Origin of the sequence: Archangium minus (genome assembly GCF_044360475.1) — a bacterium.
In the GTDB taxonomy this organism is placed as follows: Bacteria; Myxococcota; Myxococcia; order Myxococcales; family Myxococcaceae; genus Archangium; species Archangium minus.
In genome coordinates this window covers 2,985,168-3,100,510 of sequence record NZ_CP043494.1, presented here as the reverse complement: position 1 = coordinate 3,100,510, position 115,343 = coordinate 2,985,168, and the positions used below count along the sequence as shown (strand labels likewise).

The 115,343-nt window shown below is 66.5% G+C and carries 92 protein-coding genes and 1 pseudogene (2 of these 93 cut by a window edge); 44 read left to right on the top strand and 49 right to left on the bottom strand.

What is annotated here, in order from left to right:
- Positions 1 to 282 carry the 5' portion of a hypothetical protein gene (locus F0U60_RS12710; RefSeq protein ID WP_395818575.1) on the bottom strand. It extends 222 nt beyond the left edge of the window, so 282 of the gene's 504 nt are visible here — the first part of the coding sequence; its start codon is at positions 280 to 282; its stop codon lies beyond the left edge, outside the window.
- A gap of 148 nt (positions 283 to 430) precedes the next feature.
- Complete coding sequence (locus F0U60_RS12705; RefSeq protein ID WP_395818572.1) at positions 431 to 1,324, bottom strand: MBL fold metallo-hydrolase; 894 nt, start codon at positions 1,322 to 1,324, stop codon at positions 431 to 433.
- A gap of 84 nt (positions 1,325 to 1,408) precedes the next feature.
- On the opposite strand from F0U60_RS12705, the gene F0U60_RS12700 reads away from it, so the two are divergent.
- From F0U60_RS12700 to F0U60_RS12690, 3 genes are read left to right on the top strand one after another with little or no spacing between them, the layout of a single operon-like run.
- Positions 1,409 to 1,780, top strand: coding sequence for an Hpt domain-containing protein (locus F0U60_RS12700; RefSeq protein WP_203411735.1), 372 nt, complete (start codon positions 1,409 to 1,411; stop codon positions 1,778 to 1,780).
- 7 nt (positions 1,781 to 1,787) lie between these two features.
- Positions 1,788 to 1,988: a hypothetical protein gene (locus F0U60_RS12695; protein WP_395818568.1), complete on the top strand. Its 201-nt coding sequence runs from the start codon at positions 1,788 to 1,790 to the stop codon at positions 1,986 to 1,988.
- Entirely contained in the window at positions 1,978 to 4,932 is a 2,955-nt protein-coding gene (locus F0U60_RS12690) for an ATP-binding protein (protein ID WP_395818565.1), read from the top strand. The genes F0U60_RS12695 and F0U60_RS12690 overlap by 11 nt, the downstream gene beginning before the upstream one ends.
- A 398-nt stretch (positions 4,933 to 5,330) precedes the next feature.
- On the opposite strand, the gene F0U60_RS12685 is transcribed toward F0U60_RS12690, so the two are convergent.
- The 10 genes from F0U60_RS12685 to F0U60_RS12640 all read right to left on the bottom strand — a co-directional run bounded on the left by F0U60_RS12685 (position 5,331) and on the right by F0U60_RS12640 (position 15,122).
- Complete coding sequence (locus F0U60_RS12685; RefSeq protein WP_395818562.1) at positions 5,331 to 7,232, bottom strand: helix-turn-helix domain-containing protein; 1,902 nt, start codon at positions 7,230 to 7,232, stop codon at positions 5,331 to 5,333.
- A gap of 484 nt (positions 7,233 to 7,716) precedes the next feature.
- Positions 7,717 to 8,367, bottom strand: coding sequence for a hypothetical protein (locus F0U60_RS12680; protein WP_395818560.1), 651 nt, complete (start codon positions 8,365 to 8,367; stop codon positions 7,717 to 7,719).
- A 782-nt stretch (positions 8,368 to 9,149) separates the two neighbouring features.
- Complete coding sequence (locus tag F0U60_RS12675) at positions 9,150 to 9,872, bottom strand: hypothetical protein (RefSeq protein ID WP_395818557.1); 723 nt, start codon at positions 9,870 to 9,872, stop codon at positions 9,150 to 9,152.
- Positions 9,873 to 10,025: 153 nt separating this feature from the next.
- A complete protein-coding gene (locus F0U60_RS12670; RefSeq protein ID WP_395825216.1) occupies positions 10,026 to 10,385 on the bottom strand; it encodes a transposase in 360 nt (119 codons plus the stop codon).
- 272 nt (positions 10,386 to 10,657) lie between these two features.
- Positions 10,658 to 10,900 carry an IS630 transposase-related protein gene (locus F0U60_RS12665; RefSeq protein WP_395818555.1) on the bottom strand — a complete coding sequence of 81 codons (243 nt, stop codon included), beginning with the start codon at positions 10,898 to 10,900 and terminating at the stop codon, positions 10,658 to 10,660.
- Between the two features lie 600 nt (positions 10,901 to 11,500).
- Entirely contained in the window at positions 11,501 to 11,896 is a 396-nt protein-coding gene (locus tag F0U60_RS12660; protein ID WP_395818552.1) for a hypothetical protein, read from the bottom strand.
- 48 nt (positions 11,897 to 11,944) lie between these two features.
- Positions 11,945 to 12,352, bottom strand: a complete 408-nt coding sequence (locus tag F0U60_RS12655) for a hypothetical protein (RefSeq protein ID WP_395818549.1) — start codon at positions 12,350 to 12,352, stop codon at positions 11,945 to 11,947.
- A 243-nt stretch (positions 12,353 to 12,595) separates the two neighbouring features.
- Positions 12,596 to 12,934 (bottom strand): transposase domain-containing protein, encoded by a 339-nt coding sequence (locus tag F0U60_RS12650; RefSeq protein ID WP_395825214.1) that lies wholly within the window; start codon positions 12,932 to 12,934, stop codon positions 12,596 to 12,598.
- Positions 12,935 to 13,072: 138 nt separating this feature from the next.
- Positions 13,073 to 13,687: a hypothetical protein gene (locus F0U60_RS12645; protein ID WP_395818546.1), complete on the bottom strand. Its 615-nt coding sequence runs from the start codon at positions 13,685 to 13,687 to the stop codon at positions 13,073 to 13,075.
- A gap of 7 nt (positions 13,688 to 13,694) precedes the next feature.
- Complete coding sequence (locus F0U60_RS12640; protein ID WP_395818544.1) at positions 13,695 to 15,122, bottom strand: hypothetical protein; 1,428 nt, start codon at positions 15,120 to 15,122, stop codon at positions 13,695 to 13,697.
- A 571-nt stretch (positions 15,123 to 15,693) separates the two neighbouring features.
- On the opposite strand from F0U60_RS12640, the gene F0U60_RS12635 reads away from it, so the two are divergent.
- Positions 15,694 to 16,290 carry a sensor histidine kinase gene (locus tag F0U60_RS12635; RefSeq protein WP_395818540.1) on the top strand — a complete coding sequence of 199 codons (597 nt, stop codon included), beginning with the start codon at positions 15,694 to 15,696 and terminating at the stop codon, positions 16,288 to 16,290.
- Positions 16,291 to 16,487: 197 nt separating this feature from the next.
- On the opposite strand, the gene F0U60_RS12630 is transcribed toward F0U60_RS12635, so the two are convergent.
- Positions 16,488 to 17,300 (bottom strand): helix-turn-helix domain-containing protein, encoded by an 813-nt coding sequence (locus F0U60_RS12630; RefSeq protein WP_395818537.1) that lies wholly within the window; start codon positions 17,298 to 17,300, stop codon positions 16,488 to 16,490.
- Positions 17,301 to 17,330: 30 nt separating this feature from the next.
- Between F0U60_RS12630 and F0U60_RS12625 the strand changes: the two genes are divergently transcribed.
- Positions 17,331 to 17,699: a phosphopantetheine adenylyltransferase gene (locus tag F0U60_RS12625; protein ID WP_395818534.1), complete on the top strand. Its 369-nt coding sequence runs from the start codon at positions 17,331 to 17,333 to the stop codon at positions 17,697 to 17,699.
- A gap of 205 nt (positions 17,700 to 17,904) precedes the next feature.
- Here the strand turns inward: F0U60_RS12625 and F0U60_RS12620 are convergent, their stop codons facing one another.
- Positions 17,905 to 20,307 (bottom strand): hypothetical protein, encoded by a 2,403-nt coding sequence (locus F0U60_RS12620; RefSeq protein WP_395818531.1) that lies wholly within the window; start codon positions 20,305 to 20,307, stop codon positions 17,905 to 17,907.
- A 267-nt stretch (positions 20,308 to 20,574) separates the two neighbouring features.
- The gene (locus tag F0U60_RS12615; protein ID WP_395818527.1) at positions 20,575 to 21,609 is read right to left on the bottom strand and encodes an alpha/beta fold hydrolase; all 1,035 of its coding nucleotides are present in this window, start codon (positions 21,607 to 21,609) and stop codon (positions 20,575 to 20,577) included.
- Positions 21,610 to 21,810: 201 nt separating this feature from the next.
- On the opposite strand from F0U60_RS12615, the gene F0U60_RS12610 reads away from it, so the two are divergent.
- Together F0U60_RS12610 and F0U60_RS12605 are read left to right on the top strand one after the other, a co-directional pair.
- The gene (locus F0U60_RS12610; protein ID WP_395818525.1) at positions 21,811 to 22,827 is read left to right on the top strand and encodes a hypothetical protein; all 1,017 of its coding nucleotides are present in this window, start codon (positions 21,811 to 21,813) and stop codon (positions 22,825 to 22,827) included.
- Between the two features lie 127 nt (positions 22,828 to 22,954).
- Positions 22,955 to 23,341, top strand: coding sequence for a TipAS antibiotic-recognition domain-containing protein (locus tag F0U60_RS12605; protein WP_395818523.1), 387 nt, complete (start codon positions 22,955 to 22,957; stop codon positions 23,339 to 23,341).
- 331 nt (positions 23,342 to 23,672) lie between these two features.
- Here F0U60_RS12605 and F0U60_RS12600 read toward each other — a convergent pair whose 3' ends face one another.
- The 4 genes from F0U60_RS12600 to F0U60_RS12585 form a co-directional block, all read right to left on the bottom strand.
- Entirely contained in the window at positions 23,673 to 24,377 is a 705-nt protein-coding gene (locus F0U60_RS12600; protein ID WP_395818520.1) for a hypothetical protein, read from the bottom strand.
- Positions 24,378 to 24,614: 237 nt separating this feature from the next.
- Positions 24,615 to 25,610: a helix-turn-helix domain-containing protein gene (locus F0U60_RS12595; protein ID WP_395818517.1), complete on the bottom strand. Its 996-nt coding sequence runs from the start codon at positions 25,608 to 25,610 to the stop codon at positions 24,615 to 24,617.
- A 40-nt stretch (positions 25,611 to 25,650) separates the two neighbouring features.
- Positions 25,651 to 27,081 carry a carotenoid oxygenase family protein gene (locus F0U60_RS12590; protein WP_395818515.1) on the bottom strand — a complete coding sequence of 477 codons (1,431 nt, stop codon included), beginning with the start codon at positions 27,079 to 27,081 and terminating at the stop codon, positions 25,651 to 25,653.
- A gap of 250 nt (positions 27,082 to 27,331) precedes the next feature.
- Complete coding sequence (locus F0U60_RS12585; protein WP_395818512.1) at positions 27,332 to 28,003, bottom strand: dihydrofolate reductase family protein; 672 nt, start codon at positions 28,001 to 28,003, stop codon at positions 27,332 to 27,334.
- Between the two features lie 351 nt (positions 28,004 to 28,354).
- Between F0U60_RS12585 and F0U60_RS12580 the strand changes: the two genes are divergently transcribed.
- Positions 28,355 to 29,173, top strand: coding sequence for a MerR family transcriptional regulator (locus F0U60_RS12580; RefSeq protein ID WP_395818510.1), 819 nt, complete (start codon positions 28,355 to 28,357; stop codon positions 29,171 to 29,173).
- A gap of 77 nt (positions 29,174 to 29,250) precedes the next feature.
- On the top strand, positions 29,251 to 30,237 hold the full coding sequence (locus F0U60_RS12575; RefSeq protein WP_395818508.1) for an aldo/keto reductase: 987 nt from the start codon (positions 29,251 to 29,253) through the stop codon (positions 30,235 to 30,237).
- A 13-nt stretch (positions 30,238 to 30,250) separates the two neighbouring features.
- On the opposite strand, the gene F0U60_RS12570 is transcribed toward F0U60_RS12575, so the two are convergent.
- Positions 30,251 to 31,921, bottom strand: coding sequence for a hypothetical protein (locus tag F0U60_RS12570; protein WP_395818505.1), 1,671 nt, complete (start codon positions 31,919 to 31,921; stop codon positions 30,251 to 30,253).
- A gap of 391 nt (positions 31,922 to 32,312) precedes the next feature.
- Here F0U60_RS12570 and F0U60_RS12565 point away from each other — a divergent pair, with 391 nt between their 5' ends.
- Both F0U60_RS12565 and F0U60_RS12560 read left to right on the top strand, forming a co-directional pair.
- Positions 32,313 to 32,882, top strand: coding sequence for a VOC family protein (locus F0U60_RS12565; RefSeq protein ID WP_395818503.1), 570 nt, complete (start codon positions 32,313 to 32,315; stop codon positions 32,880 to 32,882).
- A 308-nt stretch (positions 32,883 to 33,190) separates the two neighbouring features.
- Positions 33,191 to 33,961: a hypothetical protein gene (locus F0U60_RS12560; RefSeq protein WP_395818500.1), complete on the top strand. Its 771-nt coding sequence runs from the start codon at positions 33,191 to 33,193 to the stop codon at positions 33,959 to 33,961.
- Between the two features lie 14 nt (positions 33,962 to 33,975).
- Here the strand turns inward: F0U60_RS12560 and F0U60_RS12555 are convergent, their stop codons facing one another.
- Complete coding sequence (locus F0U60_RS12555) at positions 33,976 to 36,312, bottom strand: kelch repeat-containing protein (protein WP_395818498.1); 2,337 nt, start codon at positions 36,310 to 36,312, stop codon at positions 33,976 to 33,978.
- A 198-nt stretch (positions 36,313 to 36,510) separates the two neighbouring features.
- Here F0U60_RS12555 and F0U60_RS12550 point away from each other — a divergent pair, with 198 nt between their 5' ends.
- The gene (locus F0U60_RS12550; RefSeq protein ID WP_395818495.1) at positions 36,511 to 37,296 is read left to right on the top strand and encodes an aminoglycoside adenylyltransferase family protein; all 786 of its coding nucleotides are present in this window, start codon (positions 36,511 to 36,513) and stop codon (positions 37,294 to 37,296) included.
- Positions 37,297 to 37,362: 66 nt separating this feature from the next.
- Here F0U60_RS12550 and F0U60_RS12545 read toward each other — a convergent pair whose 3' ends face one another.
- Both F0U60_RS12545 and F0U60_RS12540 read right to left on the bottom strand, forming a co-directional pair.
- Positions 37,363 to 37,521 carry a hypothetical protein gene (locus F0U60_RS12545; RefSeq protein WP_395818492.1) on the bottom strand — a complete coding sequence of 53 codons (159 nt, stop codon included), beginning with the start codon at positions 37,519 to 37,521 and terminating at the stop codon, positions 37,363 to 37,365.
- A gap of 22 nt (positions 37,522 to 37,543) precedes the next feature.
- On the bottom strand, positions 37,544 to 37,858 hold the full coding sequence (locus tag F0U60_RS12540; protein WP_395818489.1) for a hypothetical protein: 315 nt from the start codon (positions 37,856 to 37,858) through the stop codon (positions 37,544 to 37,546).
- 385 nt (positions 37,859 to 38,243) lie between these two features.
- Here F0U60_RS12540 and F0U60_RS12535 point away from each other — a divergent pair, with 385 nt between their 5' ends.
- Positions 38,244 to 39,458, top strand: coding sequence for a methyltransferase (locus F0U60_RS12535; RefSeq protein WP_395818486.1), 1,215 nt, complete (start codon positions 38,244 to 38,246; stop codon positions 39,456 to 39,458).
- 1 nt (position 39,459) lies between these two features.
- Here F0U60_RS12535 and F0U60_RS12530 read toward each other — a convergent pair whose 3' ends face one another.
- A complete protein-coding gene (locus tag F0U60_RS12530) occupies positions 39,460 to 40,908 on the bottom strand; it encodes an FAD-binding protein (RefSeq protein WP_395818483.1) in 1,449 nt (482 codons plus the stop codon).
- 228 nt (positions 40,909 to 41,136) lie between these two features.
- Here F0U60_RS12530 and F0U60_RS12525 point away from each other — a divergent pair, with 228 nt between their 5' ends.
- The 3 genes from F0U60_RS12525 to F0U60_RS12515 all read left to right on the top strand — a co-directional run bounded on the left by F0U60_RS12525 (position 41,137) and on the right by F0U60_RS12515 (position 51,997).
- Entirely contained in the window at positions 41,137 to 45,978 is a 4,842-nt protein-coding gene (locus tag F0U60_RS12525) for an Ig-like domain-containing protein (protein WP_395818481.1), read from the top strand.
- The gene (locus tag F0U60_RS12520; RefSeq protein WP_395818478.1) at positions 45,953 to 47,626 is read left to right on the top strand and encodes a serine/threonine-protein kinase; all 1,674 of its coding nucleotides are present in this window, start codon (positions 45,953 to 45,955) and stop codon (positions 47,624 to 47,626) included. Before F0U60_RS12525 ends, F0U60_RS12520 begins: the two co-directional genes overlap by 26 nt.
- Before the next feature lie 249 nt (positions 47,627 to 47,875).
- The gene (locus tag F0U60_RS12515; RefSeq protein WP_395818475.1) at positions 47,876 to 51,997 is read left to right on the top strand and encodes a protein kinase; all 4,122 of its coding nucleotides are present in this window, start codon (positions 47,876 to 47,878) and stop codon (positions 51,995 to 51,997) included.
- 35 nt (positions 51,998 to 52,032) lie between these two features.
- Here the strand turns inward: F0U60_RS12515 and F0U60_RS12510 are convergent, their stop codons facing one another.
- Both F0U60_RS12510 and F0U60_RS12505 read right to left on the bottom strand, forming a co-directional pair.
- Positions 52,033 to 53,187 (bottom strand): alkaline phosphatase PhoX, encoded by a 1,155-nt coding sequence (locus F0U60_RS12510; RefSeq protein ID WP_395818473.1) that lies wholly within the window; start codon positions 53,185 to 53,187, stop codon positions 52,033 to 52,035.
- A 160-nt stretch (positions 53,188 to 53,347) separates the two neighbouring features.
- Complete coding sequence (locus F0U60_RS12505; RefSeq protein ID WP_395818470.1) at positions 53,348 to 56,224, bottom strand: tetratricopeptide repeat protein; 2,877 nt, start codon at positions 56,222 to 56,224, stop codon at positions 53,348 to 53,350.
- A 265-nt stretch (positions 56,225 to 56,489) separates the two neighbouring features.
- Here F0U60_RS12505 and F0U60_RS12500 point away from each other — a divergent pair, with 265 nt between their 5' ends.
- Both F0U60_RS12500 and F0U60_RS12495 read left to right on the top strand, forming a co-directional pair.
- A complete protein-coding gene (locus tag F0U60_RS12500; protein ID WP_395818467.1) occupies positions 56,490 to 56,798 on the top strand; it encodes a hypothetical protein in 309 nt (102 codons plus the stop codon).
- Between the two features lie 268 nt (positions 56,799 to 57,066).
- Complete coding sequence (locus tag F0U60_RS12495) at positions 57,067 to 57,504, top strand: DoxX family membrane protein (RefSeq protein WP_395818464.1); 438 nt, start codon at positions 57,067 to 57,069, stop codon at positions 57,502 to 57,504.
- Positions 57,505 to 57,531: 27 nt separating this feature from the next.
- Here the strand turns inward: F0U60_RS12495 and F0U60_RS12490 are convergent, their stop codons facing one another.
- Complete coding sequence (locus tag F0U60_RS12490; protein ID WP_395818462.1) at positions 57,532 to 58,110, bottom strand: TetR family transcriptional regulator; 579 nt, start codon at positions 58,108 to 58,110, stop codon at positions 57,532 to 57,534.
- Positions 58,111 to 58,206: 96 nt separating this feature from the next.
- Between F0U60_RS12490 and F0U60_RS12485 the strand changes: the two genes are divergently transcribed.
- The 7 genes from F0U60_RS12485 to F0U60_RS12455 all read left to right on the top strand — a co-directional run bounded on the left by F0U60_RS12485 (position 58,207) and on the right by F0U60_RS12455 (position 72,034).
- Positions 58,207 to 60,015 carry a flavin-containing monooxygenase gene (locus F0U60_RS12485; protein WP_395818460.1) on the top strand — a complete coding sequence of 603 codons (1,809 nt, stop codon included), beginning with the start codon at positions 58,207 to 58,209 and terminating at the stop codon, positions 60,013 to 60,015.
- Positions 60,015 to 61,685 carry a DUF6923 family protein gene (locus tag F0U60_RS12480; RefSeq protein WP_395825211.1) on the top strand — a complete coding sequence of 557 codons (1,671 nt, stop codon included), beginning with the start codon at positions 60,015 to 60,017 and terminating at the stop codon, positions 61,683 to 61,685. Before F0U60_RS12485 ends, F0U60_RS12480 begins: the two co-directional genes overlap by 1 nt.
- On the top strand, positions 61,682 to 62,491 hold the full coding sequence (locus tag F0U60_RS12475; RefSeq protein WP_395818458.1) for an SDR family NAD(P)-dependent oxidoreductase: 810 nt from the start codon (positions 61,682 to 61,684) through the stop codon (positions 62,489 to 62,491). The genes F0U60_RS12480 and F0U60_RS12475 overlap by 4 nt, the downstream gene beginning before the upstream one ends.
- An 11-nt stretch (positions 62,492 to 62,502) precedes the next feature.
- Positions 62,503 to 63,195 carry a Coq4 family protein gene (locus tag F0U60_RS12470; protein ID WP_395818456.1) on the top strand — a complete coding sequence of 231 codons (693 nt, stop codon included), beginning with the start codon at positions 62,503 to 62,505 and terminating at the stop codon, positions 63,193 to 63,195.
- A gap of 413 nt (positions 63,196 to 63,608) precedes the next feature.
- Complete coding sequence (locus tag F0U60_RS12465) at positions 63,609 to 64,619, top strand: hypothetical protein (RefSeq protein WP_395818454.1); 1,011 nt, start codon at positions 63,609 to 63,611, stop codon at positions 64,617 to 64,619.
- 111 nt (positions 64,620 to 64,730) lie between these two features.
- Positions 64,731 to 65,339, top strand: a complete 609-nt coding sequence (locus tag F0U60_RS12460; protein ID WP_395818451.1) for a hypothetical protein — start codon at positions 64,731 to 64,733, stop codon at positions 65,337 to 65,339.
- A gap of 206 nt (positions 65,340 to 65,545) precedes the next feature.
- Complete coding sequence (locus F0U60_RS12455) at positions 65,546 to 72,034, top strand: AAA family ATPase (RefSeq protein ID WP_395818449.1); 6,489 nt, start codon at positions 65,546 to 65,548, stop codon at positions 72,032 to 72,034.
- 20 nt (positions 72,035 to 72,054) lie between these two features.
- Here F0U60_RS12455 and F0U60_RS12450 read toward each other — a convergent pair whose 3' ends face one another.
- Positions 72,055 to 72,339, bottom strand: a complete 285-nt coding sequence (locus tag F0U60_RS12450) for a hypothetical protein (RefSeq protein WP_395818446.1) — start codon at positions 72,337 to 72,339, stop codon at positions 72,055 to 72,057.
- A 464-nt stretch (positions 72,340 to 72,803) separates the two neighbouring features.
- Here F0U60_RS12450 and F0U60_RS12445 point away from each other — a divergent pair, with 464 nt between their 5' ends.
- Together F0U60_RS12445 and F0U60_RS12440 are read left to right on the top strand one after the other, a co-directional pair.
- Complete coding sequence (locus F0U60_RS12445) at positions 72,804 to 73,595, top strand: helix-turn-helix domain-containing protein (RefSeq protein WP_395818443.1); 792 nt, start codon at positions 72,804 to 72,806, stop codon at positions 73,593 to 73,595.
- Between the two features lie 168 nt (positions 73,596 to 73,763).
- Positions 73,764 to 75,878 carry a hypothetical protein gene (locus F0U60_RS12440; RefSeq protein WP_395818440.1) on the top strand — a complete coding sequence of 705 codons (2,115 nt, stop codon included), beginning with the start codon at positions 73,764 to 73,766 and terminating at the stop codon, positions 75,876 to 75,878.
- 93 nt (positions 75,879 to 75,971) lie between these two features.
- Here F0U60_RS12440 and F0U60_RS12435 read toward each other — a convergent pair whose 3' ends face one another.
- Positions 75,972 to 76,274 (bottom strand): SDR family oxidoreductase, encoded by a 303-nt coding sequence (locus F0U60_RS12435; protein WP_395818437.1) that lies wholly within the window; start codon positions 76,272 to 76,274, stop codon positions 75,972 to 75,974.
- A gap of 51 nt (positions 76,275 to 76,325) precedes the next feature.
- Between F0U60_RS12435 and tnpA the strand changes: the two genes are divergently transcribed.
- Genes tnpA through tnpC form a run of 4 tightly spaced genes read left to right on the top strand, consistent with a single transcriptional unit; the run spans position 76,326 to position 78,774 of the window.
- The gene (gene tnpA, locus F0U60_RS12430; RefSeq protein WP_395804338.1) at positions 76,326 to 76,703 is read left to right on the top strand and encodes an IS66 family insertion sequence element accessory protein TnpA; all 378 of its coding nucleotides are present in this window, start codon (positions 76,326 to 76,328) and stop codon (positions 76,701 to 76,703) included.
- Positions 76,697 to 77,068, top strand: coding sequence for an IS66 family insertion sequence element accessory protein TnpB (tnpB, locus tag F0U60_RS12425; protein ID WP_395804316.1), 372 nt, complete (start codon positions 76,697 to 76,699; stop codon positions 77,066 to 77,068). Before tnpA ends, tnpB begins: the two co-directional genes overlap by 7 nt.
- A gap of 36 nt (positions 77,069 to 77,104) precedes the next feature.
- Entirely contained in the window at positions 77,105 to 77,644 is a 540-nt protein-coding gene (locus F0U60_RS12420; protein ID WP_395818434.1) for a transposase, read from the top strand.
- Positions 77,554 to 78,774 carry an IS66 family transposase gene (gene tnpC, locus F0U60_RS12415; protein ID WP_395825209.1) on the top strand — a complete coding sequence of 407 codons (1,221 nt, stop codon included), beginning with the start codon at positions 77,554 to 77,556 and terminating at the stop codon, positions 78,772 to 78,774. Before F0U60_RS12420 ends, tnpC begins: the two co-directional genes overlap by 91 nt.
- A gap of 138 nt (positions 78,775 to 78,912) precedes the next feature.
- On the opposite strand, the pseudogene F0U60_RS12410 reads toward tnpC, so the two are convergent.
- A pseudogene (locus F0U60_RS12410) lies at positions 78,913 to 79,281 on the bottom strand (SDR family NAD(P)-dependent oxidoreductase); the annotation flags it as partial.
- A 116-nt stretch (positions 79,282 to 79,397) separates the two neighbouring features.
- Here F0U60_RS12410 and F0U60_RS12405 point away from each other — a divergent pair.
- The gene (locus tag F0U60_RS12405) at positions 79,398 to 80,159 is read left to right on the top strand and encodes a hypothetical protein (RefSeq protein ID WP_395818432.1); all 762 of its coding nucleotides are present in this window, start codon (positions 79,398 to 79,400) and stop codon (positions 80,157 to 80,159) included.
- A gap of 277 nt (positions 80,160 to 80,436) precedes the next feature.
- On the top strand, positions 80,437 to 82,041 hold the full coding sequence (locus F0U60_RS12400) for a PKD domain-containing protein (RefSeq protein ID WP_395818429.1): 1,605 nt from the start codon (positions 80,437 to 80,439) through the stop codon (positions 82,039 to 82,041).
- 13 nt (positions 82,042 to 82,054) lie between these two features.
- Here the strand turns inward: F0U60_RS12400 and F0U60_RS12395 are convergent, their stop codons facing one another.
- Entirely contained in the window at positions 82,055 to 82,750 is a 696-nt protein-coding gene (locus tag F0U60_RS12395; protein ID WP_395818426.1) for an FMN-dependent NADH-azoreductase, read from the bottom strand.
- A gap of 164 nt (positions 82,751 to 82,914) precedes the next feature.
- Between F0U60_RS12395 and gcvA the strand changes: the two genes are divergently transcribed.
- The gene (gcvA, locus tag F0U60_RS12390) at positions 82,915 to 83,799 is read left to right on the top strand and encodes a transcriptional regulator GcvA (protein WP_395818424.1); all 885 of its coding nucleotides are present in this window, start codon (positions 82,915 to 82,917) and stop codon (positions 83,797 to 83,799) included.
- A gap of 154 nt (positions 83,800 to 83,953) precedes the next feature.
- The gene (locus F0U60_RS12385; protein WP_395818421.1) at positions 83,954 to 84,718 is read left to right on the top strand and encodes a hypothetical protein; all 765 of its coding nucleotides are present in this window, start codon (positions 83,954 to 83,956) and stop codon (positions 84,716 to 84,718) included.
- A 23-nt stretch (positions 84,719 to 84,741) separates the two neighbouring features.
- On the opposite strand, the gene F0U60_RS12380 is transcribed toward F0U60_RS12385, so the two are convergent.
- From F0U60_RS12380 to F0U60_RS12330, 11 genes are all read right to left on the bottom strand, one after another.
- The gene (locus F0U60_RS12380; protein ID WP_395818419.1) at positions 84,742 to 85,083 is read right to left on the bottom strand and encodes a hypothetical protein; all 342 of its coding nucleotides are present in this window, start codon (positions 85,081 to 85,083) and stop codon (positions 84,742 to 84,744) included.
- A gap of 51 nt (positions 85,084 to 85,134) precedes the next feature.
- Positions 85,135 to 86,250 carry a hypothetical protein gene (locus F0U60_RS12375; RefSeq protein WP_395818416.1) on the bottom strand — a complete coding sequence of 372 codons (1,116 nt, stop codon included), beginning with the start codon at positions 86,248 to 86,250 and terminating at the stop codon, positions 85,135 to 85,137.
- A 231-nt stretch (positions 86,251 to 86,481) separates the two neighbouring features.
- Positions 86,482 to 87,429: a hypothetical protein gene (locus F0U60_RS12370; protein WP_395826048.1), complete on the bottom strand. Its 948-nt coding sequence runs from the start codon at positions 87,427 to 87,429 to the stop codon at positions 86,482 to 86,484.
- Complete coding sequence (locus tag F0U60_RS12365; protein WP_395825206.1) at positions 87,354 to 87,632, bottom strand: DUF4157 domain-containing protein; 279 nt, start codon at positions 87,630 to 87,632, stop codon at positions 87,354 to 87,356. The genes F0U60_RS12370 and F0U60_RS12365 overlap by 76 nt, the downstream gene beginning before the upstream one ends.
- 167 nt (positions 87,633 to 87,799) lie before the next feature.
- The gene (locus F0U60_RS12360) at positions 87,800 to 89,371 is read right to left on the bottom strand and encodes a CocE/NonD family hydrolase (protein WP_395818413.1); all 1,572 of its coding nucleotides are present in this window, start codon (positions 89,369 to 89,371) and stop codon (positions 87,800 to 87,802) included.
- Between the two features lie 344 nt (positions 89,372 to 89,715).
- Positions 89,716 to 91,320, bottom strand: coding sequence for an AMP-binding protein (locus tag F0U60_RS12355; protein WP_395818411.1), 1,605 nt, complete (start codon positions 91,318 to 91,320; stop codon positions 89,716 to 89,718).
- Positions 91,317 to 93,329 carry an acetyl/propionyl/methylcrotonyl-CoA carboxylase subunit alpha gene (locus F0U60_RS12350; protein ID WP_395818409.1) on the bottom strand — a complete coding sequence of 671 codons (2,013 nt, stop codon included), beginning with the start codon at positions 93,327 to 93,329 and terminating at the stop codon, positions 91,317 to 91,319. The genes F0U60_RS12355 and F0U60_RS12350 overlap by 4 nt, the downstream gene beginning before the upstream one ends.
- Before the next feature lie 11 nt (positions 93,330 to 93,340).
- Positions 93,341 to 94,957 (bottom strand): acyl-CoA carboxylase subunit beta, encoded by a 1,617-nt coding sequence (locus F0U60_RS12345; RefSeq protein WP_395818407.1) that lies wholly within the window; start codon positions 94,955 to 94,957, stop codon positions 93,341 to 93,343.
- A 1-nt stretch (position 94,958) separates the two neighbouring features.
- Positions 94,959 to 95,837: an SDR family oxidoreductase gene (locus F0U60_RS12340; protein ID WP_395818405.1), complete on the bottom strand. Its 879-nt coding sequence runs from the start codon at positions 95,835 to 95,837 to the stop codon at positions 94,959 to 94,961.
- Positions 95,838 to 95,847: 10 nt separating this feature from the next.
- Complete coding sequence (locus F0U60_RS12335) at positions 95,848 to 97,014, bottom strand: acyl-CoA dehydrogenase family protein (protein WP_395818403.1); 1,167 nt, start codon at positions 97,012 to 97,014, stop codon at positions 95,848 to 95,850.
- A 35-nt stretch (positions 97,015 to 97,049) separates the two neighbouring features.
- Positions 97,050 to 98,744, bottom strand: coding sequence for an acyclic terpene utilization AtuA family protein (locus F0U60_RS12330; RefSeq protein ID WP_395818401.1), 1,695 nt, complete (start codon positions 98,742 to 98,744; stop codon positions 97,050 to 97,052).
- A gap of 97 nt (positions 98,745 to 98,841) precedes the next feature.
- On the opposite strand from F0U60_RS12330, the gene F0U60_RS12325 reads away from it, so the two are divergent.
- Positions 98,842 to 99,474 carry a TetR/AcrR family transcriptional regulator gene (locus F0U60_RS12325; protein WP_395818399.1) on the top strand — a complete coding sequence of 211 codons (633 nt, stop codon included), beginning with the start codon at positions 98,842 to 98,844 and terminating at the stop codon, positions 99,472 to 99,474.
- 207 nt (positions 99,475 to 99,681) lie between these two features.
- On the opposite strand, the gene F0U60_RS12320 is transcribed toward F0U60_RS12325, so the two are convergent.
- Positions 99,682 to 100,305, bottom strand: coding sequence for a TetR family transcriptional regulator (locus F0U60_RS12320; RefSeq protein ID WP_395818397.1), 624 nt, complete (start codon positions 100,303 to 100,305; stop codon positions 99,682 to 99,684).
- A gap of 97 nt (positions 100,306 to 100,402) precedes the next feature.
- Here F0U60_RS12320 and F0U60_RS12315 point away from each other — a divergent pair, with 97 nt between their 5' ends.
- On the top strand, positions 100,403 to 101,068 hold the full coding sequence (locus tag F0U60_RS12315; protein ID WP_395818395.1) for an O-methyltransferase: 666 nt from the start codon (positions 100,403 to 100,405) through the stop codon (positions 101,066 to 101,068).
- Position 101,069: 1 nt separating this feature from the next.
- Here F0U60_RS12315 and F0U60_RS12310 read toward each other — a convergent pair whose 3' ends face one another.
- Together F0U60_RS12310 and F0U60_RS12305 are read right to left on the bottom strand one after the other, a co-directional pair.
- The gene (locus F0U60_RS12310) at positions 101,070 to 103,952 is read right to left on the bottom strand and encodes a kelch repeat-containing protein (RefSeq protein ID WP_395818393.1); all 2,883 of its coding nucleotides are present in this window, start codon (positions 103,950 to 103,952) and stop codon (positions 101,070 to 101,072) included.
- Positions 103,953 to 104,100: 148 nt separating this feature from the next.
- Entirely contained in the window at positions 104,101 to 104,250 is a 150-nt protein-coding gene (locus tag F0U60_RS12305; RefSeq protein ID WP_395818389.1) for a hypothetical protein, read from the bottom strand.
- Between the two features lie 125 nt (positions 104,251 to 104,375).
- Between F0U60_RS12305 and F0U60_RS12300 the strand changes: the two genes are divergently transcribed.
- Complete coding sequence (locus tag F0U60_RS12300) at positions 104,376 to 105,737, top strand: sigma-54-dependent transcriptional regulator (protein WP_395818386.1); 1,362 nt, start codon at positions 104,376 to 104,378, stop codon at positions 105,735 to 105,737.
- Positions 105,738 to 105,740: 3 nt separating this feature from the next.
- On the opposite strand, the gene F0U60_RS12295 is transcribed toward F0U60_RS12300, so the two are convergent.
- Positions 105,741 to 106,352, bottom strand: a complete 612-nt coding sequence (locus F0U60_RS12295) for an SAM-dependent methyltransferase (protein ID WP_395818384.1) — start codon at positions 106,350 to 106,352, stop codon at positions 105,741 to 105,743.
- Positions 106,353 to 106,711: 359 nt separating this feature from the next.
- On the opposite strand from F0U60_RS12295, the gene acs reads away from it, so the two are divergent.
- The 3 genes from acs to F0U60_RS12280 are packed head-to-tail and all read left to right on the top strand — an operon-like array spanning position 106,712 to position 110,603.
- Positions 106,712 to 108,658, top strand: a complete 1,947-nt coding sequence (acs, locus tag F0U60_RS12290; protein ID WP_395818382.1) for an acetate--CoA ligase — start codon at positions 106,712 to 106,714, stop codon at positions 108,656 to 108,658.
- Between the two features lie 28 nt (positions 108,659 to 108,686).
- On the top strand, positions 108,687 to 108,965 hold the full coding sequence (locus tag F0U60_RS12285) for a DUF485 domain-containing protein (RefSeq protein WP_395818380.1): 279 nt from the start codon (positions 108,687 to 108,689) through the stop codon (positions 108,963 to 108,965).
- A 15-nt stretch (positions 108,966 to 108,980) separates the two neighbouring features.
- Complete coding sequence (locus F0U60_RS12280; RefSeq protein ID WP_395818377.1) at positions 108,981 to 110,603, top strand: sodium/solute symporter; 1,623 nt, start codon at positions 108,981 to 108,983, stop codon at positions 110,601 to 110,603.
- A gap of 43 nt (positions 110,604 to 110,646) precedes the next feature.
- Here the strand turns inward: F0U60_RS12280 and F0U60_RS12275 are convergent, their stop codons facing one another.
- Complete coding sequence (locus tag F0U60_RS12275) at positions 110,647 to 111,126, bottom strand: hypothetical protein (protein WP_395818375.1); 480 nt, start codon at positions 111,124 to 111,126, stop codon at positions 110,647 to 110,649.
- Between the two features lie 169 nt (positions 111,127 to 111,295).
- On the opposite strand from F0U60_RS12275, the gene F0U60_RS12270 reads away from it, so the two are divergent.
- Both F0U60_RS12270 and F0U60_RS12265 read left to right on the top strand, forming a co-directional pair.
- Entirely contained in the window at positions 111,296 to 111,625 is a 330-nt protein-coding gene (locus F0U60_RS12270; RefSeq protein WP_395818373.1) for a hypothetical protein, read from the top strand.
- Between the two features lie 25 nt (positions 111,626 to 111,650).
- A complete protein-coding gene (locus F0U60_RS12265; RefSeq protein ID WP_395818371.1) occupies positions 111,651 to 112,250 on the top strand; it encodes an RNA methyltransferase in 600 nt (199 codons plus the stop codon).
- Positions 112,251 to 112,259: 9 nt separating this feature from the next.
- Here the strand turns inward: F0U60_RS12265 and eis are convergent, their stop codons facing one another.
- A complete protein-coding gene (gene eis / locus F0U60_RS12260; RefSeq protein WP_395818369.1) occupies positions 112,260 to 113,450 on the bottom strand; it encodes an enhanced intracellular survival protein Eis in 1,191 nt (396 codons plus the stop codon).
- Positions 113,451 to 113,509: 59 nt separating this feature from the next.
- Positions 113,510 to 114,307 carry an SDR family NAD(P)-dependent oxidoreductase gene (locus F0U60_RS12255; protein WP_395818366.1) on the bottom strand — a complete coding sequence of 266 codons (798 nt, stop codon included), beginning with the start codon at positions 114,305 to 114,307 and terminating at the stop codon, positions 113,510 to 113,512.
- A gap of 155 nt (positions 114,308 to 114,462) precedes the next feature.
- Here F0U60_RS12255 and htpG point away from each other — a divergent pair, with 155 nt between their 5' ends.
- Positions 114,463 to 115,343, top strand: partial view of a molecular chaperone HtpG gene (htpG, locus tag F0U60_RS12250; protein WP_395818364.1) — the 5' portion only. It continues 1,135 nt past the right edge of the window; 881 of the gene's 2,016 nt are visible here — the first part of the coding sequence; the start codon lies at positions 114,463 to 114,465; its stop codon lies off the right edge, out of view.

Here is a 115,343-nt window from a genome sequence, read left to right as displayed (position 1 = left end):
GAGACCGCTGCCAGATCCGCCCGTGCCCGAGCCACCGACGTCACTACCCCCCACGGAGCCCGAGCCACCCACGTCACCCGAGCCGCCAGAGCCCATGCTCCCGCTCTCGCCCAGGCCCTGCGTTCCCGAGGTGTCTCCCGAGCCACCCGTCCCCGCACCTCCGATGTCACCCGTCCCCTGCTGGTTGGCGGAGGACTGATCCTGCTGGGCAGATCTGCAGCCCGGAGCCAGGAGAAGAGCCGATGCCATCGCCCCAACCACCACGAACTTGAAGTTCTTCATCACGAATCCTCCAGGAGTGTTCGCCAGAGGCTATGAACCGAGCAGGAAGAGCAGCATTGGACCTGAGGGTAATCGCTCACACAGGCAGCACTCCCCCAGTCCACCTCCCTGGAAGAAGGGCCAGGAGCCCTCGCCCCCCTGGCTGCCTTTAGAGGGGAATAGAGGTGCCGACCCCCGCGAAGACGTGCCGTTGACCCAGCCGTGAGCGAAGCAGCGCGAAGGTGCGCTCACCCGAGCAATGTCCGGGAGCCAGCTCCTGGATGCGCCACGTGTCGAGCAGCGAGGAAACGGTGGCCTGAACCTCCGCGTCCGAGGCCTCCACGAGGTGCAGTCCCCCGAAGAGCATGCGGAAGCGCGAGGTGGACGAGCTGCGCGCGGCCTCCTGGAGAATCGGCTCAATGCCGGGGTGCGAGCAGCCAGCCACCAGCACCTTGCCTGACGGTGTCTCGATGACGAGGGACAGCTCCTTGAGCTCCATCGTGCCGCGCTTCTGCGAGGTGGTGGTGATGAGGCGGAGACCCGGGGCAACCTCCAGGGGAGCAGTCACACGGATGAAGTTCGCCTCCCGCCAAGGCGTCCCGTGCGGGTTGTCATGGGGCGGGTGCCCATCGAAGTAGCGCATCTCCGGTGGCAGGGACGCATCTCCGTGCTCGAAGAAGTGGGGCGGAGTGACGCCGCCGAAGTACTCGTCGGCGGGCACGTAGATGGGCACGTCCGGGTTCACCTCGAGCAGGTGCTTCAGGCCCGAGGCATGGTCCCCGTGGCGGTGGGAGATGACGACGAAGTCGAGGTCCGTCAGGTCCACGCCCAGGCGCTGGACGTTGTGGGCGAAGTGCTCGGGGTTGTTGCCGGTGTCGAAGAGGATGCGCTTGCCCTCGTACTCGATGAGGGCGGCGAAGCCCCAGTCCTTGCGCAGGTCAGACGGCTTGCCGAACCCGTCGTAGAGGATGGTGACGCGGTTGGCCGCGCTCGCCTCCGCGCGCGGGCTGAGGAAGACGAGCAGTGAAACAAGGGCGAATCCGGCGGTCCACAGCAACTTCATGGGTTGCGCTCCGTAGCGAGGTTTCGCCGCCAGGAACGAACGAAGTTTTTCGGCCTTACACGGGTAGGGCAGAATGGCTCCCCTATGGAGCAGCAGGTCCTCGCGATGGATGTGCGGCAATTGGAGAAGCTGAGCGTGCTTCAGGACGAAGACGCTCCGAATCTCGTGGCGGACATGGCGCGCGGTTATCTGGACCGCACGCCCCAGAGAATCGTCCGGATGCGGGAGCTGCTGGCGGCAGGGAATGCCGCGGTGCTCGCGAACGAGGCCCATGGCCTGGCGACGAGCAGCGGGATGTTCGGGATGATGCGGGTGCGCATGCACTGCAAGGCGCTGGAGAACCTCGCGCGGGAGCGCCCGGGGCTGGAAGGCGCGGCGGAGCTGCTGTCCGCGGTGGAGCAGGCGTACCAGGAGGCACGGCCCCTGCTGATGGCCCAGGTGGGCATCCAGGAGTGAGCGAGCCATGAAGCGCGCCTCCGAGCCGGGTGGACAGCCCGCGATGCTCTCGCTGTTCGTGTTCGCCGTGGCGGCGCTCCTCTTCGGCTCGCCGCTGCGTCAACTCTGGCTGAGGGAGGGCGCGCCCTGGTACCAGCCCTTCGCCGTCTGGCTCGGAGTCATCCTGCTCGGCGCCTGGGCCGCCCGCCGGAGCGGCCATGACACTTGAGCTGGGCACGCTCGTCGTCGCCGCCCTCGCCTACCTGCTGCTGCTGTTCCTCATCGCCTACGCCGCCGAGCGCGGACTCATCCCCTCGCGCATCACCCAGCACCCGCTGGCCTACGCCCTGGCGCTCGGCGTCTACGCCACCTCCTGGTCCTACTTCGGCAGCGTGGGCTACGCCGGCCAGTACGGCTTCCGCTATCTCGCCATCTACCTCGGGGCCACCCTCTCCTGCCTGCTCGTCCCCGTGCTGTGGCGCCCGCTGCTCAAGCTCACCCGGGAGTTGCAGCTCACCTCGCTCGCGGACCTCTTCGCCTTCCGCTACCCGGGACAGGCCACCGGCACCGCGGTGACGCTGGCGCTGCTGGCGGGCACCCTGCCCTACCTGGCCCTGCAGGTGCGCGCCGTCGTCGAGTCCGCGCGCGTCCTCAGCCCCTCGGCCTCGGCGAGCCTGCTGGGGATAGGCTTCTGCGTCACCACCATCGTCTTCTCCGTGCTCTTCGGGGCCCGCTACGTCACCCCGCGCGAGCGCCACGAGGGCCTCGCGTTGGCCATCGCCTTCGAGTCCCTGGTGAAGGGTGTGGCGCTGGTGCTCGTGGGGGCCTGGGCGGTGGCCTCCGTCTTCGGTGGCCCGGGAGGCCTCCAGGCGTGGCTGGACGCCCACCCCGAGGCACTGCACGCCATGCAGGAGCCCGCGCGCGAGGCCTCCTGGACGCCGCTGCTCGTCATCTCCTGCGCCGCTGCCTTCCTCATCCCGCGCCAGTACCACGTCGCCTTCACGGAGAGCCCCGAGCGCGATGCGCTCTCCACCGCAACGTGGGCCTTCCCCCTGCTGCTCCTGTTGATGAACGTGGCGGTGCCGCTGGTGCTCTGGGCCGGCGTCGCACTGGGACTGCCGGGGCCCGCGGACTTCCACGTCCTCGCCGTGCCCGCTGCACGTGGCGCCTACGCGCTGGCACTGCTCGCGTTCCTCGGCGGCATCTCCGCCTCCAGCGCCATGGTCATCGTCACCACGCTGGCCATGGCGCCCATGTGCCTCACGCACCTGGTGCTGCCACTCGGCTACGCGCGAGCGCCGGGCAACCTGTACCGCCGGCTGCTTTGGGCCCGGCGTGTCCTCATCGCCGCCATCATCCTCGCGGGCTACGGCTTCTACCTGCTGCTCGACAAGCGAGCCGCGGGGCTGGTGGACCTGGGGTTGATCTCCTTCGTCGGCGTGGCGCAGTTCATCCCGGGGCTGCTGGGGCTCCTCTTCTGGCCCCGAGCCACGCGCACGGGCTTCCTCTCGGGACTGGCCGCGGGCACCGCCGTGTGGGCCGTGCTGCTGATGCGACCCCTGTGGTTGGGCAATGGCCTGCCACCCCAAGCCGCGGCGCTGGCAACACTCCTGGGCTTCTCCGCCGTCGACCCCTGGAGCTTCGTCACCTTCTCATCCCTCACCGTCAACGCGCTGACCTTCGTCGGGCTCTCGCTCGCCACGCGCTCCTCACCCGAGGAGGCCGAGGCGGCACGGCTGTGCGCGCGGGAGACGCCCTCGTTCAGCGCGGGCAACGTGACGGCCAGCTCCCCGGACGAGTTCCGTCGCCAGCTCGCGCCCGTGCTGGGGCCGGACGCCGCCACCGCCGAGCTGGAGCGGGCCCTGGGCGAGCTCGGGCTGACCGCTGGCGAGCGCCGCCCTTCGGAGCTGCGCCGACTGAGAGATCAGATCGAACGAAACCTGTCAGGCCTGCTGGGCCCGGTGCTGGCCCGGCTGGCGGTGAGCGAGGCATTGCAGGTGGACCCCCGGGCGAGCACAGCACTCGCCGAACAGCTCCGCTTCGTGGAGGAGCGGCTGCGCGACGCGCGAGGAATGAAGGGCCCGGTGCGAGAGCTGGAGGCAGTGCGACGCTACCTCCAGCGCATCCTCGAGGAGCTCCCCCTGGGCGCGTGCGCGCTGGGACCGGACCAGGACGTGGTCATCTGGAACGCAGCGCTGGAGCGGCTGTCCGGCCTGAGCTCCGAGGAGGTGCGGGGCCAAACGCTGGCGCGCCTGCCGGAACCCTGGGGTGAACTGCTCTCCGGCTTTGCGTCGGGTCCGGATGCGGACGCTGAGACGCAGGTCCGGCTGGACGGGCGCGAGCGCATCCTCCGGCTGCACCGCTCGCTCGCCACACTCCCGGAAAACACACAGGAGAAGCCCGAGCGCCCGGAAGGCGCGGTGCTGCTGGTGGAGGATCTGACCGAACGCAAGGCGATGGATGCGCGGCTGGCGCACCAGGATCGCCTTGCCTCGGTGGGACGGGTGGCCGCGGGCGTGGCGCATGAGATTGGCAATCCACTGACGGCCATCACCAGCGTGGCGCAGAACCTCCGCTACGAGGAGGATCCGGCCGAAATCCACGAGCGAGTGCAGCTCATCCTCCAGCAGGCCCGGCGCATCGACGCGATTGTCCGGGCGCTCGTCACCTTCAGCCACGCGGGAGTGACGGAGGGCAAGAGCGTGCCCGACATCCGGGTGATGCTGTCACCGCTGCTGGCCGAGGCGGCGCATCTCTCACGCCTGGGCCGCAAGAGCGCCGACGTGACATGCGTGAGCCACTGCCCCGAGGGCCTGGAGGTGGTGGGCAATCCGCAGCGGCTGGAGCAGGTGTTCGTGAACCTGATCACCAACGCGATCGACGCCTCGCCCCAGGGCGGACGGGTGGAGCTCTTCGCCGAGGAGGCAGGAGAACAGGTGCTCGTGCGCGTAGTGGACCAGGGCCACGGGATTCCGCCCGAGCTGACGCAGCGAATCTTCGAGCCCTTCTTCACGACCAAGCAGCCCGGAGAGGGAACGGGGCTGGGGCTCGCGTTGGTATCCAGCATCGTCCAGGAGCACGGCGGCACGCTGGAGGTGGACAGCCAGCCCGGAGCCGGCACCACCTTCACCGTGACGCTCCCGAAGGCGATGGCCCGCCAATCCACCCTCTAATCAGGCGGACCGCGAGGAGAAGCTCGTGACCCATGGGCCTGCGGCCTTCAGGAAAACTCCGTGGATCGCGACGGCCGCCGATTCCTGAGAGAGAGTCGAGGGAGGCGGGTTCGATTCCCGCCGGGGACACACGGAGAAGCCCAGCAATCTCAACGGGTTGCTGGGCTTTTCTTTTGCTCCTGGATAGTACTACCTCGCGGAGTTCCGCAGTGCTCCAGCGGAAGTGACCGGGTCGTACTAAGCGCCCGGACACGAATGTTGTACACCTTCGGCCTGAGGCCCCTGCTGCACTACCGCCTCCGGGGACGGCGCAGGTAGACAGAATTAATGTCCGGGCGCTTAGCGCAACGGTGCGTGTATCTGCCACCGCGCCCTAGACGCAACGGAAGCCATTCGGACTACTTAGGAACGCTGGTGGCGATGAACCAGCGACCATCCTTCGCCTTCAGGCCAATGTCGGTCCTGCCGTCCCCATTCCAGTCCCCAGTGACTGGGAGGAAGGGCGCACCTCCCGGATCCAAATCGTCATTTCCGAAGCTGGAGAGGACCTGCGCCTGTCCGGTGAAGCCGGAACCGGTGCTGGTGGCGACGAACCAGCGACCATCCTTCGCCTTCAGGCCAATGTCGGTCCTGCCATCCCCATTCCAGTCCCCAGTGATTGGGAGGAAGGGCGCACCTCCCGGATCCAAATAGTCATTTCCGAAGCTGGAGAGGACGTGCGCCTGTCCGGTGAAGCCGGAACCGGTGCTGGTGGCGATGAACCAGCGACCATCCTTCGCCTTCAGGCCAATGTCGGTCTTGCCATCCCCATTCCAGTCCCCAGTGATTGGGAGGAAGGGCGCACCTCCCGGATCCAAATCGTCATTTCCGAAGCTGGAGAGGACCTGCGCCTGTCCGGTGAAGCCGGAACCGGTGCTGGTGGCGATGAACCAGCGACCATCCTTCGCCTTCAGGCCAATGTCAGTCTTGCCATCCCCATTCCAGTCCCCAGTGACTGGGAGGAAGGGCGCACCTCCCGGATCCAAATAGTCATTTCCGAAGCTGGAGAGGACGTGCGCCTGTCCGGTGAAGCCGGAACCGGTGCTGGTGGCGATGAACCAGCGACCATCCTTCGCCTTCAGGCCAATGTCAGTCTTGCCATCCCCATTCCAGTCCCCAGTGATTGGGAGGAAGGGCGCACTTCCCGGATCCAAATAGTCATTTCCGAAGCTGGAGAGGACCTGCGCCTGCCCAGCGAAGGTGAATTGCTGTGGAGCAATCTGTTCGACGATAATACTTCGAATAAGAATAGTCGCATAGCCATTTGATTCAGGAATGGCCGCAACAAGCATTTTGCTTTGCGCGCTGGGGAGCGCGGTGAACTGCAGAGAATAATTAAGAAACCCTCCGGAATTGATGGTTACCTGCTGGGCCAAGCCAGAAGAAAATGTATCAATCTGGTCAGGACCATCGCATTGCGCAAGAGAATTGCTGCCGTTCGAGCCGCTGTTTATTCTCAATCGGAGGCTTGGAGGCGGAAAATCAGCACCAATCGAAACAGCATTTATAATTATCCTGTAAGAATGACCTTGCTTAAAATCAAAGTCAATTTGATACTCCGATCCCTTTGGGAAGCCGTTCCATTTATCTTTGCAGTCGAGAACAATGCTGTGGTTGATGGAGCTATAGGAAGGCTCCCCAACAACAGTGGCATGAACCATTCCCGAAACAAGTTTGGGGCTCGCAAATACGTTGCATGACGATGGAGGCATCCAACTCTGGTAGTCAATCACTGCTGTTTGCGCAAAAGACCTAGTCGCAAAAACAAAAACAACCAACAGCGTAACCAGAGCGTATGAAATCTGTCTCATAGAATTGAAATGCTTGAGTCGGTGCGCGGGTGGATTCTCAATTCTACTTGTTGGTTTAATAAAAAACAATCCCTCGATTTCAGAGAGGGGAGGAACTGTCCGGTCGAAGTCAATGGAAGTTCCTGGGTGGAGTTTGCTCAGCGTCCTCTCTACGCAAAGGCCCTGGCCGAGTACCAGGGCAAGTGACGGGACACGACGGCCATCAGAAGTCTTCCCGGACTTGGTCCAGGGTGTACTCCTTTCCAGGAGCGCAGCCGGGGAAATACCCAACGAGACCGACAGCCTTCGCAGTGCCGGAACGCTCGGCATCATTCCGCCGCGCTCGATCCGCCCATAGACCGCTGGGCTCATGCCAGCCTTTTGCGCCACTTGAGCCTGAGTGAGCCCGAGCCCCTCGCGTGTGGTTCGGGCTGCCTCGCCGAGTCTTTTCTGTAGAAGGTCATCTTCCATAAGGCATTCCTATCAGGTCGTGGCCTCTTGTGCCTTGCGTTGGGAGTCCCGCCGCTTCGGGTTATAGACCGCAAGCGCATCAGCAATGCGCGCGAAGGTAGCAAGCTGGAGCTTATCCATGGTGCGCAATATGCGGCGCAGCCGTCGAAAGTCTGGCGGCAGCGGGGGGGCGGGCGCGTGTTCGGTCGTCTCAGACGCCGTCACGTAAGTGTGGAAGTCAACCCGTTTCCATCCCGCGAGCGGCAACAGGCCTGAGCTGCTTGCCGTCAGGTCCGAACCAGAAGGTGTAGCGACCCTCCCGCACACGCTCTGCGAGATCCTCTCCACCCGGCATGAGCGGCAGGTGATTACGCACGATCGCGTAAATGAGCTCGCTGAGGGGCGGCTCTAGTGGACTGTCTTACAAGTTTTCCCACATAGAGGGGCCGAGGCTGATTCGCAGTGGCCTGGGCTCCTCGCCAGGGCAGAGCCCGTGCCCCCACGACTATGTCGAATTAATTGTAAGACACTCCACTAGGGGGTTGCGAAGCTCGGGACGGGCGGGCGTCTGCGCCCCGATGATGTGCCGGCTCCCCTCGAACCTGGAATGGAACGTGGGCCGCTCCTTCAGGTTCGCGGCGATGCACGACATCTCGCCCAAGACTTCGCGCAACTGCACGGGCAGCAAGGGTGCAGACACCCTCTGGATATGCTCCAGGTAGAAGTTATTCACCCCGCATCCGTCATCGAGCACCGCGACGAAGCAGACGTCATCCAGGCGCAGGAGGATTGAGTTGGGGCCGTAGAAGTCCGCAAAATCGAATGGGCGGAACATCTCATCCGCACGTTCAGCCGGAAGGATAAGAAGGGAGCCCATCGCCCCCTTCTCGATGATTGACTCCGTGAAGAAGCTGCGGGCCAGAACGTGAATGTGTTGAAGACTCACCGGGCCGTACGCAGAGCCAATCTTGCGCAAGTCCCCGCTGCGGCGATCCCGGTGCAGTGGAAGGCGCCAGTCCTTTAGGTGGGTCTTCAAGAAGATGAGGGCGAGCCAGCAAAAGATGAGGTGCGTGCCATTCGTCTCAACGTACTGACCCACTCTCTCCAGCCCACCCTCCACCAGTTCCCTGATGGGGGTCTCAAAGACCTCACCCATGCGCGAGTTACAGGGAGCGCAGCACGGCAACGTATACTGGCCGTACGTGTATCCTGTGCGGTTTGGGAGTTCGATCTGCTGTTTGAACAGGTCGAACCTCCGCAGGATCCACCGAGGAAGAATGTGCTCGTCGTTGAAGGTGACCTGTCCCCCAGGCCTCACGCCGCAGATGAAGCATCAATCGCCCCTCGCGATGTCGCGCTCGAACCGCTCCGGGCTGAAGAGAAGAACACGACCATCGGGGCGCTCGACCGACCCGTCCTGCCTCGGGACAACCATGCCGCTGAGCTCGCTCATCCACTCACCATAGTTTCGGCTTCACGGTTCCGCACGGCCTACCAGATCGCCCACCTCGCGCCGCGCGTGCGTCGGCCCCGCACTGTCATCGAGAGCAGGCGGATGCAGTCGCCTGTCTTGTTTCCACAGGACGAAGATCCCAACACCTGGGGTGAGAACTGCGGGACACTGAAGGGGAGTTCCTCCCGTATTGGTGCTCGGTCCTAGAAAGCCCGATGGCGAGTCGCCGAGGCCATAGCGACGTATCGCCTCGAAGCCAAGAGACCTGGTGCCCCTGGCGCACCCCTCATGGGAGGGCGGCCTAGGCAGGCATGCCACGGCCTCTCTCCTGCCTATACGCAGGGGAAGCTGGCGGACCTGCTGGTGCTGGAGAAGAACCCGCTGGAGGACCTGCGCCACGGCACGAGCATCCAGGAAACACAGAAGGGAGGGGGGGACCCGGCGGGTGCCCCTCTCCCTTCTTTCACTTCAGCGGAGCTTCGAGGTCAGTCGACCACACACTCGAACTCGTCGCTGCCGTCATACTCGTCGTTGGCCGGGTAGCAGCCGGCGTTGGCCCACGCGCTGGCGGGCTTCGAGGAGACAGGCACCTGGCGGATGCTGGTCGTGTTGGGCCAGAACTTCCTGCAGTACGAGAGGCCGCCGATGTTGCAGCCGGACGTACAGTCCGAGTCCGGCGTCCAGGCCCCACCCGTCGACTGGTGGCTGTTCACCTTGCCGCACCAGCGCGAGAAGCGGCCGACCACCCGGGGCGCGCCCAGGCACTCGAACTCGTCGCTGCCGTCATACTCGTCGTTGGCCGGGTAGCAGCCGGCGTTGGCCCATGCACTGGCGGGCTTCGAGGAGACAGGCACCTGGCGGATGGCCACCGAGCCGGGCCAGAACTTCTGACAGTACGCGAGGCCACCGATGTTGCAGCCGGACGTACAGTCCGAGTCCGGCGTCCAGGCCCCGCTCGGGGCTGTGTGGCTGTTTACCTTGCCGCACCAGCGCGAGAAGCGGCCGAGCACCGTGGTTGCAGCGCTGCCACAGTCCACCGGGCAATTCACGCTGTTCTCGCTGGCGGTGCTGCAGTAGCCGTCGCCGCACACCGAGGCCAGGCCCGCGGTGTCCGTCTCCAGCTCTATTTCTTCCTGCGACACCGCACCGCAACCCGCGAGCACTCCGAGAGACAGCCCAGCAAGCAATACGACCAGACGATTCTTCACGCGCAGCTCCTGCGTCGGGGAGGGATGGTTCACCTGGGTAACATATCACTTTCACTCCGAAATAAAAGTTTTTCCTGATAAAGCGGCTTGGACATCTCTGTCCAAGCTCCTCTCCTGCAGGCGAGAAGGGGCGAGAAGGTGTCATAGCGCCTCTCAGTCGGGTTTAGCCCAATACCCGCAATGCCGGAACCAACCCATTGCGTCGTGTGGCGTGATTGCATTCATGGCTTCGGCGATTGCATCATCGAGCTCACCGCGCGTGCGCGCTTCGGCATGCTGGAGCAAGTGCTTGAACTTGCTCCAACACAGTTCAATCGGATTCAGGTCGGGCGAGTACGGCGGCAGGAAGAGAACAAAGGCTCCTGCCGCCTCGATGCGCTGCCTGATGTACACGGGCTTATGTGCTCCTACATTGTCGAGCACGACGACATCGCCGGGTTTCAATTCGGGCACCAGGAAGTGCTCAACGAAGGCATCGAATACTTCCGCAGTGGTGGCACCTTCGATGGTCATCAAGGTTCACAGTCCACGGCAGTCCATCGCACCCAGCATGTGAGGACACAGCCACGAATACGTGGGACACAATCATGAGCTCGCTCACCCCGCGGTGCCCGGGCGTACTCCCGGGTCATGGCGATGTGGCTACCCTACTCGTCGAGGAAGACCAGGCGCGAAGGGTCGATGAAGTGCACCAGCAGCAGAAACACCGCTCGCAGCAACCGCACCCGCTGCGCAGATAGGCATGCGGGTGCGCGCCTGGTACTCAGCGACAATCTCCTCGATTGTCAAGTCGGGCCGCTCACGCACGATTTGGGACACCAGTTCCAGCCCATGACTGTTACCCGTGGAGGCTTGCCGCCGCCATGTGGCGCCGGCTCCACGGAACCTCTTTGGCGTCGGAACTGGCGCCATCGCTTCACGGTGGCTGTGCCGACCTCGAACTGCCTGGCGACTTCTTCAATCGTCAGTCCGCGCTCGCACGCCGCAAGAACACGCTCGCGCAGGTCAGTTGAGTAGGGCCGGGGCATGTCGCACCTCCAGCCCACATCGAACCAAATAGGTAGGCTCAACGCAATTGAGGGGCGCTATGAAACATCGTACATGCAAGAATGGTATTGATTAATTTTGTCAGCCCGATATCCGATCTGATCCAGGAATTTTAGCATCAATCCGAAGGAAGTCCTCGCACGCCATTAGGATGCGGGGATCCTCGAAAAGCTGATGCGGTTGGATGTTGCCTGTCGCTCCTGGATCAATGCCATGCCGCACTCGGAACTTTTCATGGAGTGGGGTGTTTTTGCCAATCGGACCTTGAACTCCGAACCCCCGTAGAACCTGCTCAACTGAAGAGGCTGATTTTAAACTCATCGAGAAACGAGAAAGTTCCTCGGTTTCGAGCGTTTGGGAGTAGAGTTCAATAACTCTCTTGACGCATTCAAGTGGCTTCTCCTTGACCACTCGTATTGGAGCCTTCCAAGCGAGTAGGTACTCCCAGTCTCCGGTTAGAGAACTAGGGCGGTGGGGTGGTGCAGAGGGGCCGAGGAGGGCCGCAGACCCGCTCAAGCTATGGGATGCCGAGGGGTGCACGGTTGCATCGGCAAGGTGACATTCCCGTAAGCTTGAATCGCCTACTCGGAATTCTCCCCCGATTCGCCCTCCTCCACTTCTTCGTCTTCAAGAGGTGCGCTCATAAACGTTAGCCTTCCTGGCAATTGAACGACCATGAAACCCTTGCCGGCGATTCTGACGCGCTCGGCGTCCTTCGCGTTTCCGCTGGAAAGCCATTTGTCTGCATCCTCCCGCGTTGCAAACTCATGGGAGACCTTGAGCTTGAATGAGGGCTCAAAGAACTCTTTGTAGAACCTGCGGAAGTCATCCTCTTTCCGGATGTGGCGAGGGTAGACCAATGCGATCTGCGCGAGTTCGATTACGTCCCTCTCCGGGGAGCCCTCCGGATGCTTCTGGCTGATGACGTTAAGAGCGCTGAGGATTGCGTCTGTGTCGAAGTCTGGAATGTAGGGCATGGTGGCGCCGAGCCTTTCGCGTTTCTGTTTTTGGAGGCGACGTTTGGCTCAGATGGGAACAAGAAAGAGCGCGCCGCCGATTATCGCAATAACAAAGCCTACTCCGGCCACGATTACATAGGTTCCGGGGGGTGCCTCAGGAGTGTGCGCCTTGAGCCAGTCGAGCGCTTTGCTCATACTTGGGAATTGAAGCTTCTTGCTTTGTGCTTCCTGTCTCTCCAGTTCCTCCATTTTCTTGATGCAATCCATGAATTCGTTGAGGCACTTCGTGGTGCAGTGCTCTTTATGTTTGCCCGAGTGTTTCTCGATGGATGGGATTTCAGGCTTACGCCTCATGCACTTGGTATAGCACTGCTTTTGTAGCTCGTTGCAGTATGCATCAGCCCCAGCGCCGCCGATCCCGGGTGCATCTTCTTGAAAGTCGATGCTGCTTGCGTCCTCGGCGATCAGGTACATCCTGCGCTCCGGCTCCTGCGTGTGGGCGCATCCGAGGGTTGCCACCGCAACTGCCGTTAGCAGCGCCATCAATCGCGTTAGACCTGCTGGGTGCATTGCCTTGTCCCTCAGCGCTTCGCTGCGTTGCCTGCCTGCACTCCCGTTCAACCGTGGCTGAGTGGACGGGTCCGAAGGAGGCAGAGTGCGCCCCGGTACTGTCCGGTTTGTCGAGATTGAAAGTTTCGGGCGACCCCTCAACCCGGGTCAACGGCGCTCGGGCTCATGGCGGCCACTAGTGTGCGGTAGGCGAATCTCTGGGCAGTGGGGAAGCCACCAGGGCGGTATCCACTCGGCGGAGCGGTGCAGAGAGGCGGAGCAGATGTGATAACGGGTGCGTCGCCTGCCAGCCTCCCGATGGGGAGGGGCAGCGCTCAAGTCGCAGCAGGAGAGGTGGAAGGCATCTGCGCGGCAGCCGCGCACGACCTTCCACATGGGCGGCAGCAGTTCCTCGAGGCGGCGCTGCGGACAGCCGCTGGCGAGCTTCTCCAGCACATCCGCTAGGTACGCCCATGGCTCCACCCCGGCCAGCACGCACGTGGCCACCAGCGTGTACACGCACCCAGGCCGATGCAGCGGCCGTGCAGTCCCAGCTCCCGTTGGGCCCCCTGCCCAGGCCGCCCTTCTGAGGTGCGCGGCAAAGGCCTGTAGCCTCTTGGCTATGGCGGCTTGGAGAGTACGCCTCTACATGACGACGCGCGGCACCCGCTCCAGGACCGCGCGGAGCTCCTCGGCCGTCGTGTCCAGCCGCTCCGCAACGGAGGGCGCGTGGTACGCCACCGCCACCACGCACACCTCTTGTTCCGGGAGCCCCTCGATGATCACCGAACCAAACAGGCCCGGCCATTTCAGCCGGGCCAACTCCGCTGCGCGCTGCACCGGCTCCAGGATGGTGAAACACGGCCACCGGGGCAGCCGAATCGTCCTCATGTCGCAGTTGTAGAACCGGCAGCCGTCAAGCCGGGCCTCGGAGAAATCACAGTTCTCAATTCCGCCGAGCCGCCACTTGTCGAGATCGTCCTCACGGAAACCGAAGTCGTTGCCTGTAAACCGGCCCTTGAAGTGGCACCCTTTGAAGCTCATCCTCGCCCAGCGCTTGTTCTTCAACTCGCCTTTCGCCTGAATGGTGCAGTCGATGAACTGGCCGGACATCAGGGTCAGCCATCGCGAGGCAACGCTGATGACAACGGTGCAGTTGCGCAACGTCAGGTTGGGGCCGAGCCAGTAGAGGGCGCCCGCCGGCAGCTCAAGCCGCTCTCCTACAATCTCGCGGTCCTTATAGTGGATGTTGGGAGTCACGCGGCCCTCAGAAGAAGATCATGCGGAAGAAGGTGCTCGCCATCCGGCGCCCGTGCAGAGCGAAGTTCGACTCCGTACCAGACAGAATTTCGTAGTGAAAGCTCTGACCTGTCGGGCCCGTGATATCGACGCCTCGGTTGTTCCAAGACAACTCCGGGAACCGATCCTTCATTCGAGCTTCCACCCACCGCCCGCGGGCCTGCCGCTCCAGCAAATTCGCCCAGTGCTCGTCGCCCTTTTTCCGCATGACGCGGATCGCCTCGCTCTCTGAGTTCGAGAGCTCGGCACGGGACCACTTCGCAGCCTCCTCCTTTACGGCCGCTTGCAGTTGGTCGCCCAGCCGGTCCTCTGCCGGAATGTCCTTGTAGCTCTTGCCGCGTGGGAGGTGCCATCGCTCGCCGCCACTGAGGACTACCTGCTTGTTGCCGCCGCGGTGTTGGATGACCACGGAGCCCGAGTGCCCTCCAGCAGCGCCCCCACCTCCACTCCGGGCCAGGACGTTGACCGCCATGGAGGCCCGCGAGGACGAGAGGACGACGAAAGCGCGGCTCTCCTCCACCACCACCTCCACCGCGACCGCCTCCTCCATGGCCACCGCCACGGAGCCCTCAATGCCCTGGACTGCCCACTGCGCCTGCACCTGGTTGAATCTCGGCAGCGCTCGCAGGTGCTTGGCCACATCGCCGAGAGTCCGTCCGCTGAGGGTGGCCACCGCGAGAATAAGGGCCCGAGCCGTGTCCGTCCCAATCACCCGGCCAAAGGCCTCGCCCGCCTCGCGCAATTCCTCGAACGTGGTGGCCTCGTGAGCTCGGTGCGCCATGATGGCCCACCCGTCCATGAGGCCCCACATGGCGTCCACACCCAACCAAGCCAGTAGCACCACCGAGAGCGCAGCCGCCACTGCCTTCGTGGTCGGCTCCGGGAGTAGCCAGAGCGCCAGGTACAGGCTCGCAGCCCACACAAGAGAGGCGAGCAGCACCTGCGGGCTCAGCTCCCGCCCGAGGGCCGCTCGCGTCTCGTCCAACACCCCGCCGAAGGAGAGGGCCAAGGCCAAGGTGCGCCTGTCATCCGTACGCAGGTAAGGACCATCCGTGAAGAGTCCCAGGCAGTCGCCACCACCGCGCGGCTGGCACCACCGCAGGTACTTCTCCTTCAGTGCCGCATCGGCCACGGGAATAAGTGGCCCCCTGTCGTTGAGTGGCACCAGCGTGAGCGCCCTATCGCGGTACACCTCTGCGAGTAGCTCCTCCTCCGGCAAGGCCTGGAGCAGCTCCTGGGCGGTCTCCTGGGGCGCCCCCCTCACCTGGAAGCGGTGGCCGAGTTGCTGCATCGCGTGCTGATACTCAGCTTGTGTGAGGGCCACCACTCGGGTGTTACCGTGCGCCTCTAGGACGTTCGTGTAGACGACGACCACCGGCTGTAGAGCTCTCGGCACCAAGCGAACTTCGCTCACCACTGTTGGCTGCCCCGAACGGCCGCCCCCTGCTCCTCGACTTGCCGTGGGCGCCTGCGTCACGCACGCGGCATGGACGAAGAGGACGATAAGGAAGAGGGCGCCTGCTGGGGCCCATCGAGGCGGGCACCGTGAGCTCAGCCGAGCCTCGAGCTGCGTACTGATGCCCTCCCCCGCCCCAGGGCTCCGAAACGCCTTCGCCATGACGTTGGCCTTTCTTCCAGGTGGAACAGCCTTGAATAGTAGGGAACAGGACAGACAACCATACAGGGGGCGGGTCCCGCCCAGGCCCAGAAGGAGACGATTTGCGTCTGACCTGACGAAGAAGCACGCCAGGAGCCTCTCTCCCAGCACCTCCCGGGCGTACGGCTACAGCAACTGCCCCTGCTCCGGCTGCCACTCCCGGAACGGTCTTGACGAGGTAGCGAGTGGAGCGCTTTGACTCCTCCCGCTCTGGCTTCTCTCTGGCGGCAGCCTCTAACGGGGCCGGGCCGGGTGACCGGAGCCAAGTGCCAGACGACGCGTAGGGTAGCAAGGTGTCGGAACGAATCCTATGACACCTTCCCAGGCCGAAATCCACGAGCGGGTGCAGCTCATCCTCCAGCAGGCCCGGCGCATCGACGCGATTGTCCGGGCGCTCGTCACCTTCAGCCACGCGGGAGTGACGGAGGGCAAGAGCGTGCCCGACATCCGGGTGATGCTGTCACCGCTGCTGGCCGAGGCGGCGCATCTCTCACGCCTGGGCCGCAAGAGCGCCGACGTGACATGCGTGAGCCACTGCCCCGAGGGCCTGGAGGTGGTGGGCAATCCGCAGCGGCTGGAGCAGGTGTTCGTGAACCTGATCACCAACGCGATCGACGCCTCGCCCCAGGGCGGACGGGTAGAGCTCTTCGCCGAGGAAACGGGAGAGCAGGTGCTCGTGCGCGTAGTGGATCAGGGCCATGGGATTCCGCCCGAGCTGACACAGCGCATCTTCGAGCCCTTCTTCACCACCAAGCAGCCTGGAGAGGGAACGGGGCTGGGGCTCGCGTTGGTATCCAGCATCGTTCAGGAGCACGGCGGCACGTTGGAGGTGGACAGCCAGCCCGGAGCCGGCACCACCTTCACCGTGACGCTCCCGAAGGCGATGGCCCGCCAGTCCACCCTCTAATCAGGCGGACCGCGGAGAGAAGCCTTGGGGGACCAAGTCGATTCTTGTCGGACCAAATTCGGACCAACTCTGGGGGACCGCTTCACAGCTGTGCGCCATGCCGGTGCACTCTGGGTGGAGCCCTCCACTCCGCCTGGGACAACCGGGCACGCGAGGGGGACATCAACTGAGCTGCGGAATGAGGCGCCCTGACCGGTTCAGGCGGGGAGCACCACGAAGCGCGTCCCCGCCGAGACGAGGGCGGACGGGGGCAGGCCGAACATCGCGCGGAAGGCCGTGCTGAAGTGGGCGGCACTGGAGAAGCCGGCGGTGTGGGCGGCTTCGGTCAGGGTTCCACCCCCGGCGAGCGTGCGGGCCGCGACCCGCATGCGGACCCAGGTCCGGTAGCGACGGAAGGGGACGCCCGTCACCTCTCGAATCAGGTGCTGGGCCCGGGACGTGGACAGCTTCAGCCCGGCGGCCACCCCGTCCAGCCGGCACTCCGCCGCATCCAGTCCCTCCACCACCCGCTCCAGCTTCCTCAGCGCCGACGCGACTCGCCGGTCGGCGAGGGGGCTCGTGGGTTCGACCAGCTCTCCCAGCGCCTCCAGGACGCGACGTCCCGCGGCAGCCTTCGCAGCACCCGGCTTCCGCAGGGTGTCCACCGTCTCCGCCGTGGCTGCGTGCTCGAACAACACGCCGCCGCGGGTGCGTCGCCGCCAACCCGGGCCTCCCGCGACGGCGGTGTCCACCGGGTCGAGGTAGAGGAAGGCGATGGCGCCGGTCTCGGCCGTCAGCTGGTGCAGCGTGTTGGGCGGGATGAGCGCGGAGTGGGCCTCGTGGCGGCTTCCTCCCACCGTCACGGTGAAGGGCGCGTCCAGGCTGAGCGCGACACAGGCCACCGCGTTCCGGTGGGGCGCGAGGCGCAGCGACGGGCCGACATAGGCGGAGCGGACCGCGGACACGTACACCACGGGTGTCGCCGTAGCTGGTTCTTGAAAGCGGAGGGGCGCGGCGGTGCCGTAGGACATGGGCTTCACCACCCTCGAGGGAGCTGCGACATGGACATCAAGGCGCTGGCCGCGACACTGATTCTGCTAACGGTGGGCGTGGTCAATCTCATCCCCGGTGTCGTCGCCCTGCTCCCCGACAGGATGGTAGCCCTGTACGGCGTTGGCGTCGACGGTGCCCCCATGGTCCTGCTGATGCGCCACCGGGCCGTGCTCCTCGCATGTGTCGGCTTGGGGCTGGGCGTCGCCGCCTTCGTGCCCGCCCTGCGCCCTCCGGCCCTCGCCTTCGCGGCGTTGAGCAAGCTGAGCTTCCTGGCGCTGTACCTGATGATGCCCGGGCTCACCGCGGAGCTCCGGCGCGTGGCGGCGGTGGACGTTGTGGCCCTGGTGCTGCTGGCCGTGGCCGCGATCCTGGGGTGAACCCCTGGGACGTCACTCATTGCGCGGCGCACCCTTTAAGCCCCTCCTCACCCAGCGCATGTTCTTCAACTCGCCTTTCGCCTGAATGGTGCAGTCGATGAACTCTGGCCGGACATCAGGGTCAGCCATCACGAGGCAACGCTGATGACAACGGTGCAGTTGCGTAGCCGGCCCGCGGGGCCCTGGATGGTGCGCGTGGTGGGCGTCAGTCGGCTCGAGCGAACCGGAACACCTGGCCCCTCCCGGTTCCAATCCAGAGCTCCCGGCCATTCGCCGCGAAGGCAGCGGCTGTCGGCCTGTCGCCGAGGAGGGCGAAGTCGAGCCGGTCCTTCACTGCGCCCGTTCCATCCCGGATTTCAGCGGCACCCTCGCTGAGGGTGACGTGGGCCGAGCCATCCGGAGCGCTCGCGGCGGGCAGCGGAAAGGGCAGTTCCCCCAGTGGCTCTCCCGTGTTCGAGGCGAGGCGGGTCGGAGCGCTGAGGCTCCGGGTCACCCACAGCTCCTTGCCGTCCGGGCTCGAGCGCACATCCGTGACCTCGTTGACCCTCCTCGGGTCACCGGGAGTGGCGAGCTGCCGCGTCCAGCGCGCCTGCTTCGTTGACGGGTCGAACGCCACGACCTGGACGCCGTCGAACGACACGAGCAGCCCTCCGTCGAGCACCAGGACGCCCCTCGAACCCTTCGACCGCGACAGGAGCTCCCCGCTCGCGGAGACCACCAGGGTCTCCCACGTGGATGCGTCGAGCGCTCCGGAGATGACCGCACGGCTGCCATCCGGCGAGAGCGCGATGGTTGGATTGAGCAGCTCCGGAGGGGCCTGGAACACGCGCTTCACCACCACCTCGCTGCGCAGGAGGACCTGGGCAAGGCCGTCCTTCAGCCGGGCAACCACCTCGCCGGCGGTGTGCACCCGCAGGTCGCCTGCCTCACCAAGTTCCTGCACCACCGCGCGCTCGTTCCCCATCGGCGTCCAGACACGAAGGGTCCCGTCCGCCGCGGTGGTCACCGTCCCCTCGGGCGTTGCGGCAATCGAGGTTATCTCCGCCGTGTGGCCGACGCCGAGCGCAACCTCGCCGGTCACGCTGCTCGCGCTCAGGTCCACCAGCGCACCACGAATCACCGCCCACCGCGCTCCGGGGCCTACCGCCGAGACTGCCGGCGGCCCGCTCTTCGAGGAAGTCGGCGCGTGGATCCGCTGGAGCTCCGCTCTATCGACCCAGGATAGCACCAGCACGTCTCCGCACCAGCGAAGCAGCCGCTCCCCGTCGGGAGACAGCAGCGTCTCCAGCGCGAGGCAGTCGGAGGGAAACGGCCAGAGGGTGGGCGGGCCTTCGTCCTCCGACGGCGTCCACTCGATGACGCCGTCGCGGGTGAGCCCGCGGATGCTCCGTCCGTCACGCGAGATGACCGCGAGCGACGGCGGCTGCAGCTCGCCGAGCGGGTGTCGTGCCACCAGGTCGCCGTCATCGCCGTCGAGCCAGAGCAGCTCGAAGCGCTCGCTGGCGCTCACGAACACCGCCTCGCCATCCGCGCTCACCGCGAGTGCAATGGAGGTGGGCGCGGAGAACGCCGGGCGCGTCCAGAGCGGCTTCGCATCTCCGGGGCGGAACGCCACCAGCGCTCCCGTGGCGGTCGCACCAACCAGCAGTGAGCCGTCCTGCGAGAACGCCACCGCCTCGAAGGAGTCCTCCTCGTCCGCGAGGACCCTGGGCTGCGAGGCCCCCCGCTCGCCGAGCTCCCGCAGCAGCAGCCGCCCCGACTGGGCATAGGCCACGAGGCCGCCGTCATGTGAGAGGGCGAGCACCCGGGCCGGTCCGTCGAGCGGAGCGTGCGGTTGCTCCTCGCCGGAGGAGACGTCCCAGCGGTGGAGCCGGGAGCCGGCCGCAATCACCAGCACCCGCCCGTCCGCGGAGATGGCCATCGCCGTCGGAGCCTCCGCGGTCGTCAGGCCGGGCCTCCCGAGGGTGAGGGTGTGCTGCCACTCCCCGGAATGAAGCGCCGGCCCACCCTGCCTCGCGGCGGGCATGCCCCAGTCTGGGAAGACCCGAGGCCGCTTCGTGTACCAGTGCGACGGGCTCGTCCAGTCCTCCAGCGCTCGCTCGGCGATGCTGCCGAGCGTGGGGAGGGAGCCCGCCAGGCCCGCTGAGGCCACCAACACCAGCAGGGAGGCCGGGAATGGCAGTCCCTTCAGCAGCGCGAGCGCGCCGAGTCCCGCCGCGAGGACCAGCGCCGCCGCGGCGAACGCAAGCACGAAGGCCAGGGGAGCGAAGATGATGTAGAGGCCGCAGATACCGCCGTCGCAGTTGCCCTTGGTGAGGAAGGAGTAGACCGCGAAGGCGGCCCAGACGCCCGCCAGCGCGCCGCCGCCGTACGAGATGCGCCACCAGCTCTTTCCAGAGAGCGAGAAGGCGCCCTCCTGACGGGCACGCGGCGCGAGCCTGGCGATGACGGGCACCAGGGCCAGCACTGCTACGAGGAACACCCAGGGTGCGGGCGCCAGTAGGCCCATGGCGTTCGTACGCAGGGCATCGACGAGCGTAACGATGAAGCCCACGGAGCTGAAGACGAGAGCGGCGAAGAGCGACAGGCGCGAGCGATGAGACGTCATGGATGTGGGGCCCTTCCGAGGGACAGGCGGCCCTGCCCCGTTTCATGGGACAGCGCGTGCCCTCGCAGTGTGGTGCGCGTCCATGTGGCGAGCCTTGCGGCGAAGCCGAGTATGTGGCTCACCCCGACGGCTGGCTACCGGAATCGTTCACGTGCCTTCGAGTCGCCACGGTGGAGAAGCCGCGCAGCCCCTTGGGGTACACGCCGGCCCAGGCCGCCCTGGACCCTGGAGTCCCTTGGGAAGCTCCAGGGGCCCATGTGGTGGCCGCTAGCGCTTCGCGGCCAGCTTCTTCAGCACGCGGTACTGCGCGGCGAGCATCGGCGGGTTCGGATCATGGCCGGTGCGCGGCACCATGATCAGCTCCTTGTGCGGCGCCGTGATGCGCTCGAAGTAGCGGCGCGTGACGGAGGTCGGCGTGACCAGATCCTCGGTCCCCTGGATGAGATAGACCGGCATCTCGAAGTGCGTACCGAGCTTCGGCAGATCGACGCCCTCCAGCATGCCGTCGCCCTTCATGCCGACCGCCTGGAGGTACGACCAGTCGTCGGCTTCGTCGAAGGCCGCTGCATGCGGAGCATACAAGGGCGCCAGCTTCCACCACTCGGCTCGGGGCGGCTCGGTGCGCGCGCGCTCGTACTGCCGGGTGACGCGGCGCAGCGCGCCGAAGCTGCGCGGGTCGGTCCACGGCGGTGGTCCCACTTGCTGCACGATGGCCTGCGCCTTCTGGTCGCCGGCGGCCCTGGCCGCGGCCAGCGTCTGTTCGTACGAGGCCCGGCCGTCTTCGACGCGGCTCACCAGTTGTGCCGTACCGACGTAGGCACTGAACAGGGACGGCCTGGCCAGCGCCATGTGCACGCCCAGCACGGAACCCCATGACGAGCCAAAGAGGATGACGCGCGGCTGGCCGAGCCGGCGCGTGACGAAGGCAGCCACTTCGAGACCGTCCTGCGTCATGCGCTCAAGGGTCAGCTTGTCGCCTTCCGCCGGGCGGGTTTTCACGAAGGTCATGCCAGCGCCGCGCTGATCCCACTGGACGAGCATGAAGTCGCGCTCCCAGTCGCCATACAGTGCGCTGGCGTACGGACTCAAGGCATTGCCGGGGCCACCATGGATGACCAGGACCGCGGGCTTGCGGCAGTCGGCGCCGTCGAAGGTCACCCACTGGGGGATGCCGCCGATCTGGACATAGCCGGCTTCATGCACCGGCGCGCCGCCGGCAGGGCAATCGAACCGGGCAGGGAGCTCCTGAGCAGCGGCGGACAGCGACAGGCCGCAGACGAGGGAGGCGAGTAGTCTTTTCATGGGTGGGTGAGCTCCTGGCTCCTGTCCTTCCTCTACGTGCGCATGCCCATCTCCATTGCGGTGATGGGATCGGGTTGGCTTCAAGGGTCGGGGAGACAATATTTGAACCTGCGATCCCTTGGGGGCCCGGAAGGGGCTATGCAATATCACTCGCCCGGGAGCGGCTCCCCCGTTAAGAGGCCTCTCGGACCAGAGCCACGAATGACGATCGATCTCGAGAAGCTTGCCGCCGTTCCCAGCCCCACCCCACTCCGGAGCGCGGAGGTCGAGCGGGGGGTCGCCGATTCCGTCGCCTACCTCGGCTCGGATGCCGCGCTGCACAGCATCGAGCGCGATCCGTACTGGCCCAAGTGGAACTCCCCGTGGTGGCACATGCTGCTGCTCCACGAGCTCGGCGAAGCACGCCAGATCCCCTCGCGCACCTCCGCGGCGATGGCCGCGAGGATCGATCGGCTCTTGCACCTCTTCCCGATCCACCCGAGCGATGCTCCGGGTGCGGACATGCAGCGCGACAGTGCCTGTCATTGCGCCCTCGGCACGATGTACCCGGTGCTCGCCGCGTGCGGCATCGACGTCGAGCGGACACTGCCCTGGGTCAAACCCTGGTTCGTGCGCTACCAGATGGCCGATGGCGGCCTCAACTGCGACAACACCGCGTACCTCCAGACCAGCGAGTGCCCCAGCTCGATGGTCGGGACTGTCCCGCCGCTCGAGGCCATGCTGCTCGGCGCGGCCGGCTCGAGCGAGCAGCGCGCCTTTGCCACTCGCGCCGGTGGCTTCCTGATGGACCGTGCCCTCATTCACGGCTCGCGGACCGTACACAACGCCGAGGAGCGCGGTGCGGCGGTGGCCTGGCGCGCGCTCACGTTCCCACGCTTCTACTTCTACGACGTGCTGCGCGGACTGGCCGTCCTGGTGCGGTGGGCCGAGGCAACCGAGCAGCGGCTGCCGGAGGCCGCGGTCGCCACCGTCGTCAATGCTCTCGTCGAGCGCTGGCCCGACGGCGTCGTGCGCGTCGAGCGCCAGGCCCATGCCGGGAAGACCACCCTGCTCCCGACGGCCGATCGCTCGCCCAGCCCGCGTGCGCCGGCCTCGACGTTCCCGCTGCTCGATGCGGTGAGCAGGCTGGGCGAGCCGTCCGAGGCGCTGACGCGGCAGTGGTCCGAGGCCCGCGCCGGCTTGCTCCGGCTCGCCCGCGCGGGGCGCCTCGTCACCTAGCCGTGCTCATTCTTGGCTGTGGCGGCGTAAGCCTCAACACCTTGCGCCCAGCAACTGCTCCCCGCGCCCGCCCGCCGTTCAATTTCCACTGTCGCCAGTTCCGGGGAGCCGACTACGGTGGGCGGCTATGACTCTACGGCTCAGCGCTACCCCCGAATACCTTCAGCAATGCCGCGATGCACAGGCTCGAGAGCAGGCTGCATCGCTGACCGCCACCGACCAATGGGCCCACGTAGACAAGGCTCAGGCGCACCAAGATTTCCACCGCCTCTACGGTGACTTGGTACCGCTCATTGACCACAGCGAGCCGTCTTCACCCGCAGTCCAGCAGCTGATTGCGCGGCACTACGCCATCGCGGCCCGTTTCTACCCCGCGTCGCGGCAGGCCTACGTGGGCACTGCACTCTTCTATGCGGAGAACGCTGACATGAAGGCGTTCCACGACGCCTACCACCCGCGCCTCGTAGAGTTTTTAGGCGAGGCGATGTTTGTCTACGCGCATAGTGAACTTTGAGTGCCCGCATGGCCGTATGACGTGGCCGTGTTTTCTGGCCGCTACCGTGGCAGTGGTATGGGCGCCCGGCACGCCTGCAGCGCCGTCCGCAATTCGCCCTCGTCCCCTTCCCGCCGCTCGATCTCGGCCATAGCCGCCTGGGCGAACTGGTCGAGGATCGCGCCCGGCTGACTCGCTCTTGGGCCCGCCAGGGTAGCACGACCGTACTACTGGGCCCCCTTCCTCGCCATGGGCCGAGAGACGCCCTGCGCCTGGCCGCGCGCGGCTTTCAGCAACCTCATCACAGGCAGGCCGCGCTCTGCGGTGGAAGGGAGGTGCGGGCGGCGGAACCCTACTTCGTCTTTCGTGAGGTCAACCGGGCGGGAAAGCGCTCCTCGACACCGGGCAGGAACAGGGGCCGACCCTCGAGGGCGGCCTGGATGGCCAGTTCGAAGTCGAGGTCGCCATAGCGGTCGAGCACCGCCGGGTCGAAGAAGTCTGTTCCGTTCCCCTCCCCTTCGTTCTCGATGTCCGGCTCCAGCGTCTCCCAGCCTGCGCGCGACGCGTAGAGCAGCGAACGCACCCCTCCGTCCGAGTAGATGAAGGTGTGCGTGTCGAGGAAGCTCGCCCTCGCCCTGAGCCCGCCCGTGGCGCTGAGGACGGCGTTGTGGTCCCCGTACTGGCCGAAGAGCCAGTCGTCCACGAAGACCGAGCCTTCGACGAAGACCCGCGCCCCATTGCCGAACGAGAGCGTCCGCGCCTGGAGGTCTCCCCGGACAATGACAAGCCCGGGGAGATACTCGTAGGTCCACAGGTTGAGGTGGCCGGACGTCTTGAGGGGACCGTCGACCAGGACGACATAGGGGCCTTTGCCCGTGTCGATGTCTTCGGAACCGTCGACGCCCCCGTCGATGATGCGAAGCTTGCCGTGAGGCAGGCCGTTGGGGCGGCGCTCGAGGTCCCAGAGCTCCGCCTCCCGCGGGTGAAGGTGGAGGCGCGAGTGGAGCTCCGCGAAAGTCGTCTCCCGGCCAAGGTCTTCGAGTCGAGTGGGGGGCATGAAGTGCATCATGCCTCTGGTCTTGCCGAGGCCCACGGTCGATTGGCGTGAAATAAAGGTTCAACGGGCGCGACCGTGCCGCGCAGGGACCTGGAGCGCGAAATGGAGTCCGAGGGAAGCGTCGTGCTGCTGGGAGGCTATGGCGTGGTGGGGGCCCGGCTCGCCGGGCTGCTGCGGGAGCGGCACCCGGACCTGCCGCTGGTCATCGCCGGCCGTCGGAAGGAGCCGGCCGATCGTCTACTCACGCAGCTGCTCGACCCACATCGGGAACTCCAGGCGCTGAGACCTGGTCTCGGCGCCTGCGCCCCGAGCACGGGGCTGCACCGGCCTTCCCAACCCCGTGCCACGAATCTCCCTTGGCGCATAGCCGAATCGCTTCCGGAAGACCCGGCTGAAGTGGGCCTCGTTCATCAACCCGAATTCCGATGCGACGTCCGCGATACGGCGGTGCTCACCGGGGTCCGCCAGGGCGGAGTGGATGCGCTCAAGGCGACGCCCCAGGATGTAGCGTGCGACCCCCTGGAATGGCGCGAAGAGCTCGTAGAGAACCGAGCGCGAGACGCCCACGGCCGCGCTGATTCGCGCCGACGAGAGATCCGGCTCCGTCAGGTTCCGCTCGATGAAGCGCCGTGCGCGCACCAGCGCCGTGGCCTGGAGGTGTGGCCGGACTCCATCGAGGGTCGCCCGTGTCGGCATCAGACACGCCGCGATGACCTGCTGGGTAGCGCGGGCCAGTTGCGGCGCCTGGCTGGCCGTCAGCGCAGGCGCGGCACGAATCAGGGACTGCGTGTGCTCCAGGAGCAACCGCGCCATTCCGCCCTTCAGCCGGGCACCATGCAGCGTCTCGGTCGCGGGCAGCACCTGGGCCATCATGCTCCGGGGCAGGACAATGCAGGCGCCCGACAGGGGCCCCATCGGCAGGGACAGCGGCTGACCCAGGTCCTGGATCAGCACCTCCCCGTCGGCCAATCCCAGGATGAAATGGTCGAGCGAGTCCGAGCGGATTCTTGCGGGCGAGCGCTCGTACGCCAGCGCATCCGCGCGCATGGTGCCCAGAATCATCGGTCCGAGCTGGATGCAGGTGGCCCTGGCACGGAACCGGCCCCGGGCCGCGTCCGTGGAGGAAGAGACCTCGTACAGCGCCGACATGGCGTCGTGCCACGCCCCGAAGCGCTCCGCCTCGGGCAGTGCCTCCGTCGAGAAGCGGGCAATGGGCAGTGGGGGCGTCGTCAAGGGGTACCGGGCCTCTTTCTGCGCGACCCCCAGCGTCCCGTCAAGCCTCCTGGGCACCAGGGCGTGGCGAGGAAGCGTCCACCACCCAGTTTCCATGGAACCCGAAGGGGACACGCCGTGGCACGGCCGCGGTCGCGATGGGGCCGCGGCCGATGTCCAGCGCTTCGAAGACCAGCAGGTCGCTGCGATTCTCCGCGGCCCGCCACACCACTGCGGTGAGCCACCCGTCTCCCTCCGCGGCAGTGGCGAAGCGAGGGATGAACACGGGCTCCGAGACGAGGTCTCCGCGAGGGAGAGCATACACCTGCCGCTGGCCCGTCTTCACGTCCAGGTGGACAAGGGCGTTGAGGCGCAATGGCTCGCAGGTGTTCTCACCGTGGAGGTCCGCGCCATACCAGCCGTGGCGGTAGGGCAGGCCCATCCGGCGCTCATCGAAGCGTGGAAACTCACCCTCCAGGTCGTCGATGGGCTCCTGTCGAATGGTGTCCGAAGCGCCCGACAGGTCGAAGGTCCAGCGCCAGAGGCGAGCCATTCCATGGGGGCCGGCAGTGCCATCGGCCAGGGGGAACATCGGAGCCGCGTCATAACGGAAGACATCCGCGAAGAGCCTGCCGTCCGCTTCCCAGGCGTTCATGGGATGGAAGACGTGGCACGCCTCGGTGTTGAACCAGCGCAGCGTCGACACGTCGGCATCCCGGCGCATCACGCCGACATAGGCGGCGCGCGAGGGTTCCCAGGCAATGGCCGGAAGGCCCCGCGCGGCCCGCTCCACACTTCCGGTCAGCGGCAGGACCGGGAACAGGACGTAGTGCTCGGTCACCAGGAAGTCATGCATCATGGAGCAGTAGGGCGCCTGGAAGTCGTCCCGTCGGATGACCCTGCCCCTGGCATCCGTCACCCCATAGCGGACCGTGGCACTCAACGGCGCTTCACCGACGTCGTAGGCGAACCAGACCAATTCCCCAGTCCGGGGGTCGACCTTGGGATGAGCGGTGACGCGTCCTCCAGGGCCGGAAACATAGCCACAAGGCTCCAGGCTCCCGTGGGCGACTTCAAAGGGAGGAGAGGACTCGTTCAGAGCCAGCAGCCGGCCGGCGTGGTGGAGGATGTTGGTATTCGCGACCCCCGCGTCCCGCCCCTGCGCAAGCGGATCATTGAGCGCCGTATTGAAGCCCGCGAACAGCGAGCGTCCAGCGGCGTGCTCCCACTCCCATTTCGGAGTCCGCACGTACCGGTTCCGGTAGGTCACGGTGCCGCCCTCGATATGGAAGGCATGAACCATTCCGTCGCCGGCGAACCAGTGGTGGTGAGGGTCACGCGGCTCGAACTGCGGATTAGGACCGATGCGGTAGAGCGTGCCGCGTATCCCGGCAGGAAGCTCGCCCCTGACCTGCAGGGTGAAATCATCCTCGGAGCGAATGGGCGCGAAGTTGCCCATGAGGTAGGGGTTGATGGAAGGACGGCGGTCCATGGTGGTTCTCCGGAGGTGACCGGTGCGGATGGCACCGGCGGTGTCGGCGTGAGGCGTTCCTCGCCGCTCCGGGCTCCTCATACGTCCGGGGCTCGAACCACCGTTATCGCGTGCGTCCGGGATTCTTGACTGCGCATCCGGAGGAGCCTGCCTGCCGTCAGTCCCGGTCCAGCATTGCCGTGATCGTCCGGGGCGGAGCGCGTCGTCATCTCGATCGTCGCGTGCGGATGAGCCTTCCCGCGGCGGAACGTTATCCCTCGCGCTTGATCCGTTCCCGACGCGCGCGTTCACGGTCGCTCGGTGAATCGAGCGCGGCGCTGTCGATCTTGATGTCGCCGACGCGCTCGTAGTGCGCGATCAGGGTGCCCGTGCTCGAGACGCGCGAACTGGTCAGCTTGTAGGAATGCGGCGCGGAGCCGTCTGTGAACAGCTTTTTGCCGCCGCCCAGCACAACTGGCACCGTAAAGATGCTCATCGCGTCGACAAGGTCGTTGGCCAGCAGCGCGTGCACGAGTTCGGTGCTGCCTTGGGTGACCAGGTTCGGGCCGTCTTCCTCGCGCAAGCGCTTCACGTCGGCGATGTCGCGGAGAAGGACCGAGCCCCGCCAACTCGTATCGACCTCGCCCGAACGCGAAATCGTGTATTTCTTGATTCCATTGAACAGCTTGGCGATGCCGCCATGAGAAGCGTTTTCGTCGTAATAGGGCCAGTATCCGGCGAAAATCTCGTAGGTTTTGCGGCCAAGCAGGAGGTCGAACTTCTCGTTGAAGAGGTGGTCCAACTCCTCGCCAAACTCCTGATCGAAATAGGGCATCACCCAGCCGCCGAACTTGAAGCCCTGGGTCGGATCCTCAGTAGGCCCGCCGGGCGCCTGCATGACGCCATCCATGGAAACCATGGCGCCGACGATGATCTTCCGCATGGCTCACTCTCCTTGATCTGACCCTTGGACAAACGGGCCGCGAAGCACTGGAAGGATTGAAGGCCTTCCATGAGGAGGCCGCTCCGTGTCAAGTCCCAGCACTGCCCCCAAGTCGAGTACCTCCTGAACTACCGCTCCGCCACGCTTCCATCCGCACTCTCGTAGGGCCCTTTCGTGGCCCGGTGCACGTTGGGGTCCGAACCGACCGGGTGCTGCCATCTGTTGAGCGAGCTCGAAGCTCCCAGGCCTTCGACGGAACGGGCGGTTTCGCGCTGCCATGTGGGGTGGAACACAAGGGTCTTGAGCTGGCCCCTGGGGCCACGCTTAGCATGCTTTCAGGAGAGATTCGGTATGCGCGACCTGATTCGCAGTGGACGTTTCGCCCAGATAGCCCGCCTGACCCGCAAGGCGCTGCGGGTGTACGCCGAGCAGGGGTTGCTCCGTCCGGTGCATACCGATCCCCTTTCGGGCTACCACTATTACAGCTTCAGCCAACTGGAAGACGCCCGCAGAATTACCCGGCTGAGGGACTTCAACATGTCTCTGGAGGACATCCGGGAAGCCCTGAGAACATGGCATGCACCCGAGCTCTCCAGCCTGCTCCAACAGCAGCAGCGAAAGCTGCAGGCCCAGCAGGAGGACATCCAGCGGGTCCTGAACGACCTGCGGGCCTTCATACAGACCGAGCGGTCCCTGTATCAGGTGAACACCAAAAAAGTCCTGCCCCAGCGCTGCATCACCCGGCGTGCCCGCTGCGCCCCCGAGCATTCCTGTGCCTTCATTGATGCCGCACAGCCAGCGCTGCTCACAGCGCTCAGAGAGGCAGGAGCCCACCCGGCCGGGTCTGGAATCGTGCGGTACTTCGAGAGCGAGGGGGAGGACACCTGGGATGTGGAGGTCTGCCAGCCCTTTGCGATCGATGGACCCCTGCTGCTTCCAGAAGGGTTCGATGTGCTGACCCTCCCGGGAGGAACGGCGGCCTACACGGTGCATGAGGGGGAATGCGGCGGGGATTTCGGGCTGCAGGGAGCCTATGAGGCGGTCTGGAACTGGATCCGGGAACACGGCCACGAAACCCAGGGGCCCCCCTATGAGGTGTACCTGTTCGAAGAGGGCAACACCGACGACACCGCCGATTACCGCACCGAAGTGGCCTGGCTGATCCGCTGAGCCAGGAAACACCACTCCGCACAACAACAGAAAACCCACGCAAGAGGTTTCGCCAGAAGCGAAGCCAAGGAGGAGTCATGTCTCAACGCAAGCTGGGAAACACAGGCATTCAGGTCAGCGCCCTCGGACTGGGCGGATGGACCATCGGAGGCCCCTTCCGGGGCGGCACCGACGAATGGGGTTACGGACCGGTGGACGACCGAGAATCCATCCAGGCGATCCAGAGGGCGGTCGACCTGGGCGTGACATTCTTTGACACCGCTGCCAATTATGGGGCTGGGCACAGTGAGAGGATTTTGGGAAAGGCCCTCGGCAGTCGCAGGTCCAGCGTGGTGATCGCCACGAAGTTCGGCTACCGGGTGCTGGACGACCAGAAGCGGGTAGACGGTCCGGAGGTCCATCAGGAAGCCATCCGCCGCTCCTGCGAGGCCAGCCTGCGCAGGTTGGGTACGGAATACATCGACCTGTTCCTGTTCCATGTGGGTGACCATCCCGCGGATCAGGTGGATGAGGTGCTGGACACCCTGGAATCCCTCGTGGCGGAGGGCCACATCCGCGCCTATGGATGGAGCACCGATGATCCGGCGCGGGCCAGGGCTTTCACCGCTGGAAAGCACTGTGCGGCCATCCAGCACCAGCTCAACATCTTCGAGGACAATCCTGAAATGCTCAGGCTCTGCGAGGAGATGGGCATGGCCAGCATCAACCGGGGTCCGCTGGCAATGGGACTGCTGACCGGAAAATACGCCAGAGGTGCACGCTTCGACTCCACCGACATTCGCGGTGCCAACGTACCGTGGATGAAGTACTTCCAGAACGGTCAGCCCAATCCTGAATGGCTTGCCCGCCTGGAGCAGGTGAAGGACATCCTCACCTCCCAGGGCCGGACCCTTGCCCAGGGCGCACTGGCCTGGCTGTGGGCACACAGCCCGGTGACCCTGCCGATTCCGGGATTCCGCACGGTGGCGCAGGCGGAGGAGAATGCCCGCGCCCTGGAATTCGGACCACTGACCCCGCGGCAGATGCAGGAGATCAACCGGATCCTCGGACAATCGGTGGGGTAAGCCCATCCGGAGTTCACAGCTCGACGCGGGTGCCGTCGAAGCGGGTGAAGACGAAGCCCTGGAAGACGGACTCGGCGTAGGTGGCGCGCTCCTCGCGGAGGAAGCGGATGAAGTAGTCCTCGCCCAGGCGGTTACCCGCACGGTTGTCGGCCCGGTAGTGCACGCCGTAGGCATCTCTTCCCGCCGAGACATTGTGCGCCAGCTTGTTGAGCTCGCCGCCCACGGTGAGCGGGGGCCCATCCACTCCGGGGACGTAGGGCTCAAGTGCCGTGCCATCCCGGTTGGGCTTGACGGGGTTGGGAATGACGAAATCTTCCCGGAACCAGGCCTTGAGGAGAGAGACCCGGGTGCCCGCGCCCCACCCGTGGCCCCCCGGGTACGCGGGGTCCGGGGGCGATCCAATGGGCATCATGACCGGAAGCAGGTACGAGCCCCGGCCCCCGTTGAGCCCGCGCCGCTCGTTGATCTGCTCGTTGTGGACGTAGATTCGATCGAGCACCGGCGAGTTCAGCAGTTCCGGGTGGATGGGATAGTCCGCGGCACCCCGGCGGCGGTTGTGCACGCGCCCGCTGAAGGCATCCGGCCGCAAGTAACGGTTGACGAACCACTTGCCATAGAAGCCGGCATGGCTGGCGCGGGTGAGGCTGCCAATAAGCGTGAACAGGTGGCCGGCGCCGAAGCTGGCGAAGCCTTCCTGCTTGGTGCTCGCCGACACGTACGGGTTGCGCTCGCTCAGAGGCGGCCGGAACGGGGGGCCATAGCTCAGGAGGATGAGGGCCGCCCGGATGTAGGGGCTGAAGATCACGTCCACCCCGGCATACTGGCCCAGGCCACGCAGGTTGTGGATGTAGCGCAGCACGGGATCCATCTGCGGGGTGCCAGGAAACGTGCCGGGCGGAAAGCCGCGCTGGGCAGCCAGCCACTCGTCATAGGAACTCATGAAGTCAATGCCATCGCCCGTGGTGACAGGCAGCGGCACCTGCATCCGGGGCTCAATGGGAATGCCATCATATTGCCAGGGCTGGAGCAGGAACTGGGAGACCATGGGCCCGTCGAGCACCCCGGGGTAGTCGATGCGGAAGATGTTCTGGGGGGTGATGGGCTTGGGGCCCCGGTAGCCGGAATAGCGGCTGAGGTCCTCGATGGCCGCGGCGATGGTCGGATCTGTCGGGTAATCGGTGAAGGGGATGTCACGGCAGAGCGCCATCCAATAGAGCTCCGCCATCTGCGCGGCGGCCTCGGGGCTCGCCAGGGCGGGCGGTGGCTCGTAGGAGAGGGCGGCAGCGTCTGGCCCTACCAAATCATAGGTCAATCCCCCCATGGGGTTGAACAGACGTACGAGGCCCCCCAGGGGGATGGCCTCGAAGTCCTCGAAGCGACCGGTGTCGATCGCGCGCAGAAGCGCGTTGTAGGCGGCTGGCTCCACCTCGCCCAGCGCATTGTGGGGCAAGCCCTTGGAGTAGTTGCCGATACGGTTGGGGTAGCGCTCCTCATCCCCGTTGGTCCGTTTGGGAAAGATGCCCTGGTTGTATTCGTTGAGGGCTGCCTGTTGGCGCAGCTGGTACGAGCGGATGCGCCGAGCCAGGGCTCTGCGCGTTTCCGAATTCGCGGGTTCCTCGTCGGGCGGCTCGCAGGCGGTGTTGACAAGAGTGGTGGTGCCCGCCGTCAGAGTGGCCAGTGCCATTCCTCCCAAACCGCTCAGGAAGCCGCGGCGGCTGGGGAGTCCGTCCACCTCGCCGGCTTCACTGTGCGCTGAAGGCTCTGCACCTGGTGCCTGCTCATGAGGGGTTATGCGTTGCGTGCTCATTCGTTTGCCCCCGCGTGCCCAAGCGCGCCCCCGCGCGCCGGAGATGCAGGTACCCATTGAGCCTTTTTCCCCCGAGGATTCCATCCGCTTTCGCCACCAGGTTAAACTGCGGACTTCCTCGAGGTGCTCGTGGTGGACGAATCAACACCCACTCCGGACGAACGTGCAGCAGGGAATGGCACCGCACGCTCTCGGGCGACCTTGGGCGCCCGGCTGTGCGACGTGGATGTGGGGAGGAATAGCAGCTCTTTTCTTTGCGAGATCCTCGATGAACGCTCGAATTGGCTATCTCCACCATGTGGGTCTCGTGGTGGACGACTTGGACCAGGCACTCACACTCTACCAGCGGCTTGGCTTTCGGCTGCAGCCGCCCGCCTATCCAGTCATGTCGCTCCAGGAAGGCGAGCCGCCCAAACCATTGGGCGCGGCCAACACCCACGTCGAGTTTCCGCGAAACTTCGTCGAGCTCATGACCCTCCTCGGGGACGATGACCAACCCCCCCGCCATGCCACGCCCGTGCCGATTCAGGTACCGCCCGCGGTGCGGCCACGGGTTCTGGAGACGATCAAGCGCACGGTTGCGACGGTCAGCGCATGCCGTTCGCGTTTCGAGGGCCTGCATATCCTCGTCTTTCAAACTCCGGACGCCGAGGCCACCGGGGAGCAACTGCGCGCCGAGGGAGTGCGCCACAGCGGCGTCAACACCGTGCAACGCCAGCTCGACACGGAGGACGGGCCGAGGTCGAGGACTTCGAACGTCGCTACGCGCGCTACCTCGCTCGCCCCGCACGGAGCGACGGTCCAGCACGCGTCTTCGAGCTCGATGACGCCCGGGTAACGATCATTCCCAACTCTGGCCTCGCGACTGCCCTGCCGGGAGAGCAAGCCCCGGCCTTGCCCGCCTTCGTTGCTTACGCCGTGGCAGTCCGGGACCTTGAAGCCACGCGAGCATTGCTGCACGAGAATGGGTTTCCAGTCATGAGCACCGCCGGGGGGGACATCTTCGTTCCCGCCACGGCCGCACTCGGTGCCGCAGTCATTTTTCGCGAGCGCTCGAGGAGCAGCGAGAGCGACGAGGCGCACCAAGGGCGTGGAGCCTCCGATGACCGGATAAGCTGACGGGAGCACTTCGCGGGAGAGACAGAAATGGGCGACACACCTTCGTGGAGCGGCGGCAGGTTGGGGCCATACCTCGTGGGCAGGCGTTCCTGGGACATCGGGGTGGGCCTGGGCCGCATCCACGAGGCACACAACCTCGAGACGGGGGCCTTCGCCTTGGTGCTGGATCCGGGGCGGGTGGAGACGTGGCGCTCGCACACGGCTTGGACGGTACGCGCCACGAGTCAGGTGTTGCCCCCGTTCATCGCCCTGGAGGTGGAGCTCGCGCCGGATTCGCAGGCCCCCGCCTTCGACGAGCTGCCGCTGATGTTCGACCTGCTCAAGGGCTCGCTGGGGCATGTCCGTACCCGGGACCGAGCGGAGGTGCACGCACACCTCACCCGGAAGCCCCAAGGAGCGTGGCCGAGGCAACTGCTCGCACGTGGGCCCTGGCTGCTCGCGGGAGCCGGAGTCGCAGTGGCGGCGGGGCTCGCGCTGACGCTCTGGCCACGTCCTCCCGAATCCACCCAGACGCAACAGGCTCCAGCGGTGGCCGAGACCGCGCTCGACGAGCCCATCGCCTTCACTGACGCGCTGGACGCCACACCCCAGGTCATCGGCTACCCCATGCCGAAAGCACCTTTCAAGGAGCAGCGGAAACCGCCCTGCCTCGAGGGAACCGAGGTGGAGATTCGCGGTGGCTGTTGGGTCACCCTCGAAGCGCGCCCTCCCTGCCCCAGGAGCACCGCCGAGTTCGAGGGCAAGTGTTACATGCCCGTGAGGAAGAAGGACCCGCCGCCGAGTTCGCTCCAGCCCTGAGACGCCTCGAGGATTTAAAGAGTGAACAACTCCGCTGCCTTGAGTTGATCGTCGCCATCGACGATATGTCCCCCCGCGATGAGGACCTTGCCGTTGGGCAGCAGCACCGCCGCGAGGTTTTGGCGAGCGATGAGCATGGGGGCGGCAAGACTCCAGGTGCCCGTGGCCGGGTCATAAACCTCCGCCGTCACCTGAGAACCTTCGATGCCGCCGAATCCCCCCGCGACGAGGATCTTGCCGTTGGGCAGCAGCGTCGCTGTGTGGGTGAAGTGATCTTCAGCCATGGAGTCGGTAGCGCTCCAGGTGCCCGTGGCCGGGTCATACAGCTCCACGGTCGGGAGGCGGCTACGAGTTCCTCCTGCGACAAGGACCTTGCCGCTGAGCAGCAGCGTCGCTGTGTGGCCGTCGCGAGATGAAGCCATGGAGCCAGTAGCACTCCAGGTGCCCGTGGCCGGGTCGTACACCTCCGCCGTCGCGAGATGGCTTGTACTGCCCCACCCCCCAGCGACGAGGACCTTGCCGTTGGGCAGCAGCGTCGCCGTGTGGTTGTAGCGAGAGGAGGCCATGGAGCCGGTAGCGCTCCAGGTGCCCGTGGCCGGGTCATACAGCTCCGCTGTCGAGAGACCGCTGCCCCCCACGACGAGGACCTTGCCGTTGGGCAGCAGCGTCGCCGTGTGGTGGGTGCGCTCGTCCGCCATGGAACCAGTAGGGCTCCAGACGCCCGTGGCCGGGTCGTACACCTCCGCCGTCGCAGTTCCGCCGATCGTTCCTTCCACCGCGTTGAGACCAGTTCCCCCCACGACGAGGACCTTGCCGTCTGGCAGCAGCGTGGACGTGTGGTAGGCGCGCTCGCCGGCCATGGAACCGGTCAGGCTCCAGGTGCCCGTGGCCGGGTCGTACACCTCCGCCGTCTTGTAGGAGTATGCATCCATCATGAATTCCTCGAGCACGCCCCCGCTGACGAGGACCTTGCCGTTGGGCAGCACCGTCGCTTTGTGGGCGCGGCGAGGTTGGACCAGGGAGCCCGTCCGGGCCCAACTGCCCACAGGGGGAGGACAGGCCGGCAGCCCCGTCACCGCGAAGCTCTGAGTCGCAATCCGGTAGAAGGCGTTGATGACGGTGACGGTGATGGAAGGGGGCGCGCTGGCGCTGACACAGGAGGGGGCTGTCCAGGTGACGCGGCTGCGGAAGGCGTCGTGGCTCGGCGGGTCCAGCGCGCCTGTCGAGGCCTCCCATATAAAGGAGAGGGCAGAGCCCTGTGGATCACTCGCAACCACTTCATAGGTGAGCACCTGGCCCGGGGAGGCGGAGTCCGAGGAGCGGTAGGTGCGGATGATGGCGGGAGGGAGCTGGTGGGAAGGAGGCGTGTTGCTGATGCACAAGGCGACGGTGCCGGTGTTCAGCCCGCCATGTCCGTCCGAAACCGAGACAGTCAGGCGGCAGTTGTTGCAGGCACCGGCGGGCAGAAGGGAGGGGGTGAATTGAGCGGAGCTGGAGGAAGCGTTGGTCCAGGAGCCGGAGCAGGAGGCGCTCCATGCGTAGGAGAGGCTGTCGCCATCCGGGTCAGAGGCAGAGACGGAGACGGAGGTCGTCTGCCCGACGGGAAGCCGCGTGGGAGAGGCGGAGAGAGAGGCCACCCGCGGTGAGCTGTTGAAGGCGATGGAAAGCTGAGCCTCTCCCTCTCCGCCGTTGAGGGAGACATGGATGGCCAGGACAACGCGAGAGGACAGGCCACGTGAGTCCGTCACGGTGAGGGTGAGGGACTGAATGCCGGTGGAGTCAGGCGCTGTCCACGAAGTGGAGGCCTCGGAGGGAGAAGAGAAGGAGCCCGCTGTGGCCGTCCAGTCATAGGAGAGGACGTCGCCCGGGTTGGGATCATGGGCCGAGGCCACCAGGGAAAGAGAGCCGCCAGCAGGAACGGAGATGGCGGAAGCCTCCAGGGAGTCAATGAGAGGGGCCTCATTGTCGAAGGCGGGAGGAGGATTGACTTCCTGGAGGGTGATGGCGACGAGGGTTGTCTGGTCTTCAGAGATGGTGACGCCGGAAGCGGCGCCCTGGAAGAGCAGGATGCCCGAAGCGTCGAAGGCCTGAGCCTGGAAGGAGCGATGGGCGCCCGCGGGGATGTTTCCGATGGTGCCGCCCCAGACGCCCTGGGTGGGTGCCAGCTCCACGGTCACGGAGGGAATGTCCGAGGCGCTGGAAGTGACGGAGACGCGGGCGATCTCGGAGGAGAGGGCTTGGGGCACGGACACGGCGAACCGAGCTGAGCCGGTTTCGGAGGAAGAGGCCGAGCAGCCCGCCAGCAGCGCCACGATGAGCGCCCACATCCATGGAGTGAATGCCTTTTTCATGAACCCCCCTCCACGACTTGAAGACGCGGCAATGGAGCAGAAAGGAGAGGGGCTGGCCATCGGTCCACATGGCCTGTGCACCGTCTCTTACTGGCCAAAGCTGTCTGATTGTCCGACAGCATTGTCGAGCGCCGCACCAGGGGCCGGCGCAGAGGCAGAATGGACCTCTGTGCCAGAATGGGCTTAAGATTGTGCATCATGAACACCGCATTGGACACGGCATCGCGCGCGCAGGTTTCTCGGGTCGAGAACATGCTCACCCGGCTGCTCGGGGACGACCTCATCGGTATGTATCTCTTCGGCTCGGCAATGAACGGCGGACTGCGACCTAAAAGCGATATCGACATTCTGCTCGCGGTCAAGCAGCCCATCGCCGACGACCGGCGTGTACGGCTGGTCGAGCATCTGTTGGCGCTCTCGGACGATCCAAAGCGAGGAGACCGGGCCCGGCCGCTCGAAGTGACCGCGGTCGTCATTGATGACGTCAAACCGTGGCGGTATCCGGCGCGGCGCGATCTCCAGTTTGGCGAGTGGTTGCGCGATGAGCTCGTGGCGAAGCGGATTCCGCCGCCGACCTTCGATCCGGATCTCGCGATACTGCTCGCCATGCTGAGACAGCACAACGTCGCGCTGCTCGGACCGCCCGCGGCTGAACTCTTCGACCCGATTCCCACGGCCGATTTGAACCGCGCCCTCGCCGAAACGACGGCGCAGTGGACAAGCGAAGACACCTGGAAGGGCGACGAGCGCAACATCCTACTCGCACTCGCGCGCATCTGGGTGACACGCACGACGGGAGCGATCTTCCCTAAAGACGTCGCCGCAACATGGGCGCTGGAACGGCTGCCGCTGAAGCACAGGCCGGCGCTCGAGCTGGCGCGCGCCGCCTATCTCGGCGAATGCGAGGACGATTGGACGAACCGCACCGAGGAGGTGGAGGCCTGCATCCGGCACATGAAAGGCGCCATCGAAGCGACGGCCTGAAGCCACCCGGCCCGCGCCAGAGTGGCGGGCCGGGCGGGAGCCTCCTCCCTCACCGGTGGAGGGGTGTCACGGGGTCAGCGTGAAGCGCCACAGCTCATCGCCGTGAGTGCTGTCGTTCGCGCTGAAGAACACGCTGTTGCCGCTGAGCGCGTACTCGCGGGGATCGCTGGTGCTCGCCCCCCGGCGCGATGTCGCCCACCATCCGCGTGCCCGCCTCGGTGCCATCCGACACTCACAGCTCCAGGCCTCAATAGGCCCCGCCTTCTGGCACCCGTCCGAGTGCATCGGGTATCTTGCCTGCCTTCAGGACTCGTTCATTGGAGCAGACGGCCTCATATGACCAGATGTAAAAAGAGTCCCCAGGCTTCGTCCGCTCCTGTAGGTACGTCGTGAGCTCATCGAAGTCGCTGAAGATCATGCGGTCAGGAGCAGAACTTCCTCTGTAGAAGCGATGCTCCACGATGAGGGCCCCCTCCTCTTCAAGCACCCTGTGCAGCTCCTCAAGCACTCGTGCATCCGTGATACGGGCACCACTTTCGCTCCACATGTCGGCCTCGGACATTCTTGCCCTCCTTGTGAGATGACTCTTGAGTTGCTCGCTGCTTTCCTGCATTGCTCTCCGGCGGCCCGGAGCAAAGACTGAATGGAAGAGATCGCTCGCACTCCAGGATCTTCTTCATGTCCGGAGGCCTTACAAACCGCGTACCGGTCGCTCGCGCGAGGTAAGCCCTCGTTCTCACGAACCCCCTGCCCCGGCCCGTGTCCTATGTGTCCGGGACGTCCCGTGTCCGGCTGCCATTCTGTCAGGCACCTGCGCAGGAGCTGGACGGCCTCATGAGCCAGCAGCGCGGCCCCCCGTGCCCTCCCTTCCCCCTATACTTCTTCCGTCCTGCGGGATACGCAGCCTGTAGTCAGGTGCTCGTTTGTGGTGAGTGAAGTGGACGAGGATGAACCATCAAGCTCGACTGAAAGCGCTCACCGACCTGCTCAGGCCGTGGTCCGAGCTCTGGTCACGTTCCATCCTCCAGAATTGGCCGGAGTCCGGAGCCGCTTATCCCGAATCCTGGCGGCACTACGCTGAAGCGCTCGACGAAGAGGGCGAAAAGAGGCTGGATGGTGGAGAGCTTCCAGGTGAGCCTCCCCAGTCGCTGCATTCGCTCGTGCTCGCTCTTCGTGAGCTGACAGCGCTGCCCTGGCATGAGGGCGTTCAACGCCTGACGACCGCGGACGCGCAGGGCCTCAATGCCAAGAAAGCCCATGAAATCGAGCGGGTCCTCGCCCTGCTCGGGCCGAGAACCCAGACGATTCGACAGGCGGTCGACATCGGTGGCGGCATGGGACACCTCGCGCGTCTCTGTGTCAGGACTTTCGATTGGACCTTCCACAGCATCGATCGTGATACCGCTTTGCAGGAGAAGGGCCGAGACTGGCTGCGAAGAGCCCGGACCCTGCCTCGGGAAAAGCTGTGCTTCATCCACTCCTCCGTCGAAGACGGGCCACAGAGCGAGATTGATCCGCTCTTTTCCGGTCAGGACCGGGTCTCGATTGGTCTACACACCTGCGGGTCGCTCGCGCTGACGCAGATTCGCAAGAGCCAGAAGGCAGGACTCCTCCTGAACTTTGGCTGCTGCTACGACCAGATGGATGCCGCACGGGACTACCCTGTCTCCCGCTTCGGCAAGGCGCATGAACTTCCCATCACCCGACGGGCCCTGTTCCTGGCGACGCGTGGACGACACCACAAGACCGAGGCTGAGTTCGCGCTGATGAAGCGCGTCTACGCGCAACGGTTCGCGCTCGCTCTCTTGCTGGGGCGGAAGTTCCCCGCTCTCGGCTTCGTGCGGGCGGGGGATGCACCCAAGGCGCTCTATGCCGAGAGCTTCGCTGTCTATGCGCGTGATCGCCTGGAGCGACTGCAGCTCGACGTCGGCATGACGGACGCCGAGCTGAATTCCTTTGAAGTATCCGCCCGCCCCGAGACGAGGCGCATCTTCCTCTGTCATCTGCTGAGGGATCGCTTCGCGAGGGCCCTGGAGCTCGTGATTCTGCTCGATCGCGCGCTCCTCCTCGAGGAGCTGGGCTTTCAGGTCGAACTCCTGCAGGTCTTCGACCCACGCCTCTCCCCACGCAACATCGCCCTCATCGCCTCAAGGGCAGACTGACTCAGAAGATGCCCTGACCCGGCGTGAGGATGCGGGCCGGGTCGAAGCATCGCTTCGCGTGCTCGAAGCGCTCCCAGTAGGGATGCAGGTGGCGGCGCCAGTCGGCACGGCTCAGCGGAACGGCGTCCACGGGGTACATCTTTCCGCCTATGGCGGTGAGCCGCTCGAAGAGGGCGCGGTTCTTCTGCACGAGGGCCGCCACGTTCTCCGGCGTCGGGGGAATGGCGGTACGCAGCAGCGAGAAGAGAAAGACGTGCGGGTCCGTGGGGACTCGGAGGAAGGGGGCGGTGAGCGCCGCTGAGCGGAAGGGGTAGAGCAGAATGGGCCCCTGCCCCGTGTCTGCCTCGGTGGTCTGCGATAGCACCTCCTCCACGAACGCGGCCGCGGACCGGGCGGGAACGAACATGTCCATCCACGGGTGCGGAAACTCCCAGATACCGAGCTGTTGGAGCATCGCCACCAACGGCGCGAGCCGGTTGGCGAAGTCGAAGTAGCTGCTGTCCGTCACCTGGAGCGTCCCGGGTTGGAAGCCGAGACCCGCGAGCAACCTGTCGTCCTGCGGCTCGGAGCCAGGGGTGAAGTACTTCACCGCCTCGAGCTGAAAGGCCCATCCGCCCGCGGAGGGGACAACGGCACCCTCGACATAGTCGAAACGGCCGTCCTCGATAAGCCACCGCTGGTCGTCCAGGAAGCGGTGGAGGTCGCCGTACAGCGCGGTGTAGGTCCGCGCACGGGGTGGCACCTCGACGAGCCGTACCCGGGCACGCACGATGATGCCGAACTGGCCCAGCCCCGACCGCACGGCGTCGAACAGGTGCCGCTCGCAGGAGGGCGAGCACCGCACGAGCTCGCCCTCCCCCGTGACGACCTCCAGTTCCAGGACGTTGTCCACCTGGAGACCCCAGCGGAACGCCTGCCCGCCAATGCCGCCCACCGACAGCGTCCCACCAATGCTCAACTCGATGTAGTCGGTGAGTGTCGGTGGGCTCCTGCCGGAAGGAAGCGTGGCCTCCAGCAACTGGCGCCACCGGACACCCGCGTCCACCCAAGCGCTCGATTCGCCAATCTCGTGGATGGTCGAGAGCGCGGACATGTCGATGACGATGCCCGCCGGCACCTGGGACTGCCCGTAGGTGCTGTGGCTCTCGCCGAGCCCTCGCGCGGCGGCGATGTGCAGGCCCTGACGACGCGCGAAGCGGACCATGGCCACGATGTCCTCCACCGAGCCCGGGACGAGCACGGCCCAGGGCGTGCGATGGACGATGTGGCCAAAGTCCTCCGCGGCCGCGGTGAGCGACGCCGCGTCCATCAGCAGCGCCCCTTCCAGCGGAGGAAGGGGGACGGAGCCGGGCTCCAGCGTGGCGGCCCAGCTCCGGCTCGCGGGGTTGAATGCCATTGCCACCAACGATCCCTGGAGCAACGTCCTCCGGGAGAGAGCTCGACCCGTCATGAATTCCTCACTCCTTCGCGGCGCGCCGCACCCGCTCGCCGCACGTCAGAAAGGCGCGCATTCTGTTCCTACCTCATAGAACATGCCAGCAGCCTCCACCGGTACGCGCACCTCCCGCGGACCCGGTTCCCGCTTGATGGAGGACACGCGCTCTACGCCTCTGGGCGCGTTCATGACATGGTGAGAGCCCCCAAGGTCCAGCACCCTCGCTGGAGGGGGGGACCTCCCGTGAGCCATCGAATCCGAAACACCTCGAGCCTGCTCTGCGTTCTGCTTGCGTTCACCTGTGCCTGCCGGGCGTCAGAGCCTGCGCAGGAGGTCCAGCGCGAAGCACCTCCCTCCGTTGCGGCCGCCCCCACCCCGCCGTTCGACCCCGCCGAGGTGATTCGCCGCGTCCAGGCCAGGACCATCGCACCGACCGCACTGGAAGGGTCCATCTCGCCGGAGTTCGAGCTGGACGCACCGGTGTTCACTCCCGGGGCGGGCGAGCCGAACTACCCGTCCGTCGCCTCCGATGGAACGGGCTACCTCGTCGTCTGGGAGGAGCGCCAGGAATCGAATTACACCAAGATCTTCGGCATCCGCGTGAGCCAGGACGGCACCGTGCCGGACTCGCGGCGGATTCCCATCGCCACCCTGGAGGCGACCTACCAGGAAGCGCCGGCGGTGACGTTCGACGGGACGAACTACTTCGTGGCCTGGAGTGAGAGCACCGGCGGGGGCAACACCATCCATGGCGCCCGCGTGAGCAGCTCGGGAACCGTGTTGGATTCGCCCTCACTGCTCATCGCCAAGCCGACCTTCTCCGGGTACAGGCTGGAGAATCCCAGGGTGATCGCCGCCAACGGGCGCGTGCTCGTCGTCTGGTACCAACATTACATGTACCAGCCGTCCGCGCTCTTCGAGGGCAGGTTCGTGAGTCGCGAGGGAGTTGTCGACACCACCCGCGTCGACGTCTCGTCCGAGTCCCTGCAGGACAGCCTCTCGCTGGCCACCGATGGGCAGAACGTCCTCGCTGTCTGGCGGCAGTCCGTGTCGGGCAACTCGAGCACCATCCATGCCCGGCTCATCCCTCCCACAGGCACGACCGGGGGAAGCCCCAGGCTCATCGGTCGGTCGGCCTTGCCCTACTCCTCGCCCACCGTGGCATTCAATGGAACGCACTACCTCGTCGCCTGGATGGATGACAGCAACACCACGGCTCCAGGCTCCGACATCTCGGGCACGAGGGTGTCCACGACCGGGGCGGTGTTGGACTCCCCAAGCCGCACTCTGGTCCTGGGCTCGGGCTCCTTCTATCCGGACAACCCCCGGCTGGCGAGCGTGGGCTCGCAGTTGCTCCTGGCCTGGAACGACAACCGCCCAGGCACGAAGAGCGCCTACGCGACGCGACTGGATGCCTCGGCAAACGCGCTCGATGGAAAGGGGTTCGCGCTCACGACGGCCACGAACAGCGATTGGCCGCTGGTAGTGACCAGCTCGGCGACGAGCTACCTCGTGTTCTGGAATGATCAGCAGGCACTCGACCTCATCGGAACCCGGGTGAGCACCGCGGGCACCGTCCTGGACCCGAGCGGCTTTACCCTCAGCATCGGAGCCAACAGTGAGATCCGTGCCTCGGTGGCTTTCGACGGTACGAGCTACCTCGTTGTCTGGGAGGACGACCGCCACGGCACCACCGACATTCGAGGCACGCGGGTGAGCGCGAGCGGGACCGTGCTGGATCCCACCGGGCTCGTCATCTCCAACGCCTCGGATCATCAGCGCAATCCCGCCGTCGCCTTCAATGGCACCCACTTCCTCGTGGTCTGGGAGGACACTCGCGACAATTTCCGGCGCGACCTCTACGGGGCTCGGGTGAGCCCGGACGGAACGGTCCTGGAGCCAACGGGGTTCATCATCAGTGCCCATACCGATGGACAGGTCAAACCAGCGGTGGCGTCGGATGGGACGAACTTCCTCGTGGCCTGGACGGGCAGTGGCGGAATGATGGGCACGCGGGTGAGTCCGAGTGGTGCCGTGCTCGACCCCGCCTTCCTCACCTTCAGCACGGTCGCGGGCCAGGACCATGCGGCCATCGCCTTCGATGGCACGAACTACCTCGTCATCTGGACCCGATATGACTACACGAACCGGTTTCACGAGCTTTACGGCACGAGGGTGAGCAAGGCGGGAGCCGTGCTCGACAAGACGAGCCTCTACCTCACCTCCGCTTCTTACCCCATCGACGATCCCCAGCCCGCCCTGGCCTTCAATGGGACGCACTACCTGCTCGTCGTGAGCCATCTGATCAGCTACACCAGCTCCGAGACGGATCTCCGTGCCGTGCGGTTGGGCACGAACGGAGCAGTGATCGACTCCATCCCGATCTGCAAGGCCCCCGGTTCGCAGCGGGCGCCTTCGGTCGTGAGGATGGGGACGGACTTCCTCGTCGCCTGGGAAGACGCGCGCGGCGGCACGGGCTGGGACGTCTATAGTGGACGCGTCACGGCCTCGGGCCTGGCACTGGATGGAGACGGAGTCATCCTCTCCGCGGGCTCCGGCAACGAGACCAGGGTCCTCCTCGGCGCCGCGGGCCCGCTCCAGATGCTCTCCGTCTATCAGGTGGCGAATGACGCCCTGGGCCCGTTCGTCCAGCGCTTGAAGGCGCGGGTGATCGAAATGCAGCCCAATGTCCCGCCGACGGCGACGGCTCAGGAGGTCCAGGTCACGGAGGACACGGCCAGGAGCATCACGCTCACCGGACAGGATCCGGATGGCACGCTGATGATTTACAAGGTGACGTCAATGCCGAGCCACGGCACGATTTCGAGCAGTCGGCCCACGCTCACGTACACGCCCGCGCCGAACTACCACGGGCCGGACAGATTCACCTTCACCGTCTCCGATGGACAGGCCACCTCGGCTCCCGCCACGGTATCCATCACCGTCGCGGCGGTGAATGACGCGCCCGTGGCCACGGCCCAGTCCTTCTCCACCGTCGAGGACACGGCCAAGGACCTCACCCTCGCGGGCACCGATGTGGACGGGGACACGCTGACCTACAAGGTGGTGGCCGGGCCGACGCGCGGCACCCTCTCGGGCACCCCGCCCTCTCTCACGTATACACCCTCGGCGAACGCCTTCGGGTCAGACAGCTTCACCTTCACTGTCTCCGACGGAACGGTCACCTCCACTGCCGCCACGGTGTCGATCACCATCACGGGAGTGGATGACACGCCCGTGGCCACGGACCAGTCCCTCTCCACCAACGAGGACACGATCAAATCCGTTCGGCTCACGGGCATCGAGCCCGACGGTCAAACACTGACCTACAAGGTGGTAACGGGGCCAGGCCACGGCACGCTCTCGGGCACGGCGCCCTCACTCACGTACATGCCCGCGGCGAACTACCACGGCCCGGACAGCTTCACCTTCACCGTGTCCGATGGAAAGACCACCTCCGCTCCCGCCACGGTGTCGCTCACGGTCGTGGAGGTGAATGACTCCCCCGTGGCCCAAGCCCAGTCCTTCTCCACCAACGAGGACACCGCCAAGGACGTCACGCTCTCTGGCACCGATGTGGAGGGGGACACGCTGACCTACAAGGTGGTGGTGGGGCCGAGCCGCGGCACGCTCTCAGGCACCCCACCCTTCGTCACGTACACGCCCCCGCTGAACTACAACGGGACGGATACCTTCTACTTCTCCGTCTCCGACGGAAAGGCCACGTCTGGTCTCGCCATGGTGTCGATCACCGTCGTGGCGGTGAATGACGCGCCCGTGGCCCAAGCCCAATCCCTGTACACCAACGAGGACACGGCCAAAGGCATCATCCTCTCCGGCACCGATGTGGATTACAATTCGCTGAGCTATCAGGTGGTAGAGGGTCCGAGCCACGGCACGCTCTCGGGCACGGCGCCCTCGCTCACGTACACCCCCGCGGAGAACTACCACGGCCCGGATAGCTTCACCTTCACCGTGTCCGACGGAAAGATCACCTCGGCTCCTGCCACGGTGTCGCTCATCGTCGCGGCCATGAATGACGCCCCCGTTGCCACGGCCCAGTCTCTCTCCACCCTCGAGGACACAGCGCTTGGCCTCACCCTCGCGGGGACCGATGTGGATGGTGACCTGCCGAGGTTCCGCGTGGTGACGGGGCCGAGCCACGGCACGCTCTCGGGCACGGTGCCCTCGCTCACGTACACGCCCGCGGAGAACTACCACGGCCCGGACAGCTTCACCTTCACTGTGTCCGATGGGACGACCACGTCCGCTCCCGCCACGGTGTCGCTCACGGTTGCGGCGGTGAATGACGCGCCCGTGGCCCACGCCCAGTCCTTGTCCACCGCTGAGGACACGGCGCTCGAGCTCACCCTGGCCGGCGCGGATGTGGACGGCGACACGCCGAGCTTCCAGGTGGTGGAGGGGCCGAGCCACGGCACACTCTCGGGTACGGCGCCTTCGCTCACGTACACGCCCGCGCCGGACTACCACGGCCCGGACAGCTTCACCTTCACTGTCTCCGATGGGTACGTCACGTCCACCCCCGTCACCGTGCCACTCACCATTCTGGCGGTGAATGACGCACCCGTGGCCCACGCGCAGACACTGACCGTCTCGGCGACCACGCCTTCGCCCATCGTCCTCACCGGAAGCGATGCGGACGGTGACTCGCTCACCTTCACCCTCCTGACCCAGCCCGACACTGGCACGCTCACGGGGACGTCCGCTGAGCTGGTCTACACACCGCCCTCGGGCTTCCAGGGAGCCACGCGCTTCACCTTCTCGGTGAGCGACGGCAAGGAGTCCTCCACGGCCGAGTTCGAGCTCATCTCCGACGGAGGCGTCATCACCGGACCTGACGACGGCGGACCTGACGTCAACGAGTCTATGGGTTGCGCCTGTGACACCGGCTCGGGAGGCAGCAAGGGCGCGTTCGCGCCAGCCATGTTCCTCCTTGCCCTGCTGGTCTACTCACGGCGCAACCGCGGCCCAGCTTCCCGATGCCACGGAGGGACAACACTCGCCTTGCCGTCACGGCTGCAAGATAATGCCCTCCCCCATGCCTCACTCCGCCCCTCCAGGTAGCGCGGCGCCGCTCGGTACGCAGTTACTTGCCGAGCACTTCCGGGCGGACGCCGTAGCCCGCGAAGCCACGGTGACCCGGTTCATCAGCCGGGTGTCCTGCATCTTCGTCGTCTCCACGCTCGGGCTGAGCGCCCTCATCGGCTGGCCCCTCGCCCTGTCCGTCGCGGGCCTGTGTGCCTTCTTCGCTGTCTATTACGGGGGGCTTTCCCGGTTGCTGCGGCGAGGCTGGTTCCACCCCGCCATCCACTGGGTCAACGTCGGCCTGGAGACCACCACCGGGGCGTTCCTCTTCGTCTGCGACACGCTCTTCGCGAATGCCGAGCAGGCGCTGGCCAACCCCATGGCCGTCCTCTGGAGCGGGATCATCGTGCTCGCGGCGCTGCGTGGCAAACGCAACCTGGCCCTCTTCGCCGGCGGTCTCGTGGCCGCCCAGACGGTGCTGCTCTACTTCCTGCTGGCCTGGCCCCGGCTGACCGAGCCCGTTCCTCTGATGTTCACGCCGCCGCTCGTGATTCTGCGGGCCGCCTACTACTTCGTCATCGGATGGCTGGCGGCGCTCGTGGCCAGCTACCTCACGCACAGAGCCGAAGACGCACTGCACGCCGTGCGGGAGAAGGACCTGGTGGGCAAGTACTTCCTCCACGAGCGGCTGGGGGTGGGCGGCATGGCGGAGGTGTTCCGAGCCACCTACAGCCCCGAGGGCGGCTTCGAGAAGGTGGTGGCCATCAAGCGCATCCTCCCGGCCTATGCCGAGGACGAGGACTTCGTGACGCTGTTCCGCCGGGAGGCGGAGCTGGGCTCGCTGCTCAACCACCCCAACATCGTCCAGGTGCTCGACGTGGGCCGGTTCGGGGACACCTACTTCATGGCCATGGAGTACATCGAAGGACTGTCCCTGCGCGAGCTGCTCAAGAGCCACGGACCGCTGCCGCTGGCCGTGGTGGCCTACCTCGGAGCCGAGCTTGGCGAGGCGCTCGACTACGTGCACCGGCGCACCTCGAGCGAGGGCCTCCCGCTCAACCTCGTCCACCGGGACGTGAATCCGCCCAACATCCTCTTGTCACGGATCGGCGAGGTGAAGCTGGGGGACTTCGGGGTGGCGCGCGCGGCCATTCACGTCCGGCTCACCCGAGCGGACCGGGTGCGCGGCAAGCTGGGCTATCTGGCCCCGGAGCAGGCCCGGGGCCACGCCTTCGACGGGCGCGCGGATCTCTTCGCGCTTGGCCTCACGCTGCACGAGGCGCTCACGGGACGGCGCGTCTTCCAGGGGGAGGATGCCTCCGACACGTTGCGCAGCGCCCCGCCGCCCTTCCTCGTGCCGCCCTCGGTCCACCGCCCGGACGTGCCGCCCGCGCTGGATGCCGCCATCATGGACCTGCTCCAGTGGCAGGTGGCGAACCGCACGGACCGGGGCCAGCGGCTGCGCGAGCAACTCTGTGCCCTGACGGGAGCGCTCGCGCCCCATCCCCACGGACAGCGGGAACTGGGCCGCCTGGTGCAGGAAGCTCTCGCGCGCAAGGAAAGCCGGGTTCCGCCGCGGAGCACGGAGCAGGGGACCCGGCTGGAGCACACGCCCTCCCAGGCGGAAAGCGAGCAGCCTACGGCGGTGCTGCCGAAGGAAAGCCCGTTCGCGAGCGGCTCACGGTAGACCAGACCCCCTCGGCGGCAGCCCAGGGTTGCGACGTCATCGTGGCCGCCGCAGCCCTCCAGATCGCCGCTCGCTCCGCAGCCGAAGCGCCAGGCATCCGCCATGGCATGGACCGTCACGTGGACCAGCACGGGCCTTTCCGGATGCCATGGTTCCTGGAGCGCGAGCGTTGCTCCGCTCCGTCTCCGCCTGTCCCTGACGAATCAGAACCATGGGACTCTACCTTTCCCCGAAGCGTGAGGAGTCGCCATGGGGGATGGTTCGGAGGAACTCGAGGACTTCACTGACTTCAGTGACTCCTTCCTGAAGGAGATCGCCCGGGCTCAGATGCCCTCCCGTGTGCCGACTCCTGGCGCGCGGTTGGGGGGACGGGACGAGCACCGGTTCGAGGTGCTCGACACGCTGGGCGGCGGCGCCATGGGGCAGGTCTTCCGCGCCCTGGATGCGGAGCTGCAGCGCGTCGTGGCTCTCAAGTTCTTCCTGCCTCGCGGAGCGGGAACAAGGGAGGAAGCGCTCGGCGCGATTCTGCGTCAGGAAGCACGGGCCATCGCGCAGCTCGACCATGAGAACATCGTCCGCATTTTTGATGTAGGCGAGTGGGGCGGCGCACCTTGGGAGCCCCTCGTGCCCTTCCTCGTCATGGAGTGTCTGGACGGGGAGTCGCTCGGTTCGCTCCTGAGGCGGGAGCGCCCGGGGCTGCGACGCGTGCTGAGCCTCATGCGGGGCGTGGCCAGAGGCCTGGCTCATGCGCACGAGCGGGGCATCGTCCACCGCGATCTCAAGCCGAGCAATGTCTTCCTCACCCGACAAGGCACGGTGAAGCTGATCGACTTCGGACTGGCGCACCTCCTGGGTTCCGGCTCACACGTGCCCTACCTCCCCACGGCCGGAACGCCTCCCTACATGGCTCCGGAGCAGTGGCGGGGTGAGCCGCAGGATGCGCGCACCGATCTCTGGGCCGCGGGGGTGATGCTCTATGAGCTGCTCACCGGCGAGCTCCCCTACCCGAGCGTCAACCTGGAGGAGTTACGTGCGCGGGTGCTCTCTCCCGAGCCGGTGCCCTCGGTCCGCGAGCGGGCTCCGGAGCTGCCCGAAGAGGTGGCGCGGTTGGTGTCCTCGCTGCTGACGAAGGAGCCTGGCCGGCGGCTCTCCAGTGCGACCGTGTTGGCTGAACGGCTGCAGCAGTTGGAGACGCAACTTGGGCCGTGGCGTGAGGAGCCCCTTGCCCTGGGTCCTCAGCGCCGGCAGGTGACGCTCGTGTCTTGCAGGTTGGTGGGACTGGAGCGGCTCTCCGAGAAGCCCGACCCCGAGGATTCCCTCGAGATGGAGGAAGACTTCCACCGCAAGTGCTCGCGGGTCATCCAGCGACACGAGGGCTTCATCACCCATTGGCTCGGACAGGAGGTGCTCGCCTCCTTCGGCTACCCGGTGGCCCACGAGGACGATTCAATACGTGCGGTGCGCGCGGGGCTCGACCTGCTCAAGTGCTTTCAGAAAGAGCCTCCCCGGCTGCCGGGGCATGCGCTCTCCGTGGGAGTGGGGATTCATACCGATGCGGTGGTATTCACCGTCTCCGCTCAGCAGGCCTCCGGGACCGCACCTGCCATCCAGGGAGAGGCACCCCAGCTCGCTTCCCGGTTGGCGGGGCTGGCAGGGCCTGGAGCTGTGGCACTCAGCAGTAACACGTTGCTGCTGGTGCGCGGCGCCTTCGAGACCGAGCCCCTCGTCACCCAGGACCCTCTTGCGCCGGTGGGCGGACAGCGCTTGGACGCCTGGCGTGTGCTGCGCGAGCGCGAGGCGGTGATGCGCTTCGAGCGGGTGCTCGCCACCGGGACCGTCTCCCGCCTGGTGGGGCGGGAGCGGGAGCTTCGGATGCTCCTCTCTCTCTGGGAGGAGGCCCAGGAAGGGCGTGGCTCCTTCGTGCTCGTCCGGGGTGAGGCGGGTATCGGTAAGTCCCGCCTCATCCAGGAGCTGATCAGCCGGCTCTCCCCGGAGTCGGCCTACCTCATCCAGGGCCAGTGCTGGCCGCGACTCGAGAGCAGCGCCTTTGCTCCGATCGTTGATTTGCTGTGGCGGCGCTTCTTGCCTCACGGACCACGCGTGCGCTCGCGGCAGGAGCTGCGTGGCTATCTCGAATCGTTGCTGGGTGCACTGGGTCTGCTTCGCGAGCCCGAACTGGATGCTCGGTACATCGAAGGTCTCGTCTCCCTGCTCTCGCCAGTTGGCGCGGAGGTAACTTCTGTCATGGCGCTCCCGCTGGAGCAGAGAGAGAGCAAACGGTGGCTCCTCGATGCGCTGCGGGCCCTGTCCTCACGGATGGCGGAACATCGGCCGGTTCTCACCGTGATGGAGGACCTGCACTGGGCAGATCCATCCACCCTGGAGCTGCTCGGCGTCATGTTGGAGCACATCGGAGAGGAGCGAGTCCTCGTGGTGCTCAGCGCACGCACCGGGTTCGAGCCCCCCTGGCCGCCGCGACCCGGGTTCCATCGGCTCGAGCTCGGCCGACTGTCAGCGGAGTCCACCTCTGCACTGGTTCGGGAGGCGGCCAGGGGCCGGGCGCTGCCGGAAAAGCGGGTCGCGCAGCTCGTGGCGAAGACGGAAGGCATCCCGCTCTTCGTCGAGGAGATGACTCGCCTGATGCTCGAACGGGCGCCCGGAGCGATACCGCTCACCCTCCACGAGTTGCTCGCGAGCCGACTCGATGCGCTTCCGCCCCGGCAGCGGGTGTTGGTCTGGTTCGGTGCCGGGGTGGGCCGCCGCTTTACCGGAGCCTTGCTGGCCACGCTCACACGACGGAGTGAGGCCGAGCTGCGTCAGGACCTCGCGTCCCTGGTGGCGGCGGGAATCTTCCAGAGGGACGACTCCGAAGAGCCAGGCTACCAGTTCCACCATGCGCTGCTGCAGGATGTGGCCTGGCAAGCCCTTCCGCGCGGCCGGCGGCGGGAGTTTCACCGGCACATCGCCCAGGTTCTGGAGGCGCGGTTCCCCGAGGTGGTGGGCGCCCAACCCGAGGTGCTTGCCCACCACTACACCGAGGCGGGGCAATTCGAGCTGGCCCTTCGTTACCGGATGCGCGCGGTGGCGCTCTCCTTCCAGCGTTGGGCCTACCCGGAGGCCATCCAGCATATGCGGCAGGCGCTGGCCCTGCTGCGAAGCCTTCCGGATGCCTCACGACGGAGCGGTGAAGAGATGATGCTGCTCAACTCGCTTGGCATGGCGCTGATAGGCACCCAGGGCTATGACGTGCCCGAGCTTGAGCAGACCTATGCGCGTGCGTTGGAGCTGTTCAAGCAGGAGGGGGAATCACTCCCGTATCTCGACCAGCTGTGGATGTGGATGTCCGGCTACTTCATCGGCGGAGGCCGTTTCTCGCTGGCGAGCGAGCTGGCGGAGAGGATCCTGGCCCTTGGCCGGAGACGAGCAGACACGATGTTGAGTGCCTATGCCTACCGGTGCCTGGCGGTCATTTCCCACCACCGGGGGGAGCTCCTCAAGAGTCTGGAGCTGCTCGAACAGGCGAGGACTTTCTACGCGGAAGAGCCGGTCCTGGCCGCTCCCCTCAGCGGTCTTTGGGCTGACATGGAGGCGGTGGATTCGAGCTTCATCTGCCTCATCCGGCTGGTGCTGGGTGATGTGCAGCGGGCATGGCAGTTCGGCCTCGATGCATTGGCGCGGGCCAGACGGCTGAACCACCCCGGGACCCTGAGCTTCGCACTGATCTCGCTGACGAGAGCCGCCCAGCTCCACCGGGATGCCCAACGTACCCTGGAGTGGACCCAGGAGGGCATGCTCGCCGCGTCCAAGGGGGGGTTCAAACCCTCAGAGGAGATACTGAGGGGGTTCCGTGGCTGGGCACTGGCCAGACTGGGGCGGCGCAAGGAGGGTCTCGAACTTCTGCGCGAGAGCGTTGAACAGTTGAAGCGGATGGGAGCCTGGCCCAGCGTTCCCTATCTCCAGGGACTTCTCGCGGAGGTGCAGGGAAGTCTGGGGCAAGTACGGGAGGGACGGGCCTTGGTGGAGGAGGCACTGCAATGCACGAACAAGCTCGGTGACCGCTTTCTCGCTCCCGAACTGCATCGCATCCGGGGGGAACTCCTGCGATTGCGAGGAGAGAATGGCGAGGCGATGCGTTGCTTCCTCCGGGCCCGCCTCATGGCCCGTCGCGAAAAGGCAGCCCTGCTCGAACTGCGCGCAACGGTGGCACTGGCGCGGCTGCTGAGAGACACGGGCAACGATGCGCAGGCGCGCCGGACGTTGGTGCGAGCCTGCCATGAGTGCAGGGTGGATACCGATGCCGTGGACTTCCAGGACGCCCGGCTCCTGCTCGAGCAATTCTCGACGCCGCAGGAGGGCCTCGTGGCTTGGTGACAAGGCTTGCGCTGGGGTCCGGGCAACATCTCGGCTCAGCGGAACGGCCCCGTCACTTCGAAGGTGACACCGCGGCCATTCGTGCCGCGCTGCGAGCTGAAGTAGAGCCGGTGCCCATCCGGGCTGAACGCGGGGCCGGTGATTTCCGAGCCAGCGTGGCCCTCGAGCTGGAGGAAGGGGGCCACCACCCGGTCCGGGGTGATGATACAGATTTGAAGGTCGCCGCCGTCCTCGGCCACGTAGAGGTCGCCCGAGCGCGACACGGTGACGTTGTCCACGCCAGTGAGCGGCGAGTCCGGGTGGAGGCCGTCGTCGTAGATGATTTCCAGCCGCCCAGTGGCAGGCGTGTGGGCCCACACGCGGTTGTCGCCCTTGGTGGTGAAGTAAACGACGCCGCTGTCGTACCAGCAGCCCTCGCCCCCGTCGAAGGCCGAAGTCCACAGCGCCGCGAGCTGCAGCCACGCGGGCACCGACGCGGACACCTTGTACCAGCTCAGGGTGGCGGTGCCCGCCAGCGCGTCACCGGAGATGCGCGCTGCTTCCAAGGTGCCGGACTCCAGGGACGGCCAGTTGGACGGTGTGAAGCGATAGAAGCGTCCGTTGGAGCGATCCTCCGTCAGGTACAGCCGTCGGCCCAGCGGGTCCACCGCCACGGCCTCGTGCGCGAAGGTACCCAGCTCCTTGCGCTCCACGCCCTGCGAGGGATTGAACGGGTCGCACTCCCAGACGTGGCCTCCGTCCCACTCCTCGCAGGACAGCCACGTGTTCCACGGCGTGGGCCCACCGGCGCAGTTGCTCACGGTATTGCTCAGAATGCGGTACGCGGACACCACATTGCCGCCACCGTCGAACCGCACCGCGGACGCGCCGCCACCCAGGGGTAGCTCGCTGTTGGACGTGTAGACCCAGCCGCCGTCACCCGTGGCGAAGCAGGCGCCGCCGTCCGGGCTGCCATGCCAGGTATAGCTCGTGCCCGGAACCACCTCGCCCGTGCGCGCGATGATGCGCGAGGCGAAGCCCGCCGGAAGCCGCACGCCCTGAGCATCGGGCGAGCCGGAGATGGCGCCGTAGGGGCTCGGCCCGGGCTGGGCGGGCGCCGCGTAGGCCTTCTTCCAGAAGCCGGGGCCCAACACCAGTGCACCGCTGCCCACCGCGGAGAGATGAAGGAAGTGACGACGATTCAAGCGCATGCGGACTCCTCCCGTTCGTGAGGGAAGGTGGAGCGTTTCGTTTTCGCAGCGCGGGCATCGTCAACACCCGGTCAGGAGTGGCTGACGAACTGGTCGAGGGAGGGTGACGGGTCCGAGCGGGGTGGAAAGGCGGTAGGGGGACTGCAATCGCTCCCCGTTCTCAGCGGGACTCGGGATGGGCGCCGAGCCATTCATCCGCTTCAGTACGGGCGGACCCTTTCAGCTGCTCTCTCAATTCTTGAATCCGCTGACGCGCCCGCGCGCGATCCTCGCCGCCGTTCTCCCACTGGAGCAGTGCCAGACGGAATCTCGTCTCCGCCTGCTCCGGGCCCAGGTCTGGACGCCGCTCGAAGATGGCGAGTGCTCGCTCCAGGGAAGCGCGCGCCTGAGAGAGCCGTCCCAGCCCGGCCAGCGCCAGACCTACCTGGTAATGGGCCGTGGCCACATGGGGATGCTCTGCCGGGAACGAGGCGGTGAAGATCTCCAGCTCGCGCCGGAAGTGCTCCAGAGCCTCGGTGTACCGCCCCAGCTTCATCAGCGAGACGCCTATCGAGTCCAGCGTCACTCCCACCAGGACGTGACGAGGACCGAACTTCGTGGTGCGCAGGGACAGCGCCTCGTTGCTGACCGCCAGCGCCTCCTCGAATCGCCCGAGGCTCCTGTACACGGAGGCCATGTTCGTGAGGATATTGGCCAGGGAATCCGAGTCCTTTTCCTTGCTCGCGCGCTCGATGTCCACGGCGCGCTGAAACGCGGCGAGCGCCTGCTCATACTCACCCAGATCGTCGAGCAGGGCGGCCAGGTTGGACAGCGTCTGGGCATAACGGGAGGACTGCTCACCTGACAGACGCGCGTAGATCCGCAGCGACCGCTCATACGCCTCGCGCGCCTCGGGGAGCTGATGCCGGTGTTTGGCGATGATGGCGAGCAGGTTGAGCCCGGTGGCGAGCTTCATGGTCTCGGGCCCCCAGTGACGCTCGTACAACTCCAGGGAGCGACGAATGGCGGCGTAGGCCTCATCCGATCGCCCCTGCATGTAGAACGAGGCGGCCAGACCGTACAGGGCGCTGGCCAGGGCGGGCGCGTCTGGCCCGAGTTGCTGCTCCAAGGCCTTGACGCGCTCCTGGTCCAGGTTGACCGCCTCGGCGTAGTTTCCCTCCCGGTCCGCCAGCCCCGAGCGCGTCCCCAGCAGCGCCGTCTCCAGGAGCAGGTCCCGGTGGCCCAGCCGGTCGAGCTTCGCCTGGGCATAGTCGATGCAGCGGTGCGCCTCGGCGAACTCCTTCCGCTCGGTGCCGTAGAGCAGGGCCAGCAGCGTCCAGGCTCGCGTGGCGAGCGAGTCCTCGTGTCCCTTCTCCGCCCGGAGCGCCGCCCGGTGGAACCGCTCGAGCGCCTGCGGAATCTGCTCATCCAGCTGCCGCAGCTCTCCCTCGAGGAGGAGCACCTCGGCCTGCAGAGGAGGGTAGGCCACCGCCTCGGAGGCCCGGGTCAGTGCTTCAGCGCGTGGGAGCGCCTCCTTGAGGTGGCCCAGCTCCTTGAGCGTCTCCAGCTCCGCCAGCTGTCCGCGCAGCGTGAGCACCTGCTGCCGGACGGAGGCATCCTGGGGCAATCCCGGAGCCTCCAGCAGCGCCGCCGCGTTGGCGCACTCGCTCAGCGCCGGGAGCGCATGCACGGCGTCCAGCGCCTTGTCCGCCGTGGCGCGCTCGGCGTGCTCCAGCTCACGTGCCAGGGCCGACATGCGCTGCAGCGCATGATCCAGGCACAGCATGCGACGATCGAGCAGTTGCTCGGACTGCTCACCCCGGACGCGCGTGGCCTCGCAGGCCTCGCGGTGCATGGAGGCCCAGTCCGAGGTGTAGGCATCCACGCTCCGGGTGAGCAGCTCCCAGGTCCGTTCCGCGCCGGGAGCCCCGCTGGCCAGCAGCCCGCGGCGCACGCGCTCCCGGGTCGCGGCGCCCCAGGCGGACTGGACACGCGCCGGCCCTCCGGCACACAGCTGGGCCGAGCGGTACGTCCACTGAGCGAGGCCTGCTCCCAGCAACCCCAGCAGCAACACCCCCGCCCCCACCAGCGCCACGATGTGCCTGCGCCGCCGCGCCGGATCGCTCTCCAGCAGGGCCAGCAGTGCCTCCATGGATGGGTGGCGAGCCGATGGCTCGGGCTGGAGCCCGCGCACGAGTGCTGCGTGAATTCGCTCGGGAATGTGGCGCTGAGCAGGCGCGGCGCGCAGGCGGCCCGCGGTGACTTCTTGTTTCAGCTCAGCGGGCGAAGTGCCGGTGAAGGGGTGCTCCCCATAGAGCGCCTCCCAGAGCGCCACGCAGAAGCTGAATTGATCCGTCCAGGGGCCCGTGGTCGCGCCCCGCCACTGCTCGGGAGCCATGTAGCGGGGCGTGCCGGCCTGCGTGCCTGACAGGCTCGAGGCGTGGGTGAGTCCGTTCGCGCCAGGAGCGGCCCCCGCTTCGGCTGTAGCGAGCGTGTCCGGCGTGACCTCCGTCACTCGCGCCAGACCGAAGTCCGTGACGCGCACCCTGCCCTCGCGCCCGATGAGCACGTTGTCGGGCTTGAAGTCGCGGTGGACGACTCCCACCGCATGGGCGGCGACGAGCCCCCTGCCCGCCTCCGCGAAGCAGTGCAACACCTGTTGCCAGCTGTGAGAACCGGCGGACAGCCATGTCCTGAGCGTCTGCCCGTCCACCAACTCCATGGCCACGAACACCTGCTCGCCCTCGCTGCCCACGTCATAGACGGTGACGACGTTGGGATGAGACAGCCGGGCCAGCGTGCGAGCTTCGCGTTGCAGCCGATTCCTGCCCTCGGGAGAAGAGGCCCCGTGAGGGCCGTTTGGCGGCAGCAGCTTGAGCGCGACCTTCCGGTCGAGCCCTGGATCATACGCCGAGTACACCACGCCCATGCCACCGAGCCCGATGGGATCGAGCACCAGGTAGCGCCCCATGGCCGTACCGCGGGCGAGCACCGGCGCGGGTTGGGACCGTGACGAGACGTTGGAGGCGGGGCCGTTCTCCGCGATGAGTGCCGACACCACCTCCAAGCACACGCTGCATCGGACCAGGTGTGCATTGAGTGCAGAGCGCTCGGTTTCAGGGAGCGAGCCCGAGGCGAAGCTGATCAGCGCCTGCTCGGGTGGGCACCCCCCAGTGCCTGATGACGAGGATTGGCTCATGGAGACGTGACGATACGCGACGGGAGAACCTTATGAACTCGAGCACGCGCGCATGTGGGCTGGCGTGGTACGCGGAATGCAGTCGGGTACCCGTCAGGACCTGAAGCCGATGAGGAGTGCGAACATGGCACGCAACTTGTGGAAGTGGGGCCGCATGGGGGGTGTGTTGGTGCTGCTGGCCGGACACGCATACGAAAAGCCCACGTCCATCGCGTTCACCGCCGCCTACTCCGACAGCGACGATGCGTCAGGGCAGCAGACCCTGGTGGCCACGAGCCAGCTGAAGTGGGGCGTCCCCGCGAGCTTCGGAGTGCTCTCTTTCGTCGAAGGGGGACGCCGCCACTATCCACCCCTCGAGGAGGCGCTGAAAGGCGGGAATCTGCAGATCGAGATCCGCCGCCTGAAGGGCGACAACCTCTTCGACAAGGAGTGACCTCATCGCGGCCTGGCCCTTGCTCCGCGGCCAGGATCGCACCTGCTGTAGGCAGTCCCAGGTGCTCCCGTATCGCTCGCGCTCCCGGGCCCCTCCTCTCCAAAAAAAGATTGCGCACGATTCAATCCTAAACGACACTCAGGACAGAGGAGCATCAGGCCCTGACACGCGCCATCCACACGCGGGGCGAGGTCAGTTGCGAGCGCAGAGGGGCATCCACTGCTCACGGCCTGCCGGCCAGCATCCACGAACTTCCCTTGGAGGAGTCATGTCTCAAGACGTTGCCGTGGCACGCCCCAGTCTCCTGAAAACCCTTGCACGCATCTGGCTGGGAGCCTCTTTGCTCCTCGCGGGTGCGGGCCACCTCACGTGGGCCCGCACCGAGTTCCAGGCCCAGGTCCCGAAGTGGGTCCCCCTCGACGCCGACTTCGTCGTCCTCGCTTCGGGCGTGGTCGAGCTCGTGCTCGGCGCGGCGCTCATCTTCGCGCGCCGCCTGCGCCCACAAGTCGGGTGGGTGGTGGCCGCGTTCTTCGTCGCGATCTTCCCGGGCAACATCTCGCAGTACGTCCATGGCATCAGCGCGTTCGGTCTCGACACCGACAGGGCGCGCTTCATCCGGCTCTTCTTCCAGCCCGTCCTCGTCGCCTGTGCCCTCTGGTCAACCGGCGCGTGGGCGGCCTATCGCGAGTCGAAGCGCGCGAAGTGACGCGGCCATCCGGCCCGCGGCAAGCGCTCAGACGGCGCCTTCGTCGACGATCGCCTGGGTCGCGTCCTCCAGCCAGCGGCGGGTGGCGGTGAGGCGCGCCCCGGAGAGCCCCTGAAGGGGCAGCAGCTTCCAACTGGTGAGGAAGCCGTTCCAGAGGATGCTGAGCCGCACCGCACGACCCTCGCCGTCCGGGGGTCCCAGCCACCGGGCCAGCGGGGTAATCACCTTCATCTGGAGGAACTCGACGCTCGCCGCATGCGCCTCGGGGTCAGCCGCCGAGAGGAGCATCATCAGCAGAGGGCCCGATGCGTCCGGCGAGTCGAAGAAGGCCGCCACCATGTCCTTGCCGAAGCGGCGCCGGTCTCCCTCGAGCGCCGGGGTGATGTCGAGCACCTCCAGCGTCGCCCGGTACAGCCCCAGCTTCGAGCCAAAGTAGCGGCCGACGAGCGCGGAGTTCACCCCGGCGAGCTCCGCCACCTCGCGCACACCGGTCTGGACGAAGCCCCTCGTGGAGAACAGGGTTCGGGCGGCGGTGAGAATCGCGGCGCGAGTGCGCTCGGCATCTCGCTGGCGCCCCGGCCTCTTGGGCTCAGAAGGGTTGGACATGTACACCACCGTTTACTTAGGACAGCAAATAGGTTATGTCCAGGATGTACACAGCCGTGTACATGCGCCGCGGCTGTCAGGTCGAAAGGATTGCGGATGATTGCGTCGAAGAAGGATGAGCTCTCTTTTTCTCCGGAAGCGCTGAGGGAGAAGTACCGGCTCGAGCGCGAGAAGCGGCTGCGTGCTGACGGCAACGCCCAGTACCGCGACCTCAGCGGCATCTACGCGGACTTCGACAAGGACCCCTACGTCGAGCCCGGCTTCACGCGTCCGGCGCTGGCGGAGAAGATCGACGTGCTCATCGTCGGCGGTGGCTTTGGCGGCATGCTGGCGGCGGTGCGGCTGCGCCAGGCCGGCGTCCATTCCTTCCGCATCGTCGAGAAGGGCGGCGACTTCGGCGGCACCTGGTACTGGAACCGCTATCCGGGCGCCGCCTGCGACGTGGAGTCCTATATCTACATGCCGCTGCTGGAGGAGACCGGCTACATCCCCAAGGAGAAGTACGCCAAGGCGCCGGAGATCTTCGCCCACTGCCAGCGCATTGGCCGGCAGTTCGACCTCTACAAGGCGGCGCTGTTCCAGACCCAGATTGAGCGGATGGACTGGGACGAGAACACCCGGCGCTGGAACGTCACGACCACTCGAGACGACAAGCTCGCGGCGCGGTTTGTCATCATCGCCGGTGGCATCATGCACAAGGCGAAGCTGCCTGGCATCCCGGGCATCGAGACCTTCAAGGGCCACAGCTTCCACACGAGCCGGTGGGACTATGCCTATACCGGCGGCGGCCCCACGGGCGGAATGACCAAGCTGGCAGATAAGCGCGTGGGCATCATCGGAACGGGCGCGACGGCGGTCCAGGTGGTCCCCCAACTCGGTGCTTCAGCCAAACAGCTGTACGTCTTCCAGCGCACGCCCTCGGGCGTCGGGGTGCGGGCCAACCAGCCCACCGACCCGGAATGGGTGAAGACGCTCAAGCCCGGCTGGCAGGAGGAGCGCATCCGCAACTTCACCGCGTTCGTCTCCGGTCTCCAGCAGGACGTGGACCTGGTGCGGGACGGGTGGACTTCTCTCTTCGATGCTTCCGAGACCCGCCGCGCCAAGAGCCCCGAGGAGGCGGCGGAGATCCACCAGCTGACCAACTTCCGCAAGATGGAGGAGATCCGCGCGCGGGTGGCCGCCATCGTCAAGGATCCGGTGACGGCCGAGGCGCTCAAGCCCTACTACGATCCGCTGTGCAAGCGGCCCTGCTTCCACGACGAATACCTGGATACGTTCAACCGCCCCAACGTCCAGCTCGTGGATACCGACGGCAAGGGCGTGGAGCGGATCACCCCCAACGGCGTGGTGGTGAAGGGCAAGGAATACGAGGTCGACTGCCTCGTCTACGCCTCGGGCTTCGAGGTCACGGGCGACTACACCCGCAAGCTGGGCTTCGACATCCGCGGGCGCGGCGGCAGGTCCTTGAGCGAAGCCTGGGCCGACGGCCCGTCGACGCTCCACGGCGTGACCAGCCGCGGCTATCCGAACCTCCTGCTGATCGGCCTCATCCAGAGCAGCTGGGCGATCAACTTCGTCCACATCCTCGGGGAGCTGGCGCGGCATGCCGCCTACATCGTCGAGCAGAGCCTGAAGCGGGGCGTCGAGGCGGTCGAACCGACGGAGCAGGCGCAGGAGCAGTGGTGGGGGAAGATCCTCGTCAGCCTCCAGAAGGGCCACGTCTTCGGCGGTGCCGAATGCACGCCCGGCTACATCAACAACGAGGGTGCCAAGCCCGACCCGAGCCTGATTCGCAGTGCCGGTTACGGGGGCGGCACGCTCGAGTTCATCGACATCCTGGAGAACTGGCGCAAGTCTGGTGAGCTCTCGGGCCTGGAGCTCACCCAGGGAGGCAACAACCCGTGATGACGCGATTCCTCTCCAAGACCCTGGCGGCCGGGCTGCTGCTGGTGAGCGGCCAGGCTCTCTCCGCCACCCCTCCACCTGCGTACCGGCAGGAGGTAGTGGTGGCCGGCTCTCCCTTCCAGGGCGTCCATGGGCTGGCGCTCGATGGGAAGGGGCACCTGCTGGCCAGCAATCTGCTCGGCCAGTCGGTCCACTCCATCGACTTGAGCAACGGTGCGGTGAGCACCCTGGTGGGGCCTCCGCTGGGCGGTGCCGATGATGTGACCCTGGGCCCGGATGGCTCCATCTACTGGACCGGTTTCTTCTCCGGCCGGTTGATGCGGCGCACCCCGGATGGAAAGACGCGCGTCATCGCCGAGAAGCTGCCGGGCCTCAACTCGCTGGCCTTCCGCCGCGATGGCAGGCTCTACGTCACCCAGCTCGGCCGGGGCGATGATGTACTGTCGGAGGTGGATCCAAGCGGGCGCAAGCCTCCCCGGCGGATCCTCTCCGGGCACGGCTTCCTCAACGGCTTCGAGTTCGGTCCGGATGACCGGTTGTACGGCCCGCTCCTGATGAAGGGGCAGATTGTCCGTATCGACGTGGATACGGGCAGCATCGAGACCGTGGCGCAGGGCTTCGCGATGCCGGTCGCCACCAACTTCGATGCGAGCCGCGAGAACCTCTACGTGCTGGACTCGGTGCTGGGCCAGCTGGTCCGCGTCCGGGTGGCCACGGGAGAGAAGACGGTCGTCGCGAAGCTGCCCACGGGGCTCGACAACCTGACGGTCGGCCCCGATGACCAGGTGTACGTGTCCAACATGGTGGACAACGACATCCGTGTGGTGAATCCCGCGGATGGCTCCATCCGGCCGCTCGTCGAGGCGCGCTTGAGCGTGCCCTCGGGCCTCGCCGTCGCGCCGGATGATCCGGACGAGAACCTGTACGTGGCGGATGTGTATGCCTTTCGCCGGGTGGGCGGGCGAGATGGGAAGATTTCCCAGACGACCCGGGTCCTCTCCACCCGGATGACCTTCCCAATGCACGTGAGCCTGGGCGCGAAGCACGTGGTGCTGAGCAGTGCCTACCTGGGGAATGTGCAGGTCCTGGATCGGGCCTCGGGAGAGGTGCTGCGGACGATTCCCAACACGAATGGCGTCCAGGGCGCGCTCGAGCTCCCCGATGGCACGCTGCTGCTCGCCGAGGCCACCACGGGCAAGCTCGTGCGGGTGGATGCCGCCGAGCCCGCGGGGACCACGGTGCTGACCGGGGGCCTGGAGGGGCCGGTGGGGCTCGTGGCCGACACGGAGGCGAAGGAGCCGGGGGTGTACGTCACCGAGGTGCGCTCGGGGCGGGTGACCTGGGTGCGCCTCTCGGATGGGACCCGGCGCACGGTGGCCAAGGGCTTGAAGGCACCGGAGGGCATCGCCCGGCATCCCGACGGCGGATTGATCGTCGCCGAGGTGGGCCGCAAGCGGTTGGTGCGCATCGACCCGGCCACGGGCCGCTCCACTGTCATCGCGAGCGGCTTGCGCATCGGGCTGCCCGAGAGCGCGGGCATGCCACCCGGGTACATCCCCACGGGGGTCGCCGTGGGCGGCTCGGGGACCATCTATCTGTCGTCCGATGTGGAGAGCGCGCTCTACCGGTTCGTTCCCGTGCCGCAGGAGGAGAGGAGAGCACAGCCATGAAGGTGCAGAACAAGATCGTCGTCGTGACCGGCGGCGGAAATGGCATGGGCAGGGAGCTCGTCCTCGCTCTTCTGTCGAGGGGCGCGAGCGTCGCCGCCGTGGACATCAACGCGTCGGCCCTTGAGGAGACCGCCAGGCTGGCGGGGATGAACAGCAGCAACCTGGCCACCTACACCGTGAACATCACGGACCGGGCCGCGGTGGAGGCGCTCCCGGAGCGGGTCATCTCCCGCTTCGGGGCCGTCGACGGCATCATCAACAACGCGGGCGTGATTCAACCCTTCGTCAAGTTGAAGGACCTCGACTTCGCGGCGATCGAGCGGGTGATGAACGTCAACCTGTTCGGAACGCTCTACATGACGAAGGCGTTCCTGCCGCACCTACTCGCCCGCCCGGAGGCGCACATCACGAACATCTCCAGCATGGGGGGCTTCCTGCCCGTGCCGGGACAGACCATCTACGGAGCCTCCAAGGCGGCCGTGAAGCTGCTGACGGAAGGTCTGAACTCGGAGCTGCAGGGGACGAACGTGCGGGTCACGGTGGTCTTCCCGGGCGCGATTGGCACGAACATCGCGGTAAACTCGGGGGTGATGGATACCCTGCAGGTAAAGAGCGGGGAGGCGCCGCCGGTCAAAATCCTGTCCCCGGACAAGGCCGCGCGGATCATCCTCGACGGTATCGAGAGCAACCGCTACCGCGTCCTGGTGGGCTCCGACGCCAGGCTCATGGATGCCATCTACAGACTGCACCCGCAGCGCGCGGCGCGGTTCATCCTCGATCAGATGAGCAGTTTGTTGCCGCAATAGGAGCGATTCCCATGGCCGATCCCAACACCTTGTCCCTGCCCGACAACGCCTCCTTGCTCACCCGCCTGCACGTGGCGCTCCAGTGCCTGCAGGTGCTCAAGAACGACCCGGCGAACCCCACCTGCGGCCAGCTGATCAACATCTGCCTGGACCTCAACGTCTACGCCTCGCTCGTCCAGCGGCTCCAGCAGAGCGAGGGGGGGCGCCGCATGCTGTCCGAGCGCCCTTCCCTGCAGGGAGAGGATCTGGACCTGACCGCGTTGGAGCGCCTGCCCGAGGGAACGCTCGGCCATGAGTTCGCGCGCTACTTCCGCGACAACAAGATCTCGCCTTTCAAGACGACGCTCGAGCTCAAGAACGACATCGACTTCATCGGCAAGCGCTACCGCGAGACGCATGACGTGTTGCACCTGCTGACGGGCTACGGCACGGACGTGATGGGCGAGATGGAGCTGCAGGCGTACGCCCTGGGCAACCTGGGTATCCAGACCGCGAAGCTCATCCTGGCGTTCGGCACGTTCGGCCAGCTCAAGGAGCGGCAGTCGGGTTTCGCGCTGCCCACGTACCTGCAGCGGCTGAAGGCCGCGTACCAGCGTGGCCGCGCGTCCAAGCTGTTCCTCGACGTCTGGTACGAGCACCACTGGGAAACGCCCGTGGCCACGCTGCGCGCGCAGCTGTGCGCCCCCGCGGTGCAGATGAACTGACGGGGCGCTCGGACCGAACGAGGTGAGGGTGCCAGGGACCCTGGGGTGGACCCGGTGAGGAATTCCCGCGGGAAGCTGGCACCATCCGTGACGCAATGATGCAAGGGCAATGGAGCGCATTGCGCTGGCCCCGCAGTCATACCGGCACAGTGGCGCGAACTTCCGAGGTGGCTGCAGGAATCCGCGCGGCCCGCTCCCCTTCGAGGTTCGCAGTCACGAATGACACCGGAGTCATGGATGACCACGCAGGGTTAGCCAGCTTGCACAGGCTTTCCCCGTGCTCAAACGTCAGGTCTCAATAAATTTCGCGGCGCCTTGTGCGCTCGAGCCCCGCGCGAAGCGGGCACGAGGCTTGCCCTGTAGCAGTCCGACGAGTCGCGGTGACGCGGCTCGGGGACTCCGGGGTGACTGCCATGAAGAGACTGTTCACGCTGAGTATTCTGGTGATGGCCTGCGGTGGCGGGAGCGAGCTCCCGGAGTCGGTGTCGACGACAGAGCAGACGTCGCAGGAAATCCAGCTCGAGGACGTGGAGGGAGTGGAGGGCATCTCCCGCGGCGTGCGGGGCGCGACCTTCTGTGATTACAAGCTCTACCCCACGCTCCCGGTGGAGCAGGCCCCGGCGGTCATCGAGCGGGACCGGATGTACCTGGCGGCCCGGCCGGGCGTCCTCTTCAAGTACCTGCCGCTGAGCCTGCCGACGGAGACGGACCCGTACCTCTACAGCGGTGGGCGCTACCTGGTGGACACGGTGAAGCACGCCGAGGAGTACGCCCGGTGGGTGCCCAACGAGTACCGGCTGGATGGCGTCGTGTTCTCGGAGCGCTCCTACTTCGCCAGCACCGAATGCACGGCCTACAGCGTCATCGGCGTGAAGGACTTCAAGGATCTGCGCACCCGGCAGCACGTGGTCCGGACCGAGCGCTTCGCGCTGCCCAGGGGCAATCACCGCGGCTATCTCGAGTCGCGCTGGAAGGATCTGGTGGCGGAGGCGAAGGCGCGCGGGCTGGCCAGCGTGTGGCTCGTCTACAACCCCGAGGCCCGGCTGGCGGCCGTCGTGTACACGATGGAGCGCGTGGGCCCGGTGACCCCTGGCGTTCCGGACTTCGCGAGCGTCTCGGCGCTGGAGTCCGGCCCCTCGCTGGGCGCGCACCTCGCGCGGCGCGGCTGGGTGAAGACGCAGGACAAGACCCAGTTCGTCTGGGGCCTCTGGTTCCGCTTCGCCCCGGGTGACCGAGGCCAGCCCACCATCTGGCCGAATGCCTTCGCGCTGCCAACGCCCTTCTCCGGGGACGGGCTGTGCCTGGTGAGCGCGGGCGAGAACTACAGGAACAGTCCCTCGGACTGCCCCCCGCGCTGCGGCAACGCCATCGCGGATCCGGGCGAGACGTCGGTGAACTGCCCGGGTGACGTACGCGACATCTGACAGTGCCCGTTGCATCCATCTCCTGTTGCAGCCGGAAAGGTGACCGTCATGCAGAGCCTGCTCAATCCCAACCCAGGGCGTTCCGCGTTGGACCTCAAGAAAGAGACCAAGATGCCGACTCCTCGGAACCAGCTCGTTCCCGGACAGTTCCAAGTGCTGGGCGCGAACCTGCAGATCGTCATCGACGGATTCGGCTCGTTCACGCTCCTCGCCAACAAGATCCTCCTCGAGGAGGGCCTGGGCGCCGATGACGGCACCGGGGCGGTGAAGTTCGAACCGGGCTCCTGGTACCCGCTGGAGCGTTGGCTGACGACGCTGGAGCGGATCGGCAACGAGTTCGGCCACGTGCTGCTGTTCCAGTCGGGCATGACCACGCCGAAGAACGCGGTCTTCCCGCCCACGGTGACGGATATTCACAGCGGGCTGAAGTGCATCGACGTCGCGTACCACATGAACCACGCCGTGCGCGGCGAGACCATGTTCAGCCCCAATACGGGCGAGATGCGCGAGGGAATCGGCCACTACGGCTACTCGCACACGCCGGGGAAGAACCTCATCACCATGCAGAGCTCCACACCGTACCCGTGCGATTTCGACCGGGGCATCATCATCGCCATGGCGCAGCGGTTCCAGCCCACCGCCACCATCCTCCATGACGCCACCCGGCCCTGCCGCAAGCGCGGAGGAGCCAGTTGCGCCTACCACGTCGCCTGGAGGTAGGACGCCGAGAACTCCGGCATACCGCTCGTTCACCTCGATTGGGCTCGGACAAGATGGCCCAGGTGAGCCAGGCTGGCGGGCAGGCCGTGCAGCCCCCTCTGGGCACACGCCTGCCCAGGCCATCTCCCAGGAGGGGTCTTCCGGCTTCGGCTCCGCCCCCGCGGTAGTCGGGCTGCCCCGGCACATGGCGTGGTTAACGTTTCAGCATGCCCGTCGGTACGCCTGCTCTTCCGGGATACGCCGTTACCGAAACGCTCCAAAAAGGGGCCTCAACCCTCGTCTACCGCGCATCGAGGGAGCAGGATGGGCGACCGGTCATCCTCAAGTTGCCTCGCGCCGAGCACCCAGCCCTTCGAGAGCTCGAGCGACTGAAGAGTGAGTACGAGATAGGGAGGAAGGTGGGGGGCCCGGCAGCGGTGAGGCCGTATGCCTTGGAGCGCAGCCGGGACCGGCTGGTCCTGGTACTGGAAGACTTTGGCGGCCATTGCCTCACGCAATTCCTCGGCGCCCCCATGGAGCCCGGGCGCTTCCTCGAGCTTGCCATCCGAATCACCCAGGCTCTCGCCGAGGTCCATCGGCACGGCGTCGCTCACAGGGACGTCAAGCCCCAGAACATCCTCGTCCACCCCGGAACCGGCGAAGTGAAGCTCACCGACTTCGGGAGCGCCTCACTCCTCCCCCGGGAATACCAGGGGGTGCAGAACCCTCGGCTCCTCGAAGGCTCTCTCCCCTACCTGTCTCCCGAACAGACTGGAAGGATGAACCGGGCTGTCGACTACCGCAGCGACCTGTATTCGCTGGGAGTCACCTTCTTCGAGATGCTCACCGGTACCCTGCCCTGCCAGGCCAGCGATGCCCTGGGCTGGGTCCACTGCCACATCGCCCGGCCTGCGCCGAATCCCTCCGACATCATCCCCGCGATTCCCGAGGCGCTCTCCCGGGTCGTCCTCAAGCTTCTGTCCAAGATGGCCGAGGAGCGCTACCAGAGCGCGCTCGGCCTGAAGTCCGACCTGGAGAGGTGTCTCGAGCAGTGGAAGGCGCACGGGTCCATCACGCCCTTTCCTCTCGGTACGCATGACGTCTCGGAACGTTTCCAGATTCCGCAGAAGCTCTACGGTCGCCAGGAGGAGGTCGCCGCCCTGATGGACGCCTTCGAGCGGGTCGTCTCCAGCGGGGCACCCGAGCTCCTGCTCGTCTCCGGATACTCCGGCATCGGGAAGTCCTCACTGGTGCGCGAGCTGCACAGGCCCATCGTGAGGGCGAGGGGGTTCTTCCTCTCGGGCAAGTTCGATCAGTTCAAGCGGGACACGCCCTACGCCACGCTCTCCCAGTCCTTCCATGAGCTCGTGCAACACCTCCTCACCGAGAACGAAGCGCAGCTCGCGGACTGGAGGCGGCGGCTCCAGGACGCCGTGGGGCCCAACGGGCAGCTCATCATCGATGTCGTTCCCCAGATAGAGCTCATCATCGGCAAGCAGCCACCCCTCCAGGAATTGCCAGCGCTCGAGGCGCAGAGCCGCTTCCACCAGGTCTTCCAGAAGTTCATGGGAGTGTTCACCCGGAAGGACCATCCACTGGCCCTCTTCCTCGATGACCTCCAGTGGGCCGATACCGCCACCCTGCGGCTGCTCCAACACCTCATCACCCACCCGGAGACCCGGCACCTCCTGGTGATTGGCTCCTACCGGGACAACGAGGTCAGTCCCTCCCACCCCTTGATGCTGACGCTGAGCGACATCCGTAAGACGGGGGCGGTCGTGAACGAGCTCGTCCTCTCGCCGCTCTCCGTCGAGCACCTCAACCAGCTCGTCGCCGATACCCTGCACCAGGAGCCGCGCCAGACCTACCCGCTGTCCCGACTCATCCAGGAGAAGACACAGGGAAACCCTTTCTTCGTCACCCAATTCCTGACGATGCTCTATCAGGAAGGTCTGGTGGAGTTCGATCGGACTGCGGGAGTGTGGCGCTGGGACATCACGCGCATTCAAGCCAAGAGCTATACGGACAACGTCGTCGAGCTGATGGAGGAGCGGCTGAAACGCCTCCCGCTTCCAACCCAGAAGGCGCTGATGCTCGCCGCCGGAGTCGGCGACTGCATCGAGGCCAGGCTGCTCGCGGTGATTCGCGAAAAGCCAGAGGAGGAGCTCCACCGGGAGATGTGGGAAGCAGTCCGGGAAGGGCTGATGCTGAGGACGGGGGATGCCTATCGATTCCTTCACGACCGGGTCCAGCAGGCGGCCTATTCCCTCATCCCCGAGGAGCAGCGAAGCGAGGTGCACCTGCGCAGCGGCCGCCTCCTGCTGGCCCACCTCCCGCCAGCGGAGGTCGAGGAAAGGGTCTTCGACGTGGTGGACCAGCTCGACCTCGGTGCCTCCGCCGTCGTCTCCCCCGAGGAGAAGGAGAGGATCGCGGGCCTCAACCTCCTGGCTGGAAGGAAGGCCAAGGCCTCCACCGCCTACCGCTCCGCCGTCAAGTATCTGTCCGCCGGCGTGGCGCTGCTCACCGAGAGCTGCTGGGAAGACCAGTACGCGCTGGCGTATGCGCTGCACTACGAGCTGGGGCAGTGCGAGTTCCTGAGCGGCGGCACCAAGGAGGCGGAGCGGCTGCTCACCCGGGTCATCGAGCGGGCCAGGACGCGGGTCGACAAGGCCGCGGCCTATCGCGTCCTGGTCGAGCTCCATGTCACGAAATCGGCGTACACGAGAGCCGTCGATGTCGCCCTGGAATGCCTCGAGCTCCTCGGTATCCATATGTCGCCCCATCCCAGCTGGAGCGAGGTCGAGGTGGAATACGAGAAGGTCTGGGCGAGCCTGGGCGGCCGTCGCATCGAGGAGCTGATCGACCTCCCCTTCATGGAGGATCTCGAGATACAGGCCGCCGTGAGAGTGCTGGTGGCCATGGTTTCGCCGGCCTTCTTCACGGACGCCAACCTGTTCCACCTCCACCTCTGCCACCTGGTGAACCTCAGCCTCCGCCATGGCATCACCGACGCCACGCCCTACGGCTACGCCAGCTTCGGTGTCACCCTCGGCCCCTCCTTCCACCGTTACCAAGACGGCTACCGCTTCGCGAAGCTGGCCTGCGACCTCGTCAAAAAGCACAACATCCTCGCCTACGGGCCCCTCGTCTATATGCCCATGGCGCATATCGCCTGGTGGACCCGGCCGCTCCATGAGGCGCTCGACCATTTCAAGACTGCATTCCAGGTAGGCATCGAGAGGGGCCACCTCGCCGATTCCTGTTACGCCTGTCATCACATCGTCACGAACCTGATCTTCCTGGGAGTCCCACTGAGCGAGGTCTACCGCGAGTCCGAGCTGCGGCTGGACTACGTGCGCAAGGCCAGATTCCAGGATGTCTGCGACGCCATCGTCAGCAGTCAATGCTTCATCCGGAACATGCGAGGGCTCACCCGGACCTTCTCGACCTTCTCCGACGAGAGATTCAACCAGGAGGAATTCGAGGCCCGGCTGACCCAGGACCGGCTGCCCCCGATGGTCTGCTACTACTACATCCTCAAGCTGCAGGCCCGCTTCATGTCCGGAGACTACGAGGAGGCCCTCGCGGCGGCGTCCCGGGCGAGGGAGCTCCTGTGGGCATCGAAAGGACTCTTCGAAATCCATGCGTACTACTTTTATGACGCGCTCACCCTGGCGGCCTGCCATGACAAGGTTCCACCCGAGGAACGTGCGCGCCACCTGGAGACGCTCGCCACCCATCAGCGGCAGCTCCAGGAATGGGCGGAGAACTGCCCGGAGACCTTCTTCAACATCTCCGCGCTGGTCTCGGCGGAGCTCGCCCGCCTCCTCGGTAAAGACCCGGAGGCCATGCACCTGTACGAGGAGGCGATCCGGTCAGCGCGGGAGAACGGCTTCGTCCAGAACGAGGGCCTCGCCTACGAGCTGGCCGCCCGGTTCTACCTCCAGCGGGGATATGAGGACTTCGCCCATACCTATCTCCGCAAGGCCCGGGCTTGCTATGCGAGCTGGGAGGCCGATGGGAAGGTCCGGCAACTCGACGAGCGCTACCCGGACCTGCTGGAGCGACCCGAGCCTCCCCTGCGCGCCACGATCTCGACGAGCCCGGAGCAGTTGGATCTGCTCTCGGTGATGAAGGCCTCTCAGGCCATCTCCGGGGAGATCGTCCTGGATCGGCTCCTGGAGACCCTGATGCGCGTCCTGCTCGAGCAGGCAGGCGCCCAGACGGGCTACCTGATGCTGCGCCGTGGAGAAGAGCTGTCCACCAGCGCCGAGGCGTGGCTCGAAAAGGGAGAGGTCGTGGTCCGGCTCTTCCCTCCAGCATCCTCGGAGCGGGCTCCGCCCCAAGCCCTCATCAACTATGTGAAGCGGACCCGGGAGCGAGTCATCCTGGGAGATTCGTCAGCCCCGGGGATATCTGGCCTGGACGACCCCGCGGCTTCGAGGAGGTCCCGCTCCGCTCTGTGCCTGCCCATCTTGAGACAGGGCGAGCTGGTAGCGCTCCTGTATCTGGAAAACGACCTGACGAGCAACGCCTTCTCCACGGACCGGGTGGCGACGCTCGAGCTCCTGGCTTCCCAGTCCGCCATCTCGCTCGAGAATGCCAGGCTTTATTCCGCAGTGAAGGAGGAGATCCGGGAGCGCGAGCAGGCGGAGCAGGCGCTCCATGCCAAGAGCCAACTCCTCCAGTCCATTGTCACCAGCATGGGCGAAGGGGTGGCGGTGGCGGACGAAACCGGTCGGCTCGTGCTCGTCAACCCGGTAGCGGAACAGATCATGGGAGTCGGGGAGACCAAGGTGTCGACCTCCGAGCAATGGTCGGAGCGCTACGGCTTCTACCTTCATGACCAGGCGACACCCCATCCACCCGAGGCGCTGCCACTCGCCCGGGCCATCCGGGGCGAGGCCGTGGACAGGGCGGAGCTTTTCATGCGCCACCCCACGAGACAGAGAGGGGCGTGGCTGCGCGTGACCGCCCGCCCGCTCAAGGACAACCTCGGCGCCCTCCGAGGTGGGGTCGCCGTCTTCAGTGACGTGACCGACATCAAGGAGGCGGAGGAGACGCTACGCGGGAGCCAGCGCCAGCTCCAGTCAATCATCGACAACACCCCCGCGCTCGTCTCCATCAAGGACTCCCAGGGACGATTCCTCCTGGTCAACCGGCGCTTCGAGCGCCTCTTCGGGGTCACGGCGGAACAGCTCATCGGCAAGAGCGACGAGGATGTCTTCCCGAAGGAGCTGGCGGAGGAATTCCGGGCCCATGACCGCGAAGTGCTCGCGGCTGGCAGGGCGCTGGAATGGGAGGAAGAGATGCCCCACGAAGACGGCCCGCATACCTACCTCTCCGTCAAGTTTCCCCTCAAGGACGCGACCGTGGCATCCTACGCGCTCTGCAGCATCTCCACGGACATCACCGAGCGCAAGCGGATGGAAGTGGCGGAGCGCTTCCTAGCCGAAGCGAGCCGGGAGCTGGTGACCTCGCTCGACTACGAGACCACGTTCCAGCGCATCGCCGAGCTCGTAGTCCCCACTCTGGGGGACCTGTGCATCGTCTTCGCGCTCCACGAGAGCGGGCAGCAGCAACCGGTGGCGGTGGCCGATGTCCTCCCCTCTCGAGCCAGGCGCGTGCGCGAGTTCCTCCAGGGCCATCCGCTGGACGCCAGCACCTCGACCGGCCCGCACCGGGTGATATGCACCGGCCAGCCGGAGCTCTCCCCGGGGATGCCCGGGCTCCTGGGGCAGCCCCTTCCAGAGGAGGCCCGGTGGAACGCACTGAGGGAGCTGGAGGGGAAACCCTCCATCTGCCTGCCGCTCTGGGCGAGGGGGCGCTGCCTCGGCGTGCTGTCGCTGCTCTCCACGCGGTCACGCCGTGGATATGGCCCCGCCCATCTGGCACTGGCGGAGGAGCTGGGACGCCGAGCGGCGTTCGCCATCGACAATGCCCTGCTCTACCGCAAGGCCCAGGAGTCCATCCGCGTGAGGGATGAATTCCTGTCGATCGCTTCACACGAGCTCAAGACGCCCCTCACCTCCATGAAACTGCGCGCCCGGCAGGTGGAGCTCGCCCTCGCGCGCCAACCCCTGGGACTACAGCTCGGCGACAAGGTCTCGAGCATGCTCGAGACCTTCGGTGACCAGATACAGCGGTTGACGCAGCTGGTTGATCAGCTCCTCGATGTCTCCCGTATCAACACGGGGCGGCTCGAGCTGCGCCTGGAAGAGGTAGACCTCGCCGCCCTCGCGCGGGAGGTCGCGGACCGTCTCGCCGAGCAGCTTGAGCGAGCCGGTTGCAGTCTTGTGCTGGAGCTCGAGCTCCCGGTGGTGGGAGAGTGGGACAGGCTTCGCCTCGAGCAGGTCGTGATGAACCTGCTGACGAATTCCATGAAGTACGGAGCGAATCGCCCCATCCGGATGAAGGTGTGGAGCGAGGGAGAAAAGGCGCTGCTTCGGGTTGATGACCGAGGCATGGGCATCCCCAAGGAGGACCAGGCGAGGATCTTCGAGCGTTTCGAGCGCGCTGCCTCGCACGGCTACGGAGGGCTCGGCCTCGGGCTCTTCATTTCGCGGCAGATCGTCCAGGCGCACGCTGGGCGAATCTGGGTGGAAAGCGAGCCCGGGAAGGGGACGACGTTCTTCGTCGAGCTCCCGCGAAGCACCAGCCAGAGGCAACAGACACTGCTGCTGAAGACAGCCGGGGATGCGCCCAGGAGGAGCTAGTCAGCTCCGTGTCTCCCTGCTCAGTTCTCGCGCAGCTCGAAGGCGGACACCCGGCCATCCGGAATGAGCGACACGCAGTAGCGGTAGGTCACGGTCCCGAACTGCACCAGATAGGTGTAGACGCGGTCATCGCCCTTCACTTCCCGCTTCGCCAGGATCAGCGGTCCCGCGGGCCCCAGGTTCTGCTCCGCGCGCACGAAGGCGTCGATCCTTTCGCGGAGTGAGTCATGTGCGGCAGAGGGGAGGCTCGACAGCAAGCCCAGAGCGAAGACGACCAGGGCGAAGGACCGCAAGGGACCGCGCATGAGAGCTCCTATGGCCCGGACAGGCATTGTCCAAGGGCTCCGCCCATTAAAACACCACCACCTCACTCGCTGAGAAAAAATCAGAAACCCTTCTCAGGAAATGTGAGGGCGCAACCTGAGGGGTACACGCCTGCCCAGAAGAGGCGCGGCAGGGGCCCTTGGACCTCTTGGCTTTCTTAAATCTCAACACCACAAAATCTGCGTTTCATTCAAGCCTCGTCCCCAGCGCTCCAGCTACTTCTGGCCTTCGTTGAACGAACGGAAGGCGTGGACGTGCGGTCGGCTCAATAGGGCTCGCGTTTGAAACAGCTTGGGACATGTCTAGGGCGTGTAACAGCCACAGTCACCTTTTGGTTGACTTCGCTCTTGTAGCTCGTTGTGCAACTCGATTACGAGAGACGCCCTATGAACCCTGACTCCAAAATGTTGGCAACACCCTGGCGAGGCAGAGGGGAGCAGCGAGAGTGAAGAACAGGCACGAAGCCCCCCCCCACATCACGATCGGCCACGCTCGCGCCACCCGCTTCTCGCTCGACCTCGACACCACCCTCCATCAATCACACGCGATCAAGCTGCTCGTTGGGCTCGACGCCGACGTGATCGTGCGTGAGCCAGGCGGCCGCCTGGTGCGCGCGCCGGTGGTGGTGATTCCGAGCGACATCGCCTCGTGCGTGGAGAGCCGAGGCCCGGTGATTACGGTATTGATCGATCCGGAGCACAATCGCGAGCCGTACGCGCGCACGCGGGCGCTCGGCGGCACAGCGCCGATTGAGCCGGCCTCGGCGCGCCGGCTGCGCGACTCGGTCTGGTCGACACGGCGCTATCTCGAGAGCCTCTCGCATCTCGGCGAGCTCGGTGAAGAGCTGCAGGCCATCGCGTTTCCGAGCACCATCCGTCGCACGAACTTCGATGCGCGCGTCGAGCACGCCATCGAGCGCTTTCGCGCTCACCTCGATGGTGGCGATGGCGAGGAGCTCGAGCTGCAATCGCACCTCGACGTGACGATGCAGCACTTCCGCGCGCTCTTCCTCCGCGACATCGGCATCTCGCCGCGTGCCTGGCTGTTGTGGAATCGTCTCGTCCGCGCGTTGCGCATCACCCTGTCGGGCGTTTCGCTGACCACCGCGGCGGCAGCGGCGGGCTTCTCGGATCACGCCCACTTCTCACGCACGTGCCGCCGCCTGCTCGGCTACACGCCCGGCAACATCGTCGATCGCTGGGCGTCGGCCGGCAAGGTCCCTGTTCGCCCGCCTTGAGCCTGACGTTGTTGAACTCGAACCCGAGATAAAGGAGCCATGGTGTTCTGTCCCCCACGATTACTATCACTCACCGCAGTCACGCTCGCGGTGCTCGCCGCGGCCTGCGGAAACACCGAGCAACCTGAGCTTTCCAGCTCCAACGCGCAAGATGGCGCACAGGAGCAGTTGGCCCACCAAACCGCGGCCGCGAGCTCATCCGGAACAGTGCTGGGACGCTTTGCCCGTTATTGCGGCAAGGTCAACATCCACCAGAGCGCGGGGGGCGCCTGGACATCGGACGCGGATTGCTCTTCGGGCTGCAACCTTGGCGGGCTTTCGTATTGCCAGAAGTTCTGGCCCGCCACCACGAGCGTCCGTCAGGTCGCCGTGACCGCCAAGCCCAACAACGTTTGGAACACCGGCGGCTGCGGCGCCATCGTGGATGATTACGACGGCAACGACGAGTTCGAGTGCGTGGCCGGACCCTATTGCGGCGACAACAGCTGCAATCCCGCGCAGGGAGAGACTCCGTCGTCCTGCCCCACGGATTGCGGCACGTGCGGAGATGGCGTCTGCTCCGGCACCGAGAATCCTCTCTGGTGCGCCAATGACTGCGGCATCGCCAGCACGTGCGGAGATGGCCGCTGCAACAATGGTGAAACCGCCGCCACCTGCGCCAGCGATTGCCGCGCCCCCACCCTCGTCACCAACACGAACTTTCCGAGCGGAGTGCTCCAGTTCCCAACTGAGGAGGACTTCAACTCGCTGTACCACACGCTGTCAGCCAATCCTTCCGCGGCCAACACCTTGCCCAATGGCTTTGGGAGCCTCAAGGCACACCTGAGCCAGTTCCCGGCCAACGAGACCACGTATGAGGTGGACCGGGCCGAGTACCTGCGAGACATGAAAGCCCACGTCGTGGACGACGACGCCTTGCAGGCCTTGGTCAACCCAGAGCTCCAGGTGATTGCCGGCGGCAAGCTCTACCAGTTCACCGATATTGGTCTCTTCAAGGTGGACATGGCTCAACTGGCTTCGTTCAAGAGCTGGTTCGCCACCAATCAGGAAAGCATCGCCTTCGATCCCAACTACAAGACCGTTCCCGGCGAGACGGCTCTGGGCAACGACGCCTACCAGGTGGCGCCCGGAATCGTCCGGCTCGACATCAAGAGCGAGAAGATGGCGGGTAGCGACAGGACCCCTCAATACGTGCTCGGACGGATCTCGCGTTGGTGCGGCAAGGTCAACATCCACCAGAACGCGGGAGGCGCATGGTCAGCGGACTCGGATTGCTCGTCCGGCTGCAACCTGGGCGGGGTTGAGTATTGTCAGAAATTCTGGCCCAACGCGACAGCCATCCGGCCGGTCACCGTCTCCGCCAAGCCCAACAATGTCTGGAATATTTCAGGCTGCCAGGCGGTGGTGAATGACTATGACGGTGAAGACGAGTTCGAGTGTCTGAGCGATGGTCCTCCACCTCCTTACTGCGGTGATGGGTATTGCAATGGTGGGGAGACGCCGGCGACCTGCACCAATGACTGTGGCACCAGCACCTGCGGTGGCACCCAGCCCACGATGGCCCTCTACGGCGTGGACAGCGGCTTCAACAAAGCCGAGACCAAGGAGTTCGGTGGCAATCGACGATTCATGTTCAAGGCCAAGAACCTGGACCTGCTCCTCTACCGAGCCATCTACATCAAGGGCAAGCTCCAGAGGCGCAAGAAGTTCCTGGGCATCAAGTACTGGGGACCCTCTTACGCGGATGAAATCATCGTCGGGTGCGACAACATGGACTTGCACACCGACCTCGTCTTGATTCCCCCGCCAACGAGTCAATTCCCAAGGCCGAACTTCACCAAGCTCTTCAACTTCAAGCTGGGCAATCACGTGTTCGAAGCCATGGACGTGGATGTCCACAATTCGCTCTTGGGCCGCTGGCTCAACCAGTCTGATGTCAACCGGTTCGTGGACAGCCAGTTCAACCAGATCGTTGGCGGCGTGTTCAACAACTATTGGACGCAAATCGAGAACAGTTTCATTTCCTCCATTGATTCGACCTACCCCACCCGGTACGCCGCCTATACCAAGAAGATCAACAGTTGGAACGAGGCGAACCATCTGCGGTGGTCGTTCGGCAAGGTGGAGAAGGCCAAGGGGTACAGCCACGAGAATCACTGGCAATGGGATTGGAACACCGCGTTCGGTAAGAGCACGTACAGTTATGAGATGAGATCCGGCAGCTTCTTTGGCAAGGCCCGGGTCGGCTGCGACTGGTACGGCATTCGAATCGTGAGACAGTAATCGACTGAGGAATGCGTCACGGCCGGTATCCAGGCGTGGATACCGGCCCTTGACTGCTCAATGCTCCGTGCGAGCAGCGGCGCCGGGGCCCCTTCACCAGGGGATGCGCTCGCCCCGGAAGTCGAAGAAGCCACCGCTGTCGCGCGGGGTGAGCCGGTCGATGACGCCGATCAGGCCCGCGGCCGACTCGGTCACCGGCGTCGGAGCATCCGAGCCCCCCATGTCGGTCCGCACCCAGCCCGGGCTGAGCACCACGGTGACGATGCCCTCGTCCCGGAGATCCTGGGCCAGCGAGCGCGACGCCATATTCAGCGCGGCCTTGGACATGCGGTAGCCGTAGGCGCCGCCCGAGGTGTTGTCGATGGAGCCCAGCCGTAAGCGCTCGGTGGACCACACCTTCCGCGTGAGGGAGGAGCCGTTCAGCGTCGCGTTCCAGGAGGTGTAGACATGGGACGCAACACGGAAAGAGTGGACGCAACGCTGGCGAGGGCGGCGGCAAGCAACTACTGGACGGAGGCCGAAGCGCAGGCGGTGCTGGAGGCCTACGAGGCGAGCGGGCTGTCGGTGGCGGAGTTCGCCCGCCGCCATGGGCTTACGCCACAGCGGCTGAGGTGGTGGAAGAAGCGGCGGGCCGGGGAGGCGGGCCCGGCGCTCTCGTTCGTCCCGGTGCACGTCACGGCGCCGCCCTCGCCAGAAGCACGTGGGGCACCGGGCACAGCCAGCATGGAGGTGCTACTGGCCAGGGGCCGGCGCATCCGAGTGGAGCCGGGCTTCGACGCGCACGCGCTGGCGCGGCTGGTGAGGGCGCTGGAGGAAGCATGCTGACACTACCCTCCTCGGTGCGCATCCACCTGGCGAGCCAGCCGGTGGACATGCGCAAGTCCTTCGACGGGCTGTCCTTGCTGGCACGACAGGTCCTGCGAGAGGACCCGCTGAGTGGACACCTCTTCGTCTTCTTCAACCGCACGCGCGACATGGTGAAGGTGTTGTGGTGGCACTCCGGTGGCTTCTGCCTCTTCTCCAAGCGCCTGGAGAAGGGCAGCTTCCGCCTGCCGCGCCCGCTACCGGAGGACACGGGCGCCGTCATCCTGGAAGCGGTGGAGCTCACCCTGCTGCTGGAGGGGATTGATTTGAAGGCCAGTGTCCGCCGGCCTCGCTGGCAGCCCCCACCTGAGAAGTCGGTTGCTTGAGAATACCTCTTGCGTCCTGGGTCCGGGTCATGGCTCATGTCCCGGGACATGAGCGGCGCGGCTCCCGGCAAGAAGACGACGGACGTACACGGCGTGGCGGCGCTGCTGCGCACGCTGCTGGCCGAGGGCCAGGACGAGCAGGTGATTGAGCTGGTGGTGGGCCTGCTCTCGCAATTGGTGGAGAAGAACACCGAGTTGGAGTTGCGGCTGCGCAAGGCGCTGCGCCAGCGGTTTGGCCGCCAAAGCGAGAAGCTCTCCGCCGAGCAACTGTCGCTGTTCCTGGAGCAACTGGGCCAGCAGAACGCCGGGGCCCAAGAGGCGGCGCCGCCCCAGGCCGGGGACGCAGGCGTCGCGGCGGGCTCCACGCCGCCCTCCAAGCCACCCCACAAGGAATCGCGAAAGAAGGAGCGCAAGGGGCACGGGCGCCGCCCGCTGCCCTCCAGCCTGCCGCGCGAGCAGCGCGTCCACCAGCCCCCGCCGAGGCGCTGCGGTGCGAGGCATGCGGGCGGGACAAGACGTGCTGTGGCCAGGAGAAGAGTGAGACATTGGAGTGGGTGCCTGGCCACTTCAAGGTGATTGAGGAGGTACGGCCCAAGTACGCCTGCCGGCCGTGTGGTGACGGGCTGGTGGTGGCGCCTCCCGCCGACAGGGTGATTGAGGGGGGATTGCCCGGACCGGGCCTGGTGGCCCACGTCCTCGTCTCCAAATTCAAGGACCACCTGCCGCTGCACCGGCTGAGCGGCATCTACGCGCGCCATGGCGTGCAGCTGCGTACCTCGACGCTCTCGGACTGGGTGGCCGCGGGCGCCGACACCCTCCAGCCGCTGGCCCGGGAGGTGGCCCAACGGGCGCTGGCCTCGCACGTGCTGCAGAGCGACGATACGCACCTGAAGGTGCTCGACAGAGAGCACCCCAACGGACTCAAGCGCGGGCACATGTGGGTGTACTTGGGGGACACCACCTGGGCGGCCTTCGTCTACACGCCGGACTGGAAGGAAGAAGGGCCCCTGTCCTTCCTGGACAAGCGTGAGGGCTGGCTGCTGGTGGACGGGTACAAGGGCTACGACAAGCTGTTTACCCGCCAGGGCGCCACCGCGGTGGAGGTGGGGTGCTGGAGCCATGCCCGTCGCTACTTCGTCGAGGCCTTGGACGCCGGTGACACACGAGCGGCGCTGCCGCTCTCTCTCATCGGCCGGCTCTTCGAGGTGGAGCGCGAAGCCGACGAGCAGCAGGTGGAGGAGACCGAGCGGCTGCGCAGGCGTGACACGCTCTCACGCGCTGTCACGGAGCAACTGGGGCGCTGGATGGCCGAAGTCTACAACCGGGAGCCGCCGAAGAGTCCGCTGGCACGGGCGTGCCGCTACGCCATCAACCAGTGGAAGTCGCTGACGCGCTTCATGGAGGACGCGCGCCTGCCGCTGCACAACAACGCCTCGGAGCTGCGGCTGCGGGAGATTGCCGTCGGCAGGAAGAACTACCTTTTCGCCGGCAGCGACGCGGGAGCCGAGCGCGCCGCGTGCGTGTACACGCTGGTGGCCACGTGCGTGCTGGCCGGGGTGGAGCCGTGGGCGTACCTGGCTGACGTGCTGGAGAAGCTCGCCCAGGGCTGGCCGCAGCGCCGTCTCGAGGAACTGCTGCCGCCCATGTGGAAGGCCGCGCGCGCGGCTGCCTCGCAGACGCCCTCCACCTCTTCTGCCGCGACCTGAGCACCGCCCATCCCCGTCGGCAGACCGGCGGGCGGCGCACCCGTTATCACATCTGCGCCGCCCCCCTGCACCGCTCTGCCGAGTGGATACGCCCAGCCCCGAGCTGATGTTGGCGATCTTCGCGCCCCGGGAGCGGCGGAGCAGGGGCAGCAGCGCGCCGGTGACCCGCAGCGGACCGAGCGCGTTCACCTCGAAGGTGCGGGTCGCGTCGGACAGATCCAGCTCCTCGACACCATCCGCCCGCTCCCGGCTCCTCACACCGGCGTTGTTGATGAGCAGCTCCACGGGCTCGGACACCGAGGCCGCGAACGCTCGCACGCTCGTCTCGAGTGCCACGTCACAGGCGGTGATCCGCAGCCTGCCCCTGGAAGACTCCGCGAGGGCGGCGAGCTCTCCCGCGCGCTCGGGCGTCCGGACTCCCGCGTGAATGGAATCGCCCCGGGCGAGGTACTGGCGCACGAGCTCGAGGCCGATACCGCGGTTGGCTCCTGTGATGACGATGTTCATGGCGGCGAGCCTACACCACACCCGTCACGGCCCCGTCACTCCCCCCCTGTTAGCGAGGGTGCCAGACCGCACATGGGGGATTTGTGTGCGGTTTCACTGATTTCATGGGAGTGTGTATGAATTTCCAATTCGTCAAGGGCGCGCTCGTCGCGGTCGCCCTGGTCCTACTGGGTAGCACCCCGGCCCTTGCTGCCGATTACGCGCCCTTTCCCAATGGGAGCGTCCTGATCGACTCCAGTACCAACGGCCGCTGGCTCATCCAGGGCGGTGCCAGGTTCATGATCTCTGTCGATGAGGTGCCTTACTTCAAAAACCCGTTCTTCACCTTCACCGTCGCGCCAAGCGTCATCGCCGCCATCACCACGATCCCCCGGGATGGAACAACGCTGCAGCAGCGGGGCGATGCTTCGATCTACGTCGTCGTGGGTGGCCGGGCGTGGGGCATCCCGGACATGAATGAGCTCGAGCATTTCGGCGGGACCAGCGGCGTGCGCATCATTCCCTGGAAGTCCCTCCATGCCTTCCCGCTCTACTTCGCGCGGGATGGAACGATGGTTCGCGAGCGTTCTGGCGCTCCAGTCTATGTCATTTTCGGAAACGGCAAGTTCTGGGTCCCCACCTCCGCGGATGTGGAGTATTACGGGGGGTGGGATAACGTGCAGGTGATCCCAGATGGCTCCGCGGCCACGATGGATGACGCTCCCTCGTGCGGGTCCCGCCTCCGCGAGCGCTCCAGCGGGCTCATCTATCTCATCAACAATATCGCCGAGAAAACTCTCATTGTGAACCCCTCCAGCTATGACTGGGCCAACCACTACGTGGTTCCCGATGGCACGCTGGCCAGGTTCCCCGACGGTGTGTTCTTCTGCATCGGTTGATGCCTGAATGAGGGGTGGGCCCGGCTCCGGATCGTGGCATGGGGGACATCCTCCGTGACACGGTCTGGAGGCCGGGCCGCCCTTCAAGCAGAACGACAACCTCCTTACCCGTCTGAACATGACGGGGAGCGCCGAAAAATCCAACCGGCGCCAGGTAAAACATTATTTTCCTGCTTAAATCGATCGACCTGTTGACACTCCGATTCCGGCGCTCGCAATGTTGTGGCCCGTCACCGATGCCATCGCGTCCACGACGCTCATTACAGGGGAGCGCACCATGCCGAAGTCGAAGCCACTCTCGTCCCGCCTCCGTCCCGCCCTCCAAGCCTGGCCAGCGCTCGCCGCCCTCGCCCTGACAGCGATCGCGCCGGCGGCCCATGCCGATTCGGCGGTCTACGGCGGCGGCCCGTTCTATTCCGGTGGCACCGCGGTGATGGACGACCTGCGCAACTCGGGCTTCACCACCGTCATCCTGTGGAGCTTCCACATCGAGGACAACGGAGACCTGGTCTACAACGACATCCCGGTGGTCAAGAACGGCGCCTACATCGGCGACCCGGCCTGGCCGACGCGGCTGGCCACGCTCAAGACCGCACCGACCTCGGTCAATCGCATCGAGGTGTCGATCGGCGCCTGGAGCGTTCCGGATTTCGAGCGCATGGCCAGGCTGGTCAACGGCACCGCCGCCGGCTGCGGCAGCACCCTCGTCTGCGGCACCGGTAGCAACAGCATCCTGTACCGCAACTTCCAGGCGCTGAAGGCCGCCACGGGCGCCGACGCGGTCAACTTCGACGACGAGAGCGCCTACGACCTCGCCCCGACCACCCAGTTCGGGCAGATGCTGATTGGCCAGGGTTACAAGATCACCTTCGCGCCCTACACCAATCAGACCTTCTGGAGGAACCTCAAGAACAACCTCGGCAGCGCGGTCGACACCATCTACCTGCAGGTGTACGACGGCGGCGCCGGCAACAATCCGGCGAGCTGGAACACCGCGATGGGAATGACCGTCGACCCGGGCCTGTGGTCGCGCCACGGCACCGGCTGCGGCAGCGGCGACAGTCCGGCCACGGTGCAGAGCAAGATGAGCAACTGGAAGGCCACCGCCGGCATCGGCGGCGGCTTCATGTGGCTGTATGACGATATCCAGAAGTGCTGGTCGCAGGGCACGACCGCGCAGTACGCGGCGGCCATCAACACCGCAGTCAGCGGAAACACCCCGCCGGTGGCCAATTTCGGCGTCACCGTGAGCGGACTGATCGCGAGCTTCAGCGACTCCTCCAGCGACAGCGACGGCAGCATCGCCTCGCGCAGCTGGAATTTCGGCGACGGCAGCGGCTCGACCGTGACCAACCCCAGCCATGTCTACGCCAGCGCAGGTAACTACGACGTCAGCCTGACCGTGACCGACAACAACGGTGCCAGCCACACCAAGACCCAGACCGTCTCGGTCGGCGCCGGCAACGTCAACCTGGCGCTCAACAAACCGGCGACCGGCTCCACCGCCTGCAACAGCAGCGAAACGCCGGCCAAGGCAGTCAACGGCAGCGTCTCCGGCGGCAACACCGACAAGTTCTGCTCGTTGACCTCTTCGTCCTGGCTGCAGGTCGATCTCGGCTCGGTGCAGACGGTCAGCAGCTTCGTGGTCAAGCATGCCGGCGCGGGCGGTGAATCGAGCACCTGGAACACCAGGGCCTTCACCATCCAGACCTCCAGCAACGGCACCAGCTGGAGCACCCCGGTGACGGTGACCAACAACACCGCCAACACCTCGACCCACGCGATCAGCCCCACCTCGGCGCGCTACATCAAGCTCAACGTGACCACCCCGACCCAGAACGGCGACCCGGCGACGCGCATCTACGAATTCGAGGTGCGCTGACCCCCAGGGGCGCTCAAGCGGTTCGAGCCGTGGAGAGGCGCGGCTCGAGCAGACGGTCGACGAGGGCATCCACCTCGGCTTCCGCTCGGGCGATCGACGCCGCGAGCCGCTCATCAGCGAACTCGTCGTACTCGATCGCCACCGACTCCACATGGGTGATGCCGATGTATCCAAAGGCGCTCCGGATGCTCGGCTCCACGTGGTTCATGTGCTCGATTCGCTGCCCCTTTCCATAACCGAAGTCGCCGCGCGAGCTCAGCACCACGAGCGTCTTGTTCGTCTCCGCGAGCAGGGGCCAGTACGGGTCACCCTGCCGTGTGCGGTCGAAGCCAAACGTGCGACCCACACGGACGATGTTGTCGATATAGGCCTTGAATTGCGCGGGGACGCCAAAGTTGTACATCGGCACGCCGGCGACGATCACATCCGCGGCGAGCAGCTCGTCCACCAACGCATCGCTCTCCGCGAGCGTCTCGCGCATCCAGGGCTCGCGCAAGGCGGGCTTCGTGAAGGCGGAGTGGATCCACCGGCCCGTCACCGGCGTGGGCGGATTCAGCCCGACATCCCGGTAGATGACTCCATCCCGTGGGCGGGCGGCACGCCAGCGCGCCACGAACCGAGCCGTCAGACGGCGGGTATGCGAGCCATGACGGGTAACGTCGGACCCGCCTGGACGGGCACTCGAGTCGATATGCAGCAGCTCAGCCATTGTCTTGTCTCCCCTGCTCCATGAGCCTTCCCGGGCCATCCCGCGCGTGTTCGCTCTCTCGCTGCGGCAGCCCTGCGTCGAGGAAGAAGATGCGTCCGGGCACGTTCCGTGACAAACGTGTCTTTCTCAGCCGATGGCTGAATGGAATTCATCCATCCACGACCATGAGACAGCTGCCTCCACTCTCCGCGCTCCGGGCCTTCGAAGCCGCGGCCCGCCACCTCAGCTTCAAGCGGGCCGCCGAGGAGCTGTGCGTGACCCCGACCGCCATCAGCCATCAGATCCGGCAACTCGAGGAGCAGCTCGGAGTCCGGCTGTTCGAGCGGCGCACCCGGCAGGTCCTCATCACCCCCGAGGGGCAACTGCTCTACCCGGTGCTCCGTGACGGCTTCGACGCGTTCGCGAAGGTGCTGGACGCGCTCACCGCTCGCCCGTCCCGCCAGGTGGTCACGGTCTCAGCAACAACCGCCTTCACGGCCCGGTGGCTGGTGCCCCGGATCGCGGCCTTCCGCGAAGCCAACCCCGGCATCGACCTGCGCTTGCACGCCTCGGACGAGCCCGTCGACTTCCGCTCCGGCGTCGCCGACGCGGCGATCCGGTACGGGCGAGGACCCTATCCCGGGCTCGTCACCGAGGAGCTGTTCTCCGATCGCTTCGCCCCCGTCTGCAGCCCCCGGCTCGGGATGAGACGCAAGGAGGACCTGCGCAGCCGCTCCCTGCTGCATTTCGAGTGGCGGCGCGTCGATCGCGACACGCCGACGTGGCGCTTGTGGCTCGAGCGCGCCGCGCTGCGAGGCATTGACGCCACGGGCGGGACGACCTTTACCGACGAGAGCCACGCGATCCAGGCGGCGCTCTCGGGACAGGGCATCGCACTCCTGAGCCTGCGACTCGTCGATGACGAGTTGAGGAGCGGGGCCCTCGTTCAACCCTTTGGGCCAGTGCTCGAGGGCTACCGCTACCACCTCGTCCATCCCGCGGAGGCACGGACGCGCCCGGAGATCTCAGCCCTTCGCGCCTGGCTCCGGAGCGCCGCGGCCCAGCCTTGAGCCCCGGCCGCACGGCAGGACGCCCAGCTCCACGGAAGTCTACAGTGGCGCGCTAGCGTCTACGTTGCTCATCCGTTATGTGTTCTGATGTCTCTCCGCAAACGGGACACGGATGAACAGGAACGAACAGGAAGTACGTTTCGTCGGGAGAGCGATGGAACGGGGGCTCGTGCTGCGAAAGCGGAGGGCGGAGGGAATCTGGGCGATCCTGGTGAACGGGAGCGATCGCATCGTGTCGCTCGACCGCCTGCTCCGCAACTACGAGCGCGACGCCGCCGACGTCGACGAAGCCATTGACGGCTTCATCGATGAGCTGCTCGCCACCCGGCTGCCCCTACCAGAGTGGGAGGAGGCTCGTGCGGGCATCCGGTACTGCGCCGAGAAATCAGAGCTCGTGGTGGGTCACCCAGATGTGTTGGCTGACCCCTTCACACCCAAGCTGTCCCGTCTCCTCGTCTACACGCCCGAGGACGAGCACACCCTTCACTGGCTGACCCGCGAAGCGCTGGCACGGTGGGGCGTGGGCGAGTCGGAGCTGCATGCGGCCGCGCGGGAGAACATGGCGGCGTTGCAGGAGCGCACTCCCGTGGAGGTCAAGAAGGTCGCGCGAGTGCCGCTCGCGATGCTGCGCACGCACTCGGCCTTCAAGGCCTCATTGCTGCTCGGGCCCAGCTTCCGGGCGGCGATGGAGGCCGCTCTCGGCTGGCCGGTGCTCATAGTGATTCCGTGCCGGGACTCCTTCCATGCCTCGCGCGCGAGCGACACCGAGATGCCGAGCCTGCTCTGGGCGGAGCTGGTGCGCGAGTACCTGGGCTCCGGGTACTCGCTGACCAACGAGGTTCTCCTGGTCTCGGACGAGGGCATTCGAGCCCTTGGCGAGTTCTCCCTACCGAGGCCTGGAAGGGAGTCAGACGATTAGAGGGATTAGGACGAACGCGCCGGTCAATCCTTCCAGGACAGCTCGAACTGCTCGGTCGCCTCCAGGTTGTCGCGGATGGCCCCGAGGATCTCCCGAGCGGGCTGGGCCAGGTCCACGTAGCCCTCGATCTGGAACTTGTGCGTTTCCGGATCCCGTGTGAGCTGGCCGCGGGCGTCGCGCTTCAACCTGCTGAACCCCTGGCCCTGCACGAACAGGCGCTCGGCCAGCAGGTTCGTCACCCAGTCATAGAGGACGTCGTCGTCGCACTTCACCTGGAGCGTGCCGCCTGGCGCCACGCTGATCTCCGAGGGCGCGCCCTGTGGGTAGAACTCACTGGCTTTGGGAATGGCGAGAAGGGTGGACATGGAGAAGTCTCCTAAAGAAGGAAAGAGGAAGGCGTGGAGCGGGGGGCACTACTAAATGGTCGGCACGCCCATGTCGCTCCCGGCCATGTCGTAGAAGAACTTGCGCTTGTCCTCATTGGCGCTGAGGTTGCTCGAGACGTTCTCATCGGCCCGCAGGGCGAGGTGGGCCGGATTGTTGGGAGTGCGTCCCAGGGACTGCCGCTGCTGCTCGAGGAACTTGGTCTGGCCCTCGAAGGAGAGCACCTGCACGGAGTGGCCGGGGCCCAACGTCGTGTTCAGGCGGGACTGCATGTCAGCGACCCTGTCCGCCGGGACGAACACGCGCTGGAGGTTGTCCTTGAACATGGCGGGACCGTGCACGGCGACCTCTCCCGGCCCCATACCCATGGGCTTGGCGTTCAACTTGTCGCCATTGAAGTCGAACATCAAGGGGTAGGGCGTCTCCCGCCCGGGCATGTTCGTGCGCAGGCTCTGTTCCGCCTCCAGCTGCCGCAGACGTGCCTGCACTCGAGGCTTGTCCACCAGGTCGCCATACGCCTTGCCCTCGGGGGCATTCCAGTTGGAGAGCAGCTTCTTCGACTGATCGATCTCGGCCTTGAGCTGGGCATCCGAGTAAAGGTGGGGGCTGTAGCTGGCCGAGTTCGCCGTCTGCTTGAAATAAGCGCGGGACGTGCCCAGGCCCTGTGCTCCCTGACCAAAGCTGATGAAGTTCTTCTCGCCCGCCTGCGCGCTGTACTGGTCTCCCTCGCCCGTCTTGCGAATGATGCCGTGCTGGCTGAGCATCGTGGGGGGAGCCAGTCCTCCCGTCTTGCTCATTCCATCCCACGCGGCCGACGAGGTGGAGTGGTAGAGGGAGTTGGGTTTGATAAAGCCACCCGGCGTGTTCTGCAGGGTGGTGACATCCTGCTTGATCTGCTGCTTCGTGGGGGATGAGCCGAACAGGCCCCCCGGAGACATCCTGGACCAGAAGGACGGATTGGAAGTGCTCGGGCCCCCTCTCGGCGTGCCCCGAGGCTGCTGATCAAAGGCATCCTGGAGGGGGGGACCCCGCGGCGTCCCCTGGGGCCTGCTCGGCACATCCGGTCCGGGCCGCTGGCTGGGTCCAGGGGAAGGAGAGCGCATCGGCGAGGACGGAAGCTTGAAGGAGGGGAACTTGGCTTTGAACATGTGCGCCTCTGGAGAACAGTGCCTGCGACCCCTGAATGCACCGGGTGTGCCAGGCCCAGGAGGGACAGCGCTCCCTCTGGGGGCCGCCCCCTTTGCCGGGTAAGATGGTGACTGTTGTCACCAGCCCCCGGCCAAGGGTGGTGACTGCTGTCACCAGGCCCCAGCCCTAACAGCACGGGTTCGAATCCCGTCGGGGACACGCGAGCCTCGGAGCCCGTCACCCGCTGGCGCTCACTCCGTGGACTGGCCTGACTTCTCGTCCAGCTTGTCCAGATAGTCTTTCAAGTACGGGTCGACGGGCACCGTCGGCTTCCCCCCCGGAGCGAAGCCCACGAAGACCTTCGGGTTGTTCAGCAGCTCGGCCGTGAGCCGCTTCCTCGCGCCCAGGGCCGCCACGTGCTTGCCCGCGAACGCGGTCGAGGTGTCGAAGGTGAAGGTAACCTTCTCGTCGGAGTACATGACCGTCGCCTCATGCTCGAAGGTCAGCCACTGCTTGACCACCTTGGGATTGGGCGTGGTCGAGAACTCGAGGGTGCACCCGCCATTGCGGCAGTCATAGGGGTTCAACATGGCCCGCATGATGGTGGTGACACGGCGCTTGCCGATGACCTGGACCTGCGTCTTGTAGGTCCACGGGTGCTTGCGTTCCTCAGCGTCCTCACCGAGCCCCGTGGTGGCGATGTCCTCGAAGCGCAGCGGACCGCCTGCGGGCCCCATCGGAGAGACCATGTTGGAGATGTCCGGCAGCTTGCCCACCTCGGGCTTGAAGGCTCGTATCCCTTCGAGCACCTTCTTGGCGTCCTCCAGCTGGACCTGGAGCTTGTCGAGTTCCTGCTGCTGCCCGGTGATGCGCTGGCTGAGACGGGTCCTCTTCGTCTCGCTGAGCACGTAGGCGTCCGACTTCGGCCTCTTCTGGTCTCTCTCCTGCTCCGCCTCCTCCTTGTTCTTCTTGAGAGTCTTCACCCGGCCCTCCAGCTTCTTGAAGGCCGTCCATAGCTTCATGTACTCCGGCTCCATGGACAGGTCGGACCACTTTATCCAGTAGATGCTTGCGCCCACGGGCAGGTCGGCCGGGCTGGTCGGACGCTTGAGGAAGGCCCCCGTCACTCCCTGGTCCTGCTTCGCCTGGTAGTACATCGCGTTGCCCCGCAGCCCGCCCGGCCGAACATGGCCCCGCACGTTCTGCAGGTAGGAGCCGAGCTGGTCCCCGACCTGAAGACGATGTCGCGTCCCACCGTGTAGGCACGGGCATCCACCGCGCGCGCCGAGGCGTCCGCGATTCCATCGGCGTGCACGCGCACGCGGCTGAAGTCGTGCCCGAAGCGCGGCTCGAAATCGGCCCGTAGCGAGGAGTCGAGCGGGCGGCCCTCGGAGCGGAGCACCTCGCCGACAATGGGCGGGAGCGTGTCCCGGCGTGATTCGGAGGACGGAGGGACGTTGCGCCTGGCAGCAAAGGTCGACGTCTGACCGCGTACACCTCGCCCGGGGAGGTGCACCTGGTGGAACGGACCTCCCCGGCCTGGAGTGCTCACTTCTAGCGTGCCTCGTTTCACTTCAACGGCAGGGACACATAGGACGGGCTGCTCGCCGACGAGGAGAACTTCACCGTGGAGAAGCGCGGCGCCTTGTCTGCGTAGAGTGGATCGACGGTGTCGATGACGAGCGAGAGGCGATGGCCGCTTGGAATGTCATAGGCAGTCGCCGGGAAGTCCACGTCCACGGTATGGGGCTGGCCTGCGACGGAGTCTCGGAGCGTGACCGCGACGTGCGTGACGAGGCTCCCCTTCCCTCCCCACTCCGTGTCATAGAGGTAGGCGATGACTGTCGTCGGCCCGGAGTTGCCCGGAGTGACGGTCAGGCGCAGGTGCGCGGCCCCGCGCACGCGCTGCGGGCTCGTCAGCCAGTCCGATTGCCAGACGCCCGCGTTGGACCGGTCCACCGCCGGAATCCACGCCGTTGCGGGTTCACCCGTGATGGCCTCCGCGCCGTTCGTCAGCAGCACCAGTCCTCCGTTGGCGACGGTGTCCTCGCCCGCGACAATCGTTGCGCTCCAGTCCGTCTGCGAGCCCGCCGCGAGCTCGCCCTCGTTGCTCCACCAGTGCACATCGCTCAGGTTGTAGTGCGCGGTGCTCGTCGAGACAGTGCTCCACGACGGGTACGACTCATAAGAGCCCTGGCCCCGGAGCTGGAGCTGAACCGGGTTCTCCGAGGCGATGCCCGTGTTCACGCCACGCAGGTACTGGTCAAACCAGCGACGCGTGCTCGTCCAGGCGTCATTGGGCAGGCCGAGGATGCCGGTCAGCTCGGCGATGGCGTGGTCACCCGGGCGGAGCTCCAGCCGCTTCGGACCTGACAGCCGGGTGAAGAAGTCGGTGAGCTGATTCGGCCCGAAGAAGCTGTCGCCGTACGCGTTGGCAATGAGGATGGCGGGACGGTTCGCGTTGATAGCCTCCAGGTACGTCGCGGCGCTGCGCACCTGGGCGTAGGCGATGACGTCGGGCACGTTCTGGTTGGCGAAGAAGTTCGAGAGGGCTTGCTGCAGCTCCGCCGACGGCCGCCCCGTCAGTTGCGCCGAGAGCGCCAGCAGCCCAGCGGTCTGCAGATGGCGCGTCTGGTTCGAGAACAGCGAGTACGTGAGGTCCGTCCAGCCGCTCAACGCGGCCACGGCGCGGATGCGCGAATCGAAGGCCGAGCCAATCAGCGCCATCCCCGCGCCATAGGAGACGCCCGCCGCACCGATGCGAGTCGGCTCCGCGGGGGTATTGGCGAGCGTCCAGTTGATGACTTCGGTCAGGTCGCCGATGTCCTTGGGCCCCGCCGTGTCGATGGCGCCCCCCGACGCGTAGAAGCCTCGCGGGGTGTACGAGACCACCACGTACCCGGCATCGGCGAACTGCTGCGCCTGCACGAAGTACTCCAAGTTGGGCATCGCCCAGCTGGTGATGAAGATGATGGCCGGGTACCGCCCCGGCGTATCCGGCGTGTAGACGATGCTCTTGAGAGCCACTCCATCACGCGTGGCGATGTCGACAACACGCAGGGACGAGGACGCGTACGCGGGAGTGGCAAGAACACACAGCGATAAAACCGCGGATACAACGATTGCACGCAGCCAGGACATGCACTCCTCCAGCAGGGGGGGGGTGGTCGGACACGACACTGACAGTTGAATGCGATTAAAATGTTAATCTTTAGACAATCAATTTATAGACATCTCCCCATCTTCGAGGCGCTCACCCTGGACTGCATTGGAGCGCGGCGATAAATGGCAATCCTAGAGATGTTGGCTCTGCTTCGCCCCCTCCCAAAGGAGGGGAGGCGCCATGTGCCTTGCGCGACAACGGCGGCGAAGTGCTTATCGGGACGGAGCGCTGACGCTCTACGTCCCCGTCCTCAAGCTCAACGAGCAGCGCCTCAGCACTGGGGCGCTGCTCGTTGGCGAGAACACATTCGAGGGAGTTCGAGCTACGTCGCTCCGCTCACGTCCTCGTAGTGCCGCACGTACTGTTGCCGGAGCACAAACTTCTGCGCCTTGCCGGTGGTCGTCTGCGGCATCGCCCCGAGCAGGACGATGGACTTCGGCACCTCGAACCCACCGAGGTGCTGGCGGCAATGCGCGATGATTTCAGCCTCGGTCGCGGAGGCGCCAGGCTTGAGCACAACGAAGCCGGTGACGGCCTCGGACCAGCGCGGGTGCGGCAGACCCACGACCGCGACCTGCAGGACCGCGGGGTGCCGCAGGAGGATCTCCTCGACCTTGATGGACGGGACGTTCTCGCCGCCGGTCTTGATCATGTCCTTCTTGCGGTCCACAAAGAGGAGCTGGCCGTCGGCGTCGAACATGCCGAGGTCACCGGTGTGGTGCCAGCCGAACGCGCGCGCCCGCGCGGTCGCCTCTGGGTCCTTGTAGTAGCCGAGCATCACGTTCGGCCCGCGGTGGACGATTTCTCCCACTTCGCCGCGCCCGAGCAGCCGGCCCTCGTCGTCCATGATGGCCGTCTCATTCGTCACGACCGATTCGCCCCAGTACGAACCGAACCGCTTGAGCTGCTGCTCCGGCTTGAACATGGTCGTCGCCGGGTACATCTCCGTCTGCCCCGACGCGAGCGCGAAGCCCCCCGGGCAGAACTTCTCGATGAGCTCCACGAGCAGCGTGCGCGCCATCGGCGCCATGACGTAGAGGCACAGGCGCAGGCTGGACAACTTCGTCGTCGGACGCGCCGGGTGCGCGAGCATCGCGCCGTACATGATCGGCAGGCCCAGCAGGAGCGTGATGCCGCGCTGCTCGATGGTCGCGAGCATCGCGCCCGGCTCGAAGGCGCGCCGCACGACGACGGTCGCGCCGGCGAGCAGGAACGACATCGAGACGGCGTGCTGCGCGCAGTGGAACATCGGGAGCACGCAGAGGGTCGAGTCGCTCGGCCGCAGCCCGAGCTCGAACAGGTTTCCACTGAGAGCCGCGTGCACCGACGCGTGCGAGTGCATGACCCCCTTCTGCTGGCCGGTGGTGCCACTCGTGTACATGATCTGAGCGAGCTGGCCGCTCTCGATGTCCACCTCCGGCAGGGTGCCGTGCTGGTCCTTCAGCGTGTCGAGGAAGGCGGTCGTGTTCCCACCCGGCGCGACTTGCCCCTCGGGGACACAGACGATGATGCGAGTGCCGAGCGCGTCGAGCATCGCCCTCAGCTCCGGCTTCGCGAGGAGCTCGGCGTCGATGACGATGTGTGTCGCCTCGGCATGCTCGAGGATGTAGCGGACGGCATCCACAGCGAGGCCGGTGTTGATCGGCACCCAGACGAGACCCGCCTTGTAGATGCCGATGAACGCAGTGACCATCTGCGCCGAGTTGCCGCAGAGCATGGCGATGCGCGCGCCCCGGGAGAGGCCCTGCGCGAGCAGATAGTGCGCGAACGCGTTCGAACGCCGGTCGAGCTCCGCATAGGAGAACTCGAGCTCCCCGTCGACAAGCGCCGTCTTGTCCGGCCAGCGCAGTGCCGACCGGTGGATGATGCCTCCCAGCGAGACTCGGCTGATACGCCTGTACTGCGCATCCTGGGTCGCTTCACTCATGCTGCGTCCTTTCCTTCGGGCGAGACGACCGCGACGACGTGGCGTGCCGGCACCTGCGCCCCGACCGTGACGTTCACCGCCGTGACAACGCCGTCGATGGGCGCGACGAGCGACGACTCCATCTTCATCGCTTCGAGCACCACCAGCACGTCGCCCCGCTTCACGGTCGCGCCGACCTCGGCGCTCACCCGGATGATGCGGCCGTCCATCGGCGCGCGCAGACGGCCGTCGCTGGCGCGCTCGCGCTCGGAGGGGGGCCGGAAGGAGACGTCGCGGAGGTGGCGCGTGACGCCGTCGAGCGAGCACCACAAGTTCCCACCTGCGCGCCGGTACCGGACCGCGCGGCGCCTTCCCGCCACTTCGACCTCGGCGCACTCGGCGGCGATGGAGCGCAGGGAGAGCGCGACACACGTATCGCCCATGCGAACCTCGTACTCCGCCGGCGCAATGGGGCGGACCGATGCGCGGAACTCCGATGCCCCCTCACTCAGAAGGACCGGCACCGGCAAGGCGTAGGAGCTGCTCCAGCCGACGAGCGTCACGTCGAAGCCTCCCCGCTGGGCGAGCGCCACCGCGTCGTCGTGGAACAGCAAGGCAGCCAGGATGGCCTGGTCCTCTGCGGACGCCTGCCCGAGCGCACGCAGCGTCTCCGGGGGCATGTGCGTAGCAACGAAGCCCGTGTCGTACCGGCCGGAGCGGAACGCCTCGTGCGCGAGGACGTGCTGGAGGAAGGTGCCATTCGTCGTGACGCCGAACGCCGTCAGCTCCCGTAGCGCCGCGGCCAGCCGCTCGCGCGCCGTCTCGCGGTCCGGCCCGTGCGCGATGAGCTTCGCCTGCATGGAGTCGTAGAACGGGGTGATCTCCTGGCCCTCGCGCACGCCGTGGTCGACGCGGACGCCCTCGCCGGCCGGCGGCACCCACGCGAGGAGCCGTCCCGTTTGGGGAAGGAACCCGTTGGCCGGGTCCTCCGCGCACAGCCGCACCTCGATGGCATGCCCGCGGAAGGAGACCTCCGACTGCGTCAGCGGGAGCGGCTCGCCGTCGGCAACACGCAACTGCCACTCGACCAGGTCAAGCCCCGTCACGAGCTCTGTCACCGGGTGCTCGACCTGCAGGCGCGTGTTCATCTCCATGAAGAAGAAGTCGCCGTTCGGCGCGAGGAGGAACTCGATGGTCCCCGCGCCGCGGTAGCCGATGGCGCGGACCGCCTGCACCGCCACGGCCCCCATGCGCTCGCGAAGCGCCGGTGTGACGGCTGGGGATGGGCTCTCCTCGACCACCTTCTGGTGCCGCCGCTGGATGGAGCAGTCACGCTCACCGAGGTGCACCGCGTTCCCGTGCTCGTCCGCAAAGACCTGCACCTCGACGTGACGCGCGCCTTCAATCGCACGCTCGAGAATGAGCTCGCCGCTGCCGAAGGCGTTCGTCGCCTCCGAGCGCGCGGAGCGGATGGCGTCGAGCAGCGCGCCAGGCTCGCGGACGAGGCGCATGCCACGCCCGCCGCCGCCCGCTGCCGCCTTCACCATGAGGGGGAACCCCATGCGCTGGCCCTCTCGGACCAGGGCCTCATCATCGAGCGACTCGCCGGGGCGGGCCGCCTCGTAGCCGGGGATGCACGGCACGTCGGCAGCCTGCATGCGCAGCTTCGCCTGCCGCTTGTTTCCCATCAACTCGATGGCATCCGCCGGCGGCCCGATGAACACGAGGCCAGCCTCCGCGCACGCGCGCGCGAAGTCCTCGTTCTCCGAGAGGAAGCCGTACCCCGGATGGATGGCGTCGGCGCCGGACGCCGCCGCCGCAGCGAGCACCCGCTCGATGGAGAGGTACGACTCCTTCGCTGGCGCCGGTCCCAGACGCACCGCCTCATCGGCGAGCCGCACATGAGGCGCGTCCCTGTCAGCGTCGGAGAATACGGCGACCGTGCGCAGGCCAAGGCGGCGGCAGGTCCGCAGCACGCGCACGGCAATCTCACCCCGGTTCGCCACCAGCACTTTGTGAATGCGCTTCATGGTTCCCCTCGCTACAGCCGAGCGACGCCGAAGGTGTTGGACGAGAGCGTGCGGCGCGAGGCCTCCTCGCACGTGGCCAGGATGAACCCGAGCACCCGCCGCGTGTCCCGCGGGTCAATGACGCCGTCGTCGAACAGCCGCGCGCTACAGTTGAAGGCATCCGACTCGCGATCGAACTGCTCAACGAGCGGCCGCGCCATCTCGTTCAGCACCGCCTCGTCGACAGGCATTCCGGAGCGCCGGACCTTCTCGGCGGTGACGATGGTCAGTACCTTCGCCGCCTGCTCGCCGCCCATCACCGCCGTGCGCGCGTTCGGCCAGGCGAAGATGAAGCGCGGATGGAACGCGCGGCCGCACATGCCGTAGTTGCCTGCGCCGAAGGCACCACCGAGCAGAATCGTCACCTGCGGTACGGTCGCGTTGGCCACCGCCTGCAACATCTTCGCGCCGTGCTTCACGATGCCACCCTGCTCCGACTGAGTGCCCACCATGTAGCCGGTGGTGTTCTGGAGGTAGACGATGGGCGTCTGCGCCTGACTGCAGAGCTGGATGAACTGCCCCGCCTTCGTCGCGCCCTTCGACGTGATGGGCCCGTTGTTACCGATGATGCCAATCGACCGGCCCTCGAGGCGTGCCCAGCCACAGACGGTGAGCGCGTCATAGTCATCCTTGAAGGGCGTGAAGTCCGAGCCATCCACAAGCCGCGCAATCACCTCGCGACAGTCGTAGGGCCGCCGGTAGTCGACGGGCACGACGCCACACAGCTCCTCCACTGCGTAGCGAGGCGGCTCAAAGGCGGAGCGCACAGACGGCGGCAATGCGTCGTTCCACCCGAGCGACGCGACGATCTCTCGCGCGATGCGGATGCCATCTGCGTCATCCTCGGCGAGATGGTCAGCGGTACCAGCAACGGTGGCGTGCATCTCAGCGCCGCCGAGCTCCTCGTCCGTGGCGACCTCGCCCGTGGCCGCGCGCAGGAGGGGCGGGCCAGCGAGGAACACCTTTGCCTTCCCGCGAACCATGACGACGTAGTCGGAGAGCCCCGGAATGTACGCGCCGCCAGCGGTGCTCGAGCCGTGGACAACGGTGACCTGGGGGATGCCGGCCGCCGAGAGCTTCGCCTGGTTGTAGAAGGTCTCCCCTCCGGGGACGAAGATCTCCTGCTGGTAGAGCAGGTTCGCGCCGCCGCTCTCGACGAGCGACACAACGGGCAGCCGGTTCTCGAGCGCGATCTCCTGCGCGCGCAGCGCCTTCTGGACTCCCCAGGGCGTCGCAGTGCCGCCCTTCACGGCGGAGTTGTTCACGAACACAAGGCAGCGCACACCCGAGACGAAGCCAATGCCGATGATGGTGTTGCCACCGGCAAGCGAGCCGTCGGTGTCGTCGTGGTGCTTGTAGCCGCAGAGCGTCGAGAGCTCGAGGAAGGGTGAGCCACGATCGAGCAGCAGCGCCAGGCGCTCGCGCGGCAGGAGCTGTCCGCGCTGCCGGAACTTCTCGCGGGCCTGCTGCTCGGTGTCACGCGACTTCTGCTCGATGGCGCGCAGCTCGGCGACGCGGGCGAGCATCTCCTTCCGGTACGTGGTGAAGTCGGAGGAGGCCGGTTCGATGCGGGAGACGAGCGTCGGCATGTCACTTCTCCTTCGAGCCGTCGAGGATCTGCGGCTGCGCGGCGAGGTGGAACCCGTCGTACGGCTTCGAGCGCGAGTGCTCCGGCAGCGGGAACACCTTCGTGTTGCAGGACGCCCCCCCGTCGATGCGGATGACCTCGCCGGTGATGAACGCCGCCACATCGGAGAGGAGGAACACGATGGCACCGCTCACCTCGGCCTCGGTGGCGAGCCGGTGCAAGGGCACCTGCTGGCGCAGCTGTGGAATGAGCGCGCGGATACCCGGATCCTTGTAGGTATCGAGGCCGCTCGAGGCGACCCAGCCGGGCGCGACGGCGTTCACGCGAACCCCGGCGGAGGCCCACTCAACAGCAGCCGTCTGCGTCAGGTTGAACATGCCAGCGCGTGCCGCGCCCGAGTGCCCCATACCCGGCATGCCATTCCATGCGTCCGCGAGCATGTTCACGATGGCCCCACCGTGATCGCACATGGACTGCATGAACACCTCGCGCGCGACGAGGAAGCCGCCGGTGAGGTTCGTCGCGACGACCGCGTCAAAGCCCTTCTTGGAGATCTGCGCGAGCGGCGCGGGGAACTGCCCACCGGCGTTGTTCACGAGCCCATCGATTCGACCGCGCGCCTCGACAACGGCGGCGACCATGGCGCGCACCGCGTCCTCGTCGCGGATGTCAACGGCGTGCTGCGTCGACGCATGTCCCTCGGCGGAGAGCTCTCCGGCGACGCGCGCGAGCTTCTCCTGCTTGCGGCCGACGAGGACGACGTGCGCGCCGAGCGACGCGAGCTCGTGCGCAGTGCACCGCCCAATGCCGCTGCCTGCACCGGTGACGACGATGGTGCGGCCCGCGAAGGTGCCAGGAGCAAAAACTGAACGGTATCCCATCGTGTCCTCCTTAACCGCGCGACTTGCGAGGCAGGGTGCCCATTGCCTTGCTGATGATTCCGAGCATCACCTCGTCGGCTCCGCCACCGATGGAGCCGAGGCGCAGGTCGCGGTAGGCGCGTGCGAGGGGGTTGTCCCAGGTGAAGCCCATGCCGCCCCAGAACTGGAGGCACCCATCGGCAAGCTCGCGGGCGAGGCGGCCCGACTTGAGCTTGCACATCGAGGCGAGCTTCACGACCTCGGGGTCGTCCTTGTTCTCGACGTACAGCTCGACGGTCCGGTAGATGAGCGCCCGGAGCGCCTCGACCTCCGTCTGCAGCTCAGCGAGCCTGAAGTGCACGGTCTGGTTGTCGAGGATTGGCTGCCCGAACGCCTTGCGCTGCCGCGTGTACTCAGCCGTCTGCGCGATGAGCCGGTCAAAAGTGACGAGGGTGCTCGCTGACACGAAGAGCCGCTCCTCCTGGAACTGCTGCATCTGCATCGCGAAGCCGCGCCCCTCCTCGCCGATGCGGAAGCGCACCGGCACGCGCACGCCGTCGAAGAAGAGCTGCGCCGTGTCAGACGCCCACATGCCAAGCTTGCGGATCTTCGACCGCGTGATGCCGGGGCGGTCCATCGGCACGATGATGAGCGACTTATTCGCATGCGCTGGCCCGTCGCCCGTGTTGGCGAGCAGGCAGATCCAATCGGCCTGCATGCCGTTGGTGATCCACATCTTGCTGCCGTCGATGACGTAGTCGTCGCCGTCGCGGCGCGCGGTGGTCGTCACCCCCGCGACGTCGGAGCCGGCGCCAGGCTCGCTCACCGCGATGGAGCAGACACGCTCGCCAGCGAGCGTCGGCGCGAGGAACTCCCGTCGCAGCGCGTCGCTGCCGAAGCGGGCGAGTGCGGGCGTCGCCATGTCGGTGACGACACCGATTGCCATCGGCAGCGCGCCACAAGTGCAGTGGCCGAGCTCCTCGGCGAAGGCGACCGAGAACGACGCATCGAGCCCGAGCCCTCCGAACTCCGTCGGCTTCGTGATACCGAGCAACCCGAGCTCACCGAGCTTCCGGAACACCTCTCGTGCCGGGAAGGTCTCAGCGGCCTCCCAGGCGTCGACATGCGGGTTCAGCTCCTGTTCGACGAACTTGCGGACAGTCTGGCGGATGGCGCGGTGTTCCTGGGTCTGCTGCATGGACTTCCTCGGTGGGCTCGGGAGCGAGCAAAGGGTCAGAGAAGCTGTTCCGGCACCTCAACGTGGCGCGCGCGCAGCCACTCGCCGAGCGCCTTGCCCTGCGGGTCGAAGCGGGTGGACGACGCGACTCCCTCACCGAGGAGTCCCTCGACAACGAAGTTCAAGGCACGCAGGTTCGGAAGCACGTGCCGGTGAATCGTGAGCTCGCCTGTCTCCGGCAGCAGCGCACGCAACCTCTCCTCCGTGAAAGCGTGCACGAGCCAGCGCCACGCCTCCTCGGTGCGGACCCACACGCCGATGTTCGCGTCCCCACCCTTGTCCCCACTGCGGGCCAGGGCCACCCGGCCGAGCGGCATGCGCCGGGTGGGCCCCGGCAGCAGCGGTGCCGGCAGGGCTGGTACCGGAACCGCTTCGAGCCTGCACGTCTCGTCCGGCGGCGTCACGTCGATGCGCGCCCCATCCGGGAGCACCGCGACGTGCGGCACCCTCCGAGCATCGACCCAGGCCGGCGTATAGATGCCGAAGGGCGAGGCGTCACCGGGCAGCGTGGTCATGAAGAAGCCGGGGTAGCTGGCCAACGCGAGCTCCACCGCGGCACTGCTGAAGTGGCGTCCGACGACCTTCGCATCGGCATCCTTCACGGAGACACGCAGCGTTGCCGAGGCCTGCTCCTCGCTCGGTGCGTCGGTGTGGTCGGTACGCGCGAGGGTGTAGACGACCTCGGCCGGTCGTGGATCGAGCGCCGCATCGAACTGCTCCCGCACGAGCGCGGCCTTCTCTTCGATGTCGAGGCCGACGAGCACGAAGCTGGCCTCGTTGCGGAACCCGCCGAGCCGGTTCAGGCACACCTTCACGTCCGGAGGAGGCGGTTCGCCGCGTACGCCCGACAGGCGCACCCGGTCGGTGCCAGCGGCCTCTATCGCGATGGTGTCGAAGCGCGCGGTGGCGTCGGGGCCGGCATAGCGAGCGCCGGCAATCTCGTAGACGAGCTGGGCCTTCACGGTATCGACGGTGACGGCACCGCCAGTGCCCGGGTGCTTCGTGATGATGCTCGAGCCGTCAGCGAAGATCTCCGCGAGCGGGAAGCCGGGTCGACGCGCGTCGAGCTCGCCGAAGAAGGCGAAGTTGCCACCGGTCGCCTGCGCTCCGCACTCGAGGACGTGACCGGCCACCATGGCGCCAGCGAGGCGGTCCCAGTCGTGGTGCTTCCAGCCGAAGTGGGAGGCAGCGGGACCGACGACGAGCGAGGCATCGGTCACTCGCCCCGTGACGACGATGTCCGCGCCTGCATCGAGACATGCCGCAATGCCCCAGCCGCCGAGGTACGCGTTGGCCGTCAGGGGCCGTCCGAAGCCGAGCTCGTCCGCGCGTCCGACAAGGTCGTCGCCTTCGACGTGCGCGACGCGGACGGACAGGCCGAGCTTCGCGGCGAGCGCGCGCAAGTCGTTCGCGAGCCCCGCCGGGTTGAGGCCGCCCGCGTTCGCGACAATGCGGACCTTCTTCTCGACCGCGAGGCCGAGCGTCTCCTCGAGCTGGCGCAGGAACGTCCTGGCGTACCCACCTGCTGGGTTCTTCTGCCGGTCGCGACCCAGGATGAGGAGCGTCAGCTCCGCCAGGTAGTCGCCGGTGAGGACGTCAAGCGGGCCACCCTCCAACATCTCCCGGAACGCGGAGAAGCGGTCGCCGTAGAAGCCGGATGCATTGCCAATGCGCAGCGCTCGAGCGTCCATCGCACCTCCCGTGCCGGTGAACAGAGAGTCTGTGCCCCCCACCCCAAAAAAAGCAAGCGTGATTGCTTTTTTCTGGGCGATACAACAGGGTAGGCCCATGAGCGGTCCGGCGAGCGGAGCAACGAGGCAGGAGCAGGAACGCAGCCGTGTGACGCGGCAGAAGCTGATGGCGGCCGCCATCGAGGTGCTCACGGAGCAGGGCTGGGCAGGGGCGACGACCGGCGCCATCGCCGAGCGAGCGGGGGTGTCGCGGGGCGCCTGTCAGCACCACTTCCCGACGCGAGCGGCCCTTGTCGCGGCCGCGGTCGAGCATGTCTTCCACCAACAGCTCGAGGAGATCGCACGGCGCGCGAAGGGCCTGCCGCAGAGCCGGCGACGCGTCGAGCCCCTGCTGAACCTGCTCTATGACGTCTACGCCGGCCCGCTCTTCACGGCCGCGACGCATCTATGGGTAGCGGCTGTGGCCGACGAGGAGCTGAAGGCGCTTCTGCTACCGCTCGAGACGCACGTCGGTCGGGAGGTGCACCGGCTCACCGTCCAGCTGCTCGGCCTCGATGAGAGCGACCGCGAGGTCCGTGACGCCGTGCGCGCGACACTCGACCTCCTCCGCGGCCTGGCGCTCGCGAACCTGCTCCACGACGACACGGCCCGGCGCCGCAAGGTGCTCGCCCACTGGGCGCGTACACTCGAGGCGCAGCTCACGCCGACGCGCACGACGCAGGCCGACTGAGTCCACCGGCGCCTCGCGCAGGGAGTGGCTCGCCCTCCTCAAGGGGTGGGATCACCCAGCACCTGCCGGAGCTCCCGGAGCAGCTCCAGGAGCTTCCGGCGGCGGGCCTCGGGGTGGGATGCGACGCACCGGACACCGTGCTCGCGAAGCATGGATGCGCCTCGTGCCACACTCCAGCCACGGAGGGTCTGGGCCCCTCCCTCCGCCCTAGAGCTGGCGAAGATAGGCACAGAACATGTCGGCCATCGCCCCGGCATAGGCGTCGACCTCCTGCTCGGTGCGCTTCTGCTCTGAGATCCGCTTCCCCACGGTATTGAGCGACATCATGATCACGTCGCCAGCGAGCGCACGCTTCTCCTCCGACGCATTTGGGAGGGCCTCGCGCATGAAGACCTGCACAGCGCGTGTGCCGGACACGCGCTGCTCCCGTGCCTCTGGTGCGTCGCGATAGAGCGGCGCCGCGTCGTTGAGCGCGATCCGCATCTCGGCCTCCACGCACTCGGAGCGGATGAAGGCGTGCACGACCTCGCGAAGGCGCTCGAGCGGGGGCCTGGAGGAATCCTCGAGGATGCCGCGCAGCAGCTCGCTGTTCTGCCGCCACTCCTCGGTCTGCAGACGGAAGAGGATCGCCGCCTTGTTCGGGAAATATTGGTAGAGCGATCCAACGCTAATTCCAGCCTTCTCGGCGACGCGTGCGGTGGTGAAGCGGTGCGCGCCCTCACGCGCCAGAACCTGAGCAGCGGCGACGAGAATGTCGGTGACGAGCTGCGCGGAACGCGCCTGTTTGGGCTTCTTTCGCGAGGAAATACAGGGAGTTGGACGATCCGTCACGAAGAGCCTCGGGAACGCGAATAGGAAACGCGAATAATCAATCGTATTTCTTGATCAGGCGCAAGGACGCGCTTTCCACCTGACTGGGATTCCCACAATGACAACACTTTCCACCGTACCTCTCGCCCCTCTGCTGAATCGTCTGTTCGCGCAAGCGGACGAGTCCTCGGCGGCGATCATTCCGACCTTCGCCCAGATGCCAAAGGAGGAGCGTGCTCGGCTGATGGCGAGCAAGACCGAATACCTCGAGTTCTATGCGAAGATGAAGGACGCCGCGCTCGCCGTCTCCCGCGAGACCGGCACGCTGCTCTACATGCTGGCGCGTACCTGCCGCGCGCGGACGATCGTCGAGTTCGGCACCTCGTTCGGCATCTCGACCCTGCACCTGGCCGCGGCGCTCCGCGACAATGGCGGTGGCCGCTTAATCACCAGCGAGTTCGAGCCTTCGAAGATCGCCCGCGCGCGCGAGAACATCGCGGCGAGTGGACTCGCGGACCTCGTGGAGCTTCGCGAGGGCGACGCACTCCAGACGCTCGCCAAGGACTTGCCCGAGCAGGTCGACCTGTTGCTGCTCGACGGCGCCAAGGGCCTTTATCCGGCCATCCTGGCGCTCGTCGAAAACCGGCTGCGGCCGGGCTCCTTGATCCTCGCCGACAATGCGGATTGGAGCCCGGAATATCTGGAGCGCGTCCGCTCGCCCCAGCACGGTTACCTGTCGGTGCCGTTCGCCAGCGAGGTGGAGCTGTCGATGCGGCTCGACTGAGTCAGGGGTTGTAGATCAGCGCCGAGGCATGGTTGTAGACAGGACCGCCGCCCACCACCAGCACCTGTCCGTTGGGCAGCAAGGTCGCGGTGTGGCCCGTGAGGAAATGGCCGGTATCCTCCACGGGAGTCCACGTGCCCGTCTCCGGGTCGTACAGCTCCACGTTCTGGGAGAGGGACAGGTTGTTATTGCCCCCCACCACCAGCACCTTGCCCGAAGGCAGCAGCGTCGCCGTATGCTCGGAGCGGGGCCCGGCCATGTCGCCTATCGGCGTCCACGTGGCCGTCCCCGGGTCATACACCTCCGCGCTGGCTGTGCCTCCACCCGTCACCAGGACCTTGCCCGAGGGCAGCAACGTCGCCGTGTGAGAGGTGCGAGCGAACTGTAGGGGCGCGGTGAGGGTCCACGTCCCTGACTCCGGATCGTACAGCTCCGCCGTCGTGACCAGGTTCCCTCCGGTCACCAGGACCTTACCCGAGGGCAGCAGCGTCGCCGTATGTCCGGAGCGCTGCGCGGCCATGTCGCCCGTCGGAGTCCACGTACTCTTCACCGGATCGAACAGCTCCGCCGTGGCCGAGCCACCTCCAGCCACCAGGACCTTGCCCGAGGGCAGCAGCGTCGCCGTGTGCCCGGAGCGCAACCGGGTCATGGTCGCCACATAGTCGGTAAACCCTCGCGTTGCCGGGTCATATATCTCCACTGGGGGGTCGTAGAAGGCGGGGTCTCCTCCGGCCAGCAGCACCTTGCCCGAGGGCAGCAACGTCGCCGTACCTTTCGAGCGCGCGAAAACGTATCCCTCGTCCCTCCAGGATTTCGTCACCGGATCGTACACCTCCGGCGTGGGCGAGCCGCCTCCGACCACCAGCACCGCGCCCGAGGGCAGCAGCGTCGCCGTGTGGCGGGTGCGGCCACCGATCACGGGAGGGGAGGAGCTCTTCCAGGTCCCCTTCACCGGGTCATACACCTCGACAGAGAGCTCGCTCCCGGAAACCAGGACCTTGCCCGAGGGCAACAGCGTCGCCGTGACGCGGATCCGGCCCACGGCCATCTGGCCGGCAGACGTCCAGGTTCCCGCTTCCGGGTCGTACAGCTCCGTCTTGATAGACGCCGCGTACTGTTTCTCTCCCGAGACCACCAGCACGCGACCCGAGGTCAGCACCGTGGCCGTGAGGCGCTCACGCGGAAGAGACATGGAGCCCGCCGAGGACCACGTCCCCGTCGCCGGGTCATACACCTGCGCGGTCGCGAGCGTCGTGCCCGCGGCATTCCCCCCTATCACCAGCACCTTCCCCGAGTGGAGAAGCGCCGCGGCGTGCCAGGAGCGGGCTTTGTCCAGGGCCGCGGTGGAGCTCCACGTGCTCGTCTCGGGGTCATACAGTTCCACCGCCGTCGTCGCGCCTCCCGCCACCAGCACCTGGCCCGAAGGCAGCAGCGTCGCCGTGTGGGACTGGTGGGGCTCGGCCAGGGTGCCCGCCGGGCTCCACGTGCCCGTCGCCGGGTCGTACAGCTCCGCCGTCGCGAGACCCTTGCCCTGCGAGTCACGACCCCCCACCACCAGCACCTTGCCCGAAGGCAGCAGCGTCGCCGTGTGCTCGGCACGCTCCGTGGCCATGGAGCCCGTCAGGGCCGACGTCCTCGTCTCCGGGTCGTACAGCTCCGCCGCGGCGGTTTCACCCCCCGCCACCAGCACCTTGCCCGAAGGCAGCAGCATGGCGGTGTGGAACTTGCGGAACTGCACCAGCTCCCCTCCCAAGATGGACAGCTCCCTCACCGGGTCGTACAGCTCCGTCATGGGGGCAGTGCGAGGCAGGTTCTCCCCACCAATCATCAGCACCCTGCCCGAGGGCAGCAGCGTCGCCGTATGGCCCGTACGGCTCCAGCTCAATCCGCTCACCGCTGACCACGAGCCGGAGGGCAAGCATTGTGGCGTCCCCTGGATCGTGAAGGCCTTGGACGTGGACAGCCCCAGCGCGTTGCTCACCGTGGCCGTGATGGACACGGGTTGAGGACCGGACACGCACGGGGGCGCCGTCCAGATGACCTCGCTCGTCGAAGCGGTGCTCGTGGGCGAGCCCAGCGTCCCCACGCTCGCCTCCCAGGTGAAGCTGAGCGCGCTGTTCTGCGGATCCTTCGCCTCCACCCGAAGCGTCACGGTGCCGCTCTCCGGCACGGAAGGGGAGGATTGGGAGGAGTGCACCACCTCGGGCGGCGCCTGCACGCAGAGGGGCTCCGCGCGCTGGGCCATCCCCTTGCGCGCATCATCCACCGTGACGCTCAGGCGGCAGTCACAGGAGCCACCCGGGGGCAGGGCCTCCGGCGTGAACCGGGCGGTCGCCGAGGTGGCATCCACCCACGTCCCCGAGCACCCCGACGCGCTCCACTGGTACTTCAGCGCATCCCCGTCCTCGTCGGAGGCGGTGACCTCCACGGTGGTGGCCTCGCCCACCTTCACGGTCGAGGGCGCGACGGTGAGGCTCGCCACGTGCGGTACCCTGTTCAGCGAGCGCAGGGGCAAGAGGACCTCCACCGTCTGTCCGGAGAGGATGGTCACGCCCGAGAGCTGGCCCGCGTATCTCTTCGAACCGTCCGCGCCGAAAGCCTCCCCGGTAAACGTGCGCGCCTCCCCCACGGGTATCCCCGAGAAGGTTCCGGTCCACCCACCATCCCCCTGCGTCAGCTCCAGACTGCGCGAAGCGGTCAGGTCCGGCGCAGTGAGCGTGACCGTCACCCGCGCCACGTCGCTCGCGAACTCGGCCTCCTCGAAGCGACCCACCACCTGGACCGAGCCTACAGGGTCGGTGGGCTGCTCCGGCCGACAACCCAAGACACTTACCATCCACGCAGCCGCCAACCAGGGCAGCAGCGAGAACCCCCTCTGATACATGAATTCCTCCGATGAGAAGTCGCTCGAGACGCCGCTCAAGACGTCCCCGTGGGCAGCGCCCCCAGAGCGCCGCAATACACGAACCAGGGTGATGGCGGCGTGACGGAAAGCGCGGCGCGAGCTGCCAAAAGCAAGGTAGCACGCCCATCTACCCTCTCATCATCGACAGGGGCGACACCACGCGCGCCACGCCCAATTCCCTGCACCGCTCGGCGTTCATCGGCTGGTCCGCGGCGCTGGGCGCCTGTGCGACGGGGACGAGGGGATGGAAGTGGCCAATGCCATCCAGCGCATCCATGACGCACCCCGTCAAACCTTTGGAAGTGGACAAAGGGCGGGTCAAAGGGACTACCCTCTCGGTCAAGCCTTCCGAGGTTCGCCGAGCCCCCACGCGCGACCTGGACAGGGGGGGCAGCACACCGCATGAGCCGCATCCTGGTCATCGAGGACGAGCCCGTCATCCGCACCGAGCTGCGGCGCCTGCTGACGCGAGCAGGGCACGACGTAGCCGAGGCTGGCACGGTGCACGAGGCCCAGACGGACCATGAGCTGGACACGTTCGACCTCATCCTGAGCGACCTGCGGCTGCCGGGAGCGCCGGGCACGGACGTCATCGCCAAGGCGCCGGGCGTGCCGGTCCTCATCATGACCAGCTACGCCACGGTGCGCTCGGCGGTGGAGGCCATGAAGCTGGGGGCGGTGGACTACATCGCCAAGCCTTTCGACCACGACGAGCTGCTCCTGCAGGTGGATCGCGTGCTGCGCGAGGGCCGGCTGACGCGCCAGAACGCCGCACTGAAGCGCGAGGTGGAGCGCGCGTACTCGGTGAGCGGAATGGTGGGCAACTGCCTGGCCATGCGCGACGTCTTCGAGCGCATCCGCAAGGTGGCCGCCTCGCCGGCCACGGTGCTGGTGCTGGGCGAGTCCGGCACGGGCAAGGAGCTGGTGGCGCGCGCCATCCACGAGCAGAGCCCCCGACGTGAGGGCCCGCTGGTGGCCGTCAACTGCGCCGCCATCCCCGAGGGCCTGCTGGAGTCGGAGCTGTTCGGTCACGAGAAGGGCGCCTTCACGGGCGCGCAGGCCGCGCACGCGGGCCTGGTGGAGAGCGCGGATGGAGGCACGCTCTTCCTCGATGAGATTGGTGAGCTGCCCGCCCCCGCCCAGGCCCGCCTCCTGCGAATGATGCAGGACGGTGAGGTGCGGCGCGTGGGCGCCACCCGCTCGCGCAAGGTGGACGTGCGCATCATCGCGGCCACCCACCGCGATCTGCCCAAGCGCGTTCAGGAGGGTGCCTTCCGGCAGGATCTCTACTTCCGCCTGCGCGTGGTGGAGATCAAGCTGCCGCCCTTGCGTGAGCGCGGCGAGGACATCCCCGCGCTCGCCAAGCACCTGCTGGAGCGGGCATGCCAGAGGCTCCACCGCTCGCCTGCAACGCTATCGCCCGAGGCACTCGTGGCCATCACCACGCATCCCTGGCCCGGCAACGTGCGCGAGTTGGAGAACGCCCTCGAGCGTGCCGTCATCCTCGCCGACGGCCCGGTCATCACCCCCGGGCTGCTCGCGCTGGAGCCGGTTGGCAACGGGGCCTTCGAGGCCAACGAAATCCCGGATCCAGGCATCGAAGGCAGCGCCTCACCTGACTCGCTGGAGGAGTACTTCCGCCGCTTCGTGCTGGAGCACCAGGACAAGCTCGGCGAGACGGAGCTGGCGCGCCGGCTGGGCATCAGCCGCAAGGCCCTGTGGGAGAAGCGCCAGCGGCTCGGGATTCCGCGCACGCGCGCGTAGACCCTACCGCCTGCGCGACGGGTGCTCCGGCACCACCCACAGGTAGAGCGTGCGGCCCTCGGACTCGACGATCCGCTCCGGCTCCCAGCCCTCGATGTCGAAAGAGTGCGAGACGATGCGCGTCCCCGGCTTCAAGTCCCGCAGCAGCTTCGGCTTCAACCGGTTGTTGACGCTCGGCAGCAGGTACATCGTCACCACCGTCGCATCATCAATGTCCGCCTTGAAGAGATCCTGCTGGCGGAACTCGGTGAGCTCCTGCACGCCCGCGGAGCGCGCGTTGGCCTCCGCCTCCTGGATGCGCTCGGGGTTGATGTCGATGCCCACCCCGCGCACGCCGAAGTTCTTCGCAGCGGTGACGACGATGCGACCATCTCCCGAGCCCAGGTCATAGAGCACATCACCCGGCTTCAAGTCGGCGACCGCCAGCATGTCGTCCACCACCTCCTGCGGGGTGGGCACGTACGGCACGTCCGGCGCGCGCTCCGGCAGGTCCGACCGACCCAGATTGGGCGGCACGTAGAAGGGCGGCTCTCCCTGACCCAGCGCAGGCGCACCGCCCCAGAGTCCCAGCCCACTCCACAGCACGACGCCGAACGCCGCTTTCCGAATCCCCATGTCGCACGACCTCCTGGTGGCGGGGGGTGCCATGTGTGAAGGGATGGACACACCGCGGAACCGGGGCAATGAGACCCCCGGGCACCGCCTTCGCTGAGTGCTCGCTGGGGCTTCGACTGGGCGGGGAGCCGGTGTTACCGGGGTGACGGGATTCGTTACCTTTCGAAACATCTGACGCGCCGTGCCAGCCTCCAAGAGCGCGAGAACATTCATGCTGTGGCCTGGAATGAGCGTTGCTCATAGAGGCTCGCGTGACACACCCCCACCCCCTCGCACCTCCATTTCCCGCATGAGCCCACGGGCCGCTCTGGCCACCCCCTGAACATCCTCGAGCCACCCCCACCCAGGAGACGCACCGGATGATGTACCAACCCACGGACGGGTTTCGCTGGACCGCACGCCTCCAGAGCCTGGAGGACTACCAGCTCCTCTACCGCAGGAGCATCGAGAAGCCCGAGGAGTTCTGGGGCGAGATGGCCCAGGCCCTCACGTGGTTCCACCCGCCGGACACCATCCTGGACGCGGACCTGGACCTGGCGGACTTCTCGTGGTTCGGGGGAGGCCGGCTCAACGCCTGCTACAACGCGGTGGACCGGCACGTGAAGACGCGCCCCGGCAAGCCCGCCATCATCTGGGCGAAGAACGAGCCGGGAGAGTACGAGATCATCACCTGGCGCGACCTCAAGCACAACGTGGGCCGCGTGGCCAACGTGCTCAAGGCCCATGGCGTGCGCAAGGGAGACCGCGTCTGCATCTACCTGCCCATGGTGCCGGAGCTGGCCTACACCATGCTGGCGTGCGCGCGCATCGGCGCGGTGCACTCGGTGGTGTTCGCCGGCTTCTCCGCCGGGTCCCTGCGCGAGCGCATCCTCGACTCGGGCGCCCGGGTGCTCGTCACCGCCAACGAGGGGCCACGCGGCGCGAAGCGGGTCCAGACCAAGGCCATCACCGATGAGGCGGTGGAGGGCCTCTCCCAGGTCCAGTCCGTGCTGGTGGTGCGCCGCACGGAAACCCACGTGCCCATGCAGGCCGGCCGCGACTGGTGGCTGGACCAGGAGATGAGCAAGCACCGCGGCACCTGCCCCGTGGAGTGGATGGCCGCGGAGGATCCCCTCTTCATCCTCTACACCTCGGGCAGCACCGGCAAGCCCAAGGGCGTCATGCACACCACGGGCGGCTACCTCGTCTACGCCGTCACCACGCACCGCTACGTCTTCGACCTGCAGCCGGACGATGTGCACTTCGGCACCGCGGACATGGGGTGCATCACCGGCCACACCTACGTGCTGTACGCGCCGCTGACGAACGGGACGACCACCGTGCTCTTCGAGTCCTTGCCCACCTACCCGGACGCGGGGAGGCTGTGGCAGGTGGTGGACGACCTGAAGGCCACCGTGCTCTTCACCGTGCCCACCGCGCTGCGCGTCCTCATCCGGGAGGGGGACGCGTACGTGAAGAAGTCCTCGCGCAAGAGCCTGCGGCTGCTGGCCTCCGCGGGCGAGCCCATCAATCCCGAGGTGTGGCGCTGGTACCACGACGTGGTGGGAGAGGGCCGCTGCCCCGTGGTGGACAACTGGTGGCAGACGGAGACGGGCGGCGTGCTCATCGCCCCCCTGCCGGGCGCGATCCCCTGCAAACCCGGCAGCGCCACCCTGCCCTTCTTCGGTATCGAGCCGGTGCTGGTGGACGACGAGGGCCGCGTCCTCGAGGCCAACGGCGCCTCCGGCAATCTGTGCATCGCCCGCACCTGGCCGGGCCAGGCCCGCACCGTGTGGGGCAACCACCAGCACTTCATCGACACCTACTACTCGCGCTTTCCCCGCCTCTACTTCACCGGGGATGGCTGCCGCCGCGACGAGGACGGCTACTACTGGATCACCGGCCGCGTGGATGACGTGCTCAACGTCTCCGGCATCCGTCTGGGCACCGCCGAGCTGGAGAGCGCGCTGGTGGCCCACGACGCCGTCGCCGAGTCCGCCGTGGTGGGCTTCCCGCACGAGATCAAGGGTACGGGCGTGTGCGCTTTCGTCACGCTCAAGCCCGAGTACCAGGACACCAGCCCGGAGCAGATGGAAGGCGCCCTCAAGAAGCAGGTGCGCCACGTCATCGGCCCCATCGCCACGCCGGACCAGGTGCGCATCGTGTCCGGCCTGCCCAAGACACCCTCGGGGACGATCCTCCGCCGCATGCTGCGGAAGATCGCCTCGGGCGAGACCCAGGACCTGGGCGACACCTCCACCCTCGCCGAGCCCACCGTCCTCGACGAGCTATTGAAGCAGCAACTGCAGATGGAATCGCGCCGCTGAAGCACACCCCAAGGAGAAACCCTGCACCATGTCTCAGAAAACCAAGGCTGAAGAGCTCGAAGCCCTGGCGGCGGCGCGCTGGCGCGTAGCCGCCGTCCTCACCGCCGGCATGCTGGTGACCTACTTCGGCTTCATCCTGCTCGTCGCTTACAACAAGCCGCTGATGGGCCAGCAGATCGCCCCGGGGTTGTCGCTCGGCATCCTCCTGGGGGCGCTCGTCATCGGCGCCGCCTGGGTGCTCACCGGCATCTACGTCGTCTGGGCCAACAACCGCTACGACAAGGCCCTCCACCAGTACCGCCGCTGAACCGGAGCTACGCGAATGAATCCCCAGCAGGCACAGACCTCGATTGGCCAGACCAACTACACGGCCATCATCTTCTTCCTGGCGTTCGTAGGTCTCACGCTCGCCATCACGTACTGGGCAGCGCGCAAGACGAAGACGACCTCGGAGTTCTTCACCGCCGGCGGCGGAGTGAGCGCGCTGCAGAACGGCTTTGCGCTCGCCGGCGACTTCATGAGCGCCGCGAGCTTCCTGGGCATCGCCGGACTTGTGGCGCTCTCCGGCTTTGATGGCCTTATCTACTCGGTGGGCTGGCTCGTGGGCTGGCCGGTGGTGACGTTCCTCATCGCCGAGCCCCTGCGCAACCTGGGCAAGTACACCTTCGCGGACGTGGTGGCCTACCGGCTGAAGCAGACGCCGGTGCGCATCTCCGCCGCCATCGGCACGCTCACCGTGGTGGCCTTCTACCTCATCGCCCAGATGGTGGGCGCCGGCAACCTCATCCACATGCTCTTCGGCCTGTCCTACGAGGCGGCCGTCGTCATCGTGGGCGTGGTGATGATCCTCTACGTCCTCTTCGGAGGAATGATCGCCACCACCTGGGTGCAGATCGTCAAGGCGGTGCTGCTGCTGCTGGGCGCGACGGCGCTGGCGGTGATGGTGCTGATGAAGTTCCACTACAACCCGCTGGAGCTGTTCCAGGCGGCGGCCAACCAGTACGGCCCGGAGGTGCTGGCGCCAGGCAAGCTGGTGACCAACCCGCTGGAGGCGGTGTCGCTGGGCCTGGGCCTGATGTTCGGCACGGCGGGCCTGCCGCACATCCTCATGCGCTTCTACACGGTGCCCAACGCGAAGGCGGCTCGCAGCTCCGTGTTCTATGCCACCGGCCTCATCGGCTACTTCTACCTGGTGACGTTCATCCTCGGCTTCGGCGCCTCGGTGCTGATGGGCCGCTCGGCCATCACCGCCGTGGACAAGGGCGGCAACATGGCGGCGCCCATGCTGGCCGAGGTGGTGGGCGGCACGCCCTTCCTGGGCTTCATCTCCGCGGTGGCCTTCGCCACCATCCTCGCGGTGGTGGCCGGTCTGACGCTGTCGGGCGCGGCGGCGCTCTCCCATGACCTGTGGACGAGCGTGGTGCGCAAGGGCAAGTCGCCCGAGCACGAGCAGCTGCGTGTGGCCCGTCTGGCCAGCCTGGGCCTGGGCATCCTCGCCATCTTCCTGGGCATCATCTTCAAGGGGCAGAACGTGGCCTTCATGGTGGGCCTGGCCTTCGCCATCGCCGCGAGCGCCAACTTCCCCGCCCTGCTGCTGTCCACGCTCTGGAAGGGCTTCACCACGCGCGGCGCGGTGGCCAGCATGATCACGGGCTCGGCCAGCGCGGTGCTCCTCATCGCCCTGTCGCCCACGGTGATGGTGGAGCTGCTGGGCAGCAAGACGGCGATCTTCCCGCTGAAGAACCCGGGCATCGTCACCATGCCGCTGTCCTTCCTGGTGGGCTGGGTGGTGTCGCTGCTCGCACCCGAGCCCGAGGCGGCTGACCGCTACGCCGAGGTGCGCCACCGCATGCACGTGGGTGCGGAGGCCGATGAGTCCAGCTCCAGCGCGGCCAACAAGCCCACGGTGGCCCCCGTGACGACCACGGGTCCCCAGACGACCTGAGCTGTGCCTGGCGGGGGCCGGGCTCCTTCAGGCCCCCGCCGCCTCAGCAGGACTGACCGCACACACGAGTCGAGCCGTTGGGGCACACCGTGGCGATGGTGCCGCTCTCCTGGCAGGTGACGTCGCAGTTGCCGGTGTTCTGGCAGTCCACCCGGCACGTCCCGGTGCAGGTGACGTCGCAGTTGCCGACGCGCTGGCAGGAGACCTCGCTCTCGGGCCCCACGGTGAACGCGCAGCTCGACGCATCCGAGCAGCGCTGACGGCAATTCGCCCCGCATTGCGCCTCGCAGGAGCTGAGCCGGCTGCACTCCAGCTCGCAGCCGACGCCGCAGCGGACATCGCAGTCCGGCCCATCCGTACAGGCCAGCTTGCAGCCTTCGTCCAGACACTCGCCCGAGCACCGGGGCCCGGGTTTGCACGTACAGGTGTCGCCCTCGCAGTCCACCTCGCCTCCATCGAAAGGCGAGGAGCTGCAACCCAGGGCGGCGGACAGGAGGATGAGCACAGGTAGGAGCTTGAGCACGGCGAGTATCCTAAGCACCGCTCCGTCGGCTGGAAGCTCTCGCCGTTCATTACACGACGCAATCCCAGCTGTTTCCCGCCGGGTGGAGGGAGGGTGGAGAGCAGCCTCCAGGCAAGGCTGTCATCCTCATGTCCTCGCCTGCGTTGTACCCACCCGAAGGAGTCGCGACATGACGGTCCGTACCCTGTTGCTGGTTCTCTCCACCACCACCCTGTCGGCGCTCGCGGGCTGCGCGACCACGCAGACGGCGCCCCGTGAGGACGCCGCCGCCAGCACCTCCACGCAGGTCTCGGAGCAGGGCCAGGGCGAGCACAAGGGATGCAGCTGCGCCCACCACAAGGCCCAGGACGGCGCCGCACAGGCCGCGGACGCCAAGGGCTGTGGCTGCCCGCATTGCGCCAAGATGGCCACCAAGACCGGCGCGGAGGAAGCAAAGTCGTGCGGCTGCTCGCACAAGCAGAACGGCGGCCAGGCCCAGGCCATGGACAGCGAGAGCTGAGACAGGACAAGGAGAGAACGCGCGAGTGGTCCGCACCGAGCACGATGCCCTGGAGCTCATCCGCCAGAAGCGTGTCGTCACCGAGGTCCCCGCCCACGGAATGACCTCGCTCGTCGAGGCCGTGGCCGGTGGCCCGGTGCACGGAAGCTGGCGGACCCACGCCAAGGGCCGACTGATGTACCGGCTCGGCCGCATCCTGAGGGCCTCCGACGAGGTGCTCGCCGTGCGGCTCGTGGAAGGCAAGGTGGCCTTCGTGGACCCCTCGCTGTGGCCGGCGGTGTACCGCATGGCCATGGAGCCCTCGCGCCGCCGCCGCTCGCTCGAGGGACTCTCCCCCCAGTCCCGCGCCCTGCTGACAGCGGTGGAGCGGGACCGGGTGGTGCGCCTGGACAAGGAGAGCGAGTGGACGAAGGCGCGTGAGGCCTTGGAGGAGCGGCTGCTCGTGCACGTCTCCGAGACCGAGCTCGAGGGCGGCCACCACGTCACCGTCCTCCGCTCCTGGCGGGACTGGGTCTCGCCGACGGTGAAGGAAGCCGCGGAAGCCATCACCTACGACGAGGCGCTCGCGCGACTGCGCGAAGCCTGCGGCGGAGCCCCGGCGGGGCTCGGTTCGTGGGTGCCCTGAGACTCGAGCTCAGAACATGTCGGGCATGGCCGGCGGCGTCCCGGAGAAGAGCGCCGTAGCCGTGCGCAGAGAGTCCTCATCGGCTTGGAGGACCCCGGCGAGCTGGAGTGCGGAGGGCGACAGGAAGCCGCTGTAGAGCGGAGCGAGCGCCCGCACGTGCAGCTTCACATCCCCATCCCCGCCAGGGCGTACCTCGGCCTCGCCGTTCTCCACCTCTAGCACGAAGCGACCGCTGTTCTCCGGGAAGAGGTCATCGTCCACCTCGAGGTGCAGCGCCCCCGAGTGCCCAGCCGGGTAGCCGCGGGCCTGGAGCGCCGCGGGCACATCCAGCACGCGCAGCATCCAGTGATAGCGGAGCTTCACCGAGTACGTCTGCTCGCGCAGGAGGAAGAGGAGCGGCTCCGCCGGTCCGCCCCGCCACACCACCTCGGTGGCCAGCGAGCGGTGGTCGCCGATGAAGCTCAGCAGCCGCCGCCCCGCGGCCGGAGTGAGTGCGATGAGATCGGTGAGGCTCAGCTCCTGCGCGAAGCCCTGAGGCATGCGCCGTCGTGTCAGGTAGACGTAGCCTTCCACTCCCGCCTGGCCCTCCACGAGGAAGCCATAGGCAAGCTCCCCCCGGGGGTGGGTGACGCGATTCCAGGCATACGCGCCTCGGTCGAGCCACCCCTGCTGGCGCTGTGCGTAGCGACGGTAGACGTCGTGAAGGGACGGCATGTCGGACACCTCCACCGGCCGCAGCGAGAGGGAGCGCTCCTGGATGTCGAGCCCCACGAGCTGCACGCGGCTCTCGAAGCTCGAGCCGGCCTGCTCGAAGCCGACACGCCGGTAGAGAGGCTGGGTGGAGGGATAAAGAGCGACGAGGGGGACGCCCTGAGTGCGCAGCTCCCGGAGACATGCCTGCATGAGCCGAGTGCCCGTGCCCTTGCCTCGGAAGGCGGGTGCCACCCCCACCCCGCCGATCCCCGCCAGGGTGACCCGCCGTCCACCCCACCACTGGCCCATGGGGATGGAGACGAGCGTGGCGGCCACCGTTGCGCCCTCGCGCAACACCCGCACGTGGGCCCCCCCGGCCTCCACCTTCTGCGCCACGACACGGGCCTCGTCCGGAGTGAGGGCGAAGGCCTGGGAAACGATGTCATCCACCGCGGCGAGCTCTCGCTCCCCCTGCGGTGGACCGAACTGCGCTGCTGTGGGCTCCATGCGTTCCTCCCAGCTCTAAGGAGGCGCAGCCTAGGACAGACGCGTCCCGCCCGTACCCATTACGTGAGCAGTGTTCCGCCATCCACCAGTACGGTGCTGCCCGTCATGTAGTCGCTCGCGGACGAGGCCAGGAAGACAGCCACCTTGGCGATGTCATCGGGCTCGCCGAGGCGTCCGAGCGGAATCTTCGTCTTCTCGAAGTCCGCGCGCCACGCCGCCTCCTGCTCCGGCGTCATCACGTCCTTGAGGGCCTGGGAACCGCCCTCGGTGTAGATATTCCCGGGAGCGATGGCATTCACCCGGATGCGATGGGGCCCCAGCTCGAGCGCGAGGCTCTTGGTGAACATGGTCACGCCCGCCTTCGAAGTGTCGTACGCCGCGAGCCCCACCATGGCCGGATGGAAGGCAGCGATGGAGGTGATGTTGATGATGCTCCCGCCCACCCCCTGCTGAACCATCCGGGCCCCTGCCGCCTTCGACGCGAAGATGAGCCCTCGGACATTCACGCGATAGACCTGGTCGAGGAGCTCGGGTCCCATCCGCGACACGGGCACGTTGGGGTAGATGCCGGCGTTGTTCACCAACACGTCCACCCGGCCGAAGCGCTCGACGCAGCGGGCCACCATGGCCTCCCCCGCCCCATCTTCCGAGACGTCTACTCGCATCACCTCGACGCTGCCTGGACCCCTGGGCAGGCGCTCGAGCGACTCCATCGCCGCCTTCTCGTTCACATCCGAGAGCAACACGTTCGCGCCGCCCTCGATGAAGCGCCGGACGATGCCAAAGCCGATGCCCATCGCTCCACCGGTGACGATGGCGGTCTTCCCTGAGATGTCGAATGGATTCGTCGCTGCCATATATGGGTGTACCTCCCTGTGTGCTGGCTTCACCCCAGGCCTCCTGGCTGGAGCCCCGGCAACATGGCAGAAACCGCCCGTGTGTCGCTGGACAGCGCGCTTTTCATGGTTACAGGGAGGGCGTTCGCGCCCCCCAGGGGCGCCCGGAGGAATCAATGTCCGTCGACACCCCGAGGGAAACCCACAAGTTCCAGGCGGAGATCAACCAGCTCCTGAACCTGGTCATCAACTCCCTCTACAGCCATAAGGAGATCTTCCTGCGCGAGCTCGTGTCGAACGCGTCGGACGCGCTCGACAAGCTGCGCTTCCGCTCGGTCACCGAGCCCGAGCTGCTGGAAGGAGGGGCCCCGCTGGAAATCCACCTCCTGCCAGATGCGGAGAAGGGCACGCTGACCATCGAGGACACCGGCATCGGCATGACGCATGACGAGCTGGTGAAGAACCTGGGCACCATCGCCCACTCCGGCTCGCGCGAGTTCCTGGAGCTGGCGTCGCAGCGGGGCCAGAAGGACGTCAACCTGATTGGCCAGTTCGGCGTGGGCTTCTACAGCGCCTATCTGGTGGCTGACCATGTCGAGGTGGTGAGCCGGGCCGCGGGCAAGGACTCGCAGGCCTGGAAGTGGACCTCGGACGCCAAGGGCAGCTTCACCGTGGAGCCCGCCGAGCGCGCCACGCGGGGCACCTCCATCACCCTGCACCTGAAGGAGGACCAGAAGGAGTTCCTCGACGAGTGGCGGCTGCGCTCGTTGGTGACGCAGTACTCGGACTACGTGAGCCACCCCATCAAGCTCCAGGTGAAGCGGACGACCGGAGAGGGTGACGCGAAGAAGACCGAGACGCAGCTCGAGGTGGTGAACAAGGCGAGCGCGCTGTGGCAGCGCTCGAAGAGTGAGATCACCGACGAGCAGTACCAGGAGTTCTACAAGCACCTGTCGCACGACTGGGAGAAGCCACTGGCGTGGACGCACTTCCGGACGGAAGGCAACCAGGTCTTCACGGGGCTGCTCTTCCTCCCGAAGAACCCGCCGTTCGACCT

Coding starts and splice junctions, on each gene's coding strand:
- F0U60_RS12705 (WP_395818572.1), bottom strand. CDS start 1,324: ATGAAGTTGCTGTGGACCGCCGGATTCGCCCTTGTTTCACTGCTCGTC.
- F0U60_RS12700 (WP_203411735.1), top strand. CDS start 1,409: ATGGAGCAGCAGGTCCTCGCGATGGATGTGCGGCAATTGGAGAAGCTG.
- F0U60_RS12695 (WP_395818568.1), top strand. CDS start 1,788: ATGAAGCGCGCCTCCGAGCCGGGTGGACAGCCCGCGATGCTCTCGCTG.
- F0U60_RS12690 (WP_395818565.1), top strand. CDS start 1,978: ATGACACTTGAGCTGGGCACGCTCGTCGTCGCCGCCCTCGCCTACCTG.
- F0U60_RS12685 (WP_395818562.1), bottom strand. CDS start 7,232: ATGGAAGATGACCTTCTACAGAAAAGACTCGGCGAGGCAGCCCGAACC.
- F0U60_RS12680 (WP_395818560.1), bottom strand. CDS start 8,367: ATGGGTGAGGTCTTTGAGACCCCCATCAGGGAACTGGTGGAGGGTGGG.
- F0U60_RS12670 (WP_395825216.1), bottom strand. CDS start 10,385: ATGACCATCGAAGGTGCCACCACTGCGGAAGTATTCGATGCCTTCGTT.
- F0U60_RS12665 (WP_395818555.1), bottom strand. CDS start 10,900: ATGCCCCGGCCCTACTCAACTGACCTGCGCGAGCGTGTTCTTGCGGCG.
- F0U60_RS12660 (WP_395818552.1), bottom strand. CDS start 11,896: ATGCCCTACATTCCAGACTTCGACACAGACGCAATCCTCAGCGCTCTT.
- F0U60_RS12655 (WP_395818549.1), bottom strand. CDS start 12,352: ATGTACCTGATCGCCGAGGACGCAAGCAGCATCGACTTTCAAGAAGAT.
- F0U60_RS12635 (WP_395818540.1), top strand. CDS start 15,694: ATGACACCTTCCCAGGCCGAAATCCACGAGCGGGTGCAGCTCATCCTC.
- F0U60_RS12630 (WP_395818537.1), bottom strand. CDS start 17,300: ATGTCCTACGGCACCGCCGCGCCCCTCCGCTTTCAAGAACCAGCTACG.
- F0U60_RS12625 (WP_395818534.1), top strand. CDS start 17,331: ATGGACATCAAGGCGCTGGCCGCGACACTGATTCTGCTAACGGTGGGC.
- F0U60_RS12620 (WP_395818531.1), bottom strand. CDS start 20,307: ATGACGTCTCATCGCTCGCGCCTGTCGCTCTTCGCCGCTCTCGTCTTC.
- F0U60_RS12615 (WP_395818527.1), bottom strand. CDS start 21,609: ATGAAAAGACTACTCGCCTCCCTCGTCTGCGGCCTGTCGCTGTCCGCC.
- F0U60_RS12610 (WP_395818525.1), top strand. CDS start 21,811: ATGACGATCGATCTCGAGAAGCTTGCCGCCGTTCCCAGCCCCACCCCA.
- F0U60_RS12605 (WP_395818523.1), top strand. CDS start 22,955: ATGACTCTACGGCTCAGCGCTACCCCCGAATACCTTCAGCAATGCCGC.
- F0U60_RS12600 (WP_395818520.1), bottom strand. CDS start 24,377: ATGCCCCCCACTCGACTCGAAGACCTTGGCCGGGAGACGACTTTCGCG.
- F0U60_RS12590 (WP_395818515.1), bottom strand. CDS start 27,081: ATGGACCGCCGTCCTTCCATCAACCCCTACCTCATGGGCAACTTCGCG.
- F0U60_RS12585 (WP_395818512.1), bottom strand. CDS start 28,003: ATGCGGAAGATCATCGTCGGCGCCATGGTTTCCATGGATGGCGTCATG.
- F0U60_RS12580 (WP_395818510.1), top strand. CDS start 28,355: ATGCGCGACCTGATTCGCAGTGGACGTTTCGCCCAGATAGCCCGCCTG.
- F0U60_RS12575 (WP_395818508.1), top strand. CDS start 29,251: ATGTCTCAACGCAAGCTGGGAAACACAGGCATTCAGGTCAGCGCCCTC.
- F0U60_RS12570 (WP_395818505.1), bottom strand. CDS start 31,921: ATGGCACTGGCCACTCTGACGGCGGGCACCACCACTCTTGTCAACACC.
- F0U60_RS12565 (WP_395818503.1), top strand. CDS start 32,313: ATGAACGCTCGAATTGGCTATCTCCACCATGTGGGTCTCGTGGTGGAC.
- F0U60_RS12560 (WP_395818500.1), top strand. CDS start 33,191: ATGGGCGACACACCTTCGTGGAGCGGCGGCAGGTTGGGGCCATACCTC.
- F0U60_RS12555 (WP_395818498.1), bottom strand. CDS start 36,312: ATGAAAAAGGCATTCACTCCATGGATGTGGGCGCTCATCGTGGCGCTG.
- F0U60_RS12550 (WP_395818495.1), top strand. CDS start 36,511: ATGAACACCGCATTGGACACGGCATCGCGCGCGCAGGTTTCTCGGGTC.
- F0U60_RS12545 (WP_395818492.1), bottom strand. CDS start 37,521: ATGGCACCGAGGCGGGCACGCGGATGGTGGGCGACATCGCGCCGGGGG.
- F0U60_RS12540 (WP_395818489.1), bottom strand. CDS start 37,858: ATGTCCGAGGCCGACATGTGGAGCGAAAGTGGTGCCCGTATCACGGAT.
- F0U60_RS12535 (WP_395818486.1), top strand. CDS start 38,244: ATGAACCATCAAGCTCGACTGAAAGCGCTCACCGACCTGCTCAGGCCG.
- F0U60_RS12530 (WP_395818483.1), bottom strand. CDS start 40,908: ATGACGGGTCGAGCTCTCTCCCGGAGGACGTTGCTCCAGGGATCGTTG.
- F0U60_RS12520 (WP_395818478.1), top strand. CDS start 45,953: ATGCCTCACTCCGCCCCTCCAGGTAGCGCGGCGCCGCTCGGTACGCAG.
- F0U60_RS12515 (WP_395818475.1), top strand. CDS start 47,876: ATGGGGGATGGTTCGGAGGAACTCGAGGACTTCACTGACTTCAGTGAC.
- F0U60_RS12510 (WP_395818473.1), bottom strand. CDS start 53,187: ATGCGCTTGAATCGTCGTCACTTCCTTCATCTCTCCGCGGTGGGCAGC.
- F0U60_RS12500 (WP_395818467.1), top strand. CDS start 56,490: ATGGCACGCAACTTGTGGAAGTGGGGCCGCATGGGGGGTGTGTTGGTG.
- F0U60_RS12495 (WP_395818464.1), top strand. CDS start 57,067: ATGTCTCAAGACGTTGCCGTGGCACGCCCCAGTCTCCTGAAAACCCTT.
- F0U60_RS12490 (WP_395818462.1), bottom strand. CDS start 58,110: ATGTCCAACCCTTCTGAGCCCAAGAGGCCGGGGCGCCAGCGAGATGCC.
- F0U60_RS12485 (WP_395818460.1), top strand. CDS start 58,207: ATGATTGCGTCGAAGAAGGATGAGCTCTCTTTTTCTCCGGAAGCGCTG.
- F0U60_RS12480 (WP_395825211.1), top strand. CDS start 60,015: ATGACGCGATTCCTCTCCAAGACCCTGGCGGCCGGGCTGCTGCTGGTG.
- F0U60_RS12475 (WP_395818458.1), top strand. CDS start 61,682: ATGAAGGTGCAGAACAAGATCGTCGTCGTGACCGGCGGCGGAAATGGC.
- F0U60_RS12470 (WP_395818456.1), top strand. CDS start 62,503: ATGGCCGATCCCAACACCTTGTCCCTGCCCGACAACGCCTCCTTGCTC.
- F0U60_RS12465 (WP_395818454.1), top strand. CDS start 63,609: ATGAAGAGACTGTTCACGCTGAGTATTCTGGTGATGGCCTGCGGTGGC.
- F0U60_RS12460 (WP_395818451.1), top strand. CDS start 64,731: ATGCCGACTCCTCGGAACCAGCTCGTTCCCGGACAGTTCCAAGTGCTG.
- F0U60_RS12455 (WP_395818449.1), top strand. CDS start 65,546: ATGCCCGTCGGTACGCCTGCTCTTCCGGGATACGCCGTTACCGAAACG.
- F0U60_RS12450 (WP_395818446.1), bottom strand. CDS start 72,339: ATGCGCGGTCCCTTGCGGTCCTTCGCCCTGGTCGTCTTCGCTCTGGGC.
- tnpA (WP_395804338.1), top strand. CDS start 76,326: ATGGGACGCAACACGGAAAGAGTGGACGCAACGCTGGCGAGGGCGGCG.
- tnpB (WP_395804316.1), top strand. CDS start 76,697: ATGCTGACACTACCCTCCTCGGTGCGCATCCACCTGGCGAGCCAGCCG.
- F0U60_RS12420 (WP_395818434.1), top strand. CDS start 77,105: ATGTCCCGGGACATGAGCGGCGCGGCTCCCGGCAAGAAGACGACGGAC.
- F0U60_RS12405 (WP_395818432.1), top strand. CDS start 79,398: ATGAATTTCCAATTCGTCAAGGGCGCGCTCGTCGCGGTCGCCCTGGTC.
- F0U60_RS12400 (WP_395818429.1), top strand. CDS start 80,437: ATGCCGAAGTCGAAGCCACTCTCGTCCCGCCTCCGTCCCGCCCTCCAA.
- F0U60_RS12395 (WP_395818426.1), bottom strand. CDS start 82,750: ATGGCTGAGCTGCTGCATATCGACTCGAGTGCCCGTCCAGGCGGGTCC.
- gcvA (WP_395818424.1), top strand. CDS start 82,915: ATGAGACAGCTGCCTCCACTCTCCGCGCTCCGGGCCTTCGAAGCCGCG.
- F0U60_RS12385 (WP_395818421.1), top strand. CDS start 83,954: ATGGAACGGGGGCTCGTGCTGCGAAAGCGGAGGGCGGAGGGAATCTGG.
- F0U60_RS12380 (WP_395818419.1), bottom strand. CDS start 85,083: ATGTCCACCCTTCTCGCCATTCCCAAAGCCAGTGAGTTCTACCCACAG.
- F0U60_RS12375 (WP_395818416.1), bottom strand. CDS start 86,250: ATGTTCAAAGCCAAGTTCCCCTCCTTCAAGCTTCCGTCCTCGCCGATG.
- F0U60_RS12360 (WP_395818413.1), bottom strand. CDS start 89,371: ATGTCCTGGCTGCGTGCAATCGTTGTATCCGCGGTTTTATCGCTGTGT.
- F0U60_RS12355 (WP_395818411.1), bottom strand. CDS start 91,320: ATGAGTGAAGCGACCCAGGATGCGCAGTACAGGCGTATCAGCCGAGTC.
- F0U60_RS12350 (WP_395818409.1), bottom strand. CDS start 93,329: ATGAAGCGCATTCACAAAGTGCTGGTGGCGAACCGGGGTGAGATTGCC.
- F0U60_RS12345 (WP_395818407.1), bottom strand. CDS start 94,957: ATGCCGACGCTCGTCTCCCGCATCGAACCGGCCTCCTCCGACTTCACC.
- F0U60_RS12340 (WP_395818405.1), bottom strand. CDS start 95,837: ATGGGATACCGTTCAGTTTTTGCTCCTGGCACCTTCGCGGGCCGCACC.
- F0U60_RS12335 (WP_395818403.1), bottom strand. CDS start 97,014: ATGCAGCAGACCCAGGAACACCGCGCCATCCGCCAGACTGTCCGCAAG.
- F0U60_RS12330 (WP_395818401.1), bottom strand. CDS start 98,744: ATGGACGCTCGAGCGCTGCGCATTGGCAATGCATCCGGCTTCTACGGC.
- F0U60_RS12325 (WP_395818399.1), top strand. CDS start 98,842: ATGAGCGGTCCGGCGAGCGGAGCAACGAGGCAGGAGCAGGAACGCAGC.
- F0U60_RS12315 (WP_395818395.1), top strand. CDS start 100,403: ATGACAACACTTTCCACCGTACCTCTCGCCCCTCTGCTGAATCGTCTG.
- F0U60_RS12310 (WP_395818393.1), bottom strand. CDS start 103,952: ATGTATCAGAGGGGGTTCTCGCTGCTGCCCTGGTTGGCGGCTGCGTGG.
- F0U60_RS12305 (WP_395818389.1), bottom strand. CDS start 104,250: ATGGATGCGCTGGATGGCATTGGCCACTTCCATCCCCTCGTCCCCGTC.
- F0U60_RS12300 (WP_395818386.1), top strand. CDS start 104,376: ATGAGCCGCATCCTGGTCATCGAGGACGAGCCCGTCATCCGCACCGAG.
- F0U60_RS12295 (WP_395818384.1), bottom strand. CDS start 106,352: ATGGGGATTCGGAAAGCGGCGTTCGGCGTCGTGCTGTGGAGTGGGCTG.
- acs (WP_395818382.1), top strand. CDS start 106,712: ATGATGTACCAACCCACGGACGGGTTTCGCTGGACCGCACGCCTCCAG.
- F0U60_RS12285 (WP_395818380.1), top strand. CDS start 108,687: ATGTCTCAGAAAACCAAGGCTGAAGAGCTCGAAGCCCTGGCGGCGGCG.
- F0U60_RS12280 (WP_395818377.1), top strand. CDS start 108,981: ATGAATCCCCAGCAGGCACAGACCTCGATTGGCCAGACCAACTACACG.
- F0U60_RS12270 (WP_395818373.1), top strand. CDS start 111,296: ATGACGGTCCGTACCCTGTTGCTGGTTCTCTCCACCACCACCCTGTCG.
- eis (WP_395818369.1), bottom strand. CDS start 113,450: ATGGAGCCCACAGCAGCGCAGTTCGGTCCACCGCAGGGGGAGCGAGAG.
- F0U60_RS12255 (WP_395818366.1), bottom strand. CDS start 114,307: ATGGCAGCGACGAATCCATTCGACATCTCAGGGAAGACCGCCATCGTC.